Below are 85,467 nucleotides of genomic sequence, written 5' to 3'. Positions count from 1 at the left end.
CCTGGGCATACGAGATGAGGTTGCGCAGAGCCATCATCCGGCCCGGCCGTCCGGTGAGGAACGGGTGCATACACACGTTGAACAAACAGCCGTAATGCCGCATCCCGTCGAGTTCGGCGCGCCACATCCGCTCGACCTTGACCGGTGATTCGATGACCGAGCCGATACGCGGATCGGGAAGATACGCGTACTGCTCCCAATCATCGAGCGACCAGTGCACCGGCAGCTCCACCACCGGCGCGTGCGTGCTGTCGACCAGGTACGGCCGGTCGTCACCCATCAGCGATGAGTCGTAGGCCAGCCCGTATTCGGCAACCAGACCGATGGTTTCACGGCTGGCGCTCCACATCGCCGCACGATGTCCGGCGATGTCGATGCCCTGTGCGGCGAAAACATCCAGTGCGCGGACGAAATCCGCGCGTTCGGCGCCAGGTGGCAACGAGGTGGGCGCACGGTGACTGTAGGAGTGGTGCGCGACCTCGTGCCCGCGGTCGACGATCGAACGGGCCAGGCCCGGACGCTGCTCGGCCACCCAGCCCGGCACGAAGAACGTTGCGGGAATGGCCATCTCATCGAGTAGATCGAGGATCCGCGGGACGCCTACATCCGGGCCGTAGGACTGGTGTGACATCACCATGGGATGGTCGGCGTAGTGGCGCCCTTCCGCGAGAATGGGCGTCTCCGCGTCGACATCGAAGGTGAGTGTCGCCACGGCGGCGGCGCCGCGGGTCCAGTCGCGATCGCTCATTTGCCGGTTCGTGCGCGCCATGCCGCAGCACAGTCCAAAGTGGCCATGGGATGCAGCATCTCATGGTCGAACGGAGCCAACGGCGCCCCCGTCTCGACCCGGCGCGGCAGGTCCGGATTCGCCAGCGCACCCTGACCAAGGGACAGCACATCGGCGTGCCCGCCGGTCAGGACATCGGCGGCCTGGGGGAGCGCGTGCATGCCACCATTGGCGATGACCGGGCGGCCGGACACCTCGCGGGCCAGCTGCGTGATGGTCGAGCCGCTAGGGAAACGCGAGGTCTCGATGAAATCCCTACCCTCACTGGCGATGTGCAGATAGCTCGCGTCGGACAGGGCCGCGAAGACGACCCGCGCGTCGGCATCGGCCCCGGGCCAGCGGTAGGTGAAGTCGTTGACCTTGGTCTGCGACAGCCGCACACCGACCGGGAAATCACCGAGCGCATCACGCACGGCCCGCAGCACGCGCACGGTCAGGCGGATCCGATTATGCACTGGACCGCCGTAATCGTCGGTGCGCTGATTGGTGTAGTCGGTGAGGAACTGGTCGAGCAGATAGCCGTTGGCCGCGTGAATCTCGACTCCGTCGAAACCCGCCGCTCGGGCGTTCTCGGCGGCGGCGGCGTATCCGGTGATGACATCGTCGATATCGCGCACGGTCATTTCCCGGGGCGCGTTCCACGCTCCGCCGACGCCGCCGTAGTCGGCCATCATCTGCCCGCGCGGCTGAACGGCCGACGGTCCGATGGTCTCGAAGCCATAGGCGTTGCCCTGCGAGATGGCTCCGGCGTGCATCAACTGCGCGACGATCGGGCTCCCGGCGCCGTGCACGGCGTCCACCACCGCACGCCATCCGGCGATGTGCCCGGCGGTGACCAAGCCGGGCTGATTGAAATAGCCCTGACTGTGGGCGGCATCCGGGTAGATGCCCTCTGTGATGATCAAGCCGAATCCGCCTGCCGCGTACTCGCGGTAGTACTCGGCCATCTGCGTGGTCGGCGTGCCGTCGGGTTCGGCGGAGATGCGTGTCATCGGTGCGACGGCGAACCGGTTGCGCAGCTTCAGCGAGTCGAGGCCGAACGGCTCGAGCGCGGGATGGGCTAGTTCGAGTTCAGTGGTGGTCATCGTTGTTCTCCTCGGTGGTCGGGGGCAAGATGGTCAGGGCCAGCGGGGTGGGTCCGGCGCCATTGATGACGTTGTGGTCCTGCGGGCAGGACGAGACGACGACGATGCAGGCCATGTCCGCGCGGAAGGTGATCGAATCCCCGGGCGCGGTGGCGGCCTCGAGCCAGGACAGCTCCCCGTCCGCGGCGACGGGGATGCGCATGAAGACGTTGATCGGCTGTGGAATGAACGGCAGGGCCGGGTGTCCGAGGTCGGCCATCGCTTGCCGCAGATTGTCCGCGCAGCTGGCGTGGCTCGGATCGCCATATGCCGCATAGCGTTCCGGATCGCAGGCGGCGATCAACATGTCGTGCCGACCCGGGGATGTGTCGGCCAGATAGGTGAGGATGGGGCGCCGCCGGTTGGTCACGAAGGGTTCGCCCAGCTCGGGGAACAGGCGGCTGATGTGGGTGCGGGTGTGCGAGGCGCTGTGATGCTCGGTGACGTCATCGATGTTGTAGGCGAACACATCGCCCACTTGGCCGCCGGCCACATCGGTGATCTGCAATCGCTCGCCTTTGCGCAAGGTCACCGACCGGGCCTGCCTGGCCGGTATGGTCACCGGCTCGGGGTAGCTCAACGCTGTCATGCCGCTCAGTCAACAGAACGGCCGCGGCCAATGAGAATGGATATATACACATACTTCGGGCAACTGAGTAGATGTTCACACATACCCGCGCGGATGCCTGCGCGATAGCGTGTGCTCTATTCGTTCCGGACCCGAGCATCTGGAGTACCTACCAATGACTACCGCCACCGCAATGGCGCAGGCCCTCGCGAGCGGCGAGACTACGTCGGCACAGCTGGTTGCCGCCGCGGTCGAGCGTGCCCGGCATCCTGATTCGGCCGCGGTGATGATTACCGTCACCGGCCAACGTGCCCGCTACCAGGCCGAGGCGTGCGACCGCCGCGCCCTGCGCGGCACCCGCCGCAGCAGGCTCGACGGAGTCCCCATCGTGTGGAAGGACGTGTTCGACGTCCAAGGCACCGTCACGACCTGCGGCTCGGCCAGCCACCTCCACGATGAACCCGCCGCCGTGGACAGCCACCTCGTGCGTCGCGTGCACGACAGCGGACTTGTCACCATCGGCAAAACCAATCTCAGCGAGTTCGCCTTCTCGGGACTCGGGATCAACCTCTGCTTCGGTACGCCCGTCAACCCCGTCGACCCGGAGCTGATCCCAGGCGGATCGTCCTCCGGATCCGCGGTCGCGGTCGCTCGCGGGATCGTTCCGCTGGCGGTCGGGACCGACACCTCCGGATCTGTACGCGTGCCCGCTGCCCTGTGCGGCATCGTCGGATACCGCGCCAGCCCGGGCAGATATGGCCCCCATGACTTCGCGCCGCTGTCCACAACACTCGACAGCGTCGGCGTGTTCGCGACCACCGTCGAAGACCTCGCCGCTCTCGACCGTGTGCTCGTCCCCGCCCGACTCGGCCGTAGCCGGTTACCGCCGCGGTTCGTCGTCCCCGCGGGCGAATGGTCCGAAGACGTCGCGGCGGAGATATCCGACGAGTTCGACCGCGCTGTCGCCGAACTCCGTGCCGCAGGCGCTGACGTTCAGATCCGTCACATGCCTTCGCTATCGAATGCCCAGAACCTGATGGACGACAACGGAACGATCGTCGGCGCCGAGGCCTTCCGTCTGCATCGCCACCGGCTCGACTCGACGATGCCGATCGAACCCGCCACCCGGCGCAGACTCGAAACCAACACCCATACAGGCGATTCCATCGCCCCCGTTTATGCTGCGATGTCTGCCTTGCGTGCCGAGTTCGCCGCCGACCTCGGTGGCGCCACGCTCCTGTGCCCCACCGTGCGCCGCATCCCACCGAGCACAGCCGCCCTCCAGTCCGACTCAGATTGGTACGACAGTGCCAACACCGCCGTCCTGCGCACCACCATGATGCTCAGCTACCTCGGCAGTTGCGGCATCACCCTGCCCACACCCGCCGCGCGGCCCGGGCCCCGGACGGGCATCCTCCTTTCCCGACCCTCTGACGACGACATAACCCTTTTCGACTGCGCGGCCTGGGTACAGCGCGTCACGACCTCGGCTACCGGAGGAGTGCGGTAGCACCGCCGCACCGGTGACGGTGGCTGAGCGGTGGCACCCTGTCGATCATCTGAGCGGGGGAACCGGAAGTTCGAGTCCCCCTCGGCCCACAGATCGGGAACATTTCCTATGTGACGTTGGACGTCGTCGGCCCCGCGGAAGGCGTGCAGGTGGGCGGTGTCGATCCTCATTGCGGCCTCCGCGATCAGCATTTGGGAGGCAACGGAGTCGGCTTGCCGAGTGATAGTCGAGTACCCCAGTGGTCTTTCGGCGGCCTTGGAACGAACCAAGCCCAGCGCGGCCCGGCCGAGGCCCAGTTGTGGACCGATGGTCCCCAGGACCATGAATGATGTGATGGCCGACCGGTACAGGGGCGCATCGGGATGCTCCGCACTTAGCTGGTCGGTAGTGAGGTGTGATCGAAACGCAGGTTCGACGTAGTCGAAAAGACGGTGAGCGATTCGGGTTTCGCAACCGCGGTGTGAGTGCTGCTGATGTTTGGTTGTATTCGTGGCTGCGGGTGCCGACACTACCTGTTCGAGCGTTTCGGCGTCGAAAGTGCGGCAGCGCGGTGGGACCCAGATTGCCGAGGCGGAACCGAGCCTGATTTCAACCGTTTCGCTGCCGCTGATTCGGGTAGGTGCTTATCCGGGCACGGATCTCGTTGTGACTCGGTGCGAGTCCAGCCCACGCGCCGGAAACGACCTGGCGACTTATCGGAAGAAGGCCCATCATGCGGCGAAAGTCCGGCCCCGAGATGCGGCAGCGTAGCTCTGGCACATTGACGGTCACACTGTCGGTACCCGGCTACCACGAATTCGTCTTCCGCGCCGACTCGATTCATGTCCCCACCGTCGATGGTGCACGCGTGATCGAACCCGGACACCGTCGACTGGACATCGCAGTCGACGTCGGAGTGCTTGCGGTGCGTGCTGGCGTTAAGGAGTGGCTGGCCGCGTTGCACGGCGGACGGCTGCGGGCCGACGACGACCAGGTTCGTCTCGTGGCCGAGACCGTGGAGTTCGCCGAGCGCATCGATGTGGGCCGAGCGCGCGCAGCGCAAGCCGATGCCGCGCAGCGGCTGGAGGCCGATCATGCGGATACCGATGCCCATGCTGCCTTGCGGCGCGCGAATCTTCGGCTGGCGGTCGCGGCCCGCGTTCACCCTGATCCGGGCTCGTGCGCTGTTTCACCGGCCTGAACCCGGACACCCCGCCTGACGGATCGGATCGACCGACGGCGTGACCGTGATCGCTAGCCGCCGACCTTTCCGGAGGCTTTCCCTACCGCTCGAGTTGGCTGCTGCGATGGGGAGAGGGCGGGCGGGGTGGGTCCGGATGCTGGTTCCGGCCCACCCCGCGGCAAGGAAGAGCGACGTGACATTCGATAGATTCCGCGATGGCGGTGAGGTGCCCGCTGGTGCCACATGTGTGGCGGTGCGTAGCAACCCGGTTAGGCCGGGTTCGCGAACGCGGGAGGTTGATGGGCATCGCCGCCAACGCCGTTCATTCCACTGTTTCGGATACGGGCATCACCTCGCTTCGATTGTGGTTGATTCTGCTGTTCGGATCGCGCCAGAGCCATCCCAGCGCTGCGGAGGTCCGCGCTGAGTGGCTCGCCCTATCGCGGGCCGGCGCCCGGTCATCTGGTCGAGGTTCGCCGACGCGACGGCCCTCGCCGGTGCCCGCTGCCCGGGTACCGGCGTTGGCGTACCCGGGCGGACCAGCAGCGGTGTGCGGGCTTCGCACAGGATCTGTTCGACCTCGGCGAACAACGGCTCTACGTCGGGATCGAGGATCAGCAGCTGCGCATCGAGGGTGTCGAACGGACCTACGCCGGTGGTGTTCGTGGTCATGACGCCGCCTCCTGGGAGAAGCGCCGGGACGAGTGGGTCAGGCGTTGATGGCCTGCTGCCTGCCGTGATCGCTGTGTTCGATTTCGATCTTGCGGGGCTTTGCTTTCTCCGCGACCGGGATCGCCAGGCGCAGCACACCATCGGTGTAGTCGGCGCGGATGTGGTCGGTGTCCAGGCCCTCGCCCAGGAACAACTGGCGGCTGAACACGCCGCGGGAACGTTCCGCGGCAATCATCGACCGGCCCTGATCCAGCTCCGGGCGGGATGCTCGCACGGTCACCACGTTGCGCTCGATATCCAGATCCAGGGACTTCGGATCGATGCCGGGCAGATCGAACTCCACCAGGAACTCATCGCCCTCGCGCCAGGCGTCCATCGGCATTACCGCGGGACGGGCCGCCGTGCCGAACACCTGCTGCGTGAGACGGTCCAGATCACGGAACGGATCGGTACGCATCAGCATGGTCGCCACCTCCAACACACTCCATTCTTTCTAGGTTGGATCAGATAACCTGTGTCATCTGACATAGATTTGTTGTAGCACTCTCGACAGATGAGTGCAAGCACCTAGAATAGAAAACCTATAAGCAATGCAGAGATGAGGACGAGGATGCAGCAGGAGCCACTCTCGGGATCGCATCTGCCTGATCCGGGGCAGGCGGTGTACTCGATCTCGGTCACCGCGGATCTGGCCGGGATCGGAGTGCAGACGCTGCGGCTCTACGAGCGTCACGGACTGATCACCCCCGCCCGCAGCGACGGTGGCACCCGCCGCTACAGCAGCGACGACCTCGTCCGGCTGCACCGTATTGTCGCGCTGACCGCGACGGGAGTAAACCTCGCCGGCATCGCGCGCATCCTCGACCTCGAAGACGCCAATGCCGACCTACACACCGAAAACGACCGACTACGCCGCAACGCCGACCATCGACATCGCATTGACGTGCCACTCCGGCCAGGCGATGTAAGGCGCATCTGAATTCGCAACCACACGGCTACTCGATCCGGGAGCGCTGGCGCGCCTTATGTCGGCATTCGGCACCCCATCGTCGATCGCGCGATGCAGAAGTGCGCGGATCTCGCTGATACTGAGGGAGCCTCGCAGCCGATGATCCATTTCGACGGCGATCCGGCGAAGCGCCGCACGAGTTGTTTCGGCATCGCCAGCCCGAGCGCTCTGGGAGAACCCCGCTCTCGCCTGCCCGCGGTGGGCTCGTCTGACCGTCATCCTCCGATTGATCGACCCCGACGATCCCGACGCTCAGACATTGCTGCTCGACGTTTCCAACGCGCTGATGCATCATCGCCTCAGCACCTGGACCGAGGAAGACCACCCCGCACTACGCGAGGTGCAAGGGTGGGAGGTTGCCCTCCCTACCGCCCACCGCACGGCGGTCCTCCGTACTGATCACATGGCAGATCGCCCCGAAGCGTAGTGGAAGGTATGGGCTGGGGCCGGTAGTCGCCTCACTTCGTCTGTTGACCAGTACGCTGGTCATTGGTCCCGGTCATTGCCGAGCCGCTCGAGGCCTCTCTGCGGTCCTGTTTCTCGAATCGCGATGCCGCCCGAATCACTCGGAGAGGCGAATGTGGCAACGACCGCAGGCGAAACAAATGATCAAGATTCCCCTGACACCTTGGCGGAGCAAGATGACGCTGCGGACGACATCTGGGATGAGGACGAGTCTCCGGCGCTGCGTCGGGCGCGCAAGGAAGCCGAGTTCACCGCCGGTGGGGACTCGACACGCGCGTATCTGAAGCAGATCGGGCGAGTTCCCCTACTCTCCGCGGCCGAGGAGGTCGATCTCGCGATCCGGATCGAAGTCGGTCTATATGCGGTGCAGAAACTGCAGGCCGAATGCGAGGGGCCCTCGGGTCCCACGATCGCACGTCACCGAGACCTGACCTGGATCGTACAGGACGGCATCGCGGCCAAAGATCATCTGCTCGAGGCAAACCTGCGGCTGGTGGTGTCGATCGCCAAACGGTACACCGGGCGGGGCATGGCCTTCCTCGACCTGATCCAGGAGGGCAATCTGGGTCTGGTGCGGGCGGTCGAAAAGTTCGACTACAGCAGAGGATTCAAGTTCTCGACCTATGCCACATGGTGGATTCGCCAGGCGATTTCTCGCGCCATGGCCGACCAGGCCCGCACCATACGAATCCCCGTGCACATGGTGGAGATCATCAACAAGCTCGGGCGTGTAGAGCGCGAACTGCTTCAGCAGCTGGGCCGCGAGGCAACAGCCCAAGAGCTTGCCGCAGAATTAGGTATTACACCCGCGAAGGTTCTCGAGGTTCGGCAAATAGCACGGGAACCGATCTCGTTGGACCAGACGCTCGGTGACGAGGGCACGACCCAGTTCGGCGATTTGATCGAGGACTCCGAGGCTGTCGTAGCCGTCGAGAAGGTAGCGTTCACCCTGCTGCAGGTGCAGTTGCGGTCGGTACTCGACACGCTCAGCGAGCGCGAAGCCGGCGTCATGCGCCTGCGTTACGGCCTGAGTGATGGGCGGCCTCGAACGCTCGACGACATCGGGAAGGTCTACGGCGTCACCCGTGAGCGGATCCGGCAGATCGAGTCGAAGACGATGTCGAAGCTACGTCACCCATCGCGGTCACAGCTGCTTCGGGATTACCTCGAATAGAGGGCAATTGTCCTGCGGACGGCAAGGCTTTCCGACATGCTGGATGCCGGGTTCAGCGGCCTGCAGACATCAGGCGCGGTTTCATCCGGCGTTCTGCTGTGAGCCGGCGGTGCGCAGGGGTGCGCCGACGTGGTGCAGGTGCTTCAGTGCCTCGTGGTAAGAGGAGATCAGCCCGGTCTCGTGGTATGGCACGCCGATTTCGGCGCAGTAGTCGCGAACGATCACCTGGGCGTGACGCAGGTTCGGTGTCGGCATGCTCGGGAACAGGTGGTGCTCGATCTGATAGTTGAGTCCGCCGAGGGCGAGGTCGGTCAACACGCCGCCCCGCACGTTGCGGGAGGTCAGCACTTGCCGGCGTAGGTAGTCGGGGCGCTCGTCGCCGGTCAGAGTCGGCATGCCCTTGTGGTTCGGGGCGAAGATGCAGCCCATGTACAGGCCGAACAGCGCTTGGTGGACAGCGAGGAACGCGAAGGCTTTGTCGGCGGGCAGAACCGCGAACAGTGCGGCCAGATAGGCGGCGAAGTGGCCGAAGAGCAGCGCGCCCTCCAATCCGCGGTGTTTGATCGATCGATTTCTGAGTGCACGGGCACCGGCCGCATGCAGGTTCAGGCCCTCCAGCATCAGTAGCGGAAAGAACAGGAATGCCTGCGCCCTCCCGATGAGACGAGCCACGCCACGACTGGCCCGCGCCTGCCGCTGTGACCAGACCAGAATGTCGGGCGCGACATCGGGGTCGAGTTCCTCGTGGTTCGGGTTGGCGTGATGTCGGGTGTGCTTGTCCTGCCACCAGCCGTAGCCCAGGCCTATGCCGGCGTTGCCGACGAGTCGGCCCACGACCTCCGTCGGCCGCCGTAGCCGGAAAACTTGACGGTGCGCGACATCGTGCATGACGAGGGCGACCTGAGCGCACGTCACGGCCATGAACGCCGCGACCACGAGCGTCCACCACGAGTCCCCGACGAGGACGAACGCCGCCCAGCCGGCCGCGAACGCGATCCCGACGAGGCTCAGCCGGACCGCGTAGTAGACGGGACGCCGGTTCATCAGTCCCGCGTCGGAGATCCGGCGCAACAGACGGGCGTAATCACCGTCGGGGCCGCTGCGCCGCGATGATCGTGGAAACAACTCGGGCGCCAAGGCTGGTGTCGTCATAGATCTTCCTGAGAGCTGGGTCGTAGATGCCACATTCGGCCGTCCTCAATGCCGACCCGAGGCTGTGACTCGAGTGGGAACCGCTCGGTGCGTCGGTTCGGAGGTGACGATTCGAAGCTATCGGCCCGATTCTCGTTCGATGTAATACCTTGGTATGACATGGGTTCGGTCTGCGATGTGATAACAAGCGCACACCGCAGACCAGCCTCGGCGGGCCGGGTGCCGGGCGGTCGACACGCGAGATCGACTGCGGCGCAAAACATCCGGAAGCGCCGATTATTGTGCGCCGTCCTGATGCTTCTGGCAGGCAGGCGGCGCGATCGTGCTGCGAATCCGCCAGGCCCGCCGATCGTCGCGAACTACCATCGGTACCTTCGGATTCAGGAAGGGAGCCTCGGACCTCCGTCAGATCGCCGGTTGCTCCACGGTCTCGGGCGATCGCCGCCGGACTCATACCGTACGCGGTGCGCGTGGGGTCGCCGAGCAAGGATCGAGCGCGTCCCCAGTGGCTCGACGAGTCCGGGGAGATTCGTTCGTCGACTTGGCAGGACGTCGATCTCCCCATATCGGAGCTGAGCCCGTGAGGGCTGAGCTCCGATGCCGCATAGGAGTATGTCTACTTGCGCTTCTTGTCCCTGTTCTCCAAGGCTTCAACGCCGGATTGAGCGGCGGCTGACTTGGCCTTCTTCTCCGCTCGTTTCTCCTTGATCGATTTCCCCTGCTTTTTGGACATCGTGCTACGCGGAGATTTGTCGGACAACTGGGCATCCTTTGGTTGCAAGACCTCGGCGGTCTCGTTCCCTCGACAGTACGCCCCCCCCGGGGAGATTCCGGCCCGGAGCAGGGCGAGGCGCGCTGGCATTCGAGCGTTTCCTCGACGAGCGCGATCATCTTCGGCGCTGCGGTGCCGAGAGGATGAGCAACGCCCTGTCGACGCGGGGAATCCGAAGGCGGGGCGGGGTTCGAGCGGCAAACGATCATTGGTCTTTGCTCGGCAGCGTTGCCGCGAGTCCGGTGAGCAGAATATCGAGACCTCGTTCGAGTTCGGTGGCGCCGTCGTAGCCCACCAGCGCCGGGGCGAGCTCGCGCAGCAATGGGAACTCCGTGATGGGTAGCCGATGCAGTCCGAGGCGCAGTACCTCGTCGGTTTCCTCGGGTCGCTCCACGATCTCCTGCAATTCGTTGAGGACGTGACCGTAGAGAAAGCCGAACAGTGCACGGTAGATGTGCAGAGCGTCCGCACCGGAAAATCCGGCACGGGTGAGCAGTGCGAGGATGTCCTCGAGCGGACGGACCACCGCCTGGGGGCGCAGCCCTAACGGCGTCGCCAACGGCCGGGTCACCAGCAGCGGTACCGCCTTCGGATGGGCCAGTGCCAAGCGTCGGAAATCGCGTGCGATCACCCGCAATTGGGCGGCCCAGTCCGCGTCGGAGGCATCGACCGACAACTGCGCGAAGACGACTTCGGCGATGCCGTCGAGCACCGCGGCCTTGTTGGCCACATGCCGGTAGACCACCATCGGATCCCGTCCCACCGCGTCGGCCAGCCGCCGCATCGAGAGTCCGTCGATCCCGTCTCGATCGACGATCTCGAGTGCCGCGTGCAACACCGTTGCCCTGTTCACCGGACCGCCGCCCCGGGCTCCGGTGACCGTGGCGTGCCGCCCGGATCGGAAGTTCGTGTGACTGGTCGGTGGTTCGGTCATTTCGGCAGTTTTCTCCAGTACTAGCAACGCCGGTGTATATGTCCCGATCGTAGACCTACAGCGTTGACATTACGACATAATCGGCGTCTACTGGAAGAAGCAACAGATCTGAGGATCTGATGCGGTCGCACTTGGATCGGTGCTCATGTTCGCCGGCACCAACGGCCACCCCATCCGCAGTCGTCGCCACCTCTACTGACCGTCCAGACGGCACGCGCACCGTCGCGCATTCCCGCGACGCCGATCAATCGGCGGGCACCACAGCCGAAACAGGAGCGCCAACATGGCACCGAAAAAGATCCGCTCACCGTCCCCTCGACATCGCGTCGCACCGGAATACACACTTCGATTGAGCCTGAAGCCGAAGGCCGAACGCGATGGATATATCGATGGCGCCTGGTGGCCCCGTTCCGGCGTACTCCCCGCCGAACTCCCAGATCTGCTGGCAGTCCTATCAGTGGGGCTCGGACCGGTCTGGCGCGTCGTCTATGATCCCGCGTGCTGGTCACGCACACCCCAGCAAATAACCGTCGACAACCACGTGGTCCGACTCGATCCCTATCGCTTCGAGCGGTGGAACACAATGTTCGTCTTCGGCCGTGACAGCGGCTTGATCGTGCTCCGGGTAATCCCGTCGGCCACCGCCGAGGGTACCGCGCGCGCGGCCCTGATGGCCGCCGTCGAGCCCGAACCGGCGACCCTGGCCGCCGGTGGAATCGAGACCAGATCATGACTCACATCAAGGCGCAGCGCCCGATAACCAATCACCGCGACATGGTCGGGGACATCGGCCCACCCCCATGCGACCTGCAACCGTTCCGGACCCCTACCCGCACGCCACGTCTGCTGCTGCGTCGAAGCGGCTCTAGTTCGGGGCAGGTCGACGGCGCGTGGTGGCCGTGGACGGCCAATCTCACCGCTGAACTGCACGATCTGATCAGCGTCCTTACCCCACGCCTCGGCGCGACCGTGCGAATCGGCTTCGGCTGGAACGCGGTTAGTCTCGCCCAACGCCGCATCGACGGCGATGACGGCATCCGGTTGTACGGGCCGGGTGCTGCACAACCACACGATGTCATGCACATGGTCGGCGCTGGCGGCACTCATCTGGCATTGCTGGTCATTCCTGCCGACACCCCGCCCGATCAAGCGAACAAGCGAATGCGGTGGGCATCACGAACCGAGACACCGAACCAACTCGGCATCCAGTCTGAGAACCAGTAGCCTTGGGGCACTGTCGATTACAGTCCGGCGTGGGAGAACAGGCCGGGTGAGCCGATGGCCTGTTGCGGTGCCGGCTCGGCCGATTCGGCGCGACGTCCGCAATCTCGTACGATCCGTGCGAACAGAGCTAGATAGGCATCGATCATGCGGTCAGCGGTGAAGCGTTCGAAGACGTCGTCTCGGCAGGCGGAGCGGTCGATTCGCTCGATATCCGATACCGCCGCGACGGCACCCGCGACATCGGCGACGAGGAATCCGGTGCGACCGTGGCGGATGATCTCCGGCATCGAACCCAATGGTGTTGCGATGACCGGTGTCCCGGTGGCCATGGCTTCGACGACCGACAGGCCGAACGGCTCGGCGAAACCGATCAAATGCAGTAGTGCTCGGGCACCTCCGAGTAGCGCGTCCCGCTCTGCCGGACCGACCGGACCGAGGTAGGTCAAATCGGTGCTGGTGAGATGCGGTTCGACCGCCGATCGGAAGTACTCCTCGTCTTGGATCACGCCGGCGATGATCAATGGCAGTCCGGCCTGCCGCGCTACCTCGATCGCCAGGTGCGTCCCTCTATCCGGATGAATTCTGCCCAGAAATAGCAGATATTCGCCGTGCTCGGGCCGAAATGTGAACTGGGTGAGATCGATACCGTGATGAATCGTCGCTGCATAGCGCAGAGCCAGGTCGCGATCGGCGTCGGAGATTGCCACATAGTGGGCGATGTCACCGAATTCCCGATAAACCGGAACAATTTTCGGTGAGGAGAAGCCGTGAATCGTCGTCACCATCGGTGTCGACACCAGCCTGCTGTAGGTCAGCGGCATGAAGTCGAAATGGTTCGCGAGCACGTCGAACTCACCGGCTCGCGCGAATGCCGTCGAATTATGCAGCGCTTCGTAGACTTTCGCATCCGCACCGGCCGTCACTTCGTATCCCGACGGTACGGCGGAGACCAGCCGTGCCGACGTCTCGGAGTCCGCCGTCGCGAACAGTGTGACGTCGTGCCCACGCGCGACAAACCCCTCGGCCAGCGTCGAAGCGATTTGCTCCCACGGACCATAGTTTTTCGGAGGTGTACGGTGTGCGACCGACGCGATAACGCCGATTCTCATAAAATCCTCGATTACTGGCGGCAAAACCGCCGAGAGTCGCCCCAGATCTGGGCGAACATGATGCGCCGATCATATCACACTAATTTTGGCCGATCCGACTGTTACGATCGAGGCCTGGTTGCCGATCCCTCCGTGTGTTGTTCCCGGAACGGATTCTCAAGCGTTTTCAGCGCAACACGATCAGCCAATTGAGTGGCTGCGGACAGCGGCACCGTGGCGCTGCCTCGAAGTAGAAAGGCTGGCGTAGTGTCGGCTCGATCCTATGGCGTTCTGAGTACCTATTCGCCGACCCAGTGCGGGTTGACGACCTTCACCGGCGCACTCGTCGATGCGTTGACCGCACCCGGCGAAATCGATTTCGTGTCGGTCGATTTCGAGCGTCGCCCAGCCATCGGCGTCGTCTCCGTGGTCGACAGTCCGGATCCGACACCGCCCCCCGAGGTGGCACATCAGTGGGAGCGCAGCGACCACCGCGGTGCCGCTGCCGCGGCTATCGCGCTCAACCGCTTCGATATCGCGATCATCCAGCACGAATACGGCATCTACAGTGGGCGAGACGGCGTCGACGTCCTCGAAATCATTCGCGCCCTTCGCGTTCCGGCCATCGTCGTGCTGCATACGGTGCTGGTCACCCCGACACCACACCAGCGGATGATCCTCGAGCAGCTCGCTGGCAATTGCGCGGCCGTCGTCACCATGACGAACACGGCTCGCCGACGACTCATCGACCACTACGCCGTCGACCCGGCCAAGGTCCGGGTGATTCCGCACGGTGCCACCGACAATCGCTCCGGACAGCCCGGCGACCAACACCAGCCGATCTCCCGGACGCCGATAATCCTGACCTGGGGCCTGCTCGGCAAGGGGAAAGGCATCGAATGGGGCATCGACGCGATGGCCCACATCGCCGACTTGCGCCCGGCCGCACAATACCGGGTGGTGGGACAGACACATCCGAGAGTGCTTGCGCGCCATGGTGAGTCCTATCGCAGCGGCCTCGTCGAGCGCGCTCGGCGCTGCGGCGTCGCCAATGCCGTGCACTTCGACGCCCGCTACTTGTCCAACGTCGAGCTGTACCGGCTCATCAGGCAGGCTGATGTCGTTCTGCTGCCCTACGATTCGCGTGAGCAGGTGACGTCCGGCGTGCTGATCGAGGCGGTCGCGGCGGGCAAACCGGTGATATCGACCGCCTTCCCGCATGCCGAAGAACTGCTGTCCAGCGGCGCGGGCCTGCTGGTCGATCGAGAGTCGCCGACCGATATCGCCGCCGCACTGCGCCGCGTGATCACCGAACCGGGCCTTGCGGCGAGCATGGGTGCCGAAGCGAAACGTATCGCACCCGAACTGCTGTGGACTTCGGTAGGACGAAAGTACCGGGAGCTGGCCACGGAAACGCTGCGGGCCGACAGGAAGCTGGCCACGGCATGAATACCATCACCATCTCCTTCGCGCACCTCTACCGACTCAGCGACGAGTGCGGCATCTTCGAACACGCGAAATTCACCACACCACGCGTCGAAAACGGATACTGCGTCGACGATGTCGCACGCGCACTCGTGGTGGCCGTTCGCGAGCCCGAGCCGAGCGAACAACTACTCGACAACACCGGCGTGTATCTGGACTTCATCATCGCGGCACTGAGCGAGGACGGAAGCTGCCACAATCGTCGGGGCACAGACCGGAGTTGGCAGGACGAACCCAGCCTCGAAGATCACTGGGGCCGCGCACTGTGGGCACTCGGCTCCGTCGTCGCCCGCCAACCCGATCTGGCGCAGATCGCGTTGGCGCACTTCACCATCGGGGCACAACGGCGATCCCCTTATCCCCGGGCAATGGCCTTCGCCGCGCTCGGCGCCGCCGAGGTGCTGCGTGTCCAGCCGGGAAACACACAAGCACGTGAACTACTGGCCGCCGCCGCCACCCGGATCGGCCCGCCCACCCGCCGTCTCGACTGGCGCTGGCCCGAGCCACGATTGCACTATGCCAACGCGGTGCTGGCCGAAGCGCTCCTCGCGGTCGGCACATTGCTGCCCGGACAGGGCCGCGTCTATGCCGATGGACTCGCGATGCTGCGCTGGCTACTCGAGATCGAAACCTCGGGTGACCATCTATCGGTCACCCCCGTCGACGGCTGGGCGACCGGCGAAACCCGGCCCGGCTTCGACCAGCAACCCATCGAGGTCGCGACCCTGGCGGACGCCTGCGCCCGCGCCTACGACGACACCGGCGACCAGCAGTGGAAGGATGCGGTACTGCTGTGTGAGGCGTGGTTCCGCGGCACGAACGACGTCGACACTCCCCTGATCGACCCGGTCAGCGGCGGCTGCTGCGACGGACTCGAGCACACCGGCCGAAACGAGAACCAGGGCGCCGAGTCGACGCTCGCGCTGATCTCCACGCAGCAACAGGCGCGCCGACTCACCCTGGCCGGGTAGTGGCCAAACCCGCCGATCCCGTCCGGCGCAGTACCTGCAACTTTCTTGACGCCAGAATGTGGTAGTGATCGAGCCGACACAGGGTCGCAGTCTCGCGGTCGCGGCACTAGCTGCCCCTACACCAAAATCGGTATGTAGCGTGCGTTCGGCTGGTTGCGGATGGCCACGGCATGTTGATCTTTCGCCACCCGCTCGCCGGTCCGCACGGCCCGGTCACAGGAATACTCGAGCAATATCAAGCCACTTCTGCGCGTCCTCGCCGACCGCCATGAGGTCGGTCTCGGCTCGGGACCTCCGTTGGGTGACTCGAAGGCAGAAGTCGAGGGCACTGCCCTGAACTCGTTGCAGGGCATCTTCTGGGCCCCATACCCAGGCTTGGCCGTCGGGGCTAGTCAGCTCGATACGGAACGGCTCTGCCGGAGTAGGTAATTGGGCAGCATAGAACGACAGCTCTCGTCCTAGCACTCCCAACGAGGCCACATGCCGGAGCCGATTCGTCGGACGGCGTGAGACATCCAGTGCATCGAAAATATCCTGCCCGTGAGCCCACGTTTCCATTAGCCGAAGCGGCACCATAAGCGCTGCGGTCAGCTGCGAGCCGTACCACGGAAACCCATGGCCCAGTGGAACATCACGTAGCGCCGCCGCTACCTCGGTTCGACCAGTACGCCATTGTTCCAGCAGTACTGATCGTGGTTTGGCTGCGCCCTCGGCGGCGTCGAGATCAGCGTATTGACTGCCCGCGGCTTCGGCCTGCTTCAGCACAGCGTCGAACGCCTGCGGGGTCCGTACAGCGATGAGAACGTTCGCATCAGCCGAAGCGAGATGAGCGATCTGGTGGGCGATCGTCCACCCCGCTGCCGGCGTGGGCTTCGACCAGTCGGTCTGCGCTGCTACCAGGGCGTCGAGCTCATCTCCTTCAGCAACCAGGTCGGGTAGAGCAAGGTCGCGCTCTACACCGGACATGTCGAGGCCGTAGTCCAGCATCGGTATCACCTTCACACGCGTCGACGGCGACGGGCTTGTCCCATTTGGAGGGGTAGTTTGATCTGGTCTGGCCAGGCTACCCGAGCTTGATTTCAGCGAGTCGAACTGGTTCTGGCACAAGGTTTTTAGCGGCGTTGGGGATCGAGTCATGCGTTGAACAGGAGGCGGCGACCACACTGAATGATGTGAGCGAGGTCGAGCAGCTGCTCTGGGACTGGCTCGAGAACGACTGGCAGCGACTCGACGCGATCGACTGGGAACGCGCCGCTCTGGCCGGGCATCGTGGCACCAACACAGCTTTTCTCGCCGCAACGCCGCATCGTAGGCCAGCGCGAGCTTCACCCGGTTGCGGATCGGCTCCTCGGCAGCCACGGCCAGCAGCTCCAGCCACTGCGTCTCGTGGGGATCCACCGCAACATAGCCTCAATACCATTCAGATCAAATGGCGCCCCCGAGGAACCGTTGCGCTCGAGCCGATTCGGTACGGCTCGAATCAAGCCATTTCTCCGATGGACGGTCAGCGGCGGCGGCCCGGTTCATGGCCCCGGAACACGCAACAGCCCCGCACCCTGAGGGTGCGGGGCTGTATCGAGCTGCGTCGATCAGATAGCGCGGACGTCCTGGGCCTGCGGGCCCTTCTGTCCTTGTCCGACCTCGAACTCCACGCGCTGTCCTTCTTCGAGGGACTTGAATCCCGAGCCGGATACGGCGGAGTAGTGCACGAAGACGTCAGGGCCGCCACCGTCCTGCGCGATAAAACCGAAGCCCTTTTCGGCGTTGAACCACTTCACACTGCCTTGAGTCATTGCTTAATTCATTCTTTTCTGTAGATGAGCCAAGCGGATCACGTCGATAAGCCTGATCTCACCGGATAACCATCCCATGGATATGCGGCAGAAAACGCAAAGTGTGAGCCAACCGACCCTCAGCGCCCGGTACGGACACTGACTGCCGTGTCCTGTCGGGTGACTGATCTGACGCCACTGCCGATCCGAGCGCGCAGACCGCCGGTGGTCGAGCGCCCATCCGCGTGAGTGATACCGCGGCCGAAGTCTACGGATCGCGGGCGACCAGGCGGGCCTGCCGATGCCAAATCCGTGCAACCTCATTACGTCCCCAGGTCTATCTCCGGGCCTCGGCAAACACTGCCGGGCAGGTCTCCTACCGCCGGCGGAGCGTCGACAACATCCGAAATCGTCACAGGACAGATTGGTCGCCACGATCCCGGCCTCGCCCCGCAGCATCAGCGACCCGGGATGCCCACGCGCGGCGGCGGTGAGCAACCCGGTGATCGCCTCCTGCTCGGCTACCCGGCTGTACAACATGTGTTGCTACAGCCGCCCGAGTCGGCTGTAGACCAGTAGTTTGCCGCTCGATCCGAATACGAATTCCGCCTCAGGCATCGGGGTTCTTGCCCTCGGAGGTCTTCTTGATCCGGTCGATCTGAAGTTTGGCGAGATCGCCGTAGGGCTGTTCTTCACGGAGATCCTGGCTTGCGACGAGGACGAGGAGCCCTCCGACGCGCATCATGATCCTGGTCCTCTGGCCGGTGAAAGCGTCGGTCTCGTCCGCGCCCACTGAGGTCTGCAGCGGCTTCGTCTCGACGCCGTTGGCGCCGGCCGACCGCCGTTCCTCGGCCGCCAAGCCCTTCATGGCCGCCTTCGCGTCGTCCGGGGAGCGGAAGGAGTAGATCCGGAACTTGACCTCCGGCGACCAGGCTTTGTACGCCGGGTCCTTGTCCGGCTTGACGTCCGACCAACCCACGGCCACGAATCCGCCGCAGCTCGACTCCGTATCCTCCGCACAGGTCCTCATGCCATTGTCGAGGTCGACCCTGGGCCCGGAGCCCTGCCATCCCTTGGGGGCACCCGCCTTGCTCACCAGAGCCGTACGTATCTGGTCGGGCGTGAACGAAATAGGCGCCTTCGCCTGAGTGCCTGCGGAACCCGCCGAGCTGCCGCCGCACGCGGTCAGTGTTGCGACCATGGCAGTTCCGACCGCGATCCCCCGTAGCGCCTCGAGCGCGCCGACCCCATTCCGATGTAGATCAATTGACTGACACTCGATCGTATTGATACGCCGCATGATCGCCTCATGCTCGGCTGTACAGCATGTGTTGCTACAGCTACCCGGGGCGGCCGTCGACCCGTTTGCCGCTGGATCCGAACACGAATTCCGCTTCTTCGGTGGCCTGCTGGATGAACTGGAGCGGGAAGCCGAGGTCGATCGCGCTGGCCTCGTCCAGCCGACGCAGTGCGTCGGGGGGCAGCTCCAGGTCGATCGCGCCGAGGTTGTCGGTCAGCTGTGCGAGCGTGCGGGCGCCGAGGATCGGATGAATCCACGGCCGGTGTGCCCGCGTCCATGCGATGGCGACCTGCGAGGAGGTGACGCCGAGCTCGTCGGCCACCGTATCGACGGTGCGGGCGATCGAAAGGTCTCGTTCCGAGGCGGTGGCGGGGTCGACTCGGGTGGGCCCCTGGTGACCGGGGCGGGTGAACTTGCCCGAGAGGATGCCGCCGCCCAGCGGAGACCAGGCCGCCACCGACAACTCCAGTGCCCGTGCCATCGGCAGCAGTTCTCGTTCGATATCGCGTTTGACGAGGCTGTAGGGCAACTGCAGGCCCGCGAACGAGGTCCAGCCGCGGAATTCGGAGATTGTGTTGGCTCGCGCGACCAGCCAGGCGGGTGCGTCGGAGATGCCGAGGTAGAGCACCTTGCCGGCGTGTACGAGATCGTCGAGGGCCCGCATGGTTTCCTCGATCGGTGTGTTGGGGTCCCAGATGTGCACCCACAGCAGATCGATGTAATCGGTGCCGAGTCGACGCAGGCTGGCCTCGACCGAACGGACCATGTTCTTGCGGTGGTTGCCGCTGGCGTTGGGGTCCGTGCCGTCGGTGGTCAGGGTGTATTTGGTGGAGACCACGAATCGGTCCCGGTCGGCGCCGAGCAGTTCGCCGACGATGCCTTCGCTGGCGCCGTCGGTGTAGTTGACCGCGGTGTCGACGACGTTGCCGCCCGCCTCCGCATACGCGGTGAACATCTTCCGGCATTCTTCGGGGGAAGCGCCCCATCCCCAGTTCTCGCCGAAGGTCATCGCTCCGAGGAAGGCCTCGGATACTCGCAACCCGGTCCGGCCGAGCAGTCGGTACCGCATCACAGGCTCTCGTCGAAGAAGGCGACCGCCCGGTCGATGGCCGGCAGGACGTAGGTGTCGTCGTCGTAGAGGTCGATGTGATTGGTGGTGTCGAGCACCAGCAGTTGTTTCGGTTCGGGTGCGGCGGCGAAGGCCGCTTCGGCGTCCGCGAGCGGGATGGGCTGATCGCCGCGACCGTGCACGATCAGCAGCGGCGCGGTAACCAAGGGCAGATAGGCGTCGATGTCGAGGGTGAACTCCTGCAGTACCGACAATGCGGTGCAACGGTTTTCCCAGCCGGGCCGCCCGCCCCGATCGGTCCCGTAGTACTCGAACGGTTCGGGACCGGGGTTGCCGGCCGGCATGCCCTGCGGGTTGACCGCCGGCCAGTATTCGATCTCACCGGTATCGAACTGTTGCTGTGCGATCTGGGCGAACTGGCCCATCAATGCCCCGAAGTTGTCCGCGCCGAAGCGATTCCGGATCAGTGCCGGGTTGTTGTAGGCCGCCGCGATGAGGGCCACCGCCTTGACCCGCGGGTCGAATGCGGCCAGCTGGGCGGCGTAGATACCGCCCAGGCACACCCCGCAGACGGTGATCTTGTCGGCGTCGACCTCCGGACGCTGGGCGAGATAGCTCACCGCGTGCCGCAGATCGGACAGTTTGGCCGTGGCATCCTCGTGCTGGCGGGGAGCGCCTTCGCTGTCACCCCAGTTGCGGTGGTCGAAAGACAGCGCCGCATAGCCGCGCTCGGCGAACCGTTGCGCGTAGAAGCCCGTGACCTGTTCGCGCACACCGGAGAACGGTCCGGTCAGTACCACCGCACCTCGCACGGCTCCCGTGTCCGGCAGGTGCAGGTCACCGACCAGCCGGTGCCCGTCGCTGGTGAACTCGATCTTCTCGGTCCCCATCGTGTTTCCTCTCTCATAGGGCGACACGGGCCGTAAGCGACTCGCGTCCAGTTTCTTTCAATTGCGGGGTAGCTCCCGCGCGTGGGAAAGCTTGTCGGGGTTGAGGATTCCGTACAGGGCCTGAATCCGGCCGTCCCAGATCTCGAGGGTGAGCAGCTGCTCGTGGTCGCCGCGGCGAGTCCACGCGGCCGGCTCGCCGTTGACCTCGATGATGTGGGCTTCGTCGATCGGCGCGTTGGCCTGCAGCCACTCCACGAAGGCCAGGACGGCACCGATTCCGACGATCGGCTCCAGTGCCGCCCGCACCTTGCCGCCGCCGTCGTTGTAGGCAACGACGTTGTCGCTGAGCAGCTCTCGCAGTTCGGCGAGGTCGCCGCTACGAGCGGCGTCCAGGAACCGGGTCAGCAACTCACCGTGCTCGGTTGCCGACGGGTGGAACCGATCCCGGCCGTCGGCAAGCCGTTTCGCCGCACGGCGGTGGAGTTGCCGGCAGTTGGGTATCGACGACCCGACGATGTCTGCGATGTCCTCGTAGGGCAGGTCGAAGGCCTCCCGCAGCACGAAGACCGCCCGTTCCGGTGGCGAAAGCCGTTCCATCAGATGCAAAGTCGCGTAGGAGAGACTGTCGCGCAGTTCCGCGGTATCGGCCGGCCCGAAGGTATCGGCCGATACCGGCTCCGGCAGCCAGGGGCCTGGGTAGGCCTCGCGGGTCACCCGAGCCGAGCGGAGTTGGTCGAGCGCCAGCCGGGATACCACCGTCACCAGAAACGCACGAGGCTCGCGGATCTCGGACCGGTCGGCGCGCAGCCAGCGCAGATATGCCTCCTGAACGACGTCCTCGGCATCCCACATGCTGCCGAGCAGGCGATACCCGAGCCCGAGCAGCATCGGCCGGTGCTCCTCGAAACTGATCTCCGGACCGACTTCTAACGGCATGGTCGAACCTTTCTTCAGAGCCTTTGCTCCGGCGCACCTGCTCTAGTGCTGGACAATAACCAAGACGACGCCAACCCACACCCCGAGATCGGATCACCACGGATACGGCCCTGCGCGGATGTGATTACGCCGCCGCGGCGCGGTCGGCGCCGAGGTCGCTGGCGAATCCCTCAGCCCACGAGGTGAATCGGGGCCGCCAGTTCAGCCGCAGCCGGGCACGGGCGTTGTCGGCGCCGCGCAATTCGTTCATGAACGCCACACCCCAGCCACCGACCGCCAGCCGGGCCAGCGCGGCGGGGGCGTACTTCGGTGCCGAAGCACCCAGAAGATCGGCGTACTGCGGCAGCCACTCTCGCAACGGCGCGGGCGAATCGTCGACGATGTTCAACGCCCCGGTGACCTCGGTCCGGTCGAGGGCGGCGACGACGGCGCTCGCGGCATCGTCGGCGTGGGTGAACGAGAACACCGCGTGTCCGCCACCGACGAGGGGGACCTTCCCGGCCCGGACCTGGGCCGCGAACGATCCGTCCGCCGCGTAGCTGGAACCGGGTCCGTACAGGTGGCCGAACCGCAGCACCACGCCGTCGGCGGCGGTCGTGGCCCGCTCCAATTCGGTCAGCGCTGCCAGCACCGGGACGAACTGTTTCGGTGTGCGCGAATTCCACAGGGGCGCATCCTCATCGGCCGCCCCGGCACCGGGCTGGTACCCGTATGCCAGACCCTGGCTGATGATCCGGGTCGCGCCGACCGTGCGCGCCGCCGCGATCAGGTTGCGCGTGCCCTCGATCCGTAGCTGGTTGGTCAGGGCGAATTGTGTTGCGAGCCTGCGCGGATCGAGTTGCGCGGGTATCGCGGTCAGCATGTTCACCACCGCATCCGGATTCGCGTCCCGCACCGCGTGTGTCACGGCGTCGGGGTTCAGCGCGTCCGCTAGCACCACCTCGGCCCCGGCCCGGTCCAGCTGTGGCGCGCTCTCGGGGGAACGGGTCAGCCCGATCACATCGTGGCCCACCGCACCCAGCAGCGGCACCAGGCTCCTGCCGATGACTCCGGTCGCTCCCGCTACCAAAACCCTCATGACCACTCCTCGTTGCCGCCCCGGCGTTTCGAACCGGGGAAGTTCGATTGCGACTACAGGACGGGCGACCGGTCACCAACGTGACAACTCTGTCTGTGATGTGAGTCATACGAGATGGCGGCGGTGAAGTCCCGCGGGCCTGCCGGGCAAGCATCAAGAGCCGGGTGCGCGGAGGCAACGGTGCGAACATAAGAAGACCTCCAGGTCAGGAGTCGAGCACCAGAACGGTGAGCGAGTACGGCGAGACGGTGACGGACTGGTCGAGATCGACTGTCCTGGTGGTGTATTCGATATCTGTGCTGTGTGTGCCGTAGGTGAACACGGTCGTGTCGCGGTTGTGTGGACCCGGCACGTCCAGGCGCACGGTGTGGTCGGCGTTCGGGTCCTGGTTGATGAGCAGCACCGCGGTCCGCCCGTCCGGGCGGCGGGTGGCGTGCGCGACGATCCGCCCATCGCTCGAGGTCGCTGGGAGTAGTTCGGCGCCGGCGGGGGTCAATTGCTGGAGCAGTTTCAGGCCGTAGTAGGCGGGAAACGGTGTGGTGGCGGGCGGCTGACAGTAGTCCGACGGTTCGACCATCGGGCTGTCGGCGGCGCACAGCCCGCTGGAGAGCAGGCCGCCGTCGCCGTACCCGGCCGCGGTGTTGCCCATGATCTGGCCGAGCAGGGCGTACCAGTGCACCTGACTGGCGCCACCCTCGAGCAGGGTCAGGTAGTGGTCGGCAAGGAACAGCGCCGAGACTGTGCGCACCTGCTGACCGGTCGCGTTCGCGACGGACGCGGCCTCACCGATGATGATCTCGACGCGGTGCCCGGGTCCGGCGTGCTGGTCGATCAGATCGCGGAACCGGGCGACGAGGTCGCCGTTGGCGCGGGGCCGGTTCAGTAGGTCCGCATCGGCCATCGGTGGCCAGCCGGATCCGAAAACGAAGAGGTCGACGAAGTCGATATCGCGCCCGACGATCTCCAATACCGTTGTGTTCCAGTCCGTCAGCTCGGCATCGGAATCGCGGCTGCTGAGGCCGACACCGACGCGGATTGTCGGATCCGCTGCCTTCATCGCCCGGGCGAACTCCAGCACGTTGCGCGCATAGGCCTGCGGGGATTTGTAGGCATGGCCGTCGGGTTCGATGTTTTCCTGGGTGGGCGACCAGCCGTTGAAATGCATGCTTTCGCCGATCTCCCAATACTTCACCCCGTAGCGCTTCTCGTTGTTCGCATACCGCACCCACGCCGCGGCCTCTTCCGGTGTGCCTGTGCCGTAGTTGACATGAACCAGCTTGTGCTCGATATCCCCGGCCCGGGCGAGCCCGGCGAACTGATCGAAGCCGAACTTCGGCCGCAACAGCGTGTAGTCGTAGGGGTGCTGCGCCTTGCCGGGATCGGGCCGGAGCGTGCTGGTCTGCCAGTCGTACATGTCGACCGGCATCCCGGCATCCCAGTCCAGCGTCTGCACGCCCGCAGCGCGCAGCAATCCGGGAACCTCGGGCTTCACCGTGTTGGCGTTCCAGAATTGGGCATCCACACCGACCGCGCCGGGCCCGATGACCGCCGCAGCAGGGCCGGGTCCGACGCGGACGGCGGCATCGACCCGCTCGAGCCCCTCCGCGTGCCCTGCAACCGGTTGAGCAAGCGCGACAAGGGTCGCGGCAACCGCCATCACCGGCAGCCTTCCATTTCGGTACATCAAATACTCCCGCCCGTCGGCTCAGCTGATGCACACCTCGACACCAACCTATCTACAATGTAGATCTACTCTACACTGTAGACACAAGGTGGTCGACGACTTGGTCCCGGTGAATGGTTCCGGTGTCCCGGAGGGCTGTGGAACCTAGCCGACGTGGTGGTCGAATCCGTCGAACAGGGCGGTGAGCCCGATGTCGAAGTAGTCGCCGGATGCTGCGTCGGCCGCGGCGGCGAGTTCGTTGTAATCGGGCGAATCGGCCGCCGGTTTCCGGCTGCGTCCCGCGGCGGCCACGTCGGATGCGTGGCTCAGGATGTGGCCGATCGCAAACTCGCGCAGGCAGCGCGACAACTGCAGTGCCCGCGCGGGCGCGAAGCCCGAGGCGGTCAATCGCGCGATCATCCGATTACCGATGTCGATGGCCGCGGCGCTGCGTACGGGGCGGGTGACAAAGACGGACACCGCCTGCGGGTGCCGGGTCAGGACCGAACGCAGCCGGTGCGCGTAGGCCCGCATCATCTCCCGCCAATCCGCTTGCCACGGTAGATTTTCCAGCTCCAACTCCTCGAACAGCACTACGGCTATACCGTCGAACAGGTCTTGTTGATCAGCGAAGTGCCGGTATGCGGCCATCGGGTCCGCACCCAGCGCGGCGCCGAGTTTGCGCATCGAGAAGCCATCCAGGCCCTTCTCGTCGATCACCTCGAGTGCCATCGCCGCGATGTATTCACGGTTCAGCACCACCCGGGTCGGTGCGACCGGACGCTTGCGCGAACTGCCCCCGCTCACGACGTCATCTCCTCGAACAGCTGACACAACCGGGCTGCGAACTCCTCGGGCTGCACCAGGTATGCCACATGTCCTCCGGGGAACTGCGCGCTCACCATGTTCAGCTCATGGGCGAGAGCTTCGGTGGCCAGACAATACGATCGGCCGGCACTGTCGCGGCCGGTGGCCAGACGCCACGGCACCTCGACCTTTCGCAGCGCATCGATTTCCGGCCGGTAATCGAAGCACAACGCGGGCATTTCCCGCGTCAGCAGCAGATCCGCGTTGCCCAGCTGACGAGTCATCGTCGACGGCTCACCGCCGCTGATGCGCCGGAACGCCGATCCCGCCGCCAGCCCCACCCGGCTCGCGCCGGCCAACGCGATCTGGCCCGCCGTCGTGCGGAGCACTGCGGGCAGGTTCGGCACCGTCAAAGCACCGAATGCGGCGTAGCCACGCATCAGGCTCTTCTCCACCGCGAGCCGGTTGATATCCAACAGCTCCTGCCGTGCGGAACTGCCCTCGGGCAGCAGCCGGATCACCGGCGGTTCGTGCACGACCGCGGCCACCAGCCGATCACCGTGGTGGGCAAGCACCTCCAACCCGATGACACCACCGCCACTGTTGCCGAACAGATACGCGCGGTCGATCCCGTAGGCGTCCAGAACAGCGACGACATCGCCCGCCTGGGTCGTCGCATCGATCGCGGCATCCGGTGCGGTGAACGGGCTACGCGAATTGCCGCGCCGATCGAACGTGATGACGGTGTACCGTTCGACCAGCAGCGGCACCGCGTTCTCATACATCCCGGCGTCACCCCCGCCACCAGACACGAGCACCAAAGGTGGACCGCTCCCCGCCGATTCGGCATACAACCGGGCACCCGGCACCTCGACGATCCGCGAAGCATTCTTGTCACTCACAACCGCACTCCTTCCACACAGCAATGCTTACGTCGTAGACCATATCTACACCGTAGCTCGAGGCAGAAACGCCGGGATGTGCTCGGGACCCCAGCGGCAGGGACGCAAAGCGGCGTCACGCCGGGCCTGTGGCTGACCGCCGACCTTGCTGAAACCGCGTAACAGAGGCATGTAGGCAGCTCGCAGGCCGTCAGAGCACGCAGCGGTCGGCCGGGAAACTCGGAATCCCCAGAATGTCCTGGCGGCTCGGCGGGTGCTGGCCGGCAGCAGCGGCCGGAGGTGTTCACGGATCGTGTCCGGGCCGCCGCTGAGAAGGATCTGGTCGGCTATGTGTATGAGCCCGGCGCTGGCGGCAGCTGCGGCGGGTGGCGAGTCGAACCTGGTGGGTGTTGTAGAGGAAGGGACGGTGCTGTGTCGGTTGGCTGCTTATTGCCGTATCGAGGTGATGTGTTCGTCGATGGCGGCCGCGGTGTCCTCCGAGGGGCACAGGTGCCGGACCGCGGGCCAGGTTGTGCAGGCCAGCAGTGCCAACGCCTGAATATCGGTGAAGTAGCGGACGGGTTGTGTCGGCCGCCCGGCGCTGAGTGTGTGAGCAGGGCCGTCGAGTGCCAGGAGATCGAGTATCTTGTCCTGCAACGTGATCAGTGCGGGATCGGCCGCCCGGTCGAGCCGGGCTCCGCAGCAGACGGGCCCGAGGCGGCCTCTGCCGGGGCCGAGCGCCGCCCGGCATTGAGCGGGGTGGAGTTTGCGTGCATGCATCGCGGGCAGCATTAGGGCTGGTGTGCCGGGTCGATGGCCGTGGACGAGCTGATCGCATTCGGGGCAGCGGTGTTCGAGTAGACGCCGGTGCCGGGTGCATGCGAAAACGACTGGCAGGTGCCAGAGCCTGCGCCATGCTCCGCCGAAGGCTTCCTGGACGGGGGATCCGTCGCCGGCGAGGCAGTCCGGGCAATAGCGGGTCGCCGGGGACGAAAACGCAGGGTTGCTCAGAGGACGGGGAACGGGCGCGGCCTCGGCGGCGAGCGGATAGCGTGGCTGCAAACCACCTCAGGCCGAGCCGGTCGACTTCGGCGATGGAAGCCTGGTCGTATAGGCGAAGGTCTGCCGAGCCGGTGCCGGGATTTCTGCCAAGAGGCTGGCGGGCGGGCAGGTGCTAACGCGTTGGTGTGGTTTCAGCCCGGTCAGCTCGGCCAGGCGGGCCGGTGACAAGTTGAGCCGGTAGGACGAATCCGGGCAGTGATTCGTCCTGTAGCGGGACAAGACTTCGGCCGAGCGGCATGGCGCTGGGCATAGGCGTTCAGCCTGCGCTTTCGGTTGCCGGGATGCCGCGGTCGTCGAACATGGTGTTGCGGGGCTTGGACGATTTGCGGGTTTTCGCGGGCGTGGCGGGGATCTCCGGGATTTCACCGGAGTCTGGGTCGAGGTCGGGCAGGTCGGCCGGGCTCAACGCGAGGGTATCGAGCAGTTCGGCGGTGATCTGTTCTTCGCCGGTTTCGATGGCGTAGCGGCATCCGGCTTGGATGAGTTTCTTGACCAGGCCGATGATTCCGCCGGTGCGGCGGAACAGATATTCGGGCATGGTTCCGTCGCTGAGCATGCCGTCGACGTTGTGCAGCAGCCGCAACTGCTATTCGATCCCGACCAGATGCATTGTCCAGGTGGCGATTCCGGCTGGGGCGTCGTAGCTGAACCGGTCGAGATCGATCAGGTCGAACCGCAGGTCGGTCTGACCGGGCGCGTCGTCGTCGCGGCTCTTGCCGCGGTCTTTGACCGGCGGGAACAGCCATTGCCCCGTTCGCGGGTCTTTGCGGCCGTCGCATGGCTGGAGTTGCCGCAGTCACCGCGTCGACCGCAGCCGGGAGGCGGCGACGCATGGGGGTTGAAATGCCGCGAACGACGGCTGCCCAGAGACGAAGGCCACGATCTCACCGTCGAGGACGAAGGGCGGATCGGCTGCCAGACTCGTCGGCCGCGGTGACAGCCGCGGTGTTACAAGGAAGTTACTCCTCGTCAGCTTCTGTGAAGCTGGCGTAGAGGCGGTTGTATGCGCGGCGGCCCTGATCGACGAATCCTGTTGGTAGCTAGATTCTTTCGAACACAGGGCCGCCGCTTCGGTAGCCGCGCCGATCATCAAACCCGTTGTCCCAGCGGCTGAATAAGCCTTCTTGTATGCGTTCCCGAGGCACTCACACCTGTCCGACAATCCGGCAACCCTCGCCCGACTCTTCCGACAAGGCCGGAAGGGGCGTCTCGGGCGCCGTGACAGGCCCGGTCCATGTCGCACAGAGCCAGCGCTGACGGCCCATCGAACTGTCCAGTACCAGGTGGTCGACAGTCCGGCCGCCGTCGAGGTCGGCGAGGGGAATCGGGGCCACCGCCTGACAGTCCCGGCCGGTGACCCGCCAGGTCCCGTCCGGCATCTGGTCCCCGCTCGCGCTGGCGCACTTGAACGAGGGCACCAGGCCGGAGCTGTCAGCCGAAGCCAAGGGGGCCACCCCCAGGGTCAGGCCGTACGAAAGTGCGAAAACAGCGAGACCGCGATGCGGGGAAAACATGAAGAAACCTCCATGGAAAGATCCGCATGCGGCGGGCTTGCCGCATGCCGAGAATTCTCTCCCACCTCACGGGGATCGGGCGGCATTGAGGTGTAGGTGATTTCATGTCGGCGTGACCGATGAGGGCGGCTACGGCCGGTTTGGTGTGCGCACCGTGCCCATCCCGCGACCCAATCCCCGCTCTATAGCAGATAGTTTCCCGAGTCGCCCCGTCGCGGAAGTAGGCGACGGTCTTTCCTCGGGCCTGCACCGTCGTTTCAGCGGCGTCCCAGCTGCTACGCGGCCTGTACATAGGATTTCGTCAAGGGTTCGGTATCGGTCATTTCGATCGCAACGGGGCTGCCGGTATTCACCCAGATCCTCCGATCAGCGAGTTCGGCGTCCGCCATGCAGGTCAGCGACCTCACGACAGCTTGGATGCGGTGTACACGTTCATCCCAGGCCGCGTTGACGGGTGCTATCCCACACCTCAAAGAGCGATGCTCCGTCATTGAGGTGCGGGATAGCCGCCGATGCCGGCGCCGCCGCAAGTCACCACCGCCACCCGGCCGTCAAATCTGGTCATCGTTCCAGCGCGCCCTATTCATCGCCGGAGCCGACAACGTAAATGAACTCGAGGGCTACGAAGCCGCGAGCCGAACGTGTGACCTTCCAGTTTGCGGAGCGGGGTCGCCGAGGTTGAGGGTTGTCACGCGGTCACCTCGCTGGCAACGGCGCCCGGCGTGGCGTGCGCATCGACATCGGTTCCGAGCCGGGCAGTGCGCCCAGGGATCGCGACCGCCGCGATGATGCCGACTGCGGAGAACGCAGCACCCAACCATACGGCGTTTTTGAAGTGGTCGATGAATGTGCTGGGAGACGCGTACACGCCGGTGTGAGCAAAGACCGTCGCCAGGATCGCAATGCCGAATACGCCACCGATTTCGCGCAGGGCGCTGTTGGTGCCCGAGGCGATTCCTACCTCGGTCGGCGGGACAGATCCGACGACGGCGTTAGCCACGGTAGGGAAGCACAGAGAAATTCCCACACCCGCGACCCCAGTGCCGCCGCGAGCCAGGTGTAGCTCATACCCGGCTCGGCGATAGCGGCGATCCAACCCAGCCCTACGGCTTGCAACGTCAACCCGATGATCATTAGCGGTCGGTTGCCGACCCGGTCGGCCAGCGCGCCGGCAATGGGAGCGACCAACATCGGCGCGCCGGTCCACGGCAAGGTACGCAAGCCCGCTGCGAGCGGCGAAGATACGAGCGCGATCTGCAAGAACTGCATCATCAGGAACAGCACGCCGAACAACGACGCGTACTTGAAGAAGCTGATGCCGTTCGCTGCGTTGAATCCGCGCGAGCGGAACAGCTGTGACGAAAGCATCGGTGAAGCGGTTTGCCGTTCCCATGCGAGGAATGCTGCGACGAGCACACCACCGAGCACGAGCGCAGTGATGGTTTCGGCGGCACCCCAGCCAATGCTGTTGGCGCGTACCAAGCCCCAGGTGATGCCAAAGAATCCAGCACCCGCGAGCAGCAGACCGACGACGTCGAGTTGCGATCGTGGACCGAAGCTTTCGGTCAAACGAGACATCGACAGAGGAATCAACGTTAGACCCACCGGCACATTGAGCCAGAAGATCCAATGCCAGCTGATACCGCCGACGATGGCACCACCAACGACCGGCCCCATCGCGACGGCCAACCCAGTAATCCCGCCCCACAACCCTATGGCGGCGCCACGCTTTTCGGCCGGGAATGCCTCGCTGATCAACGTGAGCGTCATCGGCATGACGATCGCCGCCGCCGCACCTTGCGCGCCGCGAACCGCAATGAGCACTCCGACGAGCGTTGTTCGGGGGCGTTACGCGCTACAACGATTTCCGCACGAGCCTCGGCATCGCCACGAACATTCTCAAGAGTCGGCTCGACGGTCTCGTCGACGCCGGGATCATGGCGCGCAAATACTCCGAAAGTCCCGACCTGTTCGAATACCTGCTGACCGACAAGGGGCGCGAACTGGTACCCGTCATCCTGACGCTTACCCAGTGGGGCGACCGGTGGGCAGCACCGGACGGCCCACCGATCCTCTACTCCCACACCGTCTGCGGCGGCGCCATCAGCCAGCACACCATCTGCGCCAACTGCGGTGAGGTGCACGACGCGACGCAATTCCAGGCCCGACCTGGGCCCGGCATGCCCGCGGACCGGCTGGGCTAGGCTCCTGCAGCCGCAATGTTCGGCCTGGTTGGTGTGATGCTGGGTTCAGCCTTCAGCCGAATAGCTGAGCGGCGGCGGCCACTACCTCGTCATGGGGCACGTCCCGGAGATGCTGACCGATATTCCAGCGGTGCCCGAACGGGTCATCGACTTGGCCGTGCAGCTCGCCCCAGAACATCTTCTGCAGCGGCCTCCGGACTTCGGCGCCCGCCGCAATCGCCTGCGCGAACGCGGCCTCCGCATCGGCTACCTCGACGGCGAGTACCACCGCAGTACCGCCGATCGACGACGGCGCGAGCACGCCCATCTCGGGAAATTCGTCTGCCAGGTGCAGTAGTCCGTCCCCGATGCTGAGCACGACCGACATCAGGCGCCCGTCGGGTGTCGGAATTCGGCTGATCTCCTTGGCGCCGAAGGCATCACTGTAGAAGGCGGCGGCGCGGTCGGCGCCCGCCACGACAATATGTGGAGTAATCGACATGGACCGACCGTAGGGCGCCCGGAATACTCCGGTCTTGAACGTTATTGATGTCTGACATGAGCACATCGGCCGCCGAACAGGTACGAATGTGGCGCCCACCGGGGGATGATCGCATCCTGCTCATCGCGGGCCGGACGACCAACTATGCGGTCGAGCCCCGCGGGGAGTACGTCTTCGGCGTCGTCACCGAACACTCGATGCGGTCGCGCCGCGGAACTGACCGACAGATAGTCAACCCGGGCCAACTGGTCGCCTGGGACCCCTCGCACGCACATTCCGGCACCTCGGTCACCGAACGGCCGTGGTCATCACGCCTCATGATCGTCGAAATAGCCGATCTGGCGAATCTCGCAGGCGACCAGGACACCCTGGCCGACGCCGCCTTCCCCGTCCCCATCCTGTCCGACCCCGAACTCGCTGCCGAGTTCGTCCGCCTGCACACCGCACTTGACATATCGACCACCCGGCTCGAACGCGATGAGCGGCTAACGGTATGGCTACATACCATCATCCGTCGCTACTCGGCAGCACACTTGTCACCACCAGCCAACGACATTCACAACGACCGCCCGTTCCGGCTGGCCTGTGACTACCTCGGCGACAACCCCCACCGCAATGTCGGCCTCGACGAACTAGCCCAGGCCACAGGCGTCGACAAGTTCCGCCTGATCCGCGTATTCCGCGAACGCACCGGCCTCACCCCCCACGCCATCCACCTCGCCCACCGCATCCGCGCCGCCCGCCGACTCCTCGAATCCGGCCACACCCCCGCCGAAACAGCCACCGCCACCGGCTTCGCCGACCAAAGCCACCTACACCGCCACTTCAAACGCAACACGGGCATGACCCCCGGCGAGCACCAACGGCGGTTTGCGGCCAGTCGCGCCAACCGCTAGGTCTAAAACTGACGAAGATTGTTGACAGTTTGGGCTCCTGATGAGAGAGAGTCCTTGTGACGGAATGTATAGGGGGTCGAGACTGAATCCGCCCGGTGAGTCCGGGGATTTCATCTTCTGTGAAGGATGGAGTCTTGTCGTCGAGGAAGAAGTACCCCTGCCGAGCTGCGTGAGCGGGCCGTGCGGATGTTCGTGGAGATCCGTGATCAGCACGAGTCGGAGTGGGCCGCGATGAAGGCGGTCGCCGACCTGCTGGGTGTGGGGACGCCGGACGGTCCGCAAGTGGATCCGGCAGGGCCAGATCGACACCGGTGCCCAGCCGGGCATCATCAGCGAGGAGTCCGCGGAGCTGAAGCGGCTGCGGCGGGAGAACGCAGAACTCAAGCGTGCCAACGCAATTCTAAAATCGGTTTCGATTTTCTTTGCGGCCGAACTGGACCGGCCACAGCGCTGACGGTCAGATACATCAGCGAACACCGGGGCCATCGTGACAACGGTGGCCTGCGATGGGGTGTCGAGTTGATCTGCGCTGTGCTCGCCGAGCTCGGCGTAAAGATCGCCCCATCGACCTATTACGAACACCGCAACCGAACCCCGACCACACGGGAGAACCGAGACGAGGAACTGATCGTGGAAATCCGGCGTGTGCATGCCGAGAACTTCGGCGTGTATGGCGCGAGAAAAGGTGTGGCTGCAACTGAATCGGGAAGGCATCGCAGTGGCCCGCTGCACCGTCGAACGACTCATGCGGCAGGCCGGGCTGCGTGGTGCGGTGCGCGGACAAATCAAACGCACCACCATCGCAGATCCCGCCACGGAACGGCCGAAGGACCTGGTCCAACGCAGATTCGCGCCGTCCGCGCCGAATCGTTTGTGGGTGGCGGACATAACTTACGTCCGGACGTGGTCGGGGTGGGTGTATGTCGCTTTCGTCGTCGATGCCTACGCGCGACGGATCATCGGATGGCGCACCGCCAGCTCGATGACCACCTCGCTTGTCCTCGATGCCATTGAGCAGGCCCTTTGGACCCGTGAGCGGCAGGGCTGGAACGTGAAAGATGTTGTCCACCACAATGATCGAGGATCCCAATTCACCTATGACAACGCCCTCGCCGAGACGATAACGGCCTGTTCAAGACCGAACTGATCAAGCCCCGCGCCCCATGGCGCACCGTCGATCAGGTCGAATTGGCCACCGCCGAAGGGGTGGACTGGTTCAACCATCGACGGCTCTACCAGCATTGCGGGGACATGCCACCCGCCGAGATGGAGACCGCCTACTACGCTCAACAACCAGCTCGGCAACCCGCCGAGCTGTCACACCAATAAGTCTCCGGACTCACCGGGCGGATTCATATTTGCAGCTCAGTGGCTTTCGCGCAGACTGTGACAGATCACGACACGAGTGGCGCAGCAGTCGCCAGCCGGGTCGAGGTCAGACGGGGCGTGGTGCGTACATGATGACCGCGACGCCGATCAGGCAGATCATGGCGCCGGTGAGGTCCCAGCGGTCGGGCCGGAAGCCGTCCAGGGCCATGCCCCACAGCAGTGCCCCGGCGACGAAGACGCCGCCGTAGGCGGCGAGGATCCGACCGAAGTGGGCATCGGGCTGCAGAGTCGCGACGAAGCCGTAGATGCCCAAGGCGATGATACCGGCGCCGATCCAGGCCCAGCCGCGGTGCTCACGCACCCCTTGCCATACCAGCCAGGCCCCGCCGATCTCGGCGACGGCGGCTAGGACGAACAACAGAATCGAACCCCGCCGGTTTCGCTGCCCGCGCATCCGGTGCGGCTGGCGCGGGTGCGCGACCTGATCAGCCCGACGACGCCGATGCCGATGAGGGCGAAGCCGACCGGTTCGAGCCACGACAGGCTCACCAGGACAGCGCCGCCGCCGAGCGCTCCGGCCGCGATCAACCTTGTCGAAGTGATCCGCTACGTGCCGTGTCCCTCGAGTGCTTCGGCGAGCTCGATCCGGCTGGTGATGCCGAGGCGGGGGTAGATGCGATACAGGTGGGAACCGATGGTTCGGTGCGAGAGGTAGAGTTTCTCGGCGATCTGGCGGTTGGTGAGTCCGGCGGCGGCGAGGGTGGCGATCTGCAGTTCTTGTGGGGTGAGCCGGTCGCCGGCATTGAGGGTCCGGCGACTGCTCGTTTCACCGGCCGCGCGCAGTTCGCTGCGCGCGGCTTCGGCCCACGGGTCCGCACCGAGTGCGTCGAAGGTGTCGCGAGCCGCGCGAAGCGGTTCGCGGGCCTCCGACATTCGGCGCTGGCGGCGCAACCGACGGCCGTGGTGCAGCTGCAGCCGGGCGCGGTAGAGGGGCCAGGTGCCGACGTGGCTGTTGAGTGCTTCGGTATAGGCGGCGTCTCCGTCGGCGTCGTCGGCGAGAACCGCACGGCTGTACTCGTCGACGACGCTGAGCATCGGGGCGGGTAGCTGCTTCGCCAAGCCCGGCAGGTCGGCCAGCAATTGCCGTGCCGCGTCGATCTTTTCCGCGGCGACGGCGGCGTCGGCGAGTTCAGGGGCGATCCACCAGCGTCGCATCGGGTGGCTGACCGGGTCGGCCGGGTCGAAGACGCGCTGCAGGGCCGTGTAGGCATCCTCGGCGCGGCCCGCCAAAAGGTGGATCATGCCACGGGTTTGCTGGGCGGTGACCTGGATGCACCGCATGCCGGTGGCCAGCGGGCTGGCGCTGATCTCGCGCAGATGACCCTCGGCGAGTTCGGATTCGCCGCGCAGCGCGGCGATCATGGCCAGATTGGTGCGCCCGGCGACGAGATAGAACTCCTCGCCGGTTTCCTCGGCAAACGACCGGGACTCCTCGGTTTCGGCGCGGACCTTGTCCCATTCGCCGAGCCAGATGCGGCTCCAGTTGCCTGCACCGAGTATGCCCGCGAGCAGTCCGAGTCGGCCTTGTTTGCGTCCGATACCGGCGGCGGCGTCGATGTAGCTGGAGCCGCGGCGGAAGTCGCCGAGGAAGAGTGCGGCGTAGCCGAGGTAGCGCATGGCATCGGCATCCGACCGGTCCGGGGTGCGGCGTGCGAGCTGGTCGAGCACCGCGGGGCCGCGGTCCCAGGGCAGGGTGTAGGCGTCGATGGCGAGTTGACGGGGGTCGTGCGCAGGTAGGCCGAGGACGTCGAGTTGGGTGGCGATGGCCGCGCGGGCCTCGGGCGAGGCGTCCTGGAAGAAGCAGCGGGAGGCGGCTCGCCACAGCAGCTCGGCCGCGAGGTCGGTGTTGCCAGCGCCGTGTACCGCGGCGGCGATGTCGACCAGTTCGAGTATCCGATTTTCGGGGTCGTATCGGCCGAATGCGATGACTTCCTGGACGGTGGCGAGCCGCGCTTGTTCGGTCGGTCCCAACGTGCCCGGATTCGCGCGGTCGACGAGGTCCTGGGCTTCGCGTCGGGCACCGGTCTCGCTGGCCAGTTCCGCGGCGTAGAGCAGCAGTGTGCTGGTCCGGTCGGGCCGCTCGGCGAGTTCGGCCGCTCGGTGCAGCGCGGTGGCAGCGGTCATGAGCGCGCCGCGGGCCCGGGAACGTTCGGCATACTGCTCGAGCTGCTCGGCAAGCGCGTCGTCTGCTCCGAGAGTCGCTGCGGCTCGATGCCAGAGTTGCTTGTCGGGGAAGTCGGCGAGTACGGCGGCCAGGCAGGTGTGGGCGCCGAGTCGCTGGGCGAGCGGCGCGCGGGCGTAGATGGCCGTACGCATCATGGGGTGCCGGAATCGCATTCCAGCGCCGGACAATTCGACCAGACCGATATCGAGCGCCTCCTGCAGGTGTGTGGTGGTGACCGGAGTTCCTGCGAGCTCGGTGGCCGCGCGCAACAGGCGTCCGGAGTCGCAGGTGACGTCCGCGGCGAGGACCACGAGCAGCGTGCGAGCTGGATCGCTGAGTTCGGCGGATCTGGCAGCGAAGGCGGCTTCGAGGCGGGTGGTGAGTGGGAACTCCTCGACCACCCCCTCGGTGGCGGTCTGCCGTAGTGCTCGCGGAAGTTCGGTCAGCGCCAACGGGTTCCCGGAGGCCTGTGCAAGCAGACGCTGACGCACCGTGGTTGTCAGCGTCGGCGCCCGCGCCTCGAGCAACGCTGCGGCGGCGTGCTCGTCGAGCGGTTCGACGACGAGTTCGGGTAGCCCCGCCCGATCCGCTGGATCGCCGTGCCTGGCACGGGTGGCGGCCAGGGCGAAGACCGCGTCCGTACCGATCCTGCGGGCTAGGAAACTCAGCGCGTCGGCACTGACGGGGTCGAGCCAGTGCAGGTCGTCGACGATCAGGACGATGGGCCGCTGCGCTGCGGCCTCGCCGACCAGTTGCAACGCAGCCAATGCCACTGTGTACAGATCCGGCGAGCCGTCCTCCTGCCCGAACGCCGCGCGCAGTGTGCGCTGTTGCGCCAGTGGCAGTTTCGCGGTCTCCGGCAAGAGTGGATGCAGCAGCTGATGGAGCGCGGCGAAGGGCAGGCTCGCCTCGTTCTCGACGCCGACTGCCGACAGGACGGTCATTCCCCGTTCGACCGCCGAGTCCCGTGCCGCGGCCAGTAGCGTCGACTTTCCGATTCCCGCTTCTCCACGCAGCACCAGCGCGGACCCGTTGCCCGCACCGGCCCGGTCGAGCAGATCGGCCAGCAGTGTCAGGTACTGCTCGCGGCCGACCAGCCCTTGCGCACCTGTGGGCGTGGTTGCCAGGACATCGCCGGAGAAGAATACCGGTCCCGAAATCTCACTGCCCACCCGTGCAGCGTCGCAGATGGTCTGCGGTTCCACAACGTGGACAACCCGCTGACTGAGTCATCGGGTCGGGGTGACCGAGTCATCGATGCAGTCGCCGGTGCAGTCGTTCGACTGATTCGGCAGCGGTACCCGGATTCGTAATTTTATCGGCATGACATCGACATTTACCACCTCAGACGGCGCCGAGATCTTCTTCAAGGACTGGGGCACCGGACAGCCCGTCGTCTTCAGCCATGGCTGGCCGCTGAACGCCGACGCCTGGGACGACCAGGCTCGCCTGGTCGCCGAAAACGGCTTCCGCGCCATTGCGCACGATCGTCGCGGCCACGGCCGGTCCAGCCAGACCTGGGACGGCAACACCATGAACCGCTACGCCGACGATCTCGCCGAACTGATCGAAGGGCTGGACCTGCGCGATGCCGTTCTCGTCGGACATTCCACCGGCGGCGGCGAGGTGGCCCGCTACCTGAGCAGGCACGGCAGCTCCCGCGTCGCGAAGGCGGTCCTGCTCGGAGCGGTTCCCCCGATCATGGTCAAGTCCGCCACCAACCCGGAGGGCACCTCGATCGACGTGTTCGATGCGATCCGTTCGGGCGTCGAGAAAGACCGCTCCCAATTCTATTGGGACCTGAGCGAGACCTTCTACGGCTTCAACCGGCCGGGCGCGACCACGTCGGAGGGCGCCCGCCGCGCGTTCTGGCGACTGAGCATGCAGGCCGGGATCCGGGCCGCCTACGAATGCATCACCCAGTTCTCGGAGACCGACTTCACCGAGGACCTGCGGCGCATCGACGTGCCGGTGCTCGTCGCCCACGGCGACGACGACCAGATCGTTCCGCTGCACGACTCGGCGATCAAGTCGGCCGAGCTGATCAACAATTCGACCCTTCGCGTCTATCCCGGTGCGCCGCATGGGCTGTACGGCGAGTTCCGTGCCGCGTTCGAAGCCGACCTGCTGGCCTTTCTCGGGCGCTGAGTTCACCGCTGGATACCGCCGCCATACCTCCCCGAGACAACTCTCGATCACCGAAGGAAACGTCATGCGATTCACCAATCTCGTCAAGCTCGCCGCCCTCGCATTCGGGCTCACCGCGACCATCGCCAGCACTGGCTGCGCCACCGCCGATCCGGGCCCCGGCCCGGCGAAGCCGACCATTGTTCTTGTTCATGGCGCGTTCGCCGAGTCCGCCAGCTGGAACGGTGTGATCGACCGGCTCGACCAGCAGGGGCTGACCACGATCGCGGTGGGCAACCCGCTGCGCAGCGTCCAAGGCGACGCTGACGCAGTCCGCGGCGTGGTGTCCGCCATCGACGGCTCCGTCATCCTGGTCGGGCACTCGTACGGCGGCCAGGTCATCTCGCAGATCCACGATCCGAAGGTCAAGGGGCTGGTGTACGTCGCCGCCTTCGCCCCGGAGAAAGGCGAGACCATCGGCGAACTCTCCGGCAAATTCCCGGGTAGCACCCTCGGTGAGACGCTGAACAAGGTCACGCTGCCCGACGGCAGCACCGACCTCTACATCCGGCCCGACAAGTACCAGCGTCAGTTCGCCGCCGACGTGTCTGCCGGACAAGCCGCACTCGATTCCCGCACCCAGCGCCCGCTCAACGACCGGGCACTGAACGGCGAGTCCGGCGAGCCCAATTGGAAGAGCCTGCCGTCGTGGTTCGTCTTCCCCGACGCCGACTACAACATCCCGGTCGCCGCACACCGGTTCATGGCCCAGCGCGCCGGAGCCCGCGCCACCGTCGAAATCCTGGGCGCCTCGCACGCGCTCACGGTTTCGCAGCCCGACGCCGTGGCGAAGGTCATCGTCGACGCCGTCAACTCTGTCTCCTGACCTCCAGCGCCCGCCGTGCCGAGTCGGCATTCCGCTCGGCTCAGCGGGCGCTGTGGCAAGTGAGCACCTTTTGGTCTGGCAACTGAGCTCCACCCGAGCCGAAAGTTGGCCGAGTCCGCAACGAGCAGTGACAAGGAACCAATCATGCGAATCACCACAGTAGGTCGAGCGATGAAGATAGCAGTTCTCGGCGGCGGTCCGACGGGTATGACGGCGGCGCTGCTGCTGGCGCGCGAAGGTCATCGGGTCACGGTGCTGGACAAGGACGCCGGCAGCCCGGGCAACGACGCCGAGGCTGCGTGGGATCAATGGCGGCGACCGGGCGTCACTCAGTTCCGGCACCCGCACATCATGTTGCCGGGGGCCTTCCAACTGCTCGTCCGCGAACTGCCCGATGCCATCGATGAGCTGATGGTTGTGGGTGCCAGGCCGCACAATATGCTCGGCGGTGCCTACGATCTGGACGCGATCGGTGGCCGACTGCCGGGCGACGAACGGTTCGATACCCTCGCCGCGCGCCGCCCGGTCATCGAGGAGGGACTCGGTAACGCCGCCGCGCGAACCGCCGGAGTCACCGTTCGCCGGGGCGCACCGGTCAGTGGATTGCTGTCCGACGGCGCATCGGCCGCCGGGGTTCCGCATGTCACCGGAGTGCTGACCGCTCACGGGGAGGCCATCCACGCGGATCTGGTCGTCGACGCCCTCGGCCGTAACTCACCGGTCAGCAAGATGCTGACCGATATCGGCGCTTCCGCGCCCGTTCAGGACAAGCACGAGACCGGCTTCCTGGCCTACAGTCGCTACTTCCGCTCCGCCGACGGCTCCATGCCCGCACAGGCGGCGTGGCCACTGGACCACCACGACAGCCTGTCGATGACCAGCGTCCCAGGTGATGCGGGGACCTGGTCGCTGGCGCTGTTCGTATCGGCCGGCGATCGCGCCATGCGAGCGCTGAGCGATCCAGAGGTCTGGCAACGGGTCGCGGCGCTGTATCCCAACATGGCGCACTGGGCTTCCTACGCGGACCCGATCACCGGAGTGCTCGCCATGTCCGGGATGGAGGCGCGGCATCGCCGATTCGTCGTCGATGGCAGGCCGGTGGCGACCGGTCTGCTGAGTATCGGAGATGCCTGGGCGACAACCAATCCCACCTTCGGCATGGGTATCACGATGGGTATGTCGCACGCGGCGCTGCTGCGCGATGTGCTGCGGGAGGTCGGCTCGACCGATCCCGAGAAACTCATCCTGCGGTTCGACGAGGTCACCGAGGCCACGCAGGGACCGGTTTACCACGCCACGGCCGCATGGGACCTGCACAGGCTCGCGCAAATCGACGGCGAAATCGCCGGTGTCCCTTATGAAACCGATGATCAGGACTGGGCTTTGCGGCAGGCGCTGGAAGCCGCGAAGCTGCAGGATCCGAATGTACTGCGGGCCTTCGGTGATGTCGGCTCATTGATCCGCACCCCGGATGAGGCGTTGGCCATTCCCGGACTGGTCGAGCGGATCGTCGAGCTCGGCGGTGGCGCCGCCCGCTACCCGGAGCCGGGCCCGTCGCGCGCGGAGCTGCTCGCTGTGATCGGAGCGAAGTGATGCGCATCGAGACCAACGGGATCGAACTGCAGGTACAGGTCAGCGGCACCGGACCGGATGTGCTGCTGGTACACGGCTATCCGGACACGCACGCCACCTGGCGATACCAGGTACCCGCACTGAACGCCGCCGGATACCGCACGATCGCACCCGATCTGCGCGGGTTCGGCGCCTCGGACAAACCGGTGGAGCTGGCGAAGTACGAGCTCGCTGAGTACGTCGGTGACTTGGTCGGTGTCCTCGATGAACTGGACGTCGAACGGGCGCACGTCGTCGGCCACGATTGGGGCGCATCGCTGGGCCAGCTGCTCGCAGGCAGCTTCCCGGAGCGGGTGGCCAGCCTCACCTGCCTGTCGGTCGGGCACCCCGCGGCGATCGTGGACGCCGGATTGGACCAGCGCGAAATGTCCTGGTACTTCTTGCTTTTCCAGTTCCAGGGGATCGCCGAACGCTGGCTCGCGCAAAACGACTTCGCCAACGCCCGGCAATGGCTGGCCACCCATCCGGACCTATACGAGGTCATCGAGCGGCTCCGCGACCCACGGGCGCTCAGCACCGGTCTCGGTTTGTATCGCACCGGAGCCGGGCCGCAGCTGCTGGTCGACCCGCCACAACTACCGCCTGTACTCGCACCGGTCATGGGGGTATGGAGCAGCGAAGACCGGTATCTGACCGAGCAGGCGATGCTCGGAACAGGGCAGCACGTCGGCGGATATTGGCGATACGAGCGGCTCGAGGGAATCGGCCACTGGATGCAACTGGAGGCGCCGGAAGCCGTCAACAAGCTGCTGCTCGACTTCCTGTCGGGGCAATAAGCCTTTCGGCGCCCCGAATACCCGAGTGGTCATTCGGGGCGCCGCCGGGTCGGTGAGTGAACAGCGATACCGAGGAGACCACCCGTGGAGGACGCGCTCGTGCTCGCGGAATCCCTGGCGGGCGCGGGACAGGTCGCAGTCCTCCTCGCGCACTATCACCGGCGTCGGCTTCCGCGAACCCACTGGATGCAGTCGAGAACCCACCGGCGGGACCGGACCAGGGGCATGGCACCGACGTTGCGCAATGCGGTAGTGCGCGTCGCGGCCGGCCGAATATATGAGCGCGACTATGCCCCGCTTCATGACCGACCGTAGCGGCCCGGCAGTTGTTGTGGTCCGGTCTATTTCGAAAGGAGAACTCGTGTGACCGTCGTATTCGTACACGGCGCCCCGGAGACTGCGGAGATCTGGGATGGTGTGCGTGCGCACATCGATTCCGACAGCGTGGCGCTGATGCTGCCCGGGTTCGGCCGTGGCAGGCCGGCTTCCTTCGGCGCCAGTAAGGACGAGTACGCCGAGTGGCTGGCGGCCGAGCTGCGGCGCATGCGCGGCCCCATCGACTTGGTCGGCCATGACGTCGGAGCTTTGCTGACCTATCGGGTAGTGACGAGACCTGATGTCACGCTGCGCAGTTGGGTGGCGGACATTGCGAGCAGCATGCATCCGGACTATGTCTGGCACGAACTGGCCAAGATCTGGCAGACCGCCGGTGCGGGCGAGGAGTTCGTCAGACAGGGCGTGGCCGCCGATGCCGACGCGCGGGGAAGTGTCGCGGCGAGCCTACGGTCGGCGGGTGCACCCGATCCCCATGCGATCCGGATGCAGCAGCGGTTCGACGCGGAAATGGGCAAGTCGCTCCTCGACTTCTACCGATCCGCGATCCCCAATCCCTATCGGGGCTGGGGGGATCAGCTGAAGCGATCCGACGTGCCCGGGCTGGTCATCAATCCGGTGGGTGATCAGTTCGACGACTACCTCCTTGCCGGAGAGGTCGCACGCCAATTCGGAGCGACGTTCTACCTCATGCCGGAGGCGGGGCACTGGTGGATGCTGGAGGACCCGGCCTCGGCCGCAGCGGCGCTGAACGACTTCTGGGAATCCCTGTTCCCTCAGGGCGGTAGCCACTGGCCGTTCCATCCGTGACGTACCTGAAGGGTCCGGTCGATCAGTGTCCGTTCAGCTCGCGATGCCACAGCAGATCGCTCATCCGCTCCACCGCGGTGGTCAGATGGCGGCGATAGGTGCTGAACGGCAACCCGAGGAGTTCGGCCGCGACCTCTTGGGTAGGAGCACCTTTGAAGTGAGCGATGGTGACCGCACGATGCAGCTTCTCGCCGCCGCGTTCGCCGAGCAGGGATTGCGCCGCGTCCGTGAGTACCTCTGCCAGGCCCGTGCCGCTGTCGAGGACCAGGCGGCTGCGGTTGAGTGGGTTGTCGGCCAGCGCTGCCGGTTGACGTAGCGCGCGCAGGGCATTGCGAATCGCCGCATCGAACTCGGGCCGGGACAGCACGACCAGCTCACCGCGTACACGAGCCGGTCGGTCGGCCATGGACGAACCCGACAGCATCGCCTCGGTCTTCTGCTGCAGCCACGGGCCTGGGGGCTGCGCGCGCCAATCATGAGCGAAAAGCGCGTACCGGTAATCCCCGACGGTCGGGGGAGAGTCAATGGGCATCATGTTGATGTCACCGAGGTGGTCGTCCCAGTAGCCGTCGTCGCGCATCACGACATACGACCAGGCGAGCCGTTCACCGCGGATCATTTCCCCGGTGGCCCGCCACTGGGCGAAAGTCGTTGAGGCCGAAGGGAGCTGATAGCAGTTCGCATCAATGGTGAAGCGTGCCAACGCCATATAGTCACCCGAGCGCAAGGGCTCCGTGGCGCGGGCGTGGTTCCACGCCGCGGCGACGATCGGATCGATATCCAGCCCTTCGGGTTCGGACAGTTCGAGCCATGCCGAGAACGCGACGAGCTCTCCGGTATGTGTGGAGTGATACACGCGGAAGGCCGTGGGCTGGCGGTCCAGCCAGAAGGCGGCGATCGAGGCCGAATCCGGTCCTTCGGTCTGCCGGACCAGTTGCAGCACCCGCTCACGCTGCGAATCGTGGTAGGGGCGGTCTTCGACGAGCCCGACCTCGCGCCAGACATTGAACTCCGACATCTGCCGGTCGGTGCGGTAGAGGAATATCAGCGCACCGGTCGCCTGGAGCAGCTGGGAAGCCGGCGTCGAGCGCAGTTGGGCCAGATGCAGTTCCCGCATCTGGTGATGCATTTCGGCGAACCCTTCCTGGTCGCGCCATTTCAGGTCCGCCTCGAGTGCTTCCCGGACCACATCGTGAGGGAACAACCCCATGGCGGTCGACTCGATGAACGGCTGCACGCGCAGCCACGCGAACAGTTCCGTGGCCTGATCGCCGAGCAGGGCGCGCAGCAGCGATTCGGAAGTGACGAAGGCATGGGCGCAGATTTCCAGCGCCCTGCGGTGCTCGGGGCTGGGTGTGTCGCCGACGAGCTGGTAGAGCAGGGTGGCGATGGTGTCCTGGGTCGGTTTCCAATTCGGCGTCACCACAGTGTCTTTCACCGCGACCGCGGCGGCGAGCGCAAGCGCGAGGGGATTGCCTCCGGTGAATCCGAGCAAGGCTTGCTGTGCGCTGGCGGGCACTCGGCGCGCGTGCAGGAACTCGGCGGCCTCACCCGGCGCGAGGTTGCGCAGGGCGGTGACCTGGAGCACCTCGGCCCATCCCGGATCGGACGTCCATACCGGATCGGGGGGCACTCGTCCGGCGATCACCGCGATCGTGCCGATCGGTAGCTGCGGCAGGAACCGTTCCCACAACCAACCTTCGAGACCTTGACATTTCTCGAAGGTATCGACGAGCAACACTGCCCCCGGCTCGTGCAGCGCGATCCCCGCGGCCTCGGTGAAGCCTTCCGGGGTAGGAGTCACCGTGCGGCTGTCCACTTCGACGACCGAGCGGCCCGCTCTTCCGGCCTCGCTCGCGAACCTTCTGAGCAGGGCAGACTTGCCGATGCCGCCGGGACCGTGCAGATAGTGGACCGGGCATGCACCCGCATCGCCTGCTGTCGCTGCCCGGAACCAGGCGAGCTCGGTCCTGCGCCCGACGAACGCCCGGTCACGCCCCGCGGCCAAGCTGTGCGCGAGCATGTCCTCTCCTCCGATCGTCGCGGCCATCCTATCGGCGATGCCCGCGGCGACGATTGTGCTGTTCAGGTGGTGCGGCTAGCGGGGAACGCGGCGGCAAGCACGGCTCCGAATCGCCCGACGACAAGGCCGCGGATCTCGAAACCCGGGCTCGGCGCATCGGCTGCCGCCGCGGCGAACCAGCGGTCGACATCAGGAAACCGGCCGACCGTCGCGCGGTTCGCAACTGAGCGCGAAGATCCGCATCAGATCATGATAGTGGTAGCGGCCTCGCGCGGCCGATTCGAGCATGCTGCGGTCCACCAACTCCTCGCAGATGTACTCGCACACCCGGTGGTCCCGATCGAGCGCATTCGCGATCACCGCCAGCGAAAGGTCTGGCAGCCCGACATGGGCCAGGAGCCGGAAGGCGCGCGCCGCCTCCTTATCCAGTTGCGCGTAACCGGCGCGGAGGGCGGAGTCCACTGTGACGTCCGCGAACTCGAAAGTCGCCAACTCGGCGCGCTGCGCGGCCACTCGTTCGGCCTCGGTGGTCAGTGTCCACTCGGGGCGGCTCGCGATCCGCGCGGCGGCCAGGCGAAGGGCGAGCGGCAAACCTGCGCAGAGACCCACAATCCGCCGCGCTGCGTGCGGCTCCGCGGCCACCCGATCGCGACCGACGACACGGCTGAATAATTCCGCAGCGGTCGATGTGTCGAGTGCGGCGAGGCGTTGTGCTCGGATCCCGGAAACATGGATCGGGCGGCGGCTGGTGATCAGCACCGCGCTCGCTGATGTGCCGGGTAGTAGTGGTATCACCTGGGCGGCGTCGGAGGCGTTGTCCAGGAGGAGCAGCATCCGCCGACCATCGACTGTCGACCGCCACAGGGCGCTGCGTCTGCTCACCCCCGACGGCACGTCGTCATCGGCGATGCCGAGCGCGTGCAGAAACTCAGCGAGGACGTCATCGGGCCGGGCCTGATCCGTCCCTGTACCGCGGAGGTCGGCGTAGAGCTGACCGTCGGCGAATCGGTGCCGGACACGGTGCGCGACGTGTACCGCCAGCGTCGTCTTGCCTACCCCGCCCATGCCCTGGACGGCAGCAACGGCCATCGCGTCCGCCCCATCGAGGTCGGTCTCCAGCCGGGCGACCTCGGCCGAGCGTCCAGTGAAGTCAGTGATGTCCGGAGGCAATTGTGCAGGAACGTGCCGGACGCGGGCTGCCTCGGATGCGGTGGTGGCGGGTACGGCACCACCGGTGAGTATCCGCTGGTGCAAGTCGACCAAAGCCGAGCCCGGTTCCAGGCCCAGGTCCTCCACGAGTTGCCGTCTGGTGTGCTGGTAGGCGGCCAACGCCTCGGCACGTCGCCCCGCTCGATGAAGCGCCGTCATCAGCAGCGCGGACAACCGCTCGGAGTATGGATCCGTGCCGAGTAGTAGTTCGATCTCCGCGATCGCCCGGTCGTGCTCGCCTGCGCCCGTGGCAATCTCGATCGAACACTCCTGCAGACTCCGGCGCAGCCGCCGCAATCGCGTTCGTTCTGCCGTCGCCCACGGACCCGGCACTCCGGCCAACGGATCGCCTCGCCAGAGTTCCAGTCCCGCAAGCACTTCCATCTCCGCTTCCGCGAGCCGTCCCGCCGCGCGCGCCACGTCAGCGGCATCCCGACGCCGCTCGGCGGCATCGGCATCGATACCGACCGGAACCGCCAGGCGATAGCCACCGCGCACCGAGGCCACGATGTCGGCACCGCTGTGGTCACCGAGCTGTCTGCGCACCGACCACACGAAATTGCGCACAGCGCCGACCGCCGAATCGGGGACGTCGGTGCCCCATATCCCGTCGATCAACTCCTCGATCGAGACGGCGCGGCCGTCGCGCATCGCGACCATCGCCAGCAGCGCCTGCGGCTTCGGCTGCCGGACATCCACCGGCACATCGCCGAGCCACACCTCGACCGGTCCGAGCACCGAAAGCTGCAACAACCCCACGTCTGTCTCCAGCACAATCCCTGAACTCCTTGCCACGGCCGAGTCATAGTCATAGTCGCCGCGACCACTGCTCACTTCCCAGTCCATTCGCCGATCGAACAGTGCTCGAAAACCGATGCCCGCGCCCCTGCGCGCTTTTCGTTCTCCCTCCCAGTGCGATGGTGGCCCTGCTTTCGCGGGCATCGACCTCGCCCGCTGGCATCGGGACGACAGACCGACCGGGAGGGCGGACTCGGCGGCGTAGCCTCGTGCTCGACCGCAATCAGTCGTGGTACATCGCCGTGATCAGGTCCGCGTGGCGTCGGAAAGGTGCCTGTCACCGACGCCGTGTCCCGGGCCGGTCCTATCCGCTGGCTGGCCCGCCCTTCGGATGCGGAGCGATGTCCAGTGGGGACATTCAAGGAGATGAGTGGGCCGCCTGCGTCGCGCTCGATACGTATGACGAAGACGAACGCGGGATCGCCTACGGGACGCGAATCCTAGGGCGACGGAGTCGTCGTAGTAGTCGCCGGAGTCACGCCCGGCCAGGGAGGACGGGAAAGCCGTCCACAGGGCGAAGGACGACAGGTGATCGGACATCACAGGAACTGGAAGGTCCACTCGGCTTGCAGATCAGCGGGCGGCCGGTAGAAGTGGCGCGCCACGTTGGTGCGCGTGAACGGGCCATCGAACCAGCCTTCGCCCAGCAGCGTGGCGTCCGGATCCACCAACGGCACGAAATTCCAGGTCGCTTCCAGAGAAGACGTCAGTGACTCGTCGGCGGCCAACCGCCCCAGCAGATGATGGGTGGTGGCTAGGCCGATCGGTTCATTCGAGTGAGGACTACCGAGCACAAGTATCGAGCGCGGCCCGGACCCGATGTGCACGTTGCGAATTGCCTGACCGCCCCGTGACCGGCCGATCTCGGTGACAACGACTCGGCCGGTATGGTCCGCGGCCAGCCGATCGATGAAGGCGTTCTGGCTCGCAACCCCTGCGTCGCCGTAGAAAGATTCACGCTCCGGGGCCGGTGAATCTGATCCACAATTCTCCCAGACAGATTCGGTGCCGTCACCGACATCGAGTAACCCCGAGGCGCAGGGTCGAGCTCGGAAATGGTTGCGGCGTTTTGGAAGCAAACATAACCACGTTGGTCTGCGCAGGACTTCGAACATCGGTGCAGCCGACTTCGAACATCGACACCGGTCGACCTGCGTTTCTGGACCGCACCGCCCTATGGTGGCGGGGTGTCGGAGAATCGAACGATTCTCAACATGTCCCCGAATGTCCCAGAGACTGTCAACTTTCCGAAGTCGAGTTCATCGATGTTCGAAGTCGTGCACGCGACTTCGAACATCGACAGAGACCTGTCACGATCCCGCTGCCACCGGCGGCCAATCTTGCGGTTCGACGTTCGTTGGCTTGCCGTCGCCGTCTTCACTCCAGTCGAATCGCGGCCCTCGACCCTCCCGCTGAAGCCTGGTGAAACGATCCGCTTGGAGCCGAAGTCGGTGCGTACGAAAGTGGACAGGAGCCCGAAATAGGCATCGGTGAAAAAGGTGTCGCCGCTGAACGTGGCATCAGTGAACAATTTGAGCTGCATCCTGCATGATCTTGGCGCGACTGATCATGCCAACGGCGACCAGCGTTTCGAGGTCGATGGCGCCGACGCGGCGGCGGAGTATCTCCGCAAGCACGACGTGGACGATGCGCGTGTTAAGACGGTGTGGAACGCCATCGCCCTCCATACGAGCGACGGCATCGCTCACCGTTTCGGTCCGGTGGAAGCGGTGGCCCAGATGGGTATCAGCACCGACATCCTCGGACGTGGCCGCGAGTTAATACCTGCTGACTTCGCCGATAAGGTGCACGCCATCTGGCCTCGCCATGACCTCGGCTATGCACTTGCCGACGTCATCGCACAGCAGGTGCACGCCAACCCGGCCAAGGGCAGCCCGTTCAGCTTCCCGGGGCAGATCCACCATCTGTACTACCCCACTGAAGGCCCCCTCACCTGGTTCGACTTCATCAACCTTGCCGGATGGAACGACAAGTCCGCTACCGCAGGCCGTGTTGGAGCTATGACATCCGAGGCTCTGGCAGACCTTTTCGTGCAGTACTTCAACGCTCGCGACCTGGATGCACTGATGTCGTTGTACGAGCGGGCGGCGGCTTACATGCCGAGTCCCGGCGAAACGATGACCGGAACCGACGCCATCGCAGCCTCGTTGAAATCGATGATGGAGACTGGTGCCACCATTGATCTACAGTCCCGTCGCATTCACAGCGTCGGCGACCTGGCTATGATCTCCAACAACGCGGAGGTCCTCGGTGCCACCCCGGACGGCAGCCCACTGGTCACTACCACCGCCGAAGTAGTGCGGCGGCAGTCGGATGGACGCTGGCTGTACGTGATCGACGATCCCTTCTTCTCGCTCTGATGAATCACACCACACGCGTCGGCACGCTGTAGGCGCCCGACATCTGACCTATCGGATCGATGGCCTCGGCGCTCGGGTACAACGAGGTGGCCAGTTGTCTCAGATGCGAGATCGCGATCGATCTTCGAGCGGGTGAGCAACGATCGCGCGCCTCGGAGATAGGCAAGCCACCGTGTCACGGTGAGAGGGGGCAGGCATCGTCAGCGATTCCATCAGCGCGTGCCAGGGGCAACCCAAAACGACTCGTCCTTCACCGAGCCCTTTTAATCCTGCATGAATGACGTTGGCGGGCACCGTGACTGGAGTCGGCGTGTCGCCTGGGGATATGACGGAGCCGCTGGTAGATCAGCTAACGACCAAAACCGCCGTACACCAAGGGCTTCCGTTGTTGTTCTACCGTGCCGCGCTGCCGTTGTCCCGCCAGATCCTGAACTACGTCGCCGGAGTGATCCGCCGGCACCGCGGCAGGTTCGGCTCGGCGTAGAGCAAGCTCAACCCCGGTCGCCAAGCCGTGCTTGCGCTGGTCTACCTGTGCAAAGCCGAGACCTACAGCGATCTCGGGGCCGGATTCGAGGTATCGACGACGACCGCGTGGCGCTACGCGGCCGAGATCATGGAGCTGCTGGCGGGTCATGCCGAAGCTGAGATCGGCGCTGCAGCAAGCGAAGAACGACGGACACGCCTGTGTGATCCTGGGTGGACGCGCCGACGCGCAGCGCAAGAGCAGAAGGTGCTGCACAAGCTGCGCTGCTGCCCACACAAGGCCGCGACACTTGCAAGGTCATCCACGTCCTACAGAACCACGAGCTTCAGGCCGAACGAGGATGAAAAGGGCTCATGAGGCTTCGTCGTAGATTAACTGGTGGTGGTCCGGTCGGACCCGTCATGCGAGACATAGGTGGAGCGATAACTGTGCGGGGCGGTCCCGACGACCCGAGCGAAGTGGTACCGCAGAGACGCGTGTGACCCAAAGCCGGATTGTTCTGCTACACGATCAAGAGGAAGACGTGTCGATTCCAGGAGCCGACGGGCCCGATCGACACGCATCCGCAGCAGTAGCTGTAGTGGCGTTGTGCCGACATGGGCTCGAAATTGTCGGTTCAGGCTGCGCACGCTCATCGATGCATGCTTGGCGATGGCCTCGAGATCTAGGGGGGCCGATGCGTTCTCTTCCATCCAGTCAATGGTCGAGTGAAGTGAGGTGCTGGTATCGACAGGGTCGAGGTGCTCGATGTACTGCGACTGCCCTCCGCCGCGCCAGGCGGGGACTACGAGCCGACGCGCAGTTCGTGCAGCGAGTTCCGCACCGGCATCAGAGCGAAGCAGATGCAAGCACAGGTCCAGGCCAGAGGCGACGCCGGCAGAGGTGAGGATTTGTCCGTTGTCGACGAAGAGAACGGTGGGATCGACTTCAACCGACGGGTGTCGGGATGCGAGCTCTTCCGCCCATTTCCAGTGTGTGGTTGCGCGAAGGTCATCGAGTAGTCCGGCCGCAGCGATGGTGAATGCGCCCACGCACACCGCAGCGATGCGAGCCCCCCTTTCGGCCGAATCATGAAGGACCTCGAGCACTTCCGGATGGGGTTTCTCAAGAAATGCTGCCGTTCCGGGGACGAGGACAATATCTGCTTCCGCGACCGCGTCCAGCCCGAATGGCGTTCGTATTTCGGTCGCGCCGAATTGAAGAGCGGTAGTAAAAGATCGCTCTCGCAAACAGACCCGAACCTCATAACGAGGGCACGCTTCCCTGCCCGCCGGTTCTTTCGTCGCGACGCGCAGATCCCACGAATCGGCGTCCGAAGCAATGTTGGCCATACCGAAAACCTGACCTGGGATCATCAATTCGAATCCGCTGGCGTGATCGAGACCTAGCACCGCAACGACCGACATAGCTGATCTTAGCAATATATAGCTATATGGCCACTGAGATAAACGTGACTGAGAGCACATACTTTGAAATGCTTCTCAACCATGGACCGCCTCGGACACTCACGACACCGGCCTGAGCTCGGGTACGCGCTCAAACGAGGTCATCGCACAGCAAGTGCATGCCAACTGCGCCAAGGGCGGCACCTCACCGCCGCAGCTAGCGGCGGTGTAGACATGCTTACTTCTGCGCAGATCGAGCTTGACTCAAGCATTATCGCTCGTGCGCCTTCGGAGCAAATGAGGTTCGGTTGTCCGCTTGGCCATGCAAATGAGGGCAACCCTACTCATAAGATGATTGTCTTTCTTACCGACGACGACCTCATCGAGATCGCGCAGATCCGCGATAATTATGGAGATCCCTACAAAGTAATTGAGAGACAGTTAACAAGCTTCTTTCGAACCTTGAGCACTTAAGGCATCTTGGGTCACAAATCAGCCTATGTCACAGGAGGTCCTACACATCAGCGCTTGGCGCGCTCGGCCTTTTTGGGAGCAGGTCGCCGGGGCCGCGATAATGCAGGCGGATCCCGGTGTCAGCGTGGTGCCGCCGAGCGCGCAAGACGCCTTGCCGCTCACGATCGATGCGAATGGCGGCTTCGCCGAGGAGGTCGAAGCCCGTCGACCAGATCTCGATCTTGTCCGGGCCAGCATCAGTCACGCGCAGCCAAGTATCCGGGTCCGGTATCATCCCGTACCAGGTGACATCCTGCAGGTCCTCGATTCGGCGGCTCCATCGGCGTGAGCGCCGTGTCCGCGAGGGGTTCGACCGAGGCTCGGGGGTCGGCCACTTCGCGCTGAGAGCATGCGCGGGGGTCGAGGTCGTCGATCCACTGACGCATGCCATTCGTCGAGTCGAATGTGGCGTCGGTGCTCGTCACCGCCGATATGGCCGCGAGACGGTGGTCGAAGCCGGAGCGGATGAGGATTGAGGCTGCCCGGTTGAACGTTCCGGTTTCGATGGCGGTCACCGCTGTGCCCAACAAGGTGGCGTCGTTATCTTGCGCGGCTTCATAGACCCTGGCGGCCTCCATTCCCAAGACCAACCGGTAGATCACGTCGGCCTCGATGAACTGCGCTATCTCGATGCGGTCACCGGCGACGTCGCTGAGGGCCGACCCGCGAACCCAGTGTCGCAACACGTCGTCCCAGTTATCGAGCACCGTCTCGGGCTCGAAGACCTGTACTGCGAACACCGTTTCAGCGATGGCCACAAGCGGCTGCTTGCCCACCTCCTCACGGCGCCACTCTGACCGTGCGCCGAACCGAAAGGGTCTATCTCGCTAACGGTGTTTCCGGCGGTAGTCCGGACATCGAATACGACGTGCCCTCGGCCGCATCTTTACCGCAGCCGTGGTCGAGGCCGCTTCTCGCCGGTCCCGAGGCGCCGCTTCGCTGCTTCGGCCCGGATTCGATCGGTCTGGTCTTCGGGAACAAGTTTGATGATGTCGCCTCGCGACGTGATCGCCAATTTTCGGAAGATCGCCGCCATCTGTGCGTCGATTGTCTTACAAGAATTCCCTCTGCGAGTGGCAATCGCGGAGTTCGTCCACCCCGCCGCCGCTAATGTCGCCACCTGCTGCTCGGCGGCCGACAGCTCATGCCAGTGTGAGGTGCTGTCCCGCCTGGCGGGATGATTTATCGGAAGTCTGCCCACGGACAGCGTGCCCAAAGCCAGCCGCTGCACCTCACTCAGTTCCGAACGCAGGAGGGAGCCCTGCCGCTGCGCAGTGGCGAATTTCTCGCGCCCGAGCACCCCACGGGCAACATCGATCGCCTTGCTCGTTTCATCGGCATAGGGTCCCAGATCGCCCCTATCGAACCCCAGCGCCGCTCGCAACGTCGCGGCCCCGCCGGCGAGTTGAGCGATTTCGGTGGCCAATGCACCGAGCTCGGTACGGTCGCTGCTTCCGGCCGTATTCGTGGTGCTGACTATTTGCGCCAACGACCACATTCGTATATGCACTGTCCACAATTCACCCCAGTGGTCGTGTGCCTGAAGGTGGTACAACAATGCGCTGCGCCCGAGGGCCAACGCCTCGGTCGGATTACCGTACTTGGTCAACGTGATTGCTCGCGCCATCTCTGCCCAAGCCTGTGCCCACTTGGCACCGGACGCGGTAGCGCTATCGAGGTGGCGTCGGGTGATCCGCAGAGCCTGCTCCGCCGATCCTACGAACCCTGCAGCCCACGCCTCTACATCCGAGCTCCTGTCCTCACCGCCGTGGTCGCCTAGGACATGGAACTTTTCGCCGGCGCGGGCGAACGCCGTGAGCGCTCTCCGGTCTCGGCGGGCAATCGCTAGTTCCGCGGCCCATAGGAATTCGACCGGAGCGGGCAGACCGTGGTCGACTTCCGGAGTCTCCCGCCAGTCGTGTCGGATTTGCGGGTCGGGGATCGAAGCGGTGACGCATTCTTCGAGGATGTGTTCTGCGTCGTTGTTCTTGCCTCTTAGCAGGTCCTGCCACCCGAGCATGGCCATGGCTTTGATCTGCAGGTCGGTGGGTTGTGGGGTCAGCGCGCGGGTCGCCTGGAGCGTGCGTTCGGTCCAGCGGCGCATCTCTCGAAATGAGCCTTTGACTATCGGCATAAAAATCAGGCTCGAAGAAATTTCCAAGCCGACCGTCGGCTCGCCCGAGGTCAGGCTTGTCTCGATCGCCCTGACAAGGTTGTCCCATGATGCGCGAACCCAGTCCAACAGTCCTTGCCCGGCGGGGCTGGACCGATCGAGTTGCGCCGCAACGATTCTCTCCCGATAGTATCGGCGATGACGCCGAGCAAACCTTTCGGATTCGTCCACCTCACGGGTCGAGTGTTCGTGCAGACGTTGCCCGGCGAACACTCGAACACTCTCCAACAGGGAGTACCTCACCGTGGTCGGCGTGATATGGATGGTCACCAGTGACTGGTCGACCAAGCGTTCGAGCACACCTTCGACATCCTCGGTGGGCAGCCTTACCGACGAGTTCCTACCGCTTGCCAGATCCTCCTCGTGTGAGGGGGCGTCCGCACAGACGGCCTCGATAGCTTCTAAGTCGACGCCGACATCCGCAACAGAATCGTCGTCGGGGTTGGTGTCGTACCCGGCAGCGAAGACCGACATCCGGTCGAGAAGCAATTGCTCTTGATCCAGGCACAGGTTATAGGACCAGGCGATGGCATCACCGACCCCGCGATGCCGCGGCTCTGCGCCGACCCGGGGCCCTTGCCATCGCAGTCGTTTGTCGGTGACCTCGCCACTGAGTTCTTGGATGATCATCGCCAATGGCTGCCGTGACAATCGCGCCGCCGCCAACCGGATATACAGCGGATGGTTGTGCATATGACGGCAAATCAGGGTTGCCTTGGCGACATCGTCGCTGTCGACTACAGGTCGACCGGTGAATGCTGCGCGTTGACGGAACAAAGCCAAAGCCTGCTGCTGTGACAGCGCGGGAACCGCCTCCACATGCTCGTCTACCCACCCCACTGCTTCCCGACTGGTCGCGAGGATGGTCAACCCTGGTACCGCCTCCAGTAACTCCGCGATCACCTGACCGGCGCCTTCAAGCACATGCTCACAGTTGTCCATCACCAGCACCGACTGCAGAGTTCGCCCCATCTCGTCGGTCACGGTCAACCTGTCGACCAGGGCTTCCCACCCGGACCGTCCCGAGAAGTCGGTATCGACCACCGCGTTGGCGGCTTCTTCCTCGACAGCGGCCGCGTCGGAGCCCTTGACCAGCCGTGCGAGACGCACCCAGTAGACCGGTGTCCGCCGCGTCTTGCGGAATCGGCGGATGGCCTCGGTGGCGAGTCGCGTTTTCCCGATACCCCCGGGGCCGATCAAGGTGATCAGCCGCGTTGAGGACAGCAGTAACTCGATAACCCGGTCCAACTCCGGATCCCGGCCAACGAAACGATCCGTTGCCGCAGATAAATCCCCCGTCCGCGCCCGGCGCTGCGCCGACATATTGCTAGAGCTTAGCCGCCCCATCCGCCAATCGCCGACGAATGCTCCGGCGAAATCCCGAGAGCCCGGAACTGCACAAACGCCTAGGCTACATGCGGCCCGGCCGAGACCTCGCTTCGTAGTTGCTAGATGTCAGACTCCTCGATGGCGCCCTGGCTACAAGTGGGTCAGGGTCGTGATTGGTGAGGACCGGCTCACACGGAACGCCGCGGCGAAGCTGGCCGACCCCCGCATGCCTGCGTGCTCTCACTGCGGCCGATGCAGCCCTGGGGTATACCGACCCTTTGCGGTATCCGCTTATTTTGGAGCGGGCCTGGGCGCATCTATCGTGGTGTGGTCTATTCCGCTCCCATTTGCCCCGTGGGGGAGCTCTGGCGCGGATTGAGCCAACCGGACACAGCTTTCCAATCTGCCGAGGTCATTCGTGCATACGACTTTGCCTTCAAACCGGCGCAGAGCATGTGCGGGCGGCGATGGCGATCCATCTCCGAAAACAACACCCGCCCACACCGAAAACAATATACTTCATTCAAATTTCACCTCTTGATTCCGCCCTCTATCAGGCAGTCGATTTACTCTCGCCGAGTGGGCACCGACTCTTCCGTGTCGAGGTCCACGTCGTTGTGAACTGCTCCGGCGCCGTTGCCGGCCAGCGAAGGTGGAAAACACCCTCACCTCGAAACGGACGAAAATATTCGGTTTCCACACGAGCCCATTTATGCGCAAACATCAACAGCGCCGGCTTGTCTTTGTCGAACAAGCCTCCGGTCTTGCGACTCTATTGCACCCTCGACTTGCATGTTTCGTACCAGTTTTCGCGCATTTCGTGCCAGTTTTCGCCAGCAACAGACGTCCACTTCTCGTCCAGCTCCGCCACTCGCAATGCGGGTTTCTCTCTTTCGACTTCATTTTCGGCATGCGCCGCACGATCCACCAGCTCGATCCAGCGCTGAAAATCGGCGTTCAGCTCACCTTCGACGTTCGAGTCCATTTCCATCCTCGTTTCCAAATACTGTTTCGATTCTTTGTGTACATCCTCGACTCTTGCGGAACACGCACTCAATCGACATGCCGTTAGACTCGACGTCTCCTGATTACGCTCATCCCCGAAGGTAACTGGAGACGCCGCGCTCGCATTTCTATCGCCATTTCCGCATACCCCTCACGCGCCTGACTCAGATGCAACCACGCCTGATGCCGCAGTTCAGCATCCGATGAATGCACGACTGTCCACCAAGCATCAGCGAAGGCCATAGCAAAGCGGCTTATAACATCGCCCAGCGAGTGTGTGTGCATGCGCGCCCCTTTCATTCGCGGCATATTGCCCGTTGCCCACGCATCTATCTCGCCCACAACTCGATCGATCTCCACTCGCACTTTCTCGCAATCGCAGATCGTTTGCCTTGATGCCAGGTCAACCTGATGCGATATCAGTTCGGCATGCAAATCGCCGAGCTCTCGTGCCCAGCCGACAAGAGCAAGGCCGCTCGCCAGGCGACCCGAGACCGCCTGAAGCAGCTGATCGGGCTCCAATAACGGCACCGTCCAAACCGGTGGCCCGGACGCATATCCGTTCAGATACATCGCACACCTCCTTGTCTCTTCAGCTTGAGGCTCTAGGGGGGCGCCACACATCAGGAGGCTTCGAATCTGTTTGTAGCGAGTCCGTCGACCTATCTACCTATGGACGTGCGCAAGATGCGCCTCGAAGTCCTGACAAGCAGTGGCGGCAGAGATCATGGTGATACTCTGCGAACATTCGGGCAGTCTCAGCCTGAGTCGCAGATATTGTGCCGACGTTTGTAGCTATTCCGGATCACGAACTAATTCACAGATGGACGCCACACCACCCGGTTCCATCGAGATAAAGGGACCAGCGAATACTCAACCGTTCCGCTGTAGCGGGCCGCCACCACCAGACTCCGCTCATCTGCCACATACGACGAAGTCTCCAGCGGACACCACAGTCGAACCGCGACGATTCACCCTTCTCCCACGCGGAATATCCCGACGACGGCTGCGGTGAACCATCGTTCGCACTGCCGTCGGTGGGCGGAGATTCGTCGCGGCGAATCGTGACCCCGCCCGACCCGAAGGCCGAACGGGGTCTGTGTTCTTGACGAACGCAATCGTTCCTGCTGTCTACTTCGTGGGCGCCACCGGCGGCTGGTTGATCGTGGCGAAGTACTGGATCGCAGCGCCGATCGCGACCGGCGCGGTCACCAGCAGCTGCCCGGCAACAGTGCCGAGAGCACCGACAGCGATGGTGCCACCCAGACAACCGATCGCAGCGGCAGGGATGAACGCGCCGAAAAGACCGACGATCGTCGCCGCCGCAACAGTCGCACCAGCGATACCACCGAGCACACAACCAACCGCCGCGCCACCGATACCACCGACCAGTGTGCCGAGCGTGGCACCCATTGTGATCGTGGTGGTCATCCGCGACCAGGCGGCCTGCTCACGGTCGTACTCGTTCTTCCACGGCGCCTTGTCCTCGAACGGTAGCGCCACCGGCTTGTAGACCGCATGCGCCATATCGAACTTCGGCGTCAACGTCGCCGCGCGATCAGCGACATCAGCGACGATCGGGAACTCGAAGTCATCGACGCGGAACGTCAACGGCAAACCCGCGAGCGCGGCACCGTTTGCGGCCCTGATCTTTAAGACACCGTCCTCGACGATCATCGAACCGCCATTCGTAGTGACAATCGACTGGGTGTCGGTGGCATAAGCGGTGAAGTCGACTGCGCCTTCCGCATCGGGCTGCGCGCCGGCCGAGCCGGACGCGACCGAGACTGCGGCGACGAGACCTGCGGCCACCGTTACGATTTTCCTCATCATTGTTTCTTTCTTCTCCGGTATTTCAGAGGGAAGCGGCCACGACGAGCGCGCCGCACGCCGGCCGCGGTTGCGGCGGGCAGGTCAAAAGTCGAGGGTGTCCGACTCGTCCGCGGCGATGAGCTGGCCATCGCTGATTCGATCTGACGCCGGCAGAGTTCGGGTGAGTACTTACCTATGGCGTTGCGGACCGGCCCTGAAAAGGCCGTCACCATCGACCGATTCGAGATTGTCCAGGATCGCCGAGATCAGACCTGGCCTCACCGAATTCTCCAATCGAGCTGCCCGAGTGGATAGTTGGTGCCCAATCTCATTGCGGTATCGATATAGGCGCTGCAAGCTGTTCTGCGCGCCAGAAGGTGCGTCGCATTGTTGACCAGTGCTGCGACCGTACGTGCGATGACGAGGCCCGGAACGTCATCCACGATGCTGACCGAGATTTCCGCTGCGCTACAACGAGTCTGCGGAATTCTTCCGCTTGCGCCGCCGCGGTGTGGGCGTTCGTGGAGATTACCGCTGCGCTCGACCGCAATTCGATCATGGCCTCGCCGTCCAATGAATCGGCCTTGAGCCGCGTTCCCGCTTCCTCGGGCTCCGCGTGGCGCATTCGCCCTTGAGCTGCCTCGCACAACAATCGTTTCCCATCGCGTCAACCGACCTTCCCGCGCGGCCCGGTTCGGCGTCGATCAGCACGGTGTCATGTCCGGCGACCGTCATCTGCGCGATTCCTGCGCCCATCGTGCCGGCGCCAATCACGGCAACCGTCGCGCCCGCGTGGATGGCAGCCACCTGTCCCCTCCTCCCTCGATCGTCGGGATTACATCTTCGCTAACTGTAAGACTTTTGATACCATTGTCAATATGGTAAACCGAGAGGCGCTGGTGGCAGTGCTCGGCGCCGGAACCATGGGTGCCGGCATCGCCGTCACCGTCGCGAGGGCCGGGTATTCGGTACTACTCGCCGACGTAAGCCAGGAGAAAGCCCAGGCCGGGGTACGGGCTGCGGAGGTGTTTCTGTCCGAGAGTGTGCGGCGGGGCAAACTCGACTCGTCGCAATGGCAGGCGATATCGGCGCATGTCCGGCCGTGTGTGGAGATTGCCGCGATGCGGGACGCTTCGATAGTTATCGAGGCAATTCCGGAGGATCTCGATCTGAAGGTACATACGCTGAGGACTGTCGAGGATGTATGTGCCGATGATGTTCTGTTCCACACGAATACTTCGACATTGCCGGTCACTGCCATCGCTGGGCGGATGCGCAGACCCGGCAACGTCGTCGGCACTCATTACTGCAATCCCGCGCCGCTGATGTCTTTAGTCGAGGTTGCACCCGCCCGGCAGACCAATGCCGTGGCCCTCGAGCGCACGGAGGACTTTCTTCGCAGTCTCGGCAAGCAACCTGTTGTTCTGAAGGACACGCCTGGATTGCTGACCAACTTTCTGCTCGTCCCGTTCGAAAACGATTGCGTTCGGGCGCTGGAAGCGGGATGGGGAACCGTTGAGGAAATCGACCTGGCGGTCACTGCCGGCGTCGGCTTCCCGATGGGGGCGTTCCGACTGCTGGACATCGTCGGACTGGATGTACACCGCGCGGTGTCGCTGAGCCTGTACCGGCAGTTGCGCGATCCGCGGTTCGCGCCACCACCACTGATCGAACGCATGGTTGCCGCTGGCGAACTCGGGCGCAAGGCAGGGCGCGGCTTCTACCGTTACGACGTAGGAGTCGCGGAATGACCACCGTGGGCATAGTCGGTGCGGGAACGGTCGGCTCGTATTTCGCCGCGGCGTGCACGGCGGCCGGGATCGCCGTGATCGTGGCGGATCTCGATCACGATCGCGCGTCTTGTCTGGTTCGAAGCCTGCCGGCCCCCGAGCGTGCGTCGGCCGTCGAATCGATTACGAATCTGGCCAGATGCAATGTGCTGGTAGAGGCTGTGCCCGAGGTGCGCGCCGTGAAGATCGACGTTCTCACCCAGCTCACCGGCGGCGGGGATGCTCTGCTGGTCACCACCACATCGGCGTTCACGGTGACCGAGTTAGGTGCCACGCTCACCCAGCCCGAACGGCTGGTGGGAGTTCACGTCATGCCCGCGACGTCGAACGGGCATCTTGCTGAGATCGCGGCGGGCTCACGCAGCGGCGAGGCATATGTCGCGAAGGCGCGTATGTTGGCCACGAGCCTGGGATGGGCTCCGCTGAATGTGAGGGACCGTCCCGGGCGGCTGACCCGGCGGCTCGTCCTTCCGTTCTTCCATCAGGTTGTCCAAGCACTCGATGACGGGCTCGCCTCGGCTGCCGATATCGACCGCGTCGTCGTTCTGGGTTTGGGACATCGGCGCGGACCATTAGCCGTGCTCGACAGCACCGGACTGGACGACCAACTCGCCACTTCTGAGGCGATGTTCGATGCAGTCCACGACCCGGCAATTGCGCCCCCGCCGTTGCTAGCCCACATGGTCGCGGCCGACCAGTGTGGTGACAAGACTAATGGTGGCTTCTACGTAAAGAAGCACCAGTGACCCATTCGGTATCCGCTGCGACGCCGAGGGCGGCGAGTTCGCCGTCGGGTAAGCGGCGTTGATCATGCTCTCCACCATCAGCAACCGGTTGATCACACCGGGCAGGTAGGGATAGTGATGCGACTGCGGTCATGTCGCGCGCGAGAATTCTCCACCCCAGTCGCATTCGCCGCCACCACAGCGGCGTTCCTGCACGGGCGGCGCGACCGGAATCAGCTTGCGCCAGCCGACACTGCATGCGACCTGCAGCCGCTTGCGACGCAACCGACTCCAGCTCTGGCACCCAGCTCGGCGATGGGCGGCATCCATCATCGACGCCCCGATCGACACGGTCGCGGCAGTCGTCGCGCGCGCCGCAGCCGATGTCCGCCGATCGTGATCACGACGCTCGCGACGGTGCCCGCCGCGAGAAGCGGCCGGATACTGCGCCCGAGCGCGGCCATCAGGACCATATCTCGACGTGGGTCGGCGGCGCGCGCCGGTTCTGGGCGGCGGGGCGGCCACCTTGATCGCGGCGTTGATGGCAACGGCCGCGATCGCTGCGGCGACCAGGATCAGCACATCCGGGACTCATCGGGGCACCTGGCCGCCACGACCTGGACGGCCAGACGGATCACACACGGATCCGCTGCGTGGTTGGATCGTGGCGATCAGATGCTCCAGCATCGCCGCCTCTCCGGCCCCAGCGTTTCCGGTTCGGCGACCGTAGCTTTCCGCGGCTGAGCCGGAGTGGTCCGGGCTGGGGCGTAGGCCACGCGACTCACTCGGCTCCGGTCGGCGCGTGCTGCCCAGCACGGCCAGGCCGCGCTGGTGGGCGACGTTCGACCGTAGGTCGGGTCGACGTCAGTCATTGTTCATCAGGCTATCGACGCTGATGACTGCCAGAAGATCTCCGCCGTCGACTCGGGCAAGTCTGGATACGGCGAGGCGCGTGACCGTGCCGCTCTTGGGGGCGGTGATCGCCGCCTCCATCTTCATTGCTTCGATCGTTGCGACGGTATCCCCGGCCTTCACCTGATCGCCCACGGATACCGAGACCGATACCGTCCCCGCGAATGGTGCCGCGATATGCCCGGGGTCGTTCCTGTTGGCCTTTTCTGCTGCTGGGACCTCGCTGGCGATGGAGCGGTCGCGCACCGATACCGGCCGGATCTGGCCATTGAGGATGCACATGACGGTACGGAAGCCGCGCTCGTCGGGGGCGGAGATCGCCTCGAGACCGATGAGCAGGTCAACGCCTTTGCTGAGCCGCAGACGGTGTTCCTCACCCTGGCGCAGCCCGTAGAAGAACTGGTTGGTCGACAGCTGCGACGTGTCGCCGAACCTGTCTCGGTGCTCTTCGAACTCCTTCGTCGGACCAGGGAAGAGCAGCCGGTTGAGCGTGGTCTGCCGCTCCTTCGACGAGCCCGACAGTCCCTTCTCGTCCTCAGGGGTGAGTGTGGCTTCACGTTTGACCGGTCCCCGACCTTGGAGTGCCTTGGTGCGGAAGGGTTCCGGCCAGCCGCCGGCAGGGGTGCCTAGTTCGCCGCGCAGGAACCCGATCACCGAGTCAGGCATATCGAACCTCGCCGGGTCGGCCGCGAACTCGTCGGCCGGGATGTCGGATCCGACCATGTGCAGTGCCAGGTCGCCGACGACCTTCGACGAAGGGGTGACCTTCACGAGGCGGCCGAGCACGCGGTCGGCAGCGGCGTACCTTGCCTCGATCTCCTCGAACCGGTCGCCGATTCCAAGGGCGATTGCCTGTTGACGCAGGTTCGAAAGCTGACCGCCGGGGATCTCATGGGCGTAGACACGGCCGGTGGCGGCCGGAATGCCGGATTCAAACGGCGCGTACATCTTTCGCAGCGCTTCCCAGTAGGGTTCGAGGTCGCACACGGCCTGCAGGTCGATCCCGGTGTCGAACTCGCTGTGGGCGGCGGCTGCGATGATCGCGGACAGTGCGGGCTGACTGGTGGCGCCCGCCAGCGGCGCGGCGGCGCCGTCAACGGCATCGGCGCCCGCGTGCCAAGCGGCGAGGTAGGTGGCGAGCTGTCCGCCGGGGGTGTCGTGGGTGTGCACGTGCACGGGCAGGTCGAAGTTGCTGCGCAGCGCCGAGACCAGTTTCGTGGCGGCGGGGGCGCGCAGGAGGCCGGCCATGTCCTTGATCGCGAGGACGTGTGCGCCGGCCTCGACGATCTCTTCTGCGAGGCGCAGGTAGTAGTCGAGGGTGTAGAGCTTCTCATGCGGGTTGGCCAGGTCGCCGGTATACGACAGGGCAGCTTCGGCGACGGCGATGCCGGTCTCGCGTACGGCCTCGATCGCCGGGCGCATCTGGTCGACGTTATTGAGCGCGTCGAAGATCCGGAAGATGTCGATACCGGTCCCGACGGCCTCCTGGACGAACGCGCGGGTGACCGCCTCCGGGTACGGGGTGTAACCGACGGTGTTGCGGCCGCGAAGCAGCATCTGTAGGCAGATGTTCGGCACGGCCTCACGCAGCGCCGCAAGCCGCTCCCATGGGTCCTCGCGCAGAAACCGCAGTGCCACATCATAGGTGGCGCCGCCCCACGCCTCTATCGACAACAACTCAGGGGTCAAGCGCGCCACGTAGGGTGCCACCGTCACGAGCTCTGAGGTGCGGACCCGGGTGGCGAGCAGCGACTGGTGCGCGTCGCGGAAGGTGGTGTCTGTTACCGCTAGCGCAGCCTGTTCGCGCAGTGCCTGAGCAAAGCGCTCCGGCCCCAGCTCGCGGAGCCGATCACGGGAACCCTGCTGCGGAGCCACCGACAGATCGATCGACGGCAGCTTGTCGTGGGGATACAAGGACGAGCGCCGTTCTCCGTGCGGCTTGTTCACGGTGGCATCGGCCAAATACTCGAGGATCCTGGTACCGCGGTCCGCTGATCGCTGGGAGGTGAGCAGGGCCGGGCGTTCCTCGATGAAGGAGGTCGTGATCTCGCCTGCCCGGAAGTCGGGGTCGTCGAGTACGGCTTGCAGGAACGGGATGTTCGTGGCGACACCGCGAATCCGGAATTCCGTGACAGCACGGCGCGCACGCGCGACAGCAGCCTCGAGATCACGGCCGCGGCAGGTCAGCTTGACCAGCATCGAGTCGAAGTGGGCACCCACCTCTGCGCCGAGGTTCGCACCACCGTCGAGGCGCACACCCGCACCACCGGGCGTGCGGTACGCGGTGATCCGGCCCGTGTCCGGGCGGAATCCGTTGGCCGGATCCTCGGTGGTGATCCGGCACTGCAATGCAGCGCCGCGGATCGTGATCGTGTCCTGACCCAGGCCGAGGTCTGCCAGCGTGGCCCCGGACGCGATCCGCAACTGCGCCTGCACCAGGTCGACATCGGTGATCTCCTCGGTGACTGTGTGCTCAACCTGGATGCGTGGGTTCATTTCGATAAAGACGTGGTTGCCGCGAGTGTCGAGCAGAAACTCGACTGTCCCGGCGCACGAGTAGCCGATCTGCTGGGCGAACGCGACCGCGTCCGCGCAGATTCGGTCCCGCAGCACCGGATCGAGATTCGGCGCCGGTGCCAGCTCGATCACTTTCTGATGCCGACGCTGCACCGAACAATCCCGCTCGAACAGGTGGATCACGTTGCCTTCGTTGTCGGCGAGGATCTGCACCTCGACATGCCGCGGATCGATTACAGCCTGCTCCAGAAAGACGGTCCGGTCGCCGAACGCCGACTCCGCCTCCCGCGAGGCCGCCTCGATCGACTCCCGCAGTGCCGACCGTTCGGCGACCCTACGCATACCGCGGCCACCACCACCGGCTACGGCCTTGACGAACACAGGGAACTCCATGCCCTTGGCCGCCGCGAGCAACTCGTCGACATCCGACGACGGCTCCGACGACACCAGCACCGGCAGCCCGGCGGCCTTCGCCGCCGCGATGGCCCGCGCTTTGTTGCCGGTCAGCTCCAATACCTCGGCTGAAGGGCCGACGAACGTGATATCCGCCGCGGCGCACGCCGTCGCGAAATCTGGATTCTCCGACAGGAAGCCGTAGCCAGGGTAGATCGCGTCGGCACCCGCCTTTTTCGCGGCAGAGACGATCTCATCGATCGACAGGTAGGCCCGCACAGGGTGACCTTGCTCGCCGATCTGGTAGCTCTCGTCGGCCTTCAACCGGTGAATCGAGTTGCGGTCCTCGTACGGAAACAGCGCCACAGTTCCGGCACCCAGTTCATACGCAGCACGAAATGCTCGGATCGCTATTTCACCGCGATTGGCAACCAACACTTTAGAGAACATTCGACACCCTTTCACCACGGTCCTCGATCAGGCCGTGAGAACCGATGGTTTGAAACTCTTGAGGAAATGGGTCAACGGATGAGTGCTACCCAGCACACTGACGACCGGAGGCGGTGTTGGCATCAGATCGAGGCCTGTGTTTCAGCTGGGCGTGTTATCTCGTGGGTGCGGGGAGTAAGGCCGTCCATACCCAGTTCAAGACTTCCGTTGACGTACCGGAGCGCATTGCGAACCCGCGCGAGCGGATGCTTGCCACGAGCCACCCGTCCTGTGGTTGGAGTGAGCAGATCTCGTGGTTGCTTGTGATGGTGTCACCTTCGTATACCGGTGCGAGGTGGTCGCAACGTTCCCAGGAGAGGACTGTCGCAATGTCAGGTAGGACACGCGTCGCCTGAGACAGCACGATCCCCACCGTATGGCCGCCGTACACCAGGCGGCGTCCGCCGCCTGTCCGTTCATCGTGATGAGCAGCAGCGACGTTGAGGGTGAGGCGCGCGAGTTCCGGTGCACTCGTGACGACGTCACCAGCCTCAACACCGAGGACCGACCCGGGCGCCAATCCGGCGAGCCGTCCGGGCGCGACTATGTCCGAGAGTTCGATACGCCATCGTTTGTACGGATGAAGCTGGACGTGTGTGTGCGTGGGCGATACATCCCGTAGGCCTTGGGTTTTTGCGGTTTCACTTCGGCGTGGGAGCATCGCGCACCGGTGATACGACAGGACGAGGCCATCTCTTTGGTCGACTGTGTCGATTCGAAGTAGCGCCATCCCGGTTGGTGCGCGATCGGGTTTGGGGGAGTTCGAATGCAGCCCGACCACGGTTGTGGTGGTCTTCAGGGTGTCCCCGATGCGTGGAGCCATGTGAAACGACAGACCTCGGTAGAACAGGTTTGCCTTGACCTTCTGGGTGAAAAGCGTCGACTGGCCGATCGAGACATCCCAGACCAGTGCCGGGTGGGCGATTCGTGGGCCGCCTGTCACACGTCGAGCGAGTTCCTCGTCGAGCGCGAGCCGGAGACGGTCGCCAACTATGGCCTGGTGGTGTGCTGCGATTCCGTCGGTGATCGTCATCCCGATTGTCGGGCGCGATGTGTCACCGATCCGGAGATCGTCGAAGGTCGGGCCGTCTGCAAATGTGAACTTGTCAGAGAGTGCAGGGCTGTCAGCAGGAGGTGTCACCGATTACGCCTTTGCGTTCGAGCTCGCCGAGCTCACGATCGCCGAATCCCATGAGAGTGGTGAGTATCTCTCGATTGTGGGCACCGAGCTCCGGTGCCGGTTCGGCCGTCAGAGGCAAGTCGTTGAATCGGATCGGTGATCCGGGTGCTAAATGTGTCGGGATTCCGGGCTGCGTCAGCATCGACATCATGGGGTTGTTCCACACATCTGTTGACGCGGGATCGACGACTTCGTCGAATGAGCGGTACCTCGCCCACAACAATGAGGTCTGCTGCAATGCTGCTTCCGCATCGTGGGTGCTGCGGCTCTCGAACCACACCTGAAAGAGTCCGGCCAGTGCCTCACGGTATGCATACCTGTCGTCTTCTCTCGTGAAATCGACACCCAGCGACTCCTCGAGTGCGGTGACAACCTGCTTCTGTCCCGTGACGTCGAGGAGGTCGGCCCAATGGCGTTTGGTTAGTGCGACGACCATCAACTTGTGACCGTCGAGGGTGGTGAAGTCGCGTGCAAATCCACCGTAAAGGTGGTTGCCGATTCTGGGGCGGCTTGATTCGTTGACCTGGGCTTCGCTCAAAAGGCCCAGGTTCCCCGCTGTGGCGAGTGCGACGTCTTCGAGCGCAATCCGCACATACGCCCCCCGTCCTGTTGTTTGTCGGTTCAGGACGGCGGTCGTAATAGCCAGCGACGAGTATATTCCGCAGATGACGTCCCAAGCAGGGAGCACGTGATTGATCGGATCCGCGTACCCATCCGGGCCGGTGACCATGGGGAATCCGACGGCGGCGTTAACTGTGTAGTCGACTGCGGCCTGCCCTTTCCAGGTTCCCTCGACACGAACGACGATTGCGTCCTCTCGGAGAGTGCGGAGCTCTTCGTAGCCGAGCCATGAGCGGCCGACCGCGTTTGTGAGCAGGATCCCGGACGACGGCCCGTCGGTGCGCAATAGATTGCGGACGATTTCTCGGCCGGGTTCGGACTTCATGTCGATGGTGAGCGACTTCTTGCCTTTGTTGAGCCCGGACCAGTAAAGACTTCGTCCAGCGGCGGTGCGAGGCCAGCGATCTCTGTCCGGGCCCCCGCCTATTGGATCGATGCGGATGACTTCGGCTCCGAGTTGAGCGAGGGTCATTCCGCCGAGGGGAGCGGCGACGAAACTCGATAACTCGATGACCCTCAGTCCCGCAAGCGGGCGATGGGTGCTCGCCTCGGTTTCAGACATCGGTGGCCTCCGGTCCCGAGCGGGTGAAGTGGATATCGTCGAGGATCCGTATTGCGATGGATGTTGTGCGTGCGCCGAGGGTGCTCAGCAGGGTGAAGACATTCGCCACCTGTTGCGGCGTGGCGCCGAGTTTCAGGGCGTTTCGCACGTGTATCTCGATTCCGGGCCGGTAGAGATGCGATGCCGTGGCATCGAATGCGACGTACACGAGTTCCTTCATTGCTGGGCTGAGATGTTCTGTTGCCCAGGGATGCGCGGAGAAGTTCAGGTACGCCTCGAAGTAGTCCTCGTCGAGGCGCAGCAGCCCCTCCCACACGGCGTTCCAGTAGCCGCGTTTGTCGACGAAGGTCGCCTCGAGCTGTCGTTGCCTCGGCGATAGGGGCGAGGCGTCGAGCGGTTCTATGGCGTCGAGAAGCGCTGGCAGTCCCTCGGTGCATGCGTGCACGCCAAGCGCGCTGGTGAGCTCGATGACTTCGACGACTTGTGGTTCGGTGGCGCCGGCTTCCAGCGCCCGTGTGATGTGCAGACGAATACGCTGCGCATCCAAATCGGTCACCGCAGCCGCTGCGGCAAGGCAGATCAGGTGCTTCTCGGCAAGAGCGAGGGACGGGTTGGCCCAGGCGACGGCGTCAAGGGCGCGAAGTGCGGTCAGGTATTGGGGATCGCGCCGAAGAAGGCTCTGCTCGGCGAGTTCGCCGAGCGGAGCGATCGAGGGCGGCTCGGAATCAGGCACCGACCAGATCCTGTGTCGGCGACGGCGTGAGTCGGCGTTCACGGATCAGTGCCGCCGTGACTGCGGACAGCGCGGCCGCGACGACGACGTACGCAGCGACCGACCACAGCGACCTCGTGCGGGAGAGCAATTCGGTGGCGACGATCGGGGCGAACGCGCTGCCGAGAATCTGGCCGAGGGTGAACCCGATCGACAGGCCCGTGTATCGGATCCGGGTGTCGAAGCAGGCCGCGAGCATGCTGCTCAACGCCGACCACGCTGCGCTGTAGGGAATGAACAGGATGAGGTATCCGATGATGGTCAACGCAATGTTGCCGGTTTGCAGTGTTGCGATGAAGACGGGGGCCGCAGCGATCATCCCCGCGGATCCGTACAGAAAGACCTTACGGGAGCCGACCTTGTCGACGAGCTTGCCGAAGAGCAGGACACCGATAATGACGGCGATCATCGCGAGGATGACGATGGCGAGCATGGTGTTGCGCGAGTAGCCCTGCTGCTTGGTGCCATACGTGAGGCTGTACACCGTGCCGACGTAGAACGTCACACCGACCGAGACGCTGGTCAACGCCACCAGCAGGACACGCAAGGTATTCGTGCGGAAGACCTCGACCACCGGCATCTCGGCAACCGCCCCCGAGTCGATTACCTGTTTGAACGACGGCGACTCCTCGATCTTCATCCGAATTGCCACGCCAAAGATCACAAGGACAATGCTGAGAATGAACGGGACGCGCCACCCCCAGGTTTCGAAGGCATGAGGCGACAGCGCGGCGAGGGCGAAGAAGACTACATTCGCGAGGATGAGGCCGAGAGGTGCACCGAGCTGGACCAGGCTCGCGCGTGAACCATGCTTGGCTTCCTCAGCGTGCTCGGTGGCCATGAGTACGGCGCCGCCGTACTCGCCGCCGAGTGCAAAGCCCTGGATGAAGCGCAGCACGACCAGCAGGATCGGCGCGGCGACGCCGATGGCGGCGTGGGATGGAATGAGACCGATGAGCAGTGTTGTTCCGCCCATCGACATGAGCGTGAACACGAGCATGGATTTGCGCCCGATCCGGTCACCGTAGTGGCCTATCACGATGGCGCCGATCGGTCGCGCGATAAAGGCAACCGCGAAAGTCGACAGGGACAGCAAGGTGCCGGTCAGAGGGTCGACCGACGGGAAGAACACGGCGCTGAACACCAGCGCCGCCGCTGTTCCATAGATGAAGAAATCGTAGTACTCGATCGTGGTCCCTACCAGGCTGGCCAGCGCCACCCGTCGGGATTTGGTGGATGCGTCGGACATGGGTGTCTCCTTAGATTTGTGCTGACAGGTGCCGCCGACGAAGAGAGGGGCGATCCCGGCGTACGGAGGAACGGAGCCGCTGGCTGGCGCGATAGCGGGAGTCCCGGTACTCGTCGTGAAGCGAATCGAGCAGCGAGAGAACGTAATCCGGTGACCACCTGTCCGCCCACGCCAGGGGGCCGAGCGGATAGTTGGTGCCGAGTTCCATGGCGGTGTTGATGTCAGCGGCCGAGGCGATCCCGAAATGGAGCGCTTCTGCCGCTTCGTTGATGATCATGCTGACCACGCGGGCAACGATCAGGCCAGGGGCATCGCTCACGCGAATCGGATCGATTCCGGCTTCATGCAAGAGCGCGATCACTGCGCCGGCGAGGTCGGTGGAATCCTCGGATCCCGAGAAAGCCAGGCAGGGAACGGCGTTCATGTCGAATGGACGGTCGAGCAGGACGACGGGAACGTCGCCGACCGATGCCTCCTCCTGCGCGCTGATACCTCGGGTGATGCGGACCTTGCCGAACCCAGGCAGAGACAGGTACGAGTCCGGGCCGGGAAAGTGCTCAACTGTGATTCCGCCACGCAGGAGCAACTGCTCGAGCTCGCCTGAGTCTCCGTGCAGCTCGATGACATCCGGCGTAGCACCGGCTGATTCCGGTTCTGGCGACGAGGCAGTGATCGCGACTCCGTCGTCATAGTCGTAGAACCCCGACCCGGTTTTGCGTCCGAGGCGGCCGGCCGCGACCAGTTCGCGCTGCAACAACGACGGCGTGAACCGGGGGTCGAAGTTGAAGGCGGTCCAGACGGTTCGGGTGACGGTCTCGTTCACGTCGTTGCCGACCAGATCCATGAGCTCGAACGGTCCCATGCGGAAGCCCCCGGCACCCCGCAGTAGGCGATCGATGACATCGAAGGGAGCCACATTCTCTTCCGCGAGGCGGAGGGCTTCGCCGTAGAACGGTCTGGCGATGCGGTTGACGATGAAGCCGGGGGTTGATCGTGCCACCGTCGGCGTCTTCCCCCAAGACACCGCCAACTGCCGGATCTCCTCGACGAGCGCGGGATCGGTCTGCACGCCTGGGACAACCTCGACGAGCTGCATGACCGGCACCGGGTTGAAGAAATGCATCCCGATCACACGGTCCGGCCGGGTCAGCCCTGCCGCGATGTCCGTGATCGAGAGCGAGGACGTGTTCGTCGCGATTCGGCACGACGGCCCGAAGTGATCGAGCGCCTCCTGGAGCACTGCATGTTTGATCGCCGGATTCTCGACGACGGCTTCGACGACTACCGTGTTCGGCTCGGCGGAAAGGTCGCGGACCGACTGCGCGGTAAGCAGACGTTCGGTTAGGTGCTGCAGCAGTTCGGGCGCTCGGCGGGTGAGCCGAGAACGAATGTTGGTCACTGCGGTGACGAGTTGGTCCGGATCGAGGTCGACCAGGTCGACGTAATGCCCGGCAGTCAATGCCACCTGGGCGATCCCCTGCCCCATCGTGCCAGCGCCGATCACGCAGATCCGCGGCGCGCTACTTGTCATTCGGAACCCTCCGAGGAGCTTTAACTGTGTTCACGGTCACTTCTTGCGTAAACTGTAAGACATTTGTAGGCTATGTCAAGTGACTGACAAAGAGAGTCTGGTGGCCGTTCTAGGAGCGGGCACGATGGGTCAGGGGATCGCGGTGACGCTTGCACGCGGAGGCTGCAATGTCCGGCTCGTGGACCGCGACAGCTCGCAGTTGGCGCGCGCCGCCGACATGGTTCGCGACTTCTTCGCCGAGAGCGTGCGCCGGGGAAAGATGACCGAGGCCGACTCGACATCGGCGCTGCGGCGAATCGAGCATGTCGCGGACCTCGCCGATATCGCCAGGGCCGAGTTCGTTGTCGAAGCGCTCCCGGAGAACCTGGCGCTCAAGACCGAAGTGCTGGCCCGCGTCGAGGAGATCTGTGCAGCCGACACGCGAATCCACACGAACACCTCGACCCTTCTCATCGGGTCGATCGCTGACGGTCTTGTCCGACCCGAGAACCTCGTCGGCACCCACTACTGCAACCCCGCGCCGCTTATGCCGCTTGTCGAGGTCGCCCGAGGGCCGAAGACCAGCGACGACACCGTCGCCTCCGCGGTCGCTCTACTCGAGTCGGTCGGCAAGACACCGGTGATACTCCGGGACAGTCCGGGGCTGATCACGAACTTCCTTGTGGTCGCCTTCGAGAACGACAGCATCAGGGCGCTGGAATCCGGGCTGGCCGCGGTCGAGGAGATCGATCGCGCTGTCACCGCTGGCATGGGGTTTCCGATCGGGCCCTTCCGGCTGCTCGACATCGTCGGTCTCGATGTGCACCTTGCGGTGACCAGCAGCTTGCACAGGCAACTCGGCGACGATCGCTACCGGGCACCGGACACGGTGGTGCGGATGATCAACGAAGGACGTCTCGGTCGTAAGACCGGACGCGGCTTCTACACGTACTCGAAGGACCAGGCATGACGCGTTATGGGATTGTCGGAGCGGGCCGGGTCGGCTCGACGGTGGCGGTAGGACTCGCGCGCGGTGGCCACCGCGTGATCGTGATCGACGCGGCTGCAGGCAAAGCCGAGCGTCTCGCTGACAACCAGCCCGCCATGAGCGTCGTCGACCGCGTCTCTGAACTCGGCGACTGCGAGGCAGTTCTCGAGGCGATACCGGACGAGCTCGACAGCAAGATCAGCGTCCTGGGCCGGTTAGCGGAAAGTGGCGCCGTGGCAGTACTGACCGCGACGTCGTCGTTCACCGTGGCGCAGCTCGCCCGCGAGTCCGGACTCGGCGAGCGACTGGCCGGATTCCACTTCCTGCCCACCGTCGCCGGCAGCGGGCTCGTCGAGATATCCGGTGCTCCCTCGACCGGTACCGCAGCGATCGACGCGGCGATAGCGTTGAGCGACGCGCTCGGAATTCCGTGGATGCGGGTATCCGACGTTCCCGGACGGGTGACACGGCGGCTGCTCGTTCCGTTCGTCAACCAGGTACTCGACGCCGCGGCGCGCGGTGTCGCGTCACCGCAAGACATCGACCGTGTCGTCTGTCTAGGACTGGGGCATGCTGTCGGCCCCTTGGCGGCGTTGCAACGCGCCGGCCTCGACGACCACATACGGGTCGCTGACAACCTCCGTCGCCAGTTCGGTGACCCAGCGTTCGAGGTGCCCGTCGACGTGACCGATCACGAACAGATCATCCAGGCAAGTTCGGACCTGACGGAGGAGCGAATCAAGTGAGTTATCAGGACATCACCATGGACGTGGGCGACGGCGTCGCCGTCGTGACGATCAATCGCCCTGATCGCGCCAACAAGCTGCGGTTCCAGACGGCGAGGGAACTGCTCGACGCCTTCCGGCGGGTCCGTGAGGATAGGGCCATCGACGTCGCGATCTTGACTGGAGCGGGAGACAAGTTCTTCTGTATCGGCGGCGAGCACGAACCGTTGGAGTCGCTCGATTACTCCAGTGTCATGCCCGTGATCGACCTGTACGAGTTCATCGACACCATGCCCAAACCTGTAATCGCCGCAGTCAATGGTTACGCCGTCGGCGGGGGCAACGTCCTGCAGGTGGTGTGCGACCTGTCGATCGCGGCGCCCCATGCGGTCTTCCGGCAGGTCGGACCGATGGTCGGAAGCTTCGACGCCGGATACGGCACCTGGTACCTCGAGGAGACGATCGGGCGCCGTCGGGCCAAGGAGATGTGGTACCTGAACAAGAAGTACTCGGCGGACGAGGCACTGAACATGGGTCTGGTCAACGAGATCAGCTCCGGTGGGTCGTCGCTCGATCGAGCGCTCGAGGTCGCGGGTGATCTGCGCAAGCGCGGGCCGTTCGCCATCTCCGCGGTCAAGACCGCGTTTTCCGGTCGACACTCGGGTGTCGTGGGTCAGGCCAGAATGGCGCACGATCTGTTGCTGACCGCCTACCGCAGTACCGCAGAATGCCATGAGCTGGCCGACGCGTTCGAGGCGCGGCGTGAGCCCGACCGGAGCAGGTTCAATCGATGACGGAGAACGACAGCGAACTGACGCACCTACTGCAGCTGGTCCGCGAACTCGCGGCGAAGAAACCATATGCGGAGGCCGACGCCGCATCGGTGCTCGGCCCGCTCGACGACACCGGCCTGCTCGATCTTGCCGCGGACACATTCGAACTCGCAGGGGTCGACTCGCTCGACTGGGCGTCTCGGGTCATCCAGGAAGTGGGTCGAGAATCGGGCTCGGTCGCCTACTTCCTGGCCTCCCGGTACGTATCCCACCGTGCACAACTTCGTCGCGGAGTTGAGGTGTTCAATCGCGAATCCGTTGCCGCCATTGCCCGTTCGGCCGACGGCGAGCTGCGATCGACGACTGCGCCGCTGGTGGTCACGCCAGCCGCTGCCGTTCTGCTCGACCCCACAGGCACCGACGTCCGCGCCTTGTCGACGACAGATTTCGAGGTGGCCTCCGACGTGCCGAAGCGAACCGGACTCGGCGGCGCGGCACTCGGTGGAATCCGTGCGGTCTACCGTCGCGATGACCGACTGCCGGATCCGGATGCGTCGGCAGCGTGCGCCGACTGGGACATCCTGGTTGCGTCGGCTGCGTTGGGAGTGGCCGATGCGGCCCTGTCCGTGTCGGTCGACTATGCCAGGACGCGACGCCAGTTCGGTAGCGCCATCGGATCATTCGCCGGTCTCCGGGCCATTGTCGCGGAGATGGCAGAGCAAATCGACTGTGCCCGTGGGCTATTGACGACAGCTGTCACTGCCGTTGCGGATCCCCATGACCGTCGCGTCGCTGCGGCCGCGGTCGCGGCCCGTGCAGGCCGAACGGCCGTCGGTGTCGTGCTTTCGGCGGTCCAGGTACACGGCGGGTACGGATACATCGACGAGTTCCCGGTCGCCGGCTACGTACGCGATGCTCTGAGCTTGCGAGCGCGTTGTTCTAGCACCCTGATGGCGCGGCGATTGGTCGCCGCTGAACGCCTGGGTTCCGGCGACACACAGGCGATGGAGAACCGATGACGACCGCTGAGATCGCCCGCAGAGCCCTCGAGCTTCCCGGGACTGCCCTCACCGCGAGCCTGATCGCGCAACGGTTCGAATCCGGCGCATGGGCCGAGCGTTCCCTCGTTGCCTTCCTCGATGACGCGGTCGCCACGTTTCCCGACCGAATAGCGGCGATCACTGTCGACGAACGCGGCAATACCGTCCGCACGCTGACCTACGCGGAACTCGATGCACTGAGTCGGCGGGTGTCGGCCGGCCTGATCGCGAACGGCGTAGGGCCCGACTCGGTGGTCACCGTGATGATGTCCAACTGCGCCGAGTTTCCGGCGGTCGTGTACGGCATCCTGCGGGTCGGCGCCACCTATTCCGGAATTCCGATCACCTACGGCTCGCACGAAATCGAGTTCATGACCTGGCGAGCCGGTTCCGACATGCTGATCGTGACGGGATCGCACGCCGGCCGCGACCTCGCCGGACTGGCCGCCACGACCCTCGCGGATCGCGATGAGATAACTGTAGTAGTTGTCGACTGTCCCGATGGCCATCCGGGAATGCGGTTCGACGAGTTGATCGCACACGGACGCTACGACGGGCCCGCACACGTCGACCCCCTCGCCATCGCGCAGTTGGCCTTCACATCGGGGACGACCGGCGAACCCAAAGCGGTGATGAACCTCCACGCCACCCTCGATGTGGTGGTACGTGGTTGGTCCGCACACGTGGGTCCGACAAACTATGGCGATCCGATGCGCAACCTCGTGATGTCACCGGTTGGGCATGCGACTGGGTTCATGTGGGGCGTGCTGCTCACCGTTCATCTCGGCGGCACTGCGGTCTACGTCGACCGATGGTCGCCGGCCGTCGGAGCCCGAGTGATCTCCGAGCAGCAGATCACCTGCATGGTGGGGTCGCCGACATTCCTCATCGACCTGTTGCGGACCGCGAAGCTCACCGCCGTTGCTGCACCGGAACTGAATCTTGTTGTCGTTGCGGGGGCGCCGATCCCGCGTCCGCTGATGCGGGAGGCGCGGGAGGCGTTGGACTGCGACGTGATCCCGGCATGGGGGATGACCGAGTTCGGTATCGCGGTCTCCGGCCGTCCAACTCTCGGTGCACGCAACGACGAGACCGACGGAATCCCCGTCGCGGCTTGTGAGATTCGGGTGTGTGACGACGCCGGATCCCCGCTGCTGGCAGGTGTGGAAGGCGAACTGCAGATCAGAGGGGCCGGGCTGTTCGCCGGCTACTACGCTCGGCCGGACTTCACCAGGGAGGCCTTCGCGACGGATGACTGGTTCGTCACTGGTGACAGGGCTGTGGTCGACACAGACGGGTGCGTGACGATCACCGGCCGCACCAAGGACATCATCATTCGTGGTGGGGAGAACATTCCTGTTGCGGCGGTCGAGAGCTTGATCTTCCGCCACCCCTGCGTCACCGACGTCGCCGTCGTCGGCTACAGCGACGAGCGACTGGGCGAGCGCGCATGCGCATTCGTATCCCTCACCGCAGGAGCCCAACTCGACCTTGCGGGCCTGTCGGTCTTCCTGCTCGACGCTGGACTGTCCAAGCGCTACCTGCCCGAAAGGCTGATCGTCATCACCGACATGCCCAAGACGATGAGCGGAAAGATCCGCAAGGTCGAGTTGCGGGAACGACTTCGAAAGGAAGGCGACCTTGCCTGACACATACGGTGCCGGTGTGGCGGGCGGATTCATGCCCAGCGAAGAGGCCACGAGCGCCGCAATGCCTCTGTCGGGGGTGCGAGTGGTCGATATCTCCTCCTCCTACGCTGCGCCGACCACGTCGATGTATTTGGCGGACATGGGCGCCGATGTCGTCAAGGTCGAACCGATCCGCGGTGACGACGCTCGGGGCTGGGGGCCTCCGTTTCTCAATGGCGAAGCTGTTTGGTTCCTGTCGGTCAATCGCAACAAGCGAAGCATCTGCCTCGATATCACCACGCCGACTGGCCACGCCACGCTGATGAAGTTGCTCGAGTCCGCAGATGTCTTCGTGGAGAACATGAGTCCGGCCAAGCTGGCCAAGCACGGTCTGGCGCTGGACACCCTCGCGCAGCGCTTTCCCTCGCTGGTGATCTGCGCGCTGTCCGGCTACGGGCTCGATGGGCCCGACTCGGCGCTTCCCGGCTATGACCTCATCGCGCAGGCACGGTCCGGACTGATGAGCGTGACCGGCCCCGTCGGTGGCACACCACAGCGAGTCAGTACAGCACTGTCCGACGTCGCCGCCGGAACGATCGCGGCTTTCGCGGTATCGTCCGCGTTGGTACGGCAGCGAACGACCGGCGTCGGGGAGATCATCGATGTCTCCCTGCTCGAATCGGATCTCGCCTTTTTGTCGCCGAGGATCGCGAGTTATCTTGCGGGCGAACCGGAACCGCGCCCCAGTGGCGGAACCGACTCCGTCGTCGCGATCTACCAGTCGTTCGATACGGCCGATCGTCCGATCGTCGTCGCTGTCGGTAACGACCGGCATTGGTTGAGCGCCTGCCAAGTTCTCGGTCTCGAGCATCTGTCGATGCAGTCCGACCTCGCTACGAATGCCGGGCGACGGGACCGCCGGTTGGAGATCGTCGGACTGTTTCAGGATGTCCTCTCGACCGTCACGGCGGATGACGCCCTGACAATGCTGCAGTCAGTAGGTGTTCCGTGCTCCCGGATCCAACACCTGTCCGAGGTCGTAGTGGATCTGCAGGTCGTGGCCCGGCGCGGGATCGTCAAGCAGGACCACCCTGTCGCGGGGCCGTTCGAGAGCGTTGCCAGTCCGTGGAAACTCGCCTCCGATCCGCTCGCCCGCACGAATGCCACCCCGGCGCCGCTCCGGGGACAGCACACCCGAGAGGTGCTCGCCGAGCTGAACCTCGAGAACGAGCAGATCGACGAACTGATCAGAAAGGGAGCCGCATGGGCGCCGTGATACGAAGGCACGACGAGGGGCGCGTCAGAGTGCTGACTCTGGACCGGCCGGACAGCCTGAACGCACTCAATAGTCCGATGCTGTTCGCGCTCGAGGACCACTTCGCCGAAATCGAGGCGGACGACGGCGTCGGATGCGTCGTCATCCGCGGTGCGGGTGCCCGCGCCTTTTGCGCCGGTGCGGATCTCGATGAGATCCGCGGGCTGGACTATGAAGCGGCTCATCGCTTCCTGTCCCGGGGACACCGGGTAATGACCGCGATCGCCAACGCTCGGGTTCCCGTTGTCGCCGCCGTCGACGGGTGGGCCCTCGGTGGCGGGTTCGAGCTGATGCTCGCCTGCCACATCGTCGTTGCCACCGAGTCGAGCCGCTTCGGGCTGCCCGAGGCCAAGATCGGATGCATGCCCGGATTCGGTGGTACACAACGCCTTCTGCATGCGGTGGGTAGGCCAGTCGCGCTGCGCATAATGCTGTCCGGTGAGCCGATCGACGCGCCGACAGCGTGGCAGGTCGGGTTGCTGTCCCAGCCGCCGATGCCGTCCGCGGATCTGGCGGTGACTGTGCGGGCATTGAGTGAATCGATTGCATCCGGTAGCCGAACGGGAACGAAACGCATTCTCGATGCGGCCGCAGCGGCGGCCCGTCCGGCCGCGCTCGACTACGAAGCTGCCCTGGCAGCGGCATCGATCGCGTCGGCCGACGGTCAGGAAGGAATCGCCGCATTCGCTGAGCGCAGGCCGCCGATTTTCACGAGAGGAAGCACGTCATGATGCCGCAGCAGTCGGATGAACTTGCGGCCGTCCGCAGTGTGATCGCGCAAATGATCGCTCCCGATGCCGAACGGATCGATCGGACGTCGGCCTTCCCCGATGCGGCCATTCGCGCGCTCGGGGAGGCTGGCGCCGGTGGACTGCTCATGCCCGTCGAATACGGTGGCCAGGCCCGACCGACCCGCGAATACGCGGAGGCGATGGAACTCATTTCAGCTGCCTGTGGCGCCACCGCGACGGTGTACATGACACAGATGCACTGCGCCCACCCCATCAACCTCGCAGGCACGGCTCAGCAGGCTGGGAAGTGGATTCCGGCGTTGTGCTCGGGGGCGGCGATCGGGGCGATCGCCCTGACGGAATCGGAGGCGGGTTCCGATGTCGCGGCCATGCGCACCGTCGCTGCTCGACACGACGATCACTACATCATCAACGGAAGCAAGATCTTCATCTCGAATGGTGATGTCGCCGATGTGATCGTCCTGTTCGCAACGGTCGATCCGGCGCTCGGCAAGGAAGGCATCACCGCTTTCCTGGTGGCCACCGAGAACCTCCCAGGGTTCGATGCCGGTCGCCCGATGAAGAAGCTCGGCCAGAAGGGTGCCTCAACCGTCGAGCTCACGTTCACCGACTGCCATATACCCGCCGAGTGGCGTCTGGGAGAAGAGGGCGCCGGATATCCGCTGCTGCTCCGGTCGGTCCTCAACTCCCGGATCAGCGCCTCCGCCCAGGGCGTCGGATTTGCGCAAGGCGCCTTCGACGCAACAGTCCGGCATCTCATGGGTGACGGGCTGCTCTCGGCTCAGCGCCGGGACGCACAAGACCTTCAATTCGACCTTGCGCGCATCCGATCGGAGATCGCTGCGGGCCGCGCGCTCGTGCGCGCTGTGTGCGATCTCGTCGACGCAGAGGCGCCGCAGGCCGCCGTAGAGGTGTCGGTGGCCAAGTTGCACTGCACCGCGCTCGGCGTGCGGGTGGCGGACGAATGTATCGCGCTTCTCGGCGATAACGGTGACCGCTGTGACCTCGGTACGGAGCGACGGCTACGGGACGCCAAGATCACCGAGATCTACGACGGCACGAATCAGGTTCAGAGCATGCTCATCGCCCGCGAGATCCGCATCGATGCGGCCGCAGTCCAGTGATCAAGGAGAGTTCGATGCAGATTGATGTGCGTGGCAAGGTTGCGCTGGTCACAGGAAGCTCCTCGGGTATCGGCGTTGGATGTGCCCGTGTGCTGAGCGCTGCCGGTGCCCAGGTGATCGTCACTGGCCGCCGACGTGATCAACTCGAGCAGGTAGCCGCCAGCGTTTCCGAACTGGGGTATGAAACTCCCGCGGTGGTCGTCGCTGACGTGTCGAGCGGAGACGGGATCTCGCGCCTGCTCGATTCGGTTGCCGCATTGGGCAAGCGCGTCGATATTCTCGTCAACAATGCCGGTGGGTCACGGCCCACTCCGCTGGATGCGGGAGACGAGTTCTGGGACGAAGCCCTCGGATTGAACTTCACGGCGGCGCGGAGGCTGACCGGGGCGCTGCTGCCGGCGATGCAGGACGCCGGCTGGGGGCGTGTCATCAACGTCAGCGGCTCTATGGAGCCCCGCTCGCTCAACGCGGCGTCTGCCGCGAAGGCGGCGCTCCATGTCTGGTCCAAGGGGCTGTCGTGCGATGTCGCTGGTGACGGTGTCACCGTCAATTGCATTGCACCAGGCAGGATCACGAGCGAGCAGACGATGAACAAGCTGCATCCGGACCCTGCGGCACGGGATGAGTTCATCCGCCGGAACATTCCGGTAGGCCGCTTCGGAGAGCCCGACGAAATCGGTCATGCGGTGGCCTTTCTCGCGTCACCACTGGCGGACTACATCACCGGCGCAGTGCTTCCCGTGGACGGCGGCATGCACTACTTCGCCCACTAGCACGATGGCAATCATCCAGCCGGCGACAGGGATGCGTTCCTGCCTGTTCGTCCCCGCGTCCAGCGAACGCCTTTTGGCCTCCGCGCGCACGGCCCCGGCCGACATGATCATCATCGACCTGGAGGACTCGGTGATTCCACAGGAGAAGGAGACAGCCCGACAGCGTGCGGTCGACGCCATCTCCTCGGGTGGTTGGTCGAGCCCGCGCCTGAGTGTGCGCGTGAACGCTTGGGAATCGCCGTGGCTTCTTACCGATGTCACCGAACTCATTCGTCGGTGCGGTGCGAACATCGACGCGATCATGCTACCGAAGACCCGGTCCGCGGTAGACGTGATCTGTCTCGATCGAATCCTCGGCCAACTCGAGTGCGAGGGTAGCCTCGTACCGGGCGGCATTCGCATTGATGCGCTGATCGAGGATGCAGCGGGGTTCGCTCAGCTCGATTCCATCGCCTCCGCAGGGGAGCGACTGCGCTGCTTGTGTTTCGGTGCGGTCGATCACCGTGCATCGATGGGATTCCGGGCCGGTGCCGCCGGGGACCTGCAGCAATCGGCGCGACTGGCGATCGTCAGCGCTGCGCGGGCGAACGACAAGCTTGCCGTTGACGGACCGTTCACTCAGGTCCGCGATGCGGAGGCGTTTCGCATGGACGTGATGCGTTGTGCCGGTGAGGGATTCGACGGGCGCCTGCTCCTGCATCCCGCGCAGATAGAGATCGCCCACAACGAATTTGCACCTACCGCAGAAGAAACGACGCTCGCCACACGCATCGGCTCCGCACTCGATCACTCGGCCTCGACGGGGAGCGGCGTTGCCGTCCTCGACGGGGTGATGGTGGACGAGGCCACACAGAAATGGGCGCAGCGGATCATCGCCAGGATCGAGCCCACCACACGCGTGAATGGTGAGGCGCCATGAAAGGAATCCCATGAGTCGACTTGTGACTACCGAAGGTCTCACCGAGGACCAGCGTCAGATTCTCGACGTCGTCCGGAAGTTCGTGGACAAGGAAATCCTTCCGGTTGCCACCGAACTCGAACACCGCGACGAATACCCCACCGCCATCGTCGACGGTCTGAAAGAACTCGGCGTATTCGGTTTGATGATCCCCGAGGAGTACGGGGGGATCGGTGAGTCGCTGCTGACCTATGCATTGGTGGTCGAGGAGATCGCCCGAGGCTGGATGAGCGTGTCCGGTGTGATCAACACCCATTTCATTGTCGCCTACATGCTGATGCGGCACGGAACCGAGGAGCAGAAGCGCAGGTACCTGCCGAGAATGGCGGCCGGAGAGGTACGCGGTGCGTTCAGCATGAGCGAACCTGCGCTCGGCTCGGATGTCGCGGCGATCACGACGAAGGCGACCAGACACAACGATGGTTCGTACTCGATCACCGGCCAGAAGATGTGGCTGACCAACGGTGCATCCTCGAATCTCGTTGCGGTATTGACCAAGACCGATGAGGGGGCGGAGTCGGTCTACCGGAACATGACGACCTTCCTCGTCGAGAAGGTGCCCGGGTTCGGCGAGACAGCCGAGGGCGTCACGATCCCCGGCAAGATCGACAAAATGGGTTACAAGGGCATCGACACCACGGAGATGATTTTCGACGATCATCGTTCGTCGAACGATCAGATCCTTGGTGGAGTCCCCGGCAAGGGCTTCTATCAGATGATGGACGGCGTCGAGGTCGGCCGAGTCAATGTGGGTGCCCGCGCGGTGGGGATTGCGAATCGAGCGTTCGAACTTGCCATCGCTTACGCCCAGCAGCGGGAGACGTTCGGCAAGCCGATTGCCCAGCACCAGGCGATCCAGTTTCGCTTAGCGGAGATGGCCACCAAGGTCGAGGCGGCACACTCGATGGTCGTTCGCGCGGCTCGCCTGAAGGATTCCGGGAAACGCAACGATGTCGAGGCTGGGATGGCCAAGATGCTGGCGTCGGAGTACTGCAACGAGGTGGTCGAGAGTGCGTTCCGGATCCATGGAGGATATGGCTATTCGAGGGAGTACGAGATCGAGCGCCTCTACCGCGAGGCAGCCTTCATGCTCATAGGCGAGGGTACGTCCGACATCCAGAAGCTCATCATCGGTCGGAGTTTGCTGAAGGAATACCAGCTCTGACGATGAGATCGGGGGTCACGCACGCACCGAGACCCCCGACGGGTTTCCGAACTGGTAACAGTCAGGCAATTTATCGACTGTTAAACTCGTATCAAGGGTTACAGCGTCTGAGGGGATGGACAAATGACAGGGCCAGAGGCCGGGCCGTTCGTTGCGCAGCAGGTGCTTCGGCCACGAGAACAGGTACAGAAGCAGATCACGGACGCTATTTTGGACGGACAGTTCGCGCAGGGAGAGAAGTTGCCGTCGGAGAACGCGCTGGCCGACATGTTCGGTGTCAGCCGGCCGACGGTCCGAGAGGCACTCGGATCGCTGGTGGCCGCCGGACTGGTTCGCAAGATCCCCGGCGTCAGCGGCGGGTCCTTCGTCCGTGAGGTCGACAGCAAGGCGCTGGGGCGGATGCTCCAGGACTCAATGTTGCACGTGCTGCGGCTCGGATCCCTCAACATCGAGGAAGTGAGCGAGGCCCGAGAGATCGTCGAGGTTCCGTGCGCCCGCCTCGCGGCACGCAACCGCACCGACGAGCAGGTAGCCGCCGCACGTGCGGTCATCTCGCGGCAGAAAACAATCGACCTTTTCGACCCCCAGGTCTCGATACTGGATCAGGAGTTCCATCGCGTTATTGCAGAGTCGACGGAGAACCGTCTGCTTGTGGCCTTCGTACAGGCACTGCATGCGTGCACCGCGCCCGTCAGCTACCTCGAACTGACGCCGGAGGTGGGTCAGGAGACGATCCGTCAGCATACGAGGATCATCAAGGCGGTCGAGGCCCGTGACGAACAAGCGGCCGCTGAGGCGATGCACGAACACCTGACCTACGTCCGTCGGCGGAGCCGGGACTACCCCGAGACCAAATCCTGAGTCCCCAACAGGGCAACGATTCGGGGAGGTTTCCACTACCGGGGCCCTCCTCGAATCGCCTCTTCGTGAGCCACCCGTAGCGGTGACGCGCCGGCGCGACCCGGGTGTGGCCGACGCGTAGGCCGTTCCGCCACTTGGCCGCGAACCAGGGCCCGCGTTCCTGGAGCGTCGCTCAGCGCCCGGTCAGGAAGGTCGGGACAAGCGATCGATGCATTGGTCGCGGAGTTTGGCGATGGTCGAATTGCCGAGGGCGCGGGCGGCGGGGGAGCCGAGCAGGCGGATCAGGCGGGTGTGGAATTCTCTGGCGGTGAGGCCGAACCGGACGTAAGCCTCGTCGTCGTTGCCGCCGTACGGGGCCCATTCGGTGGCGAATTCCAGGATGTCGATCTCGTGCGTGCTCATCTGGAATCCCTGCGGAGTCGGCGATTTCGCGGGACTTGTGCACCAGGGCGTCGATTCGCGTGACGGTGGGGGTTCGTGCGGGTACACATCCAATTGCTCTTTGTCGCCATTCACATCCGCTCGAACACGGCAGCTAGACCCTGGCCGCCGCCGATGCACATCGTCTCGATCCCGTAGCGCGCCTGCCGACGCTGCATCTCCCGCAGCAGATTCGCCATAATACGTCCTCCTGTCGCACCGATCGGATGCCCGAGCGAGATACCTGAACCGTTCACGTTGACCCTCTCGAGGTCAGCTTCCGTGAACTTCCATTCGCGGAAGCATGCCAACACCTGGGCCGCGAATGCCTCGTTCAGTTCGACGAGGTCGATGTCGGACCACTGCAGCCCTGCGCGCACGAGCGCCGCATGTGTCGCGGGGACGGGTCCAATGCCCATCCGTGACGGTTCCACCCCCGCCAGCGACCAGCTCACCAGCCTGCCGTAGGGGCGCAGACCGAGGGCATCTGCCCGCTCTGGTGTCGTTACGATCGCTACTGCGGCCGCATCGTTCTGACCGCTCGAATTGCCCGCTGTGACAGTCGCTTCGGGGTCGACAGTCGCGAGCATGGGAGTCAATGCGGCCAGCTTGTCCATGGAGATGTCCGGTCGTGGATGCTCGTCGCGGACGATCACCCGCTCTGGTGCCTTCCGCGTGGCGGGGAGGATGACCGGGATGATCTCGTCGTTGAACAGGCCCTGGTCCATCGCTCCCACCGCGCGGCGGTGCGAGCCCAGCGCCCACTCATCCTGCTCGGTGCGGCTGATTCCATGGTCACGTCGGAGATTCTCTGCGGTTTCTATCATTCCGCCCGGTACCGGGAATCGTTTACCCCCAGAGTTCGTGCGAGGCTCGGCGAGCCTATCCTTCACGACAGGAGTTCCGCCTTGATTCCACCGAGCGTCCGCCAGATACAGCTCGGTCTGGCTCATACTCTCAGCGCCGCCGGCGAGGACCAGGTCCGACCCGCCGCTCGCGACCTGCATGCACGCATAGATCACCGCTTGCAGCCCTGATCCGCACCGGCGGTCGACCTGGAGCCCTGGGACCGTGATGTCCAGCCCGGCATCCAACGCGGCAATCCGGCCGAGTGCGGCCGCTTCGCCATTCGGGTAGCCCTGCCCGAAGATCACATCGTCGACATCCGCGGAAGCGATGCCCGTCCGGTCGACGAGGCCTCTGATGACAGTGGATGCAAGCTCAGCCACCGGAACGTCCTTGAAGACGCCGCCGTAGCGGCCGACCGGTGTCCTTACGGGCTCGCAGATGACTGCGTCGCGCATAAAAAGATCTCCTAAACGCTGGATTCGCCGCCATCGACGGCGATGGTCTGGCCGGTGAGGAAGGTCGGGGCGTCCAGCGCCAGATACCGGACTACGTTCGCGACTTCCCTGGGCTCGCCCATTCGATGGGCAGGGATGCGGCGCAGCACCTTCTTCATAGCTTCGGCGTCTCCACGCAACTCGGCATTGATGTCGGTGGCGATGTAGCCAGGTGCGACCGCGTTGATCTGTGCGCCGAAGCGTGCCCATTCGGCGGCAGCCGCGCGCGTGAAGTTGATCACCGCCCCTTTGGAAGCGCAGTAGGACGTGTATCCCGGTCGGCCGACGAGGCCGAACACGGAGGCGACATTCACTGCCCGCCCGGAACCGACCGACTCGAAATGTCTTGCCGCAGAACGTGAACAGTGGAACATCCCGCGGACGTTGATGTCGAAGATGCGTTGCCAGTCTGCATCAGTCAGATCGACGAGATTCCGCTGCAACGCGACACCGGCGTTGTTGATCAGAATGTCGAGTCGACCGAGTTCGTTCAGGCATGTCGCGAAGAGGTGCTCAACGGAGGACTCGTCCGAGATATCGGTAACGCAGGCAAGAGATTTCACCCCGAGTGCGCTGATCTCTTCCGTCAGCGACCGGAGTTCGTCGGCGCCACGCGCCGCAAGAACGGTCTGTACTCCCGACTCGGCGAGAGCGAGAGCCGTGGCTCTGCCTAATCCGCGGCTGGCACCAGTGACGATGGCGACTGAAGGCGACATATCCACATGTTGTCTGACAATTACCAGGATGTCAATATTGGGTGTGGATGCTTTGAACCTCGCCCGACGCCGAGGCTGAGCGCGAGTCCGGCCGGGGAGCGGGGGCCGAGGATCTAGCCGTACCTGGCAAAGAGGTTGGTAGCGCAGGCGACGTGTGCCGGTCGCTGTCTGCTCGAACTGAGTCCCACAAGGCTCGATGTTCGGCGATGACGCCGCGATGTGCTTCTGTCCAGTCGGCCAGCGCTTCTCAGTGGGACGGTTAGGGGCTCGCGACGGAGGTGAGTGCG

Annotated in this window: 79 protein-coding genes and 5 pseudogenes; 33 read left to right on the top strand and 51 right to left on the bottom strand. The window is 64.6% G+C overall.

Features of this window, described 5'->3' with window-relative positions:
* The 3 genes from ACHQ4I_RS08060 to ACHQ4I_RS08050 all read right to left on the bottom strand — a co-directional run.
* On the bottom strand, positions 1–748 hold a 748-nt coding region (locus ACHQ4I_RS08060), incomplete at its 3' end, for a polysaccharide deacetylase family protein (protein WP_420771057.1).
* Positions 745–1,872: an oxidoreductase gene (locus tag ACHQ4I_RS08055; RefSeq protein WP_420771056.1), complete on the bottom strand. Its 1,128-nt coding sequence runs from the start codon at positions 1,870–1,872 to the stop codon at positions 745–747. The genes ACHQ4I_RS08055 and ACHQ4I_RS08060, both read right to left, overlap by 4 nt.
* Positions 1,859–2,500 (bottom strand): DUF1989 domain-containing protein, encoded by a 642-nt coding sequence (locus ACHQ4I_RS08050; RefSeq protein ID WP_420771055.1) that lies wholly within the window; start codon positions 2,498–2,500, stop codon positions 1,859–1,861. The genes ACHQ4I_RS08055 and ACHQ4I_RS08050 overlap by 14 nt, the downstream gene beginning before the upstream one ends.
* A 154-nt stretch (positions 2,501–2,654) precedes the next feature.
* Here ACHQ4I_RS08050 and ACHQ4I_RS08045 point away from each other — a divergent pair, with 154 nt between their 5' ends.
* Positions 2,655–3,989 (top strand): amidase family protein, encoded by a 1,335-nt coding sequence (locus ACHQ4I_RS08045; RefSeq protein ID WP_420771054.1) that lies wholly within the window; start codon positions 2,655–2,657, stop codon positions 3,987–3,989.
* Between the two features lie 122 nt (positions 3,990–4,111).
* On the opposite strand, the pseudogene ACHQ4I_RS08040 reads toward ACHQ4I_RS08045, so the two are convergent.
* Positions 4,112–4,312: pseudogene (locus ACHQ4I_RS08040) on the bottom strand (acyl-CoA dehydrogenase family protein); the annotation flags it as partial.
* Positions 4,313–4,701: 389 nt separating this feature from the next.
* Here ACHQ4I_RS08040 and ACHQ4I_RS08035 point away from each other — a divergent pair.
* Positions 4,702–5,169: a F0F1 ATP synthase subunit delta/epsilon gene (locus tag ACHQ4I_RS08035; protein WP_420771053.1), complete on the top strand. Its 468-nt coding sequence runs from the start codon at positions 4,702–4,704 to the stop codon at positions 5,167–5,169.
* 330 nt (positions 5,170–5,499) lie between these two features.
* On the opposite strand, the gene ACHQ4I_RS08030 is transcribed toward ACHQ4I_RS08035, so the two are convergent.
* Together ACHQ4I_RS08030 and ACHQ4I_RS08025 are read right to left on the bottom strand one after the other, a co-directional pair.
* Positions 5,500–5,823: a hypothetical protein gene (locus ACHQ4I_RS08030; RefSeq protein ID WP_420771052.1), complete on the bottom strand. Its 324-nt coding sequence runs from the start codon at positions 5,821–5,823 to the stop codon at positions 5,500–5,502.
* Between the two features lie 37 nt (positions 5,824–5,860).
* Positions 5,861–6,286, bottom strand: coding sequence for an Hsp20/alpha crystallin family protein (locus ACHQ4I_RS08025; RefSeq protein WP_420771051.1), 426 nt, complete (start codon positions 6,284–6,286; stop codon positions 5,861–5,863).
* Positions 6,287–6,433: 147 nt separating this feature from the next.
* Here ACHQ4I_RS08025 and ACHQ4I_RS08020 point away from each other — a divergent pair, with 147 nt between their 5' ends.
* The gene (locus ACHQ4I_RS08020; RefSeq protein WP_420771050.1) at positions 6,434–6,802 is read left to right on the top strand and encodes a MerR family transcriptional regulator; all 369 of its coding nucleotides are present in this window, start codon (positions 6,434–6,436) and stop codon (positions 6,800–6,802) included.
* Between the two features lie 601 nt (positions 6,803–7,403).
* Positions 7,404–8,471 (top strand): annotated as a pseudogene (locus tag ACHQ4I_RS08015) (RNA polymerase sigma factor); the annotation flags it as partial.
* Between the two features lie 81 nt (positions 8,472–8,552).
* Here ACHQ4I_RS08015 and ACHQ4I_RS08010 read toward each other — a convergent pair.
* The 3 genes from ACHQ4I_RS08010 to ACHQ4I_RS08000 all read right to left on the bottom strand — a co-directional run bounded on the left by ACHQ4I_RS08010 (position 8,553) and on the right by ACHQ4I_RS08000 (position 11,329).
* Entirely contained in the window at positions 8,553–9,623 is a 1,071-nt protein-coding gene (locus ACHQ4I_RS08010) for a fatty acid desaturase family protein (RefSeq protein ID WP_420771049.1), read from the bottom strand.
* A gap of 616 nt (positions 9,624–10,239) precedes the next feature.
* Positions 10,240–10,383, bottom strand: coding sequence for a hypothetical protein (locus ACHQ4I_RS08005; RefSeq protein ID WP_169811382.1), 144 nt, complete (start codon positions 10,381–10,383; stop codon positions 10,240–10,242).
* 217 nt (positions 10,384–10,600) lie between these two features.
* Positions 10,601–11,329, bottom strand: a complete 729-nt coding sequence (locus ACHQ4I_RS08000; RefSeq protein WP_420771048.1) for a TetR/AcrR family transcriptional regulator C-terminal domain-containing protein — start codon at positions 11,327–11,329, stop codon at positions 10,601–10,603.
* A 349-nt stretch (positions 11,330–11,678) separates the two neighbouring features.
* Between ACHQ4I_RS08000 and ACHQ4I_RS07995 the strand changes: the two genes are divergently transcribed.
* Together ACHQ4I_RS07995 and ACHQ4I_RS07990 are read left to right on the top strand one after the other, a co-directional pair.
* A complete protein-coding gene (locus ACHQ4I_RS07995; RefSeq protein ID WP_420771047.1) occupies positions 11,679–12,062 on the top strand; it encodes a DUF5994 family protein in 384 nt (127 codons plus the stop codon).
* Entirely contained in the window at positions 12,059–12,553 is a 495-nt protein-coding gene (locus ACHQ4I_RS07990; RefSeq protein WP_420771046.1) for a DUF5994 family protein, read from the top strand. The genes ACHQ4I_RS07995 and ACHQ4I_RS07990 overlap by 4 nt, the downstream gene beginning before the upstream one ends.
* 17 nt (positions 12,554–12,570) lie before the next feature.
* Here ACHQ4I_RS07990 and ACHQ4I_RS07985 read toward each other — a convergent pair whose 3' ends face one another.
* Positions 12,571–13,662, bottom strand: a complete 1,092-nt coding sequence (locus ACHQ4I_RS07985; protein ID WP_420771045.1) for a glycosyltransferase family 4 protein — start codon at positions 13,660–13,662, stop codon at positions 12,571–12,573.
* Positions 13,663–13,962: 300 nt separating this feature from the next.
* On the opposite strand from ACHQ4I_RS07985, the gene ACHQ4I_RS07980 reads away from it, so the two are divergent.
* Entirely contained in the window at positions 13,963–15,090 is a 1,128-nt protein-coding gene (locus ACHQ4I_RS07980; RefSeq protein ID WP_420771044.1) for a glycosyltransferase, read from the top strand.
* Positions 15,087–16,097 (top strand): glycosyltransferase, encoded by a 1,011-nt coding sequence (locus tag ACHQ4I_RS07975; protein ID WP_420771043.1) that lies wholly within the window; start codon positions 15,087–15,089, stop codon positions 16,095–16,097. Before ACHQ4I_RS07980 ends, ACHQ4I_RS07975 begins: the two co-directional genes overlap by 4 nt.
* Positions 16,098–16,310: 213 nt before the next feature.
* Here ACHQ4I_RS07975 and ACHQ4I_RS07970 read toward each other — a convergent pair whose 3' ends face one another.
* The 13 genes and pseudogenes from ACHQ4I_RS07970 to ACHQ4I_RS07910 form a co-directional block, all read right to left on the bottom strand.
* Positions 16,311–17,084: a TIGR03084 family metal-binding protein gene (locus tag ACHQ4I_RS07970; protein ID WP_420771042.1), complete on the bottom strand. Its 774-nt coding sequence runs from the start codon at positions 17,082–17,084 to the stop codon at positions 16,311–16,313.
* Between the two features lie 602 nt (positions 17,085–17,686).
* Positions 17,687–17,890 carry a cold-shock protein gene (locus tag ACHQ4I_RS07965; RefSeq protein ID WP_327099590.1) on the bottom strand — a complete coding sequence of 68 codons (204 nt, stop codon included), beginning with the start codon at positions 17,888–17,890 and terminating at the stop codon, positions 17,687–17,689.
* A gap of 589 nt (positions 17,891–18,479) precedes the next feature.
* A complete protein-coding gene (locus tag ACHQ4I_RS07960; protein ID WP_420771041.1) occupies positions 18,480–19,169 on the bottom strand; it encodes a hypothetical protein in 690 nt (229 codons plus the stop codon).
* Between the two features lie 40 nt (positions 19,170–19,209).
* A complete protein-coding gene (locus tag ACHQ4I_RS07955) occupies positions 19,210–20,238 on the bottom strand; it encodes an aldo/keto reductase (RefSeq protein WP_420771040.1) in 1,029 nt (342 codons plus the stop codon).
* A complete protein-coding gene (locus ACHQ4I_RS07950; RefSeq protein ID WP_420771039.1) occupies positions 20,238–21,128 on the bottom strand; it encodes an alpha/beta hydrolase in 891 nt (296 codons plus the stop codon). The genes ACHQ4I_RS07955 and ACHQ4I_RS07950 overlap by 1 nt, the downstream gene beginning before the upstream one ends.
* 57 nt (positions 21,129–21,185) lie before the next feature.
* A complete protein-coding gene (gene sigJ / locus ACHQ4I_RS07945) occupies positions 21,186–22,064 on the bottom strand; it encodes an RNA polymerase sigma factor SigJ (protein WP_420771038.1) in 879 nt (292 codons plus the stop codon).
* Positions 22,065–22,188: 124 nt separating this feature from the next.
* Entirely contained in the window at positions 22,189–23,142 is a 954-nt protein-coding gene (locus ACHQ4I_RS07940) for an NAD-dependent epimerase/dehydratase family protein (protein ID WP_420771037.1), read from the bottom strand.
* Positions 23,143–23,347: 205 nt separating this feature from the next.
* Positions 23,348–24,799 (bottom strand): hypothetical protein, encoded by a 1,452-nt coding sequence (locus ACHQ4I_RS07935; RefSeq protein ID WP_420771036.1) that lies wholly within the window; start codon positions 24,797–24,799, stop codon positions 23,348–23,350.
* A gap of 171 nt (positions 24,800–24,970) precedes the next feature.
* Complete coding sequence (locus ACHQ4I_RS07930; protein ID WP_420771035.1) at positions 24,971–25,612, bottom strand: TetR/AcrR family transcriptional regulator C-terminal domain-containing protein; 642 nt, start codon at positions 25,610–25,612, stop codon at positions 24,971–24,973.
* Positions 25,609–26,514, bottom strand: a complete 906-nt coding sequence (locus ACHQ4I_RS07925; RefSeq protein ID WP_420771034.1) for an alpha/beta fold hydrolase — start codon at positions 26,512–26,514, stop codon at positions 25,609–25,611. Before ACHQ4I_RS07925 ends, ACHQ4I_RS07930 begins: the two co-directional genes overlap by 4 nt.
* 426 nt (positions 26,515–26,940) lie before the next feature.
* Positions 26,941–27,273, bottom strand: coding sequence for a hypothetical protein (locus tag ACHQ4I_RS07920; RefSeq protein WP_420771128.1), 333 nt, complete (start codon positions 27,271–27,273; stop codon positions 26,941–26,943).
* Between the two features lie 87 nt (positions 27,274–27,360).
* A pseudogene (locus ACHQ4I_RS07915) lies at positions 27,361–27,555 on the bottom strand (TniQ family protein); the annotation flags it as partial.
* 256 nt (positions 27,556–27,811) lie between these two features.
* A complete protein-coding gene (locus ACHQ4I_RS07910) occupies positions 27,812–28,111 on the bottom strand; it encodes a hypothetical protein (protein ID WP_420771033.1) in 300 nt (99 codons plus the stop codon).
* Positions 28,112–28,123: 12 nt separating this feature from the next.
* On the opposite strand from ACHQ4I_RS07910, the gene ACHQ4I_RS07905 reads away from it, so the two are divergent.
* A complete protein-coding gene (locus tag ACHQ4I_RS07905) occupies positions 28,124–28,492 on the top strand; it encodes a hypothetical protein (protein ID WP_420771032.1) in 369 nt (122 codons plus the stop codon).
* Between the two features lie 208 nt (positions 28,493–28,700).
* Here the strand turns inward: ACHQ4I_RS07905 and ACHQ4I_RS07900 are convergent, their stop codons facing one another.
* The 3 genes from ACHQ4I_RS07900 to ACHQ4I_RS07890 form a co-directional block, all read right to left on the bottom strand.
* Positions 28,701–29,069: a hypothetical protein gene (locus ACHQ4I_RS07900; protein ID WP_420771031.1), complete on the bottom strand. Its 369-nt coding sequence runs from the start codon at positions 29,067–29,069 to the stop codon at positions 28,701–28,703.
* Positions 29,070–29,757: 688 nt separating this feature from the next.
* Positions 29,758–30,069 (bottom strand): MFS transporter, encoded by a 312-nt coding sequence (locus ACHQ4I_RS07895; RefSeq protein WP_420771030.1) that lies wholly within the window; start codon positions 30,067–30,069, stop codon positions 29,758–29,760.
* Positions 30,027–30,893 (bottom strand): MFS transporter, encoded by an 867-nt coding sequence (locus ACHQ4I_RS07890; protein WP_420771029.1) that lies wholly within the window; start codon positions 30,891–30,893, stop codon positions 30,027–30,029. Before ACHQ4I_RS07890 ends, ACHQ4I_RS07895 begins: the two co-directional genes overlap by 43 nt.
* Positions 30,894–30,904: 11 nt before the next feature.
* On the opposite strand from ACHQ4I_RS07890, the gene ACHQ4I_RS07885 reads away from it, so the two are divergent.
* Positions 30,905–31,273 carry a winged helix-turn-helix transcriptional regulator gene (locus tag ACHQ4I_RS07885; protein WP_420771028.1) on the top strand — a complete coding sequence of 123 codons (369 nt, stop codon included), beginning with the start codon at positions 30,905–30,907 and terminating at the stop codon, positions 31,271–31,273.
* A 52-nt stretch (positions 31,274–31,325) separates the two neighbouring features.
* Here ACHQ4I_RS07885 and ACHQ4I_RS07880 read toward each other — a convergent pair whose 3' ends face one another.
* On the bottom strand, positions 31,326–31,754 hold the full coding sequence (locus ACHQ4I_RS07880) for a VOC family protein (RefSeq protein WP_420771027.1): 429 nt from the start codon (positions 31,752–31,754) through the stop codon (positions 31,326–31,328).
* Between the two features lie 56 nt (positions 31,755–31,810).
* Between ACHQ4I_RS07880 and ACHQ4I_RS07875 the strand changes: the two genes are divergently transcribed.
* Positions 31,811–32,650 carry a helix-turn-helix domain-containing protein gene (locus tag ACHQ4I_RS07875; protein WP_420771026.1) on the top strand — a complete coding sequence of 280 codons (840 nt, stop codon included), beginning with the start codon at positions 31,811–31,813 and terminating at the stop codon, positions 32,648–32,650.
* A 126-nt stretch (positions 32,651–32,776) separates the two neighbouring features.
* Positions 32,777–33,979: pseudogene (locus tag ACHQ4I_RS07870) on the top strand (IS3 family transposase).
* A 106-nt stretch (positions 33,980–34,085) separates the two neighbouring features.
* Here the strand turns inward: ACHQ4I_RS07870 and ACHQ4I_RS07865 are convergent.
* The 3 genes from ACHQ4I_RS07865 to ACHQ4I_RS07855 are packed head-to-tail and all read right to left on the bottom strand — an operon-like array spanning position 34,086 to position 37,375.
* The gene (locus ACHQ4I_RS07865; protein WP_420771025.1) at positions 34,086–34,433 is read right to left on the bottom strand and encodes a YnfA family protein; all 348 of its coding nucleotides are present in this window, start codon (positions 34,431–34,433) and stop codon (positions 34,086–34,088) included.
* Complete coding sequence (locus tag ACHQ4I_RS07860; RefSeq protein ID WP_420771127.1) at positions 34,385–34,567, bottom strand: hypothetical protein; 183 nt, start codon at positions 34,565–34,567, stop codon at positions 34,385–34,387. Before ACHQ4I_RS07860 ends, ACHQ4I_RS07865 begins: the two co-directional genes overlap by 49 nt.
* Before the next feature lie 18 nt (positions 34,568–34,585).
* Entirely contained in the window at positions 34,586–37,375 is a 2,790-nt protein-coding gene (locus tag ACHQ4I_RS07855) for an ATP-binding protein (protein WP_420771024.1), read from the bottom strand.
* 151 nt (positions 37,376–37,526) lie between these two features.
* Here ACHQ4I_RS07855 and ACHQ4I_RS07850 point away from each other — a divergent pair, with 151 nt between their 5' ends.
* The 5 genes from ACHQ4I_RS07850 to ACHQ4I_RS07830 all read left to right on the top strand — a co-directional run bounded on the left by ACHQ4I_RS07850 (position 37,527) and on the right by ACHQ4I_RS07830 (position 42,767).
* Positions 37,527–38,351, top strand: a complete 825-nt coding sequence (locus tag ACHQ4I_RS07850) for an alpha/beta fold hydrolase (RefSeq protein WP_420771023.1) — start codon at positions 37,527–37,529, stop codon at positions 38,349–38,351.
* Between the two features lie 64 nt (positions 38,352–38,415).
* On the top strand, positions 38,416–39,216 hold the full coding sequence (locus ACHQ4I_RS07845; RefSeq protein WP_420771022.1) for an alpha/beta fold hydrolase: 801 nt from the start codon (positions 38,416–38,418) through the stop codon (positions 39,214–39,216).
* A gap of 171 nt (positions 39,217–39,387) precedes the next feature.
* Entirely contained in the window at positions 39,388–40,809 is a 1,422-nt protein-coding gene (locus ACHQ4I_RS07840; protein ID WP_420771021.1) for an FAD-dependent oxidoreductase, read from the top strand.
* On the top strand, positions 40,809–41,624 hold the full coding sequence (locus ACHQ4I_RS07835) for an alpha/beta fold hydrolase (RefSeq protein ID WP_420771020.1): 816 nt from the start codon (positions 40,809–40,811) through the stop codon (positions 41,622–41,624). Before ACHQ4I_RS07840 ends, ACHQ4I_RS07835 begins: the two co-directional genes overlap by 1 nt.
* A 363-nt stretch (positions 41,625–41,987) precedes the next feature.
* Complete coding sequence (locus tag ACHQ4I_RS07830; RefSeq protein ID WP_420771019.1) at positions 41,988–42,767, top strand: alpha/beta fold hydrolase; 780 nt, start codon at positions 41,988–41,990, stop codon at positions 42,765–42,767.
* Between the two features lie 22 nt (positions 42,768–42,789).
* Here the strand turns inward: ACHQ4I_RS07830 and ACHQ4I_RS07825 are convergent, their stop codons facing one another.
* From ACHQ4I_RS07825 to ACHQ4I_RS07810, 4 genes are all read right to left on the bottom strand, one after another.
* On the bottom strand, positions 42,790–44,790 hold the full coding sequence (locus ACHQ4I_RS07825) for an ATP-binding protein (RefSeq protein ID WP_420771018.1): 2,001 nt from the start codon (positions 44,788–44,790) through the stop codon (positions 42,790–42,792).
* Positions 44,791–44,979: 189 nt separating this feature from the next.
* The gene (locus tag ACHQ4I_RS07820) at positions 44,980–46,773 is read right to left on the bottom strand and encodes an AfsR/SARP family transcriptional regulator (RefSeq protein WP_420771017.1); all 1,794 of its coding nucleotides are present in this window, start codon (positions 46,771–46,773) and stop codon (positions 44,980–44,982) included.
* 563 nt (positions 46,774–47,336) lie between these two features.
* A complete protein-coding gene (locus ACHQ4I_RS07815) occupies positions 47,337–47,912 on the bottom strand; it encodes a M14 family zinc carboxypeptidase (RefSeq protein ID WP_420771016.1) in 576 nt (191 codons plus the stop codon).
* A 59-nt stretch (positions 47,913–47,971) separates the two neighbouring features.
* Entirely contained in the window at positions 47,972–48,340 is a 369-nt protein-coding gene (locus ACHQ4I_RS07810) for a hypothetical protein (RefSeq protein WP_420771015.1), read from the bottom strand.
* On the opposite strand from ACHQ4I_RS07810, the gene ACHQ4I_RS07805 reads away from it, so the two are divergent.
* The gene (locus ACHQ4I_RS07805) at positions 48,321–49,178 is read left to right on the top strand and encodes a nuclear transport factor 2 family protein (protein ID WP_420771014.1); all 858 of its coding nucleotides are present in this window, start codon (positions 48,321–48,323) and stop codon (positions 49,176–49,178) included. The genes ACHQ4I_RS07810 and ACHQ4I_RS07805 overlap by 20 nt on opposite strands.
* A 385-nt stretch (positions 49,179–49,563) precedes the next feature.
* A pseudogene (locus ACHQ4I_RS07800) lies at positions 49,564–49,879 on the top strand (helix-turn-helix domain-containing protein); the annotation flags it as partial.
* A 154-nt stretch (positions 49,880–50,033) separates the two neighbouring features.
* Here the strand turns inward: ACHQ4I_RS07800 and ACHQ4I_RS07795 are convergent.
* The 8 genes from ACHQ4I_RS07795 to ACHQ4I_RS07760 form a co-directional block, all read right to left on the bottom strand.
* Complete coding sequence (locus ACHQ4I_RS07795) at positions 50,034–51,068, bottom strand: GlxA family transcriptional regulator (RefSeq protein ID WP_420771013.1); 1,035 nt, start codon at positions 51,066–51,068, stop codon at positions 50,034–50,036.
* Between the two features lie 689 nt (positions 51,069–51,757).
* A complete protein-coding gene (locus ACHQ4I_RS07790; protein ID WP_420771012.1) occupies positions 51,758–52,336 on the bottom strand; it encodes a hypothetical protein in 579 nt (192 codons plus the stop codon).
* 110 nt (positions 52,337–52,446) lie between these two features.
* A complete protein-coding gene (locus ACHQ4I_RS07785; RefSeq protein ID WP_420771011.1) occupies positions 52,447–54,717 on the bottom strand; it encodes a LuxR C-terminal-related transcriptional regulator in 2,271 nt (756 codons plus the stop codon).
* Positions 54,718–55,834: 1,117 nt separating this feature from the next.
* Positions 55,835–56,047, bottom strand: a complete 213-nt coding sequence (locus ACHQ4I_RS07780) for a hypothetical protein (protein WP_420771010.1) — start codon at positions 56,045–56,047, stop codon at positions 55,835–55,837.
* 83 nt (positions 56,048–56,130) lie between these two features.
* On the bottom strand, positions 56,131–56,640 hold the full coding sequence (locus ACHQ4I_RS07775) for a hypothetical protein (RefSeq protein WP_420771009.1): 510 nt from the start codon (positions 56,638–56,640) through the stop codon (positions 56,131–56,133).
* Between the two features lie 558 nt (positions 56,641–57,198).
* The gene (locus tag ACHQ4I_RS07770) at positions 57,199–57,897 is read right to left on the bottom strand and encodes a DUF8020 domain-containing protein (RefSeq protein ID WP_420771008.1); all 699 of its coding nucleotides are present in this window, start codon (positions 57,895–57,897) and stop codon (positions 57,199–57,201) included.
* Between the two features lie 260 nt (positions 57,898–58,157).
* Complete coding sequence (locus ACHQ4I_RS07765; protein ID WP_420771007.1) at positions 58,158–58,322, bottom strand: 3-hydroxyacyl-CoA dehydrogenase family protein; 165 nt, start codon at positions 58,320–58,322, stop codon at positions 58,158–58,160.
* Between the two features lie 112 nt (positions 58,323–58,434).
* Positions 58,435–58,653, bottom strand: a complete 219-nt coding sequence (locus ACHQ4I_RS07760; protein WP_420771122.1) for a 3-hydroxyacyl-CoA dehydrogenase NAD-binding domain-containing protein — start codon at positions 58,651–58,653, stop codon at positions 58,435–58,437.
* Between the two features lie 125 nt (positions 58,654–58,778).
* Here ACHQ4I_RS07760 and ACHQ4I_RS07755 point away from each other — a divergent pair, with 125 nt between their 5' ends.
* Both ACHQ4I_RS07755 and ACHQ4I_RS07750 read left to right on the top strand, forming a co-directional pair.
* Positions 58,779–59,630, top strand: coding sequence for a 3-hydroxyacyl-CoA dehydrogenase family protein (locus ACHQ4I_RS07755; protein WP_420771006.1), 852 nt, complete (start codon positions 58,779–58,781; stop codon positions 59,628–59,630).
* Positions 59,627–60,415: a 3-hydroxyacyl-CoA dehydrogenase family protein gene (locus ACHQ4I_RS07750; protein ID WP_420771005.1), complete on the top strand. Its 789-nt coding sequence runs from the start codon at positions 59,627–59,629 to the stop codon at positions 60,413–60,415. Before ACHQ4I_RS07755 ends, ACHQ4I_RS07750 begins: the two co-directional genes overlap by 4 nt.
* A gap of 843 nt (positions 60,416–61,258) precedes the next feature.
* Here the strand turns inward: ACHQ4I_RS07750 and ACHQ4I_RS07745 are convergent.
* The 6 genes from ACHQ4I_RS07745 to ACHQ4I_RS07720 all read right to left on the bottom strand — a co-directional run bounded on the left by ACHQ4I_RS07745 (position 61,259) and on the right by ACHQ4I_RS07720 (position 70,620).
* Positions 61,259–64,666 carry a pyruvate carboxylase gene (locus tag ACHQ4I_RS07745; RefSeq protein WP_420771004.1) on the bottom strand — a complete coding sequence of 1,136 codons (3,408 nt, stop codon included), beginning with the start codon at positions 64,664–64,666 and terminating at the stop codon, positions 61,259–61,261.
* 154 nt (positions 64,667–64,820) lie between these two features.
* A complete protein-coding gene (locus tag ACHQ4I_RS07740) occupies positions 64,821–65,738 on the bottom strand; it encodes a hotdog family protein (RefSeq protein ID WP_420771121.1) in 918 nt (305 codons plus the stop codon).
* 91 nt (positions 65,739–65,829) lie between these two features.
* Positions 65,830–67,068, bottom strand: coding sequence for a CoA transferase (locus ACHQ4I_RS07735; RefSeq protein ID WP_420771003.1), 1,239 nt, complete (start codon positions 67,066–67,068; stop codon positions 65,830–65,832).
* On the bottom strand, positions 67,061–67,801 hold the full coding sequence (locus ACHQ4I_RS07730; protein WP_420771002.1) for a carboxymuconolactone decarboxylase family protein: 741 nt from the start codon (positions 67,799–67,801) through the stop codon (positions 67,061–67,063). The genes ACHQ4I_RS07735 and ACHQ4I_RS07730 overlap by 8 nt, the downstream gene beginning before the upstream one ends.
* A complete protein-coding gene (locus ACHQ4I_RS07725; RefSeq protein ID WP_420771001.1) occupies positions 67,794–69,089 on the bottom strand; it encodes an MFS transporter in 1,296 nt (431 codons plus the stop codon). Before ACHQ4I_RS07725 ends, ACHQ4I_RS07730 begins: the two co-directional genes overlap by 8 nt.
* Positions 69,090–69,099: 10 nt before the next feature.
* A complete protein-coding gene (locus ACHQ4I_RS07720) occupies positions 69,100–70,620 on the bottom strand; it encodes a 3-hydroxyacyl-CoA dehydrogenase (protein ID WP_420771000.1) in 1,521 nt (506 codons plus the stop codon).
* 79 nt (positions 70,621–70,699) lie between these two features.
* On the opposite strand from ACHQ4I_RS07720, the gene ACHQ4I_RS07715 reads away from it, so the two are divergent.
* The 12 genes from ACHQ4I_RS07715 (at position 70,700) to ACHQ4I_RS07660 (ending at position 82,701) form a co-directional block, all read left to right on the top strand.
* Entirely contained in the window at positions 70,700–71,569 is an 870-nt protein-coding gene (locus tag ACHQ4I_RS07715; protein ID WP_420770999.1) for a 3-hydroxyacyl-CoA dehydrogenase family protein, read from the top strand.
* Positions 71,566–72,333, top strand: coding sequence for a 3-hydroxyacyl-CoA dehydrogenase family protein (locus ACHQ4I_RS07710; RefSeq protein ID WP_420770998.1), 768 nt, complete (start codon positions 71,566–71,568; stop codon positions 72,331–72,333). The genes ACHQ4I_RS07715 and ACHQ4I_RS07710 overlap by 4 nt, the downstream gene beginning before the upstream one ends.
* A complete protein-coding gene (locus tag ACHQ4I_RS07705) occupies positions 72,330–73,106 on the top strand; it encodes an enoyl-CoA hydratase-related protein (protein ID WP_420770997.1) in 777 nt (258 codons plus the stop codon). The genes ACHQ4I_RS07710 and ACHQ4I_RS07705 overlap by 4 nt, the downstream gene beginning before the upstream one ends.
* Complete coding sequence (locus tag ACHQ4I_RS07700; protein WP_420770996.1) at positions 73,103–74,104, top strand: acyl-CoA dehydrogenase family protein; 1,002 nt, start codon at positions 73,103–73,105, stop codon at positions 74,102–74,104. The genes ACHQ4I_RS07705 and ACHQ4I_RS07700 overlap by 4 nt, the downstream gene beginning before the upstream one ends.
* A complete protein-coding gene (locus ACHQ4I_RS07695) occupies positions 74,101–75,774 on the top strand; it encodes an AMP-binding protein (protein WP_420770995.1) in 1,674 nt (557 codons plus the stop codon). The genes ACHQ4I_RS07700 and ACHQ4I_RS07695 overlap by 4 nt, the downstream gene beginning before the upstream one ends.
* Positions 75,767–77,029 (top strand): CaiB/BaiF CoA transferase family protein, encoded by a 1,263-nt coding sequence (locus ACHQ4I_RS07690; RefSeq protein ID WP_420770994.1) that lies wholly within the window; start codon positions 75,767–75,769, stop codon positions 77,027–77,029. Before ACHQ4I_RS07695 ends, ACHQ4I_RS07690 begins: the two co-directional genes overlap by 8 nt.
* Positions 77,017–77,799 carry an enoyl-CoA hydratase/isomerase family protein gene (locus ACHQ4I_RS07685; RefSeq protein ID WP_420770993.1) on the top strand — a complete coding sequence of 261 codons (783 nt, stop codon included), beginning with the start codon at positions 77,017–77,019 and terminating at the stop codon, positions 77,797–77,799. The genes ACHQ4I_RS07690 and ACHQ4I_RS07685 overlap by 13 nt, the downstream gene beginning before the upstream one ends.
* Positions 77,796–78,944 carry an acyl-CoA dehydrogenase family protein gene (locus tag ACHQ4I_RS07680; RefSeq protein WP_420770992.1) on the top strand — a complete coding sequence of 383 codons (1,149 nt, stop codon included), beginning with the start codon at positions 77,796–77,798 and terminating at the stop codon, positions 78,942–78,944. The genes ACHQ4I_RS07685 and ACHQ4I_RS07680 overlap by 4 nt, the downstream gene beginning before the upstream one ends.
* Positions 78,945–78,958: 14 nt before the next feature.
* Entirely contained in the window at positions 78,959–79,717 is a 759-nt protein-coding gene (locus ACHQ4I_RS07675) for an SDR family NAD(P)-dependent oxidoreductase (protein WP_420770991.1), read from the top strand.
* Positions 79,626–80,636 carry an HpcH/HpaI aldolase/citrate lyase family protein gene (locus tag ACHQ4I_RS07670; protein WP_420770990.1) on the top strand — a complete coding sequence of 337 codons (1,011 nt, stop codon included), beginning with the start codon at positions 79,626–79,628 and terminating at the stop codon, positions 80,634–80,636. Before ACHQ4I_RS07675 ends, ACHQ4I_RS07670 begins: the two co-directional genes overlap by 92 nt.
* A gap of 10 nt (positions 80,637–80,646) precedes the next feature.
* The gene (locus tag ACHQ4I_RS07665; protein ID WP_420770989.1) at positions 80,647–81,840 is read left to right on the top strand and encodes an acyl-CoA dehydrogenase family protein; all 1,194 of its coding nucleotides are present in this window, start codon (positions 80,647–80,649) and stop codon (positions 81,838–81,840) included.
* 123 nt (positions 81,841–81,963) lie between these two features.
* The gene (locus tag ACHQ4I_RS07660) at positions 81,964–82,701 is read left to right on the top strand and encodes a FadR/GntR family transcriptional regulator (protein WP_420770988.1); all 738 of its coding nucleotides are present in this window, start codon (positions 81,964–81,966) and stop codon (positions 82,699–82,701) included.
* A 183-nt stretch (positions 82,702–82,884) separates the two neighbouring features.
* On the opposite strand, the gene ACHQ4I_RS07655 is transcribed toward ACHQ4I_RS07660, so the two are convergent.
* The 3 genes from ACHQ4I_RS07655 to ACHQ4I_RS07645 form a co-directional block, all read right to left on the bottom strand.
* Entirely contained in the window at positions 82,885–83,103 is a 219-nt protein-coding gene (locus ACHQ4I_RS07655) for a DUF3263 domain-containing protein (protein ID WP_420770987.1), read from the bottom strand.
* Between the two features lie 110 nt (positions 83,104–83,213).
* Positions 83,214–84,425, bottom strand: a complete 1,212-nt coding sequence (locus ACHQ4I_RS07650; RefSeq protein WP_420770986.1) for an acetyl-CoA C-acetyltransferase — start codon at positions 84,423–84,425, stop codon at positions 83,214–83,216.
* An 11-nt stretch (positions 84,426–84,436) separates the two neighbouring features.
* The gene (locus tag ACHQ4I_RS07645) at positions 84,437–85,180 is read right to left on the bottom strand and encodes an SDR family NAD(P)-dependent oxidoreductase (protein ID WP_420770985.1); all 744 of its coding nucleotides are present in this window, start codon (positions 85,178–85,180) and stop codon (positions 84,437–84,439) included.
* Positions 85,181–85,467: the final 287 nt, after the last annotated feature.

It is taken from the genome of Nocardia nepalensis, from assembly GCF_048910785.1.
GTDB lineage: Bacteria > Actinomycetota > Actinomycetes > Mycobacteriales > Mycobacteriaceae > Nocardia > Nocardia nepalensis.
This window is presented reverse-complemented; position numbering and strand designations above follow the sequence as displayed.

Bases quoted from the DNA above. Each gene is read 5' to 3' on its own strand.
- ACHQ4I_RS07665 (WP_420770989.1), top strand. From the start codon at position 80,647: ATGAGTCGACTTGTGACTACCGAAGGTCTCACCGAGGACCAGCGTCAG.
- ACHQ4I_RS07850 (WP_420771023.1), top strand. From the start codon at position 37,527: ATGACATCGACATTTACCACCTCAGACGGCGCCGAGATCTTCTTCAAG.
- ACHQ4I_RS07745 (WP_420771004.1), bottom strand. From the start codon at position 64,666: ATGTTCTCTAAAGTGTTGGTTGCCAATCGCGGTGAAATAGCGATCCGA.
- ACHQ4I_RS08000 (WP_420771048.1), bottom strand. From the start codon at position 11,329: ATGACCGAACCACCGACCAGTCACACGAACTTCCGATCCGGGCGGCAC.
- ACHQ4I_RS07675 (WP_420770991.1), top strand. From the start codon at position 78,959: ATGCAGATTGATGTGCGTGGCAAGGTTGCGCTGGTCACAGGAAGCTCC.
- ACHQ4I_RS07655 (WP_420770987.1), bottom strand. From the start codon at position 83,103: ATGAGCACGCACGAGATCGACATCCTGGAATTCGCCACCGAATGGGCC.
- ACHQ4I_RS07935 (WP_420771036.1), bottom strand. From the start codon at position 24,799: ATGGCGGTTGCCGCGACCCTTGTCGCGCTTGCTCAACCGGTTGCAGGG.
- ACHQ4I_RS07725 (WP_420771001.1), bottom strand. From the start codon at position 69,089: ATGTCCGACGCATCCACCAAATCCCGACGGGTGGCGCTGGCCAGCCTG.
- ACHQ4I_RS08050 (WP_420771055.1), bottom strand. From the start codon at position 2,500: ATGACAGCGTTGAGCTACCCCGAGCCGGTGACCATACCGGCCAGGCAG.
- ACHQ4I_RS07735 (WP_420771003.1), bottom strand. From the start codon at position 67,068: ATGTCTGAAACCGAGGCGAGCACCCATCGCCCGCTTGCGGGACTGAGG.
- ACHQ4I_RS07970 (WP_420771042.1), bottom strand. From the start codon at position 17,084: ATGCTGGACTACGGCCTCGACATGTCCGGTGTAGAGCGCGACCTTGCT.
- ACHQ4I_RS07775 (WP_420771009.1), bottom strand. From the start codon at position 56,640: ATGTATCTGAACGGATATGCGTCCGGGCCACCGGTTTGGACGGTGCCG.
- ACHQ4I_RS08030 (WP_420771052.1), bottom strand. From the start codon at position 5,823: ATGACCACGAACACCACCGGCGTAGGTCCGTTCGACACCCTCGATGCG.
- ACHQ4I_RS07955 (WP_420771040.1), bottom strand. From the start codon at position 20,238: ATGCGGTACCGACTGCTCGGCCGGACCGGGTTGCGAGTATCCGAGGCC.
- ACHQ4I_RS07645 (WP_420770985.1), bottom strand. From the start codon at position 85,180: ATGTCGCCTTCAGTCGCCATCGTCACTGGTGCCAGCCGCGGATTAGGC.
- ACHQ4I_RS07875 (WP_420771026.1), top strand. From the start codon at position 31,811: ATGAGCACATCGGCCGCCGAACAGGTACGAATGTGGCGCCCACCGGGG.
- ACHQ4I_RS08025 (WP_420771051.1), bottom strand. From the start codon at position 6,286: ATGCTGATGCGTACCGATCCGTTCCGTGATCTGGACCGTCTCACGCAG.
- ACHQ4I_RS07950 (WP_420771039.1), bottom strand. From the start codon at position 21,128: ATGGGGACCGAGAAGATCGAGTTCACCAGCGACGGGCACCGGCTGGTC.
- ACHQ4I_RS07810 (WP_420771015.1), bottom strand. From the start codon at position 48,340: ATGCAGCTCAAATTGTTCACTGATGCCACGTTCAGCGGCGACACCTTT.
- ACHQ4I_RS07990 (WP_420771046.1), top strand. From the start codon at position 12,059: ATGACTCACATCAAGGCGCAGCGCCCGATAACCAATCACCGCGACATG.
- ACHQ4I_RS07660 (WP_420770988.1), top strand. From the start codon at position 81,964: ATGACAGGGCCAGAGGCCGGGCCGTTCGTTGCGCAGCAGGTGCTTCGG.
- ACHQ4I_RS07740 (WP_420771121.1), bottom strand. From the start codon at position 65,738: ATGACGATCACCGACGGAATCGCAGCACACCACCAGGCCATAGTTGGC.
- ACHQ4I_RS07825 (WP_420771018.1), bottom strand. From the start codon at position 44,790: ATGCTCGCGCACAGCTTGGCCGCGGGGCGTGACCGGGCGTTCGTCGGG.
- ACHQ4I_RS08055 (WP_420771056.1), bottom strand. From the start codon at position 1,872: ATGACCACCACTGAACTCGAACTAGCCCATCCCGCGCTCGAGCCGTTC.
- ACHQ4I_RS08045 (WP_420771054.1), top strand. From the start codon at position 2,655: ATGACTACCGCCACCGCAATGGCGCAGGCCCTCGCGAGCGGCGAGACT.
- ACHQ4I_RS07700 (WP_420770996.1), top strand. From the start codon at position 73,103: ATGACGGAGAACGACAGCGAACTGACGCACCTACTGCAGCTGGTCCGC.
- ACHQ4I_RS08020 (WP_420771050.1), top strand. From the start codon at position 6,434: ATGCAGCAGGAGCCACTCTCGGGATCGCATCTGCCTGATCCGGGGCAG.
- ACHQ4I_RS07985 (WP_420771045.1), bottom strand. From the start codon at position 13,662: ATGAGAATCGGCGTTATCGCGTCGGTCGCACACCGTACACCTCCGAAA.
- ACHQ4I_RS07940 (WP_420771037.1), bottom strand. From the start codon at position 23,142: ATGAGGGTTTTGGTAGCGGGAGCGACCGGAGTCATCGGCAGGAGCCTG.
- ACHQ4I_RS07880 (WP_420771027.1), bottom strand. From the start codon at position 31,754: ATGTCGATTACTCCACATATTGTCGTGGCGGGCGCCGACCGCGCCGCC.
- ACHQ4I_RS07865 (WP_420771025.1), bottom strand. From the start codon at position 34,433: ATGCGCGGGCAGCGAAACCGGCGGGGTTCGATTCTGTTGTTCGTCCTA.
- ACHQ4I_RS07750 (WP_420771005.1), top strand. From the start codon at position 59,627: ATGACCACCGTGGGCATAGTCGGTGCGGGAACGGTCGGCTCGTATTTC.
- ACHQ4I_RS07670 (WP_420770990.1), top strand. From the start codon at position 79,626: ATGCGGTGGCCTTTCTCGCGTCACCACTGGCGGACTACATCACCGGCG.
- ACHQ4I_RS07920 (WP_420771128.1), bottom strand. From the start codon at position 27,273: ATGCATGCACGCAAACTCCACCCCGCTCAATGCCGGGCGGCGCTCGGC.
- ACHQ4I_RS07680 (WP_420770992.1), top strand. From the start codon at position 77,796: ATGATGCCGCAGCAGTCGGATGAACTTGCGGCCGTCCGCAGTGTGATC.
- ACHQ4I_RS08035 (WP_420771053.1), top strand. From the start codon at position 4,702: ATGCGGCGAAAGTCCGGCCCCGAGATGCGGCAGCGTAGCTCTGGCACA.
- ACHQ4I_RS07910 (WP_420771033.1), bottom strand. From the start codon at position 28,111: ATGCTCAGCGACGGAACCATGCCCGAATATCTGTTCCGCCGCACCGGC.
- ACHQ4I_RS07710 (WP_420770998.1), top strand. From the start codon at position 71,566: ATGACGCGTTATGGGATTGTCGGAGCGGGCCGGGTCGGCTCGACGGTG.
- ACHQ4I_RS07720 (WP_420771000.1), bottom strand. From the start codon at position 70,620: ATGACAAGTAGCGCGCCGCGGATCTGCGTGATCGGCGCTGGCACGATG.
- ACHQ4I_RS07770 (WP_420771008.1), bottom strand. From the start codon at position 57,897: ATGAGGAAAATCGTAACGGTGGCCGCAGGTCTCGTCGCCGCAGTCTCG.
- ACHQ4I_RS07835 (WP_420771020.1), top strand. From the start codon at position 40,809: ATGCGCATCGAGACCAACGGGATCGAACTGCAGGTACAGGTCAGCGGC.
- ACHQ4I_RS07650 (WP_420770986.1), bottom strand. From the start codon at position 84,425: ATGCGCGACGCAGTCATCTGCGAGCCCGTAAGGACACCGGTCGGCCGC.
- ACHQ4I_RS08010 (WP_420771049.1), bottom strand. From the start codon at position 9,623: ATGACGACACCAGCCTTGGCGCCCGAGTTGTTTCCACGATCATCGCGG.
- ACHQ4I_RS07845 (WP_420771022.1), top strand. From the start codon at position 38,416: ATGCGATTCACCAATCTCGTCAAGCTCGCCGCCCTCGCATTCGGGCTC.
- ACHQ4I_RS07975 (WP_420771043.1), top strand. From the start codon at position 15,087: ATGAATACCATCACCATCTCCTTCGCGCACCTCTACCGACTCAGCGAC.
- ACHQ4I_RS07965 (WP_327099590.1), bottom strand. From the start codon at position 17,890: ATGACTCAAGGCAGTGTGAAGTGGTTCAACGCCGAAAAGGGCTTCGGT.
- sigJ (WP_420771038.1), bottom strand. From the start codon at position 22,064: ATGCCGTTAGAAGTCGGTCCGGAGATCAGTTTCGAGGAGCACCGGCCG.
- ACHQ4I_RS07840 (WP_420771021.1), top strand. From the start codon at position 39,388: ATGAAGATAGCAGTTCTCGGCGGCGGTCCGACGGGTATGACGGCGGCG.
- ACHQ4I_RS07685 (WP_420770993.1), top strand. From the start codon at position 77,017: ATGGGCGCCGTGATACGAAGGCACGACGAGGGGCGCGTCAGAGTGCTG.
- ACHQ4I_RS07695 (WP_420770995.1), top strand. From the start codon at position 74,101: ATGACGACCGCTGAGATCGCCCGCAGAGCCCTCGAGCTTCCCGGGACT.
- ACHQ4I_RS07795 (WP_420771013.1), bottom strand. From the start codon at position 51,068: ATGTCGGTCGTTGCGGTGCTAGGTCTCGATCACGCCAGCGGATTCGAA.
- ACHQ4I_RS07815 (WP_420771016.1), bottom strand. From the start codon at position 47,912: ATGTTCGAAGTCCTGCGCAGACCAACGTGGTTATGTTTGCTTCCAAAA.
- ACHQ4I_RS07900 (WP_420771031.1), bottom strand. From the start codon at position 29,069: ATGTTTTCCCCGCATCGCGGTCTCGCTGTTTTCGCACTTTCGTACGGC.
- ACHQ4I_RS07960 (WP_420771041.1), bottom strand. From the start codon at position 19,169: ATGCGGCGTATCAATACGATCGAGTGTCAGTCAATTGATCTACATCGG.
- ACHQ4I_RS07780 (WP_420771010.1), bottom strand. From the start codon at position 56,047: ATGGACTCGAACGTCGAAGGTGAGCTGAACGCCGATTTTCAGCGCTGG.